Consider the following 110,113-nt stretch of genomic DNA (forward strand, 5'->3'; position numbering starts at 1 on the left):
GGCATTGCCCCCGCGCGCAGGCCGCGCTAAGCCAAATCCGAGCTTTCAGGATGCCAGCCATGACCCGCATCGCGCATATCGAACTGGACGACGCCAATCTGCCGCCGCCGACGCCGGAGATCGAGCAGGAGCGCCGCGTGGCGATGTTCGACCTGATGGAAGAGAACTCTTTTGTTCTGCCTCCGCGCGAGGACCGGCCGGTGCCGCCGGGCCCCTACAACGTCGGCCTGTCGATCCGCGACAAGCGGCTGGTCTTTGACGTGACTGCGGAAGGTCATGAACGGGCCGCGGAATTCCATCTGTCGCTGTCGCCCTTCCGGCAGGTGGTGAAGGACTACTTTCAGATCTGCAAAAGCTACTTTGACGCGGTCAAGACGCTGCCGCCCAGCCAGATCGAGACCATCGACATGGCGCGGCGCGGCATCCACAACGAGGGCGCGCGCATTCTGCAAGAGCGGCTGGAGGGCAAGGTGGAGGTCGACGACGATACCGCGCGACGGCTGTTCACTCTGGTCTGTGTGCTGCATTTCGGGGGCTGAGGTGCCGGACCTGCCGCAGTCGGTGCTGTTTGCCTGCGATCACAACGCCGTTCGGTCGCCAATGGCCGAAGGCATCATGAAAAAGCTGTACGGCACGGAAACATACGTGCAGTCGGTCGGCGTCATGAACGATCTGGAGATCAACGGCTTTGCCATCGCCGCCTGCCGCGAGATCGAGGTGGAACTGGAACGCCACCGCTCGCGCAGCTTTGAAGAGATGGAGCAGATGGGCGAGATGCTGTCCGGCTTTGACCTGATTGTCACGCTGTCCCCGGCCTCGCAGCGGCGCGCGCTGGAGCTGACACGGTATTATCATCTGACGGTGGAATACTGGCCGGTGATGGACCCCACGGGCATCGGCGAGACGCGCGAGCAAAAGCTGAATGCCTTTCGGCAGACGCGGGACCAACTTGTGTCTCGGTTGAGCGGGACGTGGGAATCGGCCTAAGGCGGGGGAACCGGGCTGCGACAGGTCGGAGTCTTGAGTATTTTCACCAAGAAGAAGCAGGGGACGTGCGGATGGCAACGGCGAAAGACGTGGTGGCGGGATATTTTGCGGCCTTCAATGCCGGGGATACGGCGGGGATGCTGGCCTGTCTGTCCGAGGACGTGGCGCATCACGTCAATGAGGGGCAGGTGCGCGTCGGCAAGGACAAGTTCGCGGCGTTTTGCGACCATATGAGCCGGTGCTACCGCGAAGAACTGACCGATATGGTGATCTTTGAGGCAGAGGGCGGCGCGCGCGCAGCGGCGGAATATATCGTCAACGGCACCTATCTGGAGACCGACGCGGGGCTGCCAGAGGCGAAGGGGCAGACCTACCGTCTGCCGGCGGGGTCTTTTTTCTCTCTCGACGGCGGCAAGATCACCCGCGTCGTCACCTATTACAACCTTGCGGACTGGATGAAGCAGGTCTCCTGATGCGGGTCGAGGTGCTGACTGGTCAGGCGCTGGAGGCGGCACTGGATGACGTCGCAAGGCTGCGGATCGCGGTGTTTCGCGCCTTTCCCTATCTGTACGATGGGGATTTCGACTATGAGCGCGGGTATTTGCAGACCTATCGCGACAGTCCGGGCGCGGTTCTGGTCGGGGCGTTCGACGCTGACAGGCTGGTCGGGGCGGCCACCGGAACGCCGATGGAAGATCACGCCGAGGATTTTGCCGGGGCCTTTGCGGGCACGGGGTATGATCTGTCCGAGGTTTTCTATTGCGCCGAGTCGGTGCTGTTGCCCGCGTACCGGGGGCGCGGCATCGGGCATCGGTTTTTCGATCTGCGAGAGGCGCATGGGCGGACGCTGAACCGGCGCTATAGTACGTTCTGCGGGGTGGTGCGGCCTGCGGATCATCCGTTGCGGCCTGAGGGTTACGCGCCGCTGGACCCGTTCTGGCGCAAGCGGGGCTATGCCCCACTGGACGGGGCGGTGGCAGCGTTTCGCTGGAAAGATATCGACCGGGATGCAGAGACGGCCAAATCGTTGCAGTTCTGGATTCGGGCGCTTTGAGTGGGACATGACATGAAGGTTGCAACGGCGTCGTACCCGCTGGATTTCCTTGCTGATTGGCAGGCTTATGTGGCCAAGCTGACCCGATGGGTAAGCGAGGCGGCAGGGGCCGGGGCGGACCTGCTGGTGTTCCCGGAATATGGCGCTATGGAACTTGCCACGCTGGACGGGCGCGCGGTGGCGCTGGACCTTGAGGCCTCGATTCACGCGGTGGCCGCGCGGGTGCCAGAGGTGGACGCGCTGCATTCGGATCTGGCCGCGCGCTACGGCGTGCATATCCTTGCGGCTTCTGCGCCGGTGCTGGACCCGTCGGTGGCGGCGCGGCCTGTGAACCGTGCGCGGCTGTTCTCGCCGACCGGCGGGATGGGCGTGCAGGACAAGCAGATCATGACCCGGTTCGAGCGGGAAGAGTGGGACATTGCCCCCGGCGGACCGCTGCGGCTGTTCGAGACCGCGCTGGGCAAGATCGGCATTCTGATCTGCTACGATAGCGAATTTCCCCTGCTGGGCCGCGCGCTGCGCTACGCCGATATTTTGCTGGTGCCTTCGGTGACGGAGGCGCTGTCGGGCCATTCACGGGTTCGGATCGGCGCACAGGCCCGCGCGCTGGAGGCGCAATGCGTCGCCATCATGTCCTCTGTCGTGGGCACCGCCGACTGGAGCCAGTCGGTCGACGAAAGCGTTGGCCGGGGGGCGGTGTTTTGCCCGCCGGATGTGGGGTTCCCGGCGACGGGTATACTGGCCGAAGGGGCGCTGAACGTGCCGGGCTGGACCTATGCCGAGGTCGATCTGGACGCCATCGCACGGGTGCGGCAGCAGGGGGTGACGCTGAACCGTGCCCACTGGGACGACCAGTCGGGGCGCGATCAGGCGGTAGATGTGACATTTATGCGCTCGTTTGTGACTTGAAAACCCGGCGCGACAGGCTCATATTGCGACCGCCGCGCCGAGAGCGCGGTTTTCGATTCAGGAGAGACCATGGCCAAGGAAGATACGCTCGAATTTCCCGGTGTCGTGAAGGAACTCCTGCCGAACGCGACGTTCCGGGTCGAGCTTGAAAACGGCCATGAGATCATCGCGCATACGGCAGGAAAGATGCGAAAGAACCGCATCCGTGTCCTCGCAGGCGACAAGGTACAAGTTGAGATGACCCCCTACGATCTGACCAAGGGGCGCATCAACTACCGCTTTAAATAAGCCGTTCCAGCGGCGGACGCGTTTTTGCGCCCGCTGCGGACCGGGCCCGCGCCGTGCCGCGGGGCCAAGACGAATTGCGTCCGGACGCCGGGCGCGATAGGGCGCGTGCCAAAGTTCCGTTCAGAAGGCACGCCGCCATGACCGACCGTCCCCGCCTTATCCTTGGCTCCGGCAGCCCGCGCAGGCGCGAATTGCTGGCGCAGTTGGGGGTGACCGCCGACGATATCCGCCCGCCCGACATCGACGAAGACCCCAAAAAGGGCGAGCTGCCGCGCCCCTATTGCGTGCGGCTGGCGCGCGAAAAGGCGCAGGCGATTCCCTCTGACGCGGATGAGGTTGTGCTGTCAGCGGATACCACCGTGGCGCTGGGCCGTCGCATTCTGGGCAAGCCCGAGGATGAAAAGGAAGCGGCGCAGTTCCTGACATTGCTGTCGGGGCGGCGGCATCGGGTCGTGACGGCGGTGGCGGTGCGGCGCGGCGACCAAATCTGGGAGCGGGACGTGGTCACGCAGGTCAAGATGAAGATGCTGTCAAACGAGGAGCTGAACGCCTATCTGGCCAGCGAAGACTGGCGCGGCAAGGCCGGTAGCTATGCCATTCAGGGGCCTGCCGGGGCGTTCATTCCGTGGATCAGCGGGTCTTTCACCGCTGTCGTTGGTCTACCGCTGGCAGAGACCGCGAATCTACTTCAAGCGGCCGGGTATCCGCTCTACAAACCGACGTCATGAAGGGCAGAACAATTGCATTGGACCAGTGGGGCGACCGCGAGGCGGCGGCGCTGCTGGTCGACGGACGGCTTGAGGATCTGTTGATCGACAGTGACCTGCCGCGTCCGGGAACCATTTATCGCGGCATCGTCGAGCGGCCCATGAAGGGGCAGGGCGGGTTGTTCCTGCGCACGCCGGACGGGCCTGCGTTTCTGCGGCAGGTCAAGGGCCTTAGCCCCGGTGACCGGCTGCTGGTGCAGGTGACGGGCTATGCGGAGCCGGGCAAGGCGATCCCGGTGACGGCGCGCCTGCTGTTCAAGTCGCGCTATGCCATCGTCACGCCGGGGGCGCCGGGCCTCAATGTCTCGCGCCAGATCCGGGACGACGATGTGCGCGATGCGCTGCTGGAAATCGCGCATGAGACAGTAGCGGAGGCGGGCCTGCCAGAGGGGGCCGGTCTGATCCTGCGGTCCTCGGCGCATCCCGATGTGGCGGATGCGGTGATGGACGACATCCTTGCAATGATCGAATTGGCCAAGGCGGTGATGGCGGATATTGAGGGGGAGGCCGAAATGCTGGTGGAGGGGGATGGCCCTCACGCGCTGGCGTGGCGGGAATGGACCGCCCCGGCAGAGGTGGACGACGCCGAGGGCAGTTTCCAGCGCCATGAGATCGGTGAACTGGTCGAGGCGCTGCGCCAGCCCAAGGTTACTCTGCCCACGGGCGGCAGCATGATGATCGAGCGGACCTCGGCCCTTGTGGCGGTGGATGTGAACACCGGCGGCGATACCTCGCCCGCGGCGGGGCTGAAGGCCAACATCGCTGCGTTGCGCGATTTGCCCCGGCAGTTGCGGCTGCGGGGCTTGGGTGGTCAGATTGTGATCGACCCCGCGCCGATGGTGAAAAAGGACCGCCGTCAAGTCGAGGCTGTCATCAAGGCGGCGATCAAGACCGAGACGATTGAAACGGTGGTTGCGGGCTGGACCACGCTGGGCCTGCTGGAGTTGCAGCGCAAGCGCGACCGCGTGGCCCTGACGGAGGTCATATGAGCTGTCCGATCTGCGCCCGCGCCAGTGACGCGGAGTACCGCCCCTTTTGTTCCAAACGCTGCGCCGATGTGGATTTGGCGAAGTGGCTGGGCGGAGGCTATGCCATCCCCTCGGACGATCCCGATGACATGGAAGAGGCCGCGCGCGCCGTGGTCGAGGAAGACAGGAAACCGCACTGATGTTCGATGACGCACTGCTGAGCGAAATCCGGGGCCGCTTTGCCCATGTCGAGGACTGCCCCTTTACCGGCAAGCGCATTTTCTTTGAAAATGCCGGGGGCGCGCTGACCTTGAACAAGGTGGTTGAGACCTCGGCGCGGTTTGCCGCGATCCCGGACAATCAGGGGCGCGACAACCCGGCGTCACAGGCGCTGGTCGCGGTGATCGACAAGGCGCGCGACGATGCGCGTCTGTTTCTGGGGGCCAAGGGCGGCGCGGTGGTCGTGGGCGAAAGTGGCACCGAACTGCTGTTCCGCCTGATCCGCGACGCCTGCCTTGGGGCCGGACCGGGCGAGGCGCTGGGCTCGACCGTGGAACACCCCGCGTCCCGCAGCGCGATGGCGCGCTGGGCGGCACAGGCGGGGCGGCAGCACGTGCTGATCCCGCATGACGACGCGCTGGGGCAGGTCACGCCAGAGGCCTATGCCGCGCATGTGACGCCACAGACGGCGGTGGCGACGGTGCTGCACACGTCACCCGTGACGGGGATGGGCATGGATCTGGCGGGCATCGCGGCGGCGATCCGCGCGGTGGCGCCTGAGTGTTTCATCATCGTGGACGGCATTCAGCACGCCTGCCACGGACATATCGACGTGGCCGCGACGGGTGTCGATGGGTATGTCGTGTCCCCTTACAAGATGTTCTCTCGCCACGGCTACGGCATTGCCTGGGCCTCGGACCGGCTGACGGCGCTGGCGCACGATTCGCTGGTCGGCGGGCCGGAGGGCAACTGGGAGCTGGGGACGCGCGATACCGGCGCGTATGCAACGTTCTCCGATGTCGTCTCCTATTTCGACTGGCTGGGCGGGCAGGTGTCCGATGCGGGGGACCGCGCCGGGCGGCTGAGTGCCGCGCGCAAGGCGATCCACGCGCATGAGGCGGATTTGTGCAAGGCGATGATCCACGGCACCGGCAACCTGACGGGGCTGGCCGATCTGCCGGGCGTGACCATCGTCGGTGGCACGGACAATCCGGCGCGTGAGGGGCTGGTTGGCTTTTGGGCGGAGGGGCACGGCTCTGGCGATCTGGTGACGGCGCTGAACGCGCGCGGCATCCGCACCCACATGCGCAAGGCGGACCACTATTCGGGCAATATCCTGACGCCGCTAGGGAAGGCCGATTGCGTGCGCGTGTCGCTGGCGCATTACAACAGTCTGGACGAGGTGCGTGCCTTTCTGACGGCGATGCGCGAAATTCTGGACTGAGGTTTTGGGGGTTGGACATTGCCCCCTGACCGTGGTGGGCTGTGCCTCAGGAGAGACCCATGCCCGATGATATCCACGCTGGTTGCCCAAGGATCGAGCCGATTGGCCTCGACGGGGTGATTGTCCGCTTTGGCGAGGCATTGTCACAGCCTGCCAACCGCGCGGCGCTGGCGTTTCGCGCCGCGCTGGAGCGGGATGTGCCCGACGGGGTCGAGGAATGCTCGACCTCTTTGGTCTCGACCTTTGTGCGCTTTGATCCGCTGTCTTTGTCGCTGGCGGCGCTGGTCTCGGCGTTGGAACAGCGGCTGACCGGCACGGATTGGTACGCCGCGCCGCTGCCCGAGGGGCGGCGGCTGTTGCGCATCCCCACCGTCTATGGCGGCGATTTCGGCCCGCAACTAGATGAGGCGGCAGCGGCGGCGGGAATGGAGGCAGAGGCGGCGATTGTCGCGCTGTCGGGGGCGCGGGTGCGGGTCAGCGCCATCGGCTTTGCCCCCGGCCAGCCCTATCTGGGCACATTGCCAGAGGCGTGGGACATCCCGCGCCAGACAGGGCTGACCCCGCGTGTGCCCGAGGGCGCGCTGGTGGTGGCAATCCGGCAGTTCGTGGTTTTCTCGGTCTCGGCCCCAACCGGGTGGCGACAGGTGGGGCGTACAGCCGCGCCCCTGTTCCGGCCCGGAAGCGAGACGCCGTTCCTGTTGCGTCCCGGCGACGAGGTGATCTTTGACGCGGTCGAGGCGGGGGCATGGGACCGTCTGGTGGCGGACCCCAAGGGCGGGATCGTGACGGAGCCTTTGGCATGAGCGCACTGGAGATCGTGCAGGCCGGACCGGGGGTCACGGTGCAGGACATTGGCCGGCCCGGCTATCTGGCGCTGGGCCTGTCGCGGGGCGGGGCGGCGGACCGGATCGCGCTGGCCGAGGGGGCCGCGTTGTTGCGGCAGCCCGTGGGAGTGGCGCTGGAACTGGCGGGTTTTGGCGGGCGGTTTCGGGCGGATGTGCCCTGCCGGATTGCGCTGACAGGCGCGCCGATGCGGGCGACGCTGGACGGCGCGCCGCTGGTCTGGAACGCCAGCCACCGGGTGCCTGCGGGGGCAGTGCTGGACATCGGCGGCGCGGTGTCGGGCGTCTACGGCTATCTGACGGTCGGCGGCGGGTTTGATCTGCCAGAGGCGCTGGGCGCGCGGTCGGCGCATCTGAGCGCGGGTCTGGGCGCAGTTTTACAGGCGGGGGATGTGCTGCCCTTGGCTAAGGATAGTGGTCGCACGGTGGGTCAGGTCTTGGACGCCGCGGCTCGGTTTGACGGCGGGACGTTGCGGGTCTTGCCCAGTCTGCAAACCACGATGTTCCCCGAGGAGATGCGCGCCCGGTTTGCGCAAGAGGTGTTTCGCCGTGACAGCCGGGGCAACCGTATGGGTATTCGCATCCTGCCGCCGGATGAAGGCTATGGCCTGCCCTCTGGCCAGACCATCGTGTCAGAGGTGATCACGCCCGGCGATATTCAGATCCCCGGCGACGGCGCGCCCTATATCCTTCTGTACGAATGCCAGACCACCGGCGGCTATCCCCGCATTGGCACCGTCATCCCCGCCGACCTGCCGCGCGTGGCGCAGGCCGCGCCGGGGGCAGAGTTGCGGTTTCGCTTTGTCACCCGGGATGAGGCGTTGGAGGCCGAGGCAGGGTATCGCCGGATGCTGGAGGCATTGCCGGGCACGGTCCGCCCCCTGATCCGCGACCCGGCGCAGATGCCGGACCTGTTGTCCTATTCCCTGATCAGCGGCGTCACCGCCGGAGAGGAGCTGTCATGACATCTGTCGATCTGAATGCCGACATGGGCGAAAGCTTTGGCCCGTGGGTGATGGGGCAGGATGCGGAACTGCTGGAGGTGGTGAGTTCGGCCAATGTGGCCTGCGGGTTCCATGCGGGCGACTGGGACGTGATGGCCGATACGATGGCCACGGCGCAGGCGCGGGGCGTGGGCATCGGCGCGCATCCCGGCTTTGCCGATCTGCAGGGGTTCGGGCGGCGGCGGATGCACCTGCCGGAGAAAAGCCTGCGCCATCTGGTGCAATATCAGTTGGGCGCGGCGCTGGGCATGGCGCGCGCCACGGGCGCTGAGGTGCGGCATCTGAAGCTGCACGGCGCGCTGTCCAACATGGCCTCGGAGGATGAGGCGCTGGCAGAGGCGTGTTATGGGGCGGCGTTGGAGGTCGCGCCAGAGATCATCGTCATGGTGTTGGCCGCCACTGCGCAGCAGCGGGTGGTGGAGCGGCTGGGCTGCCTTTGGGCGGGAGAGATCTTTGCCGACCGGGCCTATAACCCCGATGCGACTTTGGTGGATCGGCGCTTGCCGGGGGCGGTGTTGCATGACCCCGAAACCGCCGCGCCGCGTATCGTCAAGATGGTGCAGGCGGGGGCGATCCTGCCCGAAGAGGGTGCGCCGATCCCGGCGGCCATTGACACGATCTGCCTGCATGGCGACGGGGCGACGGCGCTGCCGATGGCGCGCGCCGTGCGCGGTGCGTTGGAGGCGGCGGGGATCACGGTCAAGGCATTTGAGGGGCGGCGCGGGGCGGTTTAGCGGCCTGCGCAGGTTATGATCCGCCGCGCCATGTCGGCGATCAGCGCCGGGTACAGCGTGGCCCCCTGCGGCAGGTTTGTGCCCAGCGGGTCCAGCGTGGCGGTTGGCACGCCGCTGCCCTCGACGATGTCCAGCAGGCGCGGATCGGTGCCCGGTTCGATCAGCAGGCAGGCGGGTTTGTCAGCAGCCAACCCGTCGCGCAGCGCCGCCAGTCGCGCGGGGCCGGGGGTGTTCGCCTCGGCATCCGAGATGGCTCCCAGCACGGTCAGGTCGAAATGATCCTCGAAATACTGGTAGGCGTCATGGGCCACGGCCAGCGGGCGACCGTCTAGCAGGGCAAGGGTGGCACGGGCCTCGGCCTCGGCCTTGGCGATGGACTTGGTCCCGGCGCGGGCGTTGGCGCGGTAGGTTTCGGCGTTGTCCGGGTCTGTTTCGGCCAGTGCTTCTGCGATTTCGCTTAGCCAAAGGGTGGCGTTTTCGGGCGACAGCCAGACATGCGGGTCGTGGGTGCCATGGTCATCGTGGTGGTCATCATCGTGGTCGTCATGCTCTGCGTGATCGTCTTCGTCGTGGTCATGGTCATGGTCATGGGGGAACAGCCCGGTGTCGCGCGCGGGCAGCAGATGCGTGGCGGGCAGCTCGGCCAGCGGCAGCGAGCGGGCTGATGTGGCCAGCGTCCCAATCTGTCCGGCCAGTTGCGGGGTCAGATCGGGACCGATCCAGATCACCACATCGGCCCCGGACAGGGCGCGCGCCTGACTGGGTTTCAGCGCCATGTGGTGCGGCGAGGCGCCCGGCTGCAACAGCCGGTCCGGCGCGCCCAGATCGCCCATCACCATGGCTGTCAGGCTTTCGACCGGGCCGATATCGGTGACAACCTGCGGCACCTCGGCCAGAGCGGGGAGGGCGAGGGTGAGAGAGGCAGCAAACAGTATCGGGCGCAGCATGGGAGACTTTCATATGTTATATCATAACGTCTCCGTCTTGTAGGGCGGAATGTTATACCATATCAACCCTAAATCCGCAGGAGACACGCACCATGGACACCATAGGGTTTGAACGCCACGACCACAGGCATTGCATCGCAACCGCGTTGCAGACCGTCGAGGAGACCTGCGATGTGCAGGGGTTGCAACTGACGCCGGTGCGGCGGCGGGTGCTGGAGATCCTGCTGGCGCGGCACCGGGCGATGGGGGCCTACGATGTGCTGGACGTGTTGCGCGAAGAGGGGCGCGGGTCGCAGCCGCCAGTGGCCTACCGCGCGCTGGATTTCCTTGTGGCGAACGGGTTTGCGCATCGGATCGAGCGGTTGAACGCCTTTGTCGCCTGCGCCGCCCCCGGAGAGCGTCACGCGCCCTGTTTCCTGATCTGCCGCAACTGTTCCGCAGTGGCCGAAACGCCCGGACGGCGCGCGTCAGAGGCGCTGCGCGCCTCCGCCGGAGAGCTGGGGTTTCAGGTCGAGCGGGTAGCAATCGAGGCCGAGGGCCTGTGCCCCGCCTGCGTGGACACGCCGCGATGAGCGCGCTGATCGAGGCGCATGATCTGGCCGTGCGGCAAGGCCCGCGCGAGGTGCTGCGTGACGTGGATTTCACCATCGCACCCGGCGAGATCGTGACCGTGGTCGGCCCCAACGGATCGGGCAAGTCGACCCTGCTGCGTGCGCTGATCGGAGCGTTGAGGCCAGCGCGGGGCCGGGTGGTGCGCCAGCGCGGTTTGCGCCTTGGCTATGTGCCGCAGGGTCTGCGCATGGATGAGACCCTGCCGATGACGGTGAGCCGGTTTTTGAACCTGCCCAACAGGACCAGCGCCGAGGCGCGCGCCACGGCGCTGGAGGAGGCCGGGGCGGGCGATCTGGCCGACCGCCAGATGTCGGCGTTGTCCGGCGGCCAGTTCCAGCGGGTCTTGTTGGCGCGGGCCTTGCTGAACGATCCGCAGGTTCTGATTCTGGATGAGCCGACCACCGGGTTGGACCAGCCCGCGCAGGCGCGGTTTTACCTGCGGATCGAGGATTTGCGCGACCGTCTGGGATGCGCCGTGCTGATGGTCAGTCATGAATTGCACGTGGTCATGAGCGCCTCTGACCGGGTGATCTGCCTGAACGGTCATGTCTGCTGCGAAGGCCACCCCGAGGTGGTCGCGCAGGCCGAGGAATACCGCGCGCTGTTCGGCTCTGGCACCAAGGGCGCTCTGGCGCTGTACCGGCACGAGCACAGCCACCACCATGATCACGATCATGCCCATGATCACGTTCATGATCACGCCCCCGGGGAGAGCCGCGATGCTGGATGATTTTCTGGTGCGCGCCGCGCTGGCGGCGGTGGGCGTGGCCTTGGCGGCGGCCCCTTTGGGAGTTTTTGTGGTCTGGCGGCGGATGGCTTATTTCGGCGATGCGACCTCTCACGCGGCGATCCTTGGGGTGGCCCTGGCGCTGGCCTTTTCTGTGCCGGTCTTTGCCGGGACACTGGCGGTGGCGCTGTTGGTGGCCTTTGGCGTCGCGCATTTGTCAGGCCGGGGCTATGGCGCGGATATGGTGCTGGGGGTGGCGGCCCATGCGGCGCTGGCGCTGGGCCTTGTCGCGGCCAGCCTGCTGCCCGGTCCGCGGCTGAACCTTGAAGCCTATCTGTTTGGCGACATTCTGGCCGTCAGCCGCAGCGATCTGGCGGTGATCTGGGGCGGCGGAGCCTTGGTGGCGGCGCTGATCGGCTGGCGGTGGCAGGCGCTGTTGACCGCGACCGTCTCGCCCGATCTGGCGGCGGCCTCTGGCCTGCACCCCGAACGAGAGCGCGTGGTGCTGATGCTGGCGCTGGCGCTGGTGGTGGCGGTGGCGCTGAAGGTGGTGGGCGCGCTGTTGATCGGGGCGTTGCTGATCATCCCGGCGGCGGCGGCGCGGCCGCTGTCGTCCACGCCAGAGGGAATGCTGGCCGGGACGGCGTCGGTGGGCGTGCTGTCGGCGCTGGGCGGCCTTTGGGCGGCGTGGACATTCGACACCCCGGCGGGGCCAAGCGTGGTCTGCGCGGCAGCGGTCCTGTTTGCCGTGACCACGCTGGTGCCCAAGCGCCGGGGCTGACTAGCGTATCCAGACCCGGGCGTAGGGGGGCAGGGCGATTGTGCCGTCCTCGCCCCGGATGATGGCATCCGACAAAAGCTCGTGCAGTCCGGTTGCGCCGTGCTGGCGCAGCCAGTCGACCGGGACCGATGTCCAGTTCTCGGTGAAGTTGAAAAGGCAGACCACGCTGCCGGTGGGGGCCTGACGGGCAAAGCCGAAGAGGGCGGAATTGCCGGTCTCCAGAATCTCTATCGGGATGTCTCCGTGAAATTCCGGCACGGCGGCGCGGCGGGCGAGGATTGTCCGAAGGCCGTGGTACACCCGGCCAGACATGCTGTCCGGGTGCAGGCGCGCCTGCAACGCCGTGTCCCAATCCATCCGGGGCCGGTGCAGCCAGCGGCTGTCAAAGGCGTGGGCCGGGTTGTTCAGATAGCCGTAGTCATTGAGCAACCCCAGTTCGTCCCCCATGTAGACCAGCGGAATCCCCCCGAAGCTGGCGATCAGCGCGTGGCCCATCAGGATGCGGTCGATGGCGCGGTCGATCTCTGCCGCATCCGCTGTTTCCAGCGCCCGCTCCAGCCCGGCCAGCGACGCGCAGGTGCCGCTGTTGCGCTTGTCGCCGGTGTCGGGATTGTGCTGGAACAGTTCCCCCTTGGCGAAGGAACCGGGAAAGACGCCCTCGTAGAAATCCGCAAGAAAGGCCCGGTGGCCCGCGCCGTTCAGACCGACGGCGCCCGCGTCCTCATCCGTCACCGCCCAGCCGATATCGTCGTGGCAGCGCAGGTAGGTGGCATAGGTGGCGTTGGTCAGTCGCGCCGGGAAATGGGTGCCCAGCACATGGGTCATCAGGCGGGTGTCCCGGGTGGCCAGCGCCGACCAGACCTGCACCATCAGCGAGTTGTGGTAGGCGAGATTGCCCTCTTTGCCGTCATGTTCTCCGCGGCCCAGATAGGGCAGCATCTCGGCCGGGCTGACGATGGCCTCCTCGAGATGGATCACCGCCGGGGCGACGATCCGGCAGGCGGCGCGCAGCGCCTGAAGGATCATGTGGCATTCCGGTTCCGACTGGCAGCGGGTGCCCATCCGTTTCCACATGAAGGCGACGGCGTCAAAGCGCAGGACATCGACACCGCGATTGGCCAGCGACAGCATGACCTTTGTCATTTCCAAAAAGACCTGCGGGTTGGCCCAGTTCAGATCCCACTGGTGTTCGTTGAAGGTGGTCCAGACCCAGCGCTGGCAGTCGTCGTACCATGTGAAACTGCCCGGCGCGTTGTCGGGAAAGATCTCTATCAAGGTCCGTTCGTATTGTTTCGGCAGGGTGTCGTCGGGAAACATCAGGTAATAGTCGGCATATGCCGGATTGCCGGCGCGCGCCTTTTGCGCCCACTCGTGCTCTTTGGCGGTGTGGTTCAGCACAAGATCGACGCAGACGCTGATGCCCTGCTCACGGCAGGCGCGGGTGGCGGCCTCGAAGTCGTTCATCGTGCCGTAGACCGGGTTGATCTGCTCGTAGTCCTGCACCGAATAGCCGCCGTCGCTGTCGCCGTCGCGCGGTTTGAGGCAGGGCATGAAGTGGACGTAGTTGATGCCCAGATCGCGCAGGTAGTCCAGCCGGTCCGGCACGTTCCTCAGGTGGTCGCAAAAGCGGTCGATGTAAAAGACATAACCCGCCATGTCGGGGCGCTGAAACCAGTCAGGTTCCAGATCGCGCTTGAGATCCAGACGCCGCAGATCATCGGGCCGCGCGTCCCATGCCTTGCGCAGGGTCTTGTCCAGTTTCCTTGAGAAATCGCCGAAATCCGGATGATCTCCATACAGCCGGTCAAGCATCTGCCAAAGGTCATCGCGACTGCGGTTATATCGCAGCGCGTAGAGCGTGGCGTGCATGTCGCTGTCGTCGGTATTGGGTTTTGTCTTGGCCATGGTTTCGCGCTCATACGGGGAAGTGATCTTAGTGTTAGCGCATAAAGCGGGTGACGCGAAGGGATTGCGAGCCGCAAGACAAGCTTTGTGCCAATCGTTGCAGCGTCAACTCTTTCCGGTCTCCGCATCCTGTTGGGATTCGCGGGAATTATTCGAAAAAGGCAGATGCTGTCTTCTCAAAGGAAATCCAAAACCCGATAAGAGCCAAGCCATAAACAAGGGCATCGTGCAGAGCAGGTTACTAACACCACCGATATCCGGCAGTCCTCTAAGCCGCTATCGCTTTTGCCGGAAATGGATGCTGACCCTGAATAGCGTCAGGACTCATAGCCAATAGATGGCGGTTGCTGCGAGAGCGGTCACCGAGAGGGAACCCTTTGGTCAACGAACCTATCGGGGCGCGATCCGGCGCCGTGGACCATTCGAAGGCGTTTTGACCCGCCCCATCGGTCCGGCGAAAAGTGGCTCGGTGCGTGCAACAATTTTAGATTGCCAGCCATCTCTCCGCAGACTAGAATACTAGTCGTCTAAAAGGGGTGGGGCGGAAGTGAGTCGCAGATTGAAAGTTCTGATTGCGGGAACCGGTTTTGCCGGCCAAGGCCATGTCGAGGCCTTTCGGGCAGCGGGTGCCGAGATCGCCGGAATCGTCGGTCGAACGCCAGAAGTCGTTGCCCAAGTGGCTGAAAAGATGGGTATTCCCTATGCCGGCACCGACTGGCAGGTGGCCTTGTCCGATTGCCAGCCTGACATCGTCTCAATCGCGACACCGGGCGGTGCCCACTTTGCACCCATCACCCAAGCCATCGCGCACGGCTGTCATGTCTTTTGCGATAAACCGATGACCGACAGCGGCGAAACAGCGGCGACGCTGTACCAGCTTGCGCAGCAAAAGGGCGTCAAGACCGCCTATGCTGCCAGTTTCCGCTACACTCCCAGCGTGTTGCACGCCAAGCAACTGGTCGCTGACGGCGCGATAGGCGACCCCACAGAGGTGGAGTGCATGTCGCATTTCAACCTCGAACGCGGGATTCCCTTTGGCTGGTCGCACCGTAAAGCGGATGGCGGCGGTCGATTGAACAATAACTTCACCCACACGCTGTCTATCGTGTCATCCGTCGTCGGCGACAGGATCCTCGGGATCATCGGGGACGTGCGTGATGATATGGGCCGCGCGCCGATTGTCGAAGGCGTCCACAATTTCGCGACGCGGCGGGACTTTATGCCAAAGGACCTTGACGATCCGTCGCTGAAATGGGGCAAAAGCGATGTCGAATGGTCCTACACCGTGCTGGCAAAGCTGGAAAGCCCGTTTGCCGCCCAGCCAGTGTCAGTCCTCTTCAAGCATGGCGGGTTGGTTCCCCGGTTCCATGAAGACCACATCGTTTTCTACGGCACGCACGGCGCGATCTACATCAAGGGCCACTATGGCAGCGGCCAGTTGTACCTGTGGGGCAAGGACAAGACGTGGAACGCGCTTGCGCTGCCTGACGAAATCGTCGCCTCCGTACCGGACGTTGCCGGCGAGACCGAGCAATGCTGGCACTATCTGGCATGCGAATTCGTCAGGGACATTCAGGGGCAGCCTGTCGAACCCTACCCGACGTTCAGGCAGGGCAGTCAGTACCAGCAAATCATCGACCTGATCCGGAAGACCGACAGGTGGACAGATGTGTCCGATTTGGCCTGACCCTAGCCAATTCCCTCAACAGAGATCATCGCCATGAAAATCACCGATGCCAAAGTCTTCGTCGGCGGACCTGCCAAAAACTACGTCACGCTCAAGATCATGACCGATCAGGGCGTGTACGGCTTGGGCGATGCGACATTGAACAACCGCGAAACGCTGCCCGCCGCCTATTTGCAGGACTATCTGATCCCCAACCTGATCGGGATGGACCCGTGCCGCAGCGAGGACATCTGGCAGTTCTTCTATCGCGGGGCCTATTTTCGCCGTGGTCCGATAGCGATGGCCGCCTTTGGCGCAATCGATATGGCGCTGTGGGACATAAAGGGAAAATTGGCGAACATGCCGCTGTATCAATTGTTCGGCGGGAAAAGCCGCGACGGTGCAATGGTTTATGGTCATGCCACCGGATCGGATATTGAGGACCTGATGGACTCGGTCGCGCATTACGTCGAACAGGGGTACAAGGCGGTGCGCGTGCAATGCGGTATTCCGGGAATGCCCACCGCCAGCTATGCGGTGCCGGACGAAAAGGGGGCCAGCAAGCATTTTATCAGCGATTTCAGCGGCATCCGGCCCAAGGTCGAGATATGGGACACGGACAGGTATATGCGCTATATGCCCGGCGCTTTGGCTGACATCCGCGCGCGATTTGGCCCCGACTTGAAAATCCTGCACGACGTCCACCACCGGCTGACCCCGCGCGAGGCCGCCGCCTTTGGCAAGGCGGTCGAGCCGGTGGATCTGTTCTGGCTGGAGGATCCGACCCCGGCCGAAGATCAGGACGCGCTGCGCCTGCTGCGCCAGCATTCCACCGTGCCGGTGGCCATCGGCGAAGTGTTCAACTCGGTCTGGGATTGCAACACGCTGATCGAAGACGAGTTGATTGATTTCATTCGCGTCGCCGTCACCTACGCGGGCGGCATCACGCCGACGAAACGCATTGTCGATCTCGCCGGACTGCACCATGTCCGCACCGGGTTCCATGGCGCGCCGAGCCATTCGCCGCTGTGTATGGCGGCGCAGGCGCATCTGAACGCCTGGGCCCCCAATTTTGGCATTCAGGAATATCTGGTTCTGGGCACACCGGAATGCGACGCTCTTTTTCCGTCAGACCACCGGATGGAAAACGGTATGGTCTATGTCAGCGATGCGCCCGGTTTGGGCGTCGACTTCGACGAAAAAGAGGTCGCGCGCTATAGCTACAAGGCCGGCAGCCATCCAGTGGTTCGGTTGGAAGACGGGACAATGTGGAACTACTAGAAGCAAATGGGGGGCGGAGAAAAACACACTTGACTTGACTGGTATACTAGCTCCCTGTTGGCCAAAGTATATTGGCCCGCCATTAGCGATAGAGGTCAGGACTGGCGCCTGGGAGCAGAAAAAAGCAGTCACGCCGGGTTCGAACGAATTCAGCCTGAACTGTAAAAAAACGACTGTTGAATTGACAACGATACCTAAGGGAGGAACTCATGTATCAGAAAATAGGCGCATCATTCATCGGTGCGGTCGCAGCGGTGACCCTGCTTGGCAGCGCAGCAAATGCCGCCGATTGGCGGGGGTGGAACATCCACGTCGACGGCTATCCGAACACCGTTGCAATGGACAAGTTCGCCGAGTTGCTTGCCGAAAAGACCGGCGGTGAGATCACCTTGCAGATGTTCCACGGCGGCACCCTTGGCAGCCAGCCCGATGCAATTGAACAAGTCCGTCTTGGCGGTCTGGCCATCGGTAACTTCAACCTTGGTCCCATCGGTCCGATCGCGGCCGAGGCGAACGTGGTCTCGCTGCCGTTCATCTTCAAGGATGTGGACCACATGTTCCGCGTTCTGAACGGGGACGCCGGCAAGATGATCGCCGATGGCATGGCCGCCAAGGGTCTTGTACCGCTGGCTTGGTATGATGCGGGTGCGCGGTCGTTCTACAACGGTGAAAAGCCGATCAATACACCCGGCGATGTCGCTGGCATGAAGGTGCGGGTCATGAACAATGACCTGTATTCGGGCATGATTTCGCAGTTGGGCGGCAACCCGTCGCCGATGGCTTTTGCCGAGGTGTATCAGTCGCTCAAGACGGGCGTCGTCGATGGTGCGGAAAACAACTGGCCGTCTTATGAATCGACCGGCCATTTCGAAGTGGCTGGTTATTATTCGCTCAGCCAGCACCTGATCATTCCCGAATGTGTCTGCATCAATGCTGACGCCTACAACGCCCTGTCGGACGAGATGAAAGCAGCGGTGACAGAAGCGGCGCAGGAATCGGCTGTCCTACAGCGTCAGCTTTGGGCCGAGCGCGAAGCATCGAGCCGGGCAAAGGTCGAGGCCGCAGGTGTCGTGACCAACGAGATCGCCAGCAAGGCACCGTTCCAAGAGGCCATGGCCCCTGTCTACGAAGCCTATCTGGCGGGGAACCCCGATCTTCGCCCCTTGGTCGAGATGATCCAGGCCACCGAGTGATCGCTTGAACACAATCGCGCGCCCCGGACGGACTTCCGCCGGGGCGCCTTTTCCAAAGGGACAGAGATGATCAACAGGGACGAACACACCGCTTCCTTGGACTCCAGACCTTTGCTGGACGTGCTGTTGGATGCTGTCGCCGCGATCTGCCGGTTTGTTACGGGCGTTTCGCTGGTTTTTCTGACCGCGATCTTTGGCTGGTTGGTCTTTGGCCGCTATGTGCTGAACGATACGCCAACATGGGTCGAACAGGTTGCCCTGCTGTTGGTCATGGTCATCGCGTTCCTTGGCGCCGCAGTCGGGGTGCATGAACACACCCACCTTGCAGTGACCGCGATCCGCAGCGCGGTGCGGCCACGGCTGCGCATAGTTTTTGTCGTTGCAACAGACCTGATCCTTGCCGGTTTCGGTGGGTTGATGTTGGTTTACGGGGCACGGCTCACGATGTTCAAATGGGGTTCCTTGATCCCGCTTATCAACCTGCCCGAAGGCCTGCGGTCACTGCCGCTGACCATCGGAGGCGCGTTGATCGTGCTGTTTTCGCTGGGCCATCTTCTGCGCCTTGCTCAACGCCGCGATCTGCGCAGCGACACTTTCGAATAGGGATCGATCATGGGACTGCTTGTTCTTCTGGGCATTTTTGCCCTTTGCGTGCTGATTGGCGTGCCCGTGGCCTTTGCGCTAGGGGTCTCGGCCATTGCCGCCTTCTGGTACGAAGGCCTGCCGCTTATGATCGGTTTCCAGAGGATCATTTCGGGTATCAACGTCTTTTCGCTGATGGCGATCCCGTTTTTCATCTTCGCCGGAGAACTGATGTTCCACGGTGGTATCGCCATGCGACTGGTCAAATTCGCCTCCGCCGCCGTAGGCGCGGTGCGTGGCGGTCTTGGCATCGTCAACGTGTTCTCTTCCATGCTGTTCGGCGGCATTTCCGGTTCGGCCGTCGCGGATATTTCGGCGTTGGGGTCGATCCTCGTGCCGGTGATGAAAGAAAAGGGTTATGACGCAGACTACGCCGTCAACGTCACGGTGACGTCGTCCATTGCGGGCATCATCATTCCACCCAGCCACAACATGATCATCTTTGCCATCGCCGCCGGTGGCGGCATTTCGATTTCCAAGCTGTTTCTGGCCGGTGTTGTCCCCGGCGTTCTGATGTGCCTGTGCCTTGCCTTGGCCGCCTATATCGTGGCGGTGCGCCGCGGCTACCGGGCAGAGAAATTCCCCGGCTGGAACAATCTTGCGCTTAGTTTTTTCGGTGCGATCCCCGGACTGATGACCGCGGTTATCATCGTCGGCGGGGTGTTGTCGGGTGTCTTTACCGTGACGGAATCCGGTGCTTTTGGTGCGATCTACGCCTTTCTGGTGACGCTGCTGGTCTATCGAAACATCACGTGGGATACCTTCCGTCTGGCGGTGCGCCAATCGGTGCGGACCACCTCTATGGTGATGATCCTGATCGCCTGCGCCGGGGCGTTTGCCTATATGCTGACCTTCTACCGGGTTCCGACGCGGACGGTGGAGCTTTTGACCGGGTTGACGGACAATCCGATCCTGATCCTGCTGCTGATCAACCTTGTGCTGCTGGTATTGGGCATGATCATGGACATGGCTGCGCTGATCCTGATCTGCACGCCGATCTTCCTGCCGGTGGCCAACAGCATCGGGGTCGATCCCTATCAGTTTGGCATGATCCTGCTGGTCAATCTTGGCCTTGGATTGTGTACGCCGCCTGTCGGAGCGTGTCTTTTCGTCGGCTGCGCGGTGGGCAAACTGCCAATGGAAAAGGCCGTGCGCACGATCTGGCCGTTCTATCTGGCGATCCTTGTCGCCCTGATGCTGATCACCTTCGTTCCCGCGATTTCACTGACCCTGCCGGGCATTCTGGATCCGTGACGGTTTGATATCGGCAACGAAGTCAACGTCCCGAAATGGCGTTGGCGGCAGGACGTGCGATGTTCGTGCTGTATGACCGGCTGACCCGGCGATTGATTGACTAGATGGCGGACAGGTCGCCGGGCGAAATCTGGGAGGCCCTCCGGGCCAGCCTGCTGGGGTCGCGTCGTGGAAAATGGTGCGTACCAACAGCTATTGGCGGCGCGATGGGCCGCTAGGCTGCGGGTCGAAACCGCGCCATCGTCAATACCGACGGGTCCAGTGTGGCAAGGTCCAGCAAACCCAACATCCCAAGATCCGCGCGCAATTGCACGCGCAGCAAGTCAATCGCGTGAAGAACGCCCGCCTCACCCGCGATGCTTGCGGCATAGTTGATCGGTCTGCCGACAAAGACAAAACTAGCCCCCAGGGCCAAGGCCTTGAGAATGTCGGTCCCGCGCAGGAAGCCGCCATCCAGCATGACCGGCAACCCCTCGGCGCGCTTTAACGCCGCCGAAAGCACGCGCATCGGCGATACCGCGCCGTCCAATTGTCGGCCGCCGTGATTGGACAAGATCACGCCATCGGCCCCCAGAGTTTTCGCACGGGACACGTCCTCGGGGTGAAGAATACCTTTCAACACCAGCCGCCCCTGCCACAACCGTCGCACTTTGGCCAACAGGTCCCAGTTCAGGAACTCACGTCCTGAAAAATCCCGAACAGCCTGACGGGACAAAAGCGGGGCGCCTCGGGTTGCCGTTGCGTTTTCGAAATGCGGTGGGCCATGCATCAGGAAGGTGCGTACAAAGGTGCCAAGCGCCCAGCGGGGATGGGTTACACCCTGCCAGAACAGCGTCAGATTGGGGCGCAGGGGCGTGCGAAAACCTGACCGCAGGTTGTTTTCGCGGCTGGGTACAACAGCACTGTCCAAGGTCACAACCAGCGTTTCGATCCCCGCCGCCGCGACCCGGTCGAGCAAGGCCGATATATCGGAAAGGTGCTGTGGCAGGTAGGCCTGATACCAGACGTCGGGGGCCTCTTTGACGATCTCTTCAAGCGGGATGAGAGACGCGGCGCTGACGATCATCGGGATACCCGCTTTGTGTGCAGCGCGGGCCATGACCAGATCGCCGCGATAGGCGGTCAACGCCGAGGCACCCATCGGCGCAATGCCGAACGGCAAATTGAAATCGAGACCCATGAGCTGGCGCGTCAGACTACGCTGCGAGACGTCAACGCCGACCCGGGGCAGAAAGCCTATTTCGGAAAAACTCGCCCGATTGTCGTCATGGGATGCATTCGTTTCCGCAGCCCCGGCGACATAGCCAAAGATCGGTGGCGGCAAAAGGCGTCTGGCCGCTGGTTCGAAATCCTCCAGCGCATAGATGCGGCGCAGGCTGCGCGGCAGATTTCCTGGCCTTGACATCAACTGCCCGCCACGTCGGTTTCACCGGGGGTGAATTGCATGCATGTTTGTTCAAACGACAACATGTGCTGTTGTTGATGGCACGCGACCGAAACCGCGCATTCCCACAAATGTGACCCTGCACGTGCAATGCAATTGGCTTGGGCTGTCATGAATTTATCCTCAAAGACGTGCCGTTTGGCGGCAAATCTGGCTGGCATCCCACCAAAAGGCGCGGCTTGTGGGCGCTACGGTACCCCAGCATCACTTTGCGGGCATGTCTGTGACGTTGGACAATCTAAAGCGTTCCCGCAATCAGTCCGCTTCCAATTACGCCGGTTGGCTGGTTTTCCAGCGTTCAAACCGGTCCAGAACATCGGGATCGGTCGGAGGATAAAGGCCGATGATTGGAACATTGTTCAAAACTTCTTCCAGAACGAACTTTTCGAAGGCCTCCATCGGCTCTGCTTCGGCGGCGATTTCATCGGCCAGATGGCGGGGAATGACCATGACCCCGTCGTTGTCGCCTAGCATGATGTCGCCCGGATAGACCGCCACGCCGCCACAGCCGATAGGCAGGCCAATGTCCACCGCATGGTGTTTCGTCAGGTTGGTCGGAGCCGAGGGTTTGGCCGCAAAGACGGGCAAGTCCAGCGCTGCTGCGCCTTCGGCATCCCGGACGCCGCCATCCGTCACCACACCTTGCGCCCCCCGTACTTGCAGGCGCGTCAACAGGATCGAACCCGCTGACGCGGCCGAGGCATCTTGTCGGCAGTCCATGACCAGAACCGCGCCTTCGGGGCATTGTTCAACGGCAACGCGCTGCGGGTGGTCCCGCTCTCGAAACGCTTCGATGGGATCTGTGTCGGGTCGCGCAGGGATGTATCGCAAGGTGAAGGCAGGGCCGACCATCGACTTTTTACCACGGGCAAGCGGTGCAACGCCTTGCACATAGGCATTGTGATATCCCCGTTTGTACAACAGCGTCGCCACGGTGGCGGTGCTGACTTGCGACAACTGATTGAGGGTTTCGGGATCTAAGGCGATGGCGTCTGCGGGCTGTGGGTTAGGCATTTCAGTTTCCTTCTTGGCGGGGCTTATTGGTCGAGAAATCCGGGATCGAGAGGCACAAGCGCGCCCTTGCCCTGCACGACCTGACCGGCCATGCGGCAGGCATTCAGGATGCAGTCGGGCAGGGGTGTTCCGCCTTCCAGCCCAGCCATGATCGCCGCATTGAAGCTGTCACCTGCGGCGGTTGTATCGACGATCGACGACAGGAGCGGCACAGGGACGGTCCCGGTCACGCCGTCCTGAATGTAGTGGACGGGATCAGGGCCGTTCTTGACGACGACCGTTGTGGCGCCCGCAGAAACGTAGCGGTCCGCTGTGGCGGTGGGATCTGCGTCTTGATACCAGCGCGCCTCGTCCTCGAATGAGGGCAGTACGATATCGCTGACGGCAGCGCCCTGCATGATCGTGTCGATCATCAGGGATGGCTCTGACCAAAGGCTGGGGCGAAGGTTGGGATCGAAGGCAATCGTTTTGCCAACGGCACGGGCGTTTCTCAGCGCCTTCAAAAGAGTTTCGCGCGACGCGGCATCCAGAATGGCCAGCGTGATCCCCGAGAAATAGACAAGGTCTGCGTCGCCCATCGCCTGTGAAAGTGCCTGCGGGTCTTGGGCCAGCTGCCGGGCAGCAGATTGCCCCCGCCAATAGGAAAAACTGCGCTCGCCGTTGTCGAGAGATATAAGATACAGCCCGACAGTGCGGTCAGGCAGGGCCTGCACGTGGCGGTCGTCAATGCCACTTTGCGAAAATGCCTCACGCATCTTTTGGGAAATCGTGTCCGTCCCGACCGCTGTAAAGTAGGCCACCGCGATATCGGGCCGTATCCGCGCAAGATACCATGCGGTATTGAACGTATCGCCGGCGAAACCAAGGTGGTAGTCGCCTTGTGCCGCCGTTGGGGCAAGCTCGGCCATGCATTCGCCAATTGCAAGAAAGCGCATCTTGAAGTGTCCAGTCGGTTTCAGGAATTCGGAGCGTTAAGGGGTAAAGCAGTCGATAAAGGTGCCGGGTTCGAGGCAAACGCAGCCACGAGTCGTCCCCGGCGGAATGGTGAGCCTGTCACCCGGCCCGAGCTCGTGTTCCTCCTCGCCCAGAGTGAAGCGGTATCTGCCGCTTTCGACGTAGGTGGAGCGGGCATGAGGATGATCGTGCAAGGCATCGTTGGAGCCTTCGCGTTCAAAGCAAAAGGCGACGACCATCAGTTCCGGATGGTGGGATAAGACCTGCCGGGTGACATTTTCTGCCGTCGCGACAATCGGACCTTTGGACATGGGAGTCCCTCATCGTTGTGTCAGGAAAAGAGCATTCCGCCATTGATGTCGACGTTGGCCCCGGTAATGAACGCCGCGTCGTCGCTGGCCAGAAAGCACACCAGATTTGCGACATCCTCGGACGTGCCCTGACGTTTGACCGGCGTCGCGGCCTCGACGTTTCGGCGGACTTCATCCTTGGTGTGGATGTTGTGGAAATCCGTGTCGATCATGCCGGGGCAAAGCGCGTTGACGCGGATTTTGGGGCCAAGTTCCTTGGCGAGCCCACGGGTCATGGTCATCACCGCGCCTTTGGATGTTGCATAGGCGATCGCGCCGGGGCCGCCGCCGTCCCGCCCGGCCTGACTGGCAATGTTGACAATTGCGCCGGACGTCATGTGGGCAAGGCAGGCTTTGACCATCAGAAAGGTGCTGGTGAGGTTCAGGTCCATGACGGCCTGCCAATGGTCCAGCGGCATTTCGGAAACGGTCTTGCGGGCGATCAAGCCGCCAGTGTTGTTCACCAGAATATCGATGCCGCCGAATGCCCTGATGGTTTCGGCCATCAGTGCACCGACGCCTTCGGCGGTGGTGAGGTCCCCTTGTAGGGAAAACGCCTTGCCGCCATTGGCCCGGATTTCGTCAACCGCGCTGGATGCTCCGCTATCGCTGGCGAAGTAGCTGATCGCGACATTCGCGCCCTCGGCCGCCAGTCTCATGGCGCAGGCCCGTCCGATGTCTCGGCCACCGCCGGTGACGATGGCGGTTTTTCCCCGCAGCTTCATGGTTTTTCCTTCCCACACTTGTTGGTTTGCCGCATGGCATCGGCGTTCGATGGCCGTTGCCCAATGGTCGGATCTACCCTTCGAGCTTCAGGAAATAATCGAAGATTTCCGGCACGTTGCCATCGCCCAATCCGGCGGCCACGGCGGCCTGAAGGTTGTGGGATGTGCCTTCGGCGATCTCTGCCCTTGTGCCCAGATCCTCGGCCATTTTCAGGAAGTACCCCAGATCCTTGTTGGCGTTGTTGATCGAGAACCCCAGGTCGCTGACGCCATCCACCGCGTAATTTTTGCAGAACCCCATAAAGGGCGAATTGGAGGGACCAGTCGACATGATGTCGAACAGTTGCTGGCGGTCGACACCGGCACGGTCGGCCACGGCAAAGGCTTGGCTCATGGTGCAGACGGTGGTCATGCCCATGAAGTTGTTGATCAGCTTGGTCGTATGGCCCGCACCCAGCGCGCCGAGGTAAAAGATGTTTTCGCCTTGCTCGTCCAGCACTGGCTTGACCTTGTCAAAGGTCGCCTTGTCACCGGCGGCCATGATGTTCAGCAGGCCGTCCTTGGCATGGGCCGGGGTGCGGCCCAGTGGGGCATCGACCATGCCCGCGCCCTTGGCGGCAAGGTCCGCGCCGATCTTGCGGGTCGAGGCCGGAATGGAGGTGCCGAAATCGATCAGGACCGCGCCTTCCTTGATGCCTGCCAGAATGCCGTTGTCGCCATAGACCAACTTCTCGACGACCTCGGAGGTGGTCAGGCACAGCATCACGATGTCGCTGGCCGCTGCCAGTTCCTTGGGAGTCGCCGCCTCACGCGCGTTGCCCCGGTCGAGGACCGCTTTCACGGCATCCTTGTCAAGATCCATGACAACCAGTTCGAAACCCTTCTTCTGAAGGTTCTCCACCATGTTGCCGCCCATGAGGCCGAGGCCGATGAAACCGATGACGGGTTTTGACATACTATTTTCTCCCATAAGTCTTTGAGTTTTTTATAAGATCAGAGGAAATCTTCACGGTGCGGCGTGAAGATATCCAACAGCGTTCCCGCCTCTATGCAGGTCGCGCCGTGAACGATGTTTGGCTGCTTGTAGAGCGAGTCCCCAGCAGAGACGATGTAGGTGTCGTCGCCCACCGTGAACTCGAATTTGCCCGAGATGACGTAGGTGATCTGTTCGTGTGGATGGTGGTGACGCGCGGCCACAGTGCCGGTCTCGAAATGCACTTCGACGACCATCGCGTTGTCGTTGTAGGCGCCGACCTTTCGGGTCAGCCCGCCGCCCGCGTCGAACAAAGCGTTCTCGTTGGCGGGGAAGTAGTTCTTTACTGTCATCGTGTCTCTCCGCGACGTGGTCCGCGTCAGGCACCGGCCCGCAGGGGCCAGCACCGCAACGCGCGACGGGTCAGGTGTTGGCCAGTTTCTTCATCACGACCTTGAAGGTGTTTTCGTCGGCGTCCGTGAAATAGAGGTCAGCGTCATAGCCTTGGTCATCCATGAAGTTGAAGATCCGCTTCGGTTCGCTCAGCTTGTACGGCACCAGCAGCGTGGCGATCCGGTGGCGGGTCGATGCCGGGTACTGCGCGTGCAGGCAGGTGCTGACGGGCAGCCCCTCGAAATCGGCGGGGTCAACATCGGGGAACCCTGTTTCCTGCGTCAGGACCGGCTTGCCCGCTTCGGACCAGACGACCTGACCGTAAAAACCGGCGCGCTCGCCCGTGTTGCGGAACGAGGTTTTGCCCAACTCATACGGCTGGTTCGCGTGCAGCAGGAAATCGACCGTGACCGGCTCTGATGCGTCGATCTTATCGACGATCACGAAATAGCTGTTGCGCACGAAATAGACCTCGCGCTCGGCCAGCGTCACCTCGGGCGACAGCGACTGGTAGGCCGCTGTGGCGTCGCCCTTGATGTAGATGTGATCCTCATGCTCTTCGGCAGCAAGGATCTTGCCGGTGGCGGCCATCGCCTTGGCCTTGTCCTTTTCCGCGTACTGACCCTTGCCGTTGATCAGGATCGCGTTCTTGGACCGGGTCTGACGCCGCCAATTGCGGTGCATGGTCGAGTTGAACGCCACGTAATAGCCGGACTGGATCGCCAAATCCTCGCCATAGGCCGCCAAGCAAAAGGCGTTCTGGTCGCCGTGGCTGTGGCTGATGGACCCGAACTGTGAGGACTTGAAAACGAACTGGATGTGTTCATCCGGATTGGCCATCGCGTGCTGAATGCCAACCCAACCGATACCCTTGAAGTGACGCATTCCGCTCGGCGGATCGCTCGCCTCGACCAGCGGGAAATCCGTCAAATAGGTCAGTTCATCGAAATTGGTGTCCCACCAGCCCCAGTTGTAGAATGCGCCCTCGGTGCCGGGGTTCAGGCGCATCAGCTCTTCGTGATACCACTGGTAGGCTCCGTTGCCGGTGACGCCCGCGTATTGGCGCAGGTTGATGCCGGTCTTGATGCAGGGCAGATCACCTTGGGTGCTGTCATCGCCAAAGGTTGCCCGGCGGGTGTTCGGCGCCTTGCAGAACAGCGGGAAATCCCCGGTGTTGCGAAAGAAGGGCCGCTTGTAGAGGTCGATGCCGGTAAAGGATTTCAGCCGGTTCGCCGCCTCGATCAGATAGGCCATGCCCATCATCCAGTAGTTCGTGCCTTCGGCCCAGCCGCCATCGGCATCGCCCCACGGCGAATAGACCGTGGCGAGAAATTCGATGCAGTAGTTCAACCAGTCGCGCGCCTCGTCGCCCTCATCATCGCCCAACAGCGCGATGCAAGCCGGGATCAGGGTCAGCGACACCGACCGCACCGCGTGGCTGTCATAGGGAAACAGATGGATCTTGGCGTTCAGGATCGCGTGTTCAGCGATGTCGCGGGTGCGCGTCAGGAGAGCGGCACGCACCTGCGCACGCTCATCCTCGTCCAGTTGGTCATACAGCCAGTCATAGCCCCAGGAGAGTGTATTGGTGACCCGGTAGGCCCATTCGTCGGTATAGGCGCGCGAGGTGACCCCCATCGGGTCCCAGCTTGCCGCCTCCAGCAGCCATGCCTTGGCGCGGTCCAGCATCGCCTGATCACCGGTCACCTGACCGCCGATGGCAAGGTGGCGCACCGCGTACATGTGCTCTTGCAGGTCGATGTATGTCTGGCGCCAGACGGGGGCGACGCGCTGGTGGTTCGGATAGCCCGCAGGCTCTTTCATCACCGGGCGGTCCATCCACGGCAGCACGGATTTCTGGTAGAAATTGGACCACGTGCAATGGTCCGGGTCGGCCTTCACAGCCGTGCGGAACTCTGTCAGCCGGTCCTGCGTCAGCCACAGGCGCGGGTGATCCTGCGCCGACTTGGCAAACCGGGCCTTGCGCGACGGCAGCGGAGACTCCGGCAATCCCTCGGGGATGGCGAAACTGCGGCTCGAACTCCACGTGGTGGCGGGTTTGCCGGTCTCTGGATCATAGACGGCATAGGACCAGTGATAATCGCCCGGGGCCAGCGCCACATCGGGCGTGAAAAAATTCATCGGCAGACGGCAATAGAAATGCGTCGCTCCGGTCGGGTACGCCGGATCGGTCGAGATGCGCAGGACGTATTGCGCCTCGTCCTCGATCACCGGCAACCATGAAAACCGGGGTGGGTTCTCGACAATGTCGGAGCCTTCATGCGGAGCGTACTGAATGGTCAGGCGTCCGGTCTTGGGTTCGTCGAGCAGGGGAGCAGAAGCGCCGGGCATCGGTAACGTCTTTCTGTTGCGTATGCTTGGGAAACTGTGCGGCCGGGGATCGGCCGCACAGATATTTTTCGGAAAGAGAGGGGCTTAGCCGCCGTACTGGCGTTCGTAGGCCGAGTTCATGACCTCAAGCACGTCCTGATAGCCCATCTTGTCGAGGGCTGCCGTGTAGGCGTCCCAGTCTTCCGTGACGTCGCCCGAGCCAAGGATCCAAGCCTGCTGGCGCTCCAGCATGTAGGTCTGGATCGACGGGTAATACTTGTCGTAGACGGCCTGTTCTGCCTTGTTGAAGGACACGCCAAGGAACTGTTCCACCAGCAAGTCCTCGGAGTCGTAAAGCTCGATTCCCTCGCGTGCCGACTCTCGGGTCCACTGCCATTCATAGCGGTAGTCCTGCGGGTAGCCGCGATAGACCTGCGCACCTTCAAGGTACATCTGGCTGTTCACCGGCTGACCCGATTCAAGCACGTCCGGTTTGTAGATCGGCTGGCCGTCGACCATGTCCCAGGTCTTGCCCTCGACGCCGAAGTTGGCCAGCAGCGCGCCTTCCTCGGAGAACCAATAGTCAAAGTACTTGATGGTCTCGACCGGATGCTCGTTGGAGTAGGTGATTGCCCAGCCGTCAGGTTTCATCGGGATGCGGCGGTTTTCTTCGATGCGCTTACCGCTGGCCGATTTCGGTGGCAGGAAGGGGACGAAGTTAAAGCCGTCGACTTTATCGGCCAGTGCCACGTTGTAGCCAGAGGTGGACGCGAACCAGTCATGCGTCATGCCGCCCAGGTTTTCGCCCAACAGGTAGTCGCGCGCCGAAGAACCACGGGTGAACACCTCGGGGTCGATCAGACCCTCTGCATACCACTTCGCAATGTTGGCCAGCCCGTCGCGGTACGCCTCTTGCGCGTAGGGATGAACCACTTGGCCGTCCTTGATATAGAACTGGTGATAGACATCCGCCCCGGTCGAGCGCGCATCCCAAAGCGTCAGAAGGCGCAGGACCTCTTCCCAGTCACGGACGAAGAAGGGAATTTCATCCTTTTCGCCGTTGCCGTTCGGATCCTGGTCGCGGAAGGCCACCAGCACGTCATACAGCTCTTCGACATTGTCGGGCCGTTCCAGCCCCAGATTGTCAAGCCAGTCCTGACGGACAAACCACGCGCGGGCATATTTGCCGTCCGGCAGATAGGGGATGTAATAGACATTGCCGTCGTAGGCCTTGATCGCATCCCAGATCTCCGGATGCTCGTCGAACCAAGCCTTGATGTTCGGGGCCTGCTCTTCGACCAGGTCGTTCAGTGCCACAAAGGCGCCTTCGGGGCCGTACTGGTTGACCGGCTGCTTGATCAGGTTGCCGCCGACAATGTCGGGCAGGTCGCCGGTGGCGAGCAGCAGGTTCATCGCCTCGTTGTTGTCCTTGGTGTTGCGGCCCGAGGTCTTGTCGATGAGGTGAATGTTGGTCTTCTCGCGGGCCACTTCCTCAACCGGATAGATCTTGGAGGTATCGCCGCCGACGCCGTAGCCTTGGGCGCGGGGCCAGTGCATGTGGATCGTCAGTTCCAGCGGTGTGTCCACGATCGGCATGTGGCTTTCTGCAAATGCCGGGGCCGTCATGGCCGTGGTGCCGAGGATGGCGGCGGCTGCAAGTTTAAAGGTTCGCATGGTGTCCTCCCTTTTGCGAAATCATTGGATTTGTGGTTGTTCGGCCCTCAGGCCTTTGGATGTTTCCGGCGGAGATCTCTCATTCGGACAGACCTCCGGGCGTCGATCATTCCTTCACTCCACCCAGCAGGATGCCCTTGCTGAAATACTTCTGGAGGAAGGGGTAGATGAGCAGGATCGGGATGATCGAGCAGACGATGATCGCAGCCGTGACAGTCTCGACCGAGTAGGCCGCAGTCAGCAGGGACGTTGCGAATTCCTCGTCATCGGACAGCTCTGAGATGACCTTGCGTAGATAGACCTGAAGCGGGATCTTCTCTTCGTCCTGCAGCAGCACCATGGCCCAGAAGAACCCGTTCCAGCGCGACACGATGCAGAACAGCGCAACCGTGGCGATGGCCGGTTTCGACAGCGGCATGTAGACCTTCCACAGCACCTGGAATTCATTGGCACCATCCATCCGCGCCGCTTCCTCAAACGACTGAGGGATGCCCTCGAAGAAGTTACGCAGAAGGATGATGTTGAAGCCGTTGACCGCAAAGCCGATGATGATGCCAAAGTAGCTGTCCAGCAGGCCCAGATCGCGCATGTTCAGGAAGAACGGGATCAGACCGGCGTTGAACCACATGGTGAAGGCCACGACGAGGTTCCAGAACCGACGCCCGTATAGCTGGGGCTTCGACAGGGCATAGGCACCGGGAATGATGAACAGCAGGCTCATCAGCGTGCCGCCGATCGTGTAGATGAACGTGTTCAGGTAGGACGTCCAGAACAGCTTTTCGCTCAGCACCTGCTTGTAGGCTTCCAGCGTGAACCCGACCGGGGTCAGGATCACATTGCCGGCGCGGGCCTCGAACCCCGTGCTCATCGACAACGACGCGATGTAGATGAACGGGTACAGCGTCGAGAGGGTAAAAATCGCGATCAGCACCATGTTGAGGATGACGAACATCTTGTCGCCGCGTGAATAGAGATTCATGTTGGTCATGGTTTTTCCCCCCTACCAGAGCGACGTGCGCGAATAGCGCTTTGAGATTGCGTTCGCCGTCATCACCAGAACAAACGCCACAACCGCGTTGAACAGGCCCGCTGCTGCGGCAAGGTCGTACTGGCCGCCTTGAATGCCCTGTCGATAGATGAAGGTGTTCACGACGTCGGCGGTCTCATACGTGGCCGGCTGATACAGCAGGATGATCATCTCAAAGCTGACTTCGAGCATGTTGCCGATCCGGATGATGAGCATGATGATGATCGTCGGCAGGATCGACGGCAGCGTGATCTTCCACATCATCTGCCAGCGGCTTGCGCCATCGACCACTGCGGATTCGTAGAGCGTCGGTGAGACACCTGCGATAGCCGCAAGATAGACGATCGACTGGAAGCCCGCCTCTTGCCAGATGCCGGTGCCGACAAAGATCGGTCGGAACCATTCCGGCTTGGTCAGGAAGTAGATGGGTTCCACCCCGAGCCATCCCAGAAAGGTGTTCACGATACCTGCACTGGGCGAAAAGGCTGTGATGACGATACCCGCAATGATCACGGAACTGACGAAGTGCGGCAGGTAGACGATGGTCTGCGCCGTCTTCTTGAACTTCTGCTTGAGGATCTCGTTGAACATCAGGGCCAACAGGATCGGCATGGGAAAGCCGAAGATCAGGCCGTAGAAACTGATGATGATCGTGTTTTTCAGCGCCCGGAGGAACTGATCGTTGCCGAACAAGGTCTGGAAATGCTCCAGCCCGATCCAGGGGCTGTTCGCCACACCGCGGAAGATCGAGTAGTCCTTGAAGGCGATTTGCAGGCCGTACATCGGTTTGTAGAGAAAGATGGCAAGCCAGAGGATCGTCGGGATCAGCATCACATAAAGCTGCCACTCCCGTTTCATATGATCACCCACACGGACGATGCGGCTGGGCTTGCGGTTGCGCTGTGCTTCGCGCGCCTCGATGACCAGTTCTTCGGTGCCGGGACCGGTAAAGTTGGGATCGCTGCTCATTGCTCGTGCACCTGACCCGGGAACGCGGCCCCGGTTTCGGCATCGAAGACGCGGATCAGATGTGGTGCGATGGTAAAGCCGGAAACGCCGTCCAGAACATGCATCTGCCCGACGGTGTCGGTGCGGATGACAAAGGGCTCGCCCATCAGGCTGGCGTGTATCAACGCCTCGGACCCCAGAGTTTCCACCAAATCTACGTCGATGCCGACGCGGCTCGGCGCATTCTGGTCTGCCACTTTGACGAACTCCGGACGAATGCCCAGGATCACCTCTTTGCCCACCGCGTTCTGTAGCGACGGGATCTGCGCCAAAGTCACGCGCTGGCCATCAAACTCCGCAACCGGGCTTTCGTCTCCGGAAACGATGGTTGCCTTGACCATGTTCATCGGTGGCGACCCAAGGAAACCGGCCACAAAGGTATTGGCCGGGTTCAGGAACAGTTCCATCGGCGAGCCGATCTGTTCTATCCGCCCGTCGTGCATCACGACGATACGGTCGGCCAGCGTCATGGCCTCGACCTGGTCATGGGTCACGTAGATCGACGTAACGCCAAGCCGTTTGTGCAGGCGTTTGATCTCGGCCCGCATCTGTGTGCGCAGCTTGGCATCAAGGTTCGACAGCGGTTCATCGAACAGGAACACCTTGGGGCGGCGCACGATGGCGCGGCCCATAGCGACCCGCTGACGCTGACCGCCGGACAGGTCCGCCGGACGACGCTCCAGATAGGGTGTCAGACCCAGAATACCACCGACCTCGTCCACCGAAGCCGCGATATGCTCTTTGCTTTCCTTCCGGATACGCAGGCCGAAAGCGATGTTTTCAGCCACGTTCAGATGCGGATAGAGCGCGTAATTCTGAAACACCATCGCCACATCACGATCTTTGGGGGCAACGCGATTAACATGCCGCCCGTCAATCGTCAGATCGCCGTCGCTGATCTCTTCCAGTCCGGCAATCATCCTGAGCGTGGTGGACTTGCCGCAGCCGGACGGACCGACCAGAACGACAAATTCCTTTTCTTGCACTTCAAGGTCGATGCCATGCACGACCTGCACTGCGCCATAAGCCTTGACGATGCCCTCCAAACGAACCCCTGACATGTCCCCTCCTTCAATGTGCCCTGCGCGTGGCAGGTGCTGGTCTCCGATCCGTTCCGGCCTCGCACCGGGTCCAGACGATTCGCCTGAACTTTCAACTGGTATACTAGTAATAGAACTGGAATACCAGTTGGAAATGAGTCATGCTGGCGTGCAACAGGAGTCTGCTTGCCAAGCAAGCCGACAAACATCTGGCAGAGAGGACAGAAATGATGATCACCGATTTCGCGGCCATACACGCCGGTGTTTCCCGTGGTTGGCTCTGCAAGGGCAGAGGTGACCACCAGACTGTTTTGCGGCGCCGGGGCGTCAGGGACGTGCGCGTAGACACATGCGGAACCCAAGGTTTGAAACCCGCGCAAGACGTGGTGCAGTTGACTGCGTCGCTTGCCGGCCGGGTGCGGACAGCGATGGACAGCAACGATTGGGACCGTTCAGAAATCCCGCGACAGGCCTCTGGTCACTTTGGGAAGGTTCCGCCATGACCCGCCCGCGCGATAGCGCACGCAGGCGGGGAATTGGCGATTCCCGAAGAAGTGATTATAAATCGGCGACGCAAATGGAAAATCGACTGATGCAACAAAACCTCGCAAACGATCGCCGCACCACGGTCGATGAAATTTTTGACCACCTCTACGATGAGATTTCGTCTTTGCGCCTGCGGCCCGGTGACAGGATTTCCGAGGCTGAGATCGCGGCCCAGTTCGGCGTATCGCGCCAACCAGTGCGCGATGCCTTTACCCGGCTCGCCAATCTGGACCTGCTGCTGATCCGCCCCCAGCGCGCAACTGAAATCAAGCGCTTCTCATCGCGCGAGATCGAGAAGTCGCGCTTTGTCCGCGCGGCCATAGATTCTGAGGTATTGCGCCGCGCGGCCAGAAACTGTGACACCGCGGACAAGGAGCGGCTTGAGGAGTGTCTGGAACGGCAACGCGCCGCCATTGCTGCGGCGGATCACCAGAAATTCAGCGAACTTGACTACGAGTTCCATAAAACCCTGTGCAACATCGCTGGCGTGGATTTCGCTTTTGAAGTCATTTCGCAGGAAAAAGCCAAGGTCGACCGGCTTTGTATGTTGGGACTGTCCAAAGAAGACCGGATGCCGCAATTGCTGCAAGATCACGAGGCGATTGTTGCAGCGGTTGTTGGCCACGACGAAGAAAGGGCGGTCGCGGTCGGTATGCTGCACCTGTCGCGGCTGGACGCGACGATCGCCGCGATTGAGAAAACCAACGCAAACTACTTCTTGCCGGAAGACGGCTGACCCCCAAGCTTGGCCCGAAGACAGGCCAAATTCGACATCTACAAGGCAAAATGACCCGCGCCGGTGAACCAGCGGCGGGTTGGTGATGCCTTTTGCGCCGGGATTTTTTCGGCAACGGAACCCGAACATGAACACGACATTCCCGACACGGGACATTTCCTCAACTCGCGCGGTCTTTGGTCTTGCGTGGCCGCTGACCGTAAAGGCCATCATGCTGCACGGCATCGTCGTGATTGACGCCTATCTTGTCTCTTCACTCGGAGAGGCGGCCGTGGCGGTGCTGGGTCTTTCGGCCTCCATCGCAGGCATCCTGCTGGGGCTCATCGTCGCGTTCTCGAACGCCACCCAGATCCGTATCGCCCAAGCTTTTGGTTCCGGCGACAAGGTGTTCCTGAAATCGGCGCTTCTTGCGGGGTTGACGATCAACATGGCTGTCATTCTGATTGGCCTTGTGGTTCTGAGCCTGAGCGCCGGGGCAGTTATCGAACAACTTGCCCATACGCCCTGGATTGCCGCCGAGGCAAAGCGCTATCTATCAGTGTTTGCGATTGTTCTTTTTGCCGAGGCCGCAGGCCAATGCCTGACCAGCTTTTTCAACGGCTGCGGTGAAACCCGACTTCCTGCGCTGAGCTATCTGCTTGCTGTGCCGCTGAACGTGGTGTCCAGTATCGTGCTGATCCACGGGCTGTTCGGAGCGCCTGAGCTGGGCGTCATGGGCGCTGCTCTGGGCAGTGCATTGGCGTCGGTTGTGCAGGTCGGGTTTTTGGCTTTCACACTCTTGTCCAGCCGTCGCGACCTGCTCCGAGTCGCGGGATGGCGCAACGGCAGTTTTGCCGCAACTTTGCGGCGTCACTTTGTCTTTGCCCTGCCGATCGCCACAACATTTGCCAGCGCAACCATCGCCATGAGCGTGTGTGGTCTGATCTATGCCACGATGCCGGTCAACGCCTTCGCGGCGGTGACGATCATAATGCCTTGGGTTCAGGTGGCTGGCACGGTCGGCATGTGCTGGGCGCAAGCGACCGGGATCATTGTGGCGCAATTGCTTGGGCGCACGACATCCGAGGAAACTCTGGACGCGTTTCTCTCAGGCGCATGGCGGGCGGCCCTGTTTGCCGCGGCGCTGGTGTCCGTCTTTTACGCGTGTATCTGCCTTGCCGCCCCGTGGATTTACAAGGACCTCAGCACCGAGACACAAACCACCCTCCTGAGCTTTTTGCCAATCCTGCTGCTTCTGCCCTTTCCCAAGGGGTCCAACGCCATCTGTGGCAATACGCTGCGCGCGGGTGGCGATACAGTATATGTCATGCATATCTTCGTCTGGTCTCAATGGCTGTTCCGCGTGCCTGCAACAGCGATCATGGTGCTCTATCTCGACCTTCCGGTGATATGGGTGTTTTCCCTGCTTCTTGTCGAAGAACTGGTCAAATTCGCTCCATTCCACCTGCGCTTGTTCCGTGGCGGATGGAAACGGGGTGTTGTTCCGCTTTAGGAACACACATTCGTTGTTGCCGGAACAATCGAGGCGGCTACGGGTCACGTTCGCCAGGGTGACGTTCACGTACCCGCGTTTTCCAGCGGGACGGCAGTTTGCGGAGAGTGGGGTAGCGGAGGTTACAGAAGTCGGAACCGGGAGTTGTTCAAACAGACCGCCAGACGCAGGGCGTGCACCACTATTGTGGCCCGACTGCGCGATGAACGACCTATGTCGCACGTTTGTGAGAAAATGGTGGGCGACCCTGGAATCGAACCAGGCGTGAGTCGCCTCGAGGGAGTTACAGTCCCCTGCCACACCTTGCGGCCTGTCGCCCACCGGACACCGGGCACGCCCGGTGTGAGGGGCTGACTACATGCGCCCAAAAACCGCGTCAACAGGAAATTCCCTTGGCAAAGCACGGCGCAGGGTGCAAACCCTGTCTCCTCAGAAAGCGGGGGCATCGGCGATGGCGAAGAAACCGAAATGGGTGGTCGAAAAGGAACAGGCGCGCAAGGCCTCGGCCAATGAGACCGTCTGGCTGTTCGGGTTACATGCGGTCCGCGACGCGCTGATGAATCCGCGCCGTGAAAGGCTGCGGCTGATCCTGACCCCCAATGCGGCGGAAAAGCTGACAGAGGCGGTCGCCGTTTCCGGCATGACGCCCGAAATCCACGACCCGCGCCGGTTCGACGCGCCGCTGGACCCGAGTTCGGTGCATCAGGGGGCCGCGTTGGAAGTCAAGCCGCTGGACTGGGGGCGGCTGGAGGATGTGGCCTTTGCGGGGCAGGGCGCGCTGCGACTGGTGCTGCTGGACCGGGTGACGGACCCGCATAACGTGGGCGCGATCCTGCGCTCGGCCGAAGTGTTCGGCGCGCAGGCGGTGATCGGCACGCGCCACCACGCGGCGCCCGAAACCGGCGCGCTGGCCAAGACCGCCAGCGGCGCGCTGGAACGGCAACCCTACCTGCGCGAACGCAATCTGGCAGAGACGATTCAAACACTGCGCGACATGGGATACCTTGTGCTGGGTCTGGACGGCGAGGCCGGGCAGACCATCGAAGAGGCGCTTGATGGGCGGCGGGATGCCCCCGTAGCGCTGGTTTTCGGGGCCGAGGGACCGGGGCTACGGCCCAAGACCAAGGAAACGGTGGACGCGCTGGTCCGGATCGATTTTGCCGGTGACTTCGGGTCGCTTAACGTCTCAAACGCCGCGGCGGTTGCGCTCTATGCGGCGCGTGCATAAATCGGCCTCATGGGCACGACAAAGATTGCAACCTGCTGTTATTGCGGCACCCGCGCTGCGCTGATCCTGACGGGGAACGTCCGTCACGAACTGGCGTGTTCGTCCTGCGGCGCGCCTTTGCACAACATGAAACACCTCAAGGCAGAGGCGACCGCCACCAGGCGGAAGGACAAGAAGGGGCCGCGCAAGGCATCCGCCCCGGCCTCGCCAGATCGCAAGGTCCGGCAGAAAGCCAGAAAAAAGAAAAGCAAGGGTCTGGCGCATCGCTTTTTCGATGAGGCCTTTGACCTGCTTGACGACATTTTTGACTGAGGTCCCAAGGCGCTCAGGTTGTGGCACACCTTTGACGGGGGTGCCCATACCAAGGGGCTGAAACCATGCGTCTGCGCAGGGTCGCGGTGCGTCACAGTCGACGCTTGGCTCTGGTCTTTGGCGATGCGCTCAAGTATCCCGCTTCTGACTGGCAAAAGAGAGGCCCCATGCCCGATTTTGAAACCCCGGGACCGGTTGAACAGGTCTGGTCCGATGCGATTTCCTCTGTCGAGGAGATCATCGAGGACGCCCGCAACGGGCGCATGTTCATTCTGGTCGATCACGAAGATCGTGAAAACGAGGGGGATCTGGTGATCCCCGCGCAATGGGCGACGCCGGATGCGATCAACTTCATGGCGCTGTACGGGCGCGGGCTGATCTGTCTGGCAATGACCTCGGACCGGATCGAGGAACTTGGCCTGCCGCTGATGTCCACCAACAACTCTTCGCGGCACGAAACCGCCTTTACAACCTCGATCGAGGCGCGTGAGGGTGTGACAACGGGCATTTCCGCCGCTGACCGCGCGCGGACCGTTGCGGTGGCCATCGACGCCTCCAAGGGGGCGGCGGATATTGCCACGCCGGGCCACGTGTTCCCGCTGCGCGCCCGCAAAGGCGGCGTGCTGGTCCGTGCCGGTCACACAGAGGCGGCGGTGGACGTGTCGCGGCTGGCGGGGCTGAACCCGGCGGGCGTGATCTGCGAGATCATGAACGATGATGGCACCATGGCGCGGCTGCCTGAAATGGTGGCTTTTGCGCAGCGTCACGGGATAAAGATCGGCACGATTTCCGACCTGATCTCGTACCGGCGGCGTCACGACAACCTTGTCCGGGTCCGCACCGAAGAGACCATCACGTCAGAGTTCGGTGGCGCGTGGAACATGCGTATCTACACCGACGAAACCCACGGCGATGAGCATATCGTCCTGACCAAGGGCGATATCTCGACGCCCGAGCCGGTGCTGGTGCGGATGCACGCGATGGACCCCATGCTGGATATCATCGGCACCGGTCCGAAGGGCCGGGCGCATGAATTCCAGCACGCGATGGAGGCGGTCGCCGAAGAGGGCCGGGGCGTGGTTGTGCTGCTGCGCGACACCTCGATGAAACTGGACGTCACTGACGGAGTGTCGCCCAAAACCTTGCGGCAATACGGTCTGGGCGCGCAGATCCTGTCCTCGCTGGGATTGTCGAAGCTGGTTCTGCTGACCAATTCGCCAACGCCCAAGGTTGTCGGACTGGAGGCCTACGGCCTTGAAATCACCGGAACCCGCAAGATCTCGGAGCTGGGCTGATGGCATCGAATGAAACGCACCATGTGCTGGACCGTCCGACGTTCGACAAGCCGGTCAAGGTGCTGATTGTCGTGGCCCCTTACTACAAGGACATCGCCGATCAATTGGTGGCGGGGGCCGAGGCCGAGATCGAGGCCTGCGGCGGCTGGCACGAAACCATCGAGGTGCCCGGCGCGCTGGAGGTTCCTTCGGCCATCGGCATGGCCGAGCGTTTGTCGAATTTCGACGCCTACGTGGCCTTGGGCTGTGTGATCCGGGGCGAGACGACGCATTACGAAACGGTCTGCAATGACAGCTCTCGCGCGCTAACTTTGCTGGGGCTTCAGGGGCTGTGCATCGGCAACGGCATCCTGACGGTCGAGACGTTTGAACAGGCCCGCGTGCGGGCCGAGGCGGCGGGCCAGAACAAGGGCGGCGGCGCTGCTGCGGCGGCCTTGCATCTGCTGGCGCTGGCCCGTAAGTGGGGCGGCTCGCGCAAGGGAGTGGGATTCGTCCCCTTTGGCGAGGACATCCAGATCGCAGGCAGCAGCAAAGGCCCCGACATCGCATGACCCAGCTTTCGGGCAACCAGAAACGCAAAATGAAGAGCGCCTCGCGGTTTTATGCCGTGCAGGCGCTGTTTCAGATGGAACAGTCCGACGCGGGCCTCGACAAGGTCCGGCACGAGTTTCTGGAGTTCCGGTTCGGTGCAGAGATTGAGGACGGCACAGAGATGATCGACGGCGACGTCGATTTCTTTGCCAAGCTGCTGGAGCAGGCGGTCAACTGGCAGGTCAAGATCGACCAGATGACCGACCGGGCGCTGGTGGCGAAATGGCCCATCGCGCGGATCGACCCGACTTTACGGGCCTTGTTCCGTGTGGCCGGGGCCGAGATGCTGGCCTGTGACACGCCGCCCAAGGTGGTCATTGTCGAATATCTTGACGTGGCGTCGGCCTTTTTCCCGGACGGCAAGGAAGCGCGGTTTGTAAACGCGGTTCTGGACCATATGGCGCGCGAGGCCAAACCCGAGGCGTTTTGACGCGATGACCTGTCGGCCTGCCGCGCAGGGTCTTGCGGGAGGGTCTGGCGTTGTGGAACTTGCACGCCGTCGGTGTGCTGCCCATCTTTGACCTGACCCAATGCGGATGAGGACGAGATGCGCGTTGAAGTGACCGGAATTGGCGGATTCATCCTGCTGGCGCTTGCCGTCTGGGCGATCATTTCCATCGTGAATTCACGTGCATCGACCGGCGGCAAGGTGCTGTGGTGTCTGCTGGTCCTGCTGTTCCCTCTGGTCGGATTCCTGATCTGGCTTGTCTTTGGCCCGCGCGCGCGGCGCTGAAATCGGCCTGCGACGGCTTGCCGAGTTGCAATTCCGCCCCAAATTGTATTCTGTTAATGGAATGCGAAGGAGTCGCCCATGCCCAAGCTTATCCGTCTTTACATCATTCAGGTCCTGTCCGGTTTCGGCCTCTCGGTGCTGTTTGTCGGCGCGCTGCTGTGGTTCAACGTGGCGAACCTGTGGCACCTGATCTCTGGCAGCGATGTTGCGGTGGTCGCCGTGGTCATGCTGGTGTTTTTCAACGGTGTGGTGTTCGCCGGTGTGCAGTTCGCGATCTCGATCATGCGGATGGCGGATGAGGACGACACCTCGGGCGGCAAAAGAGAGCGGACCCGCCCGGCAGAGCCTGCGCGGGTGCATGTCGCCGCAGAGAAGCCAAAGGTGCGGTCGCTGCGAGTTCTGAACCGCCCCTGACACTCGTTTCAAGGCAGGCTTTCGGATGCCCCGACGGGCCTGCCGCAAAGCGGCTGCCCCTCTGGGCAGCGTCAGGTTTTTTATTACTGTGGGGCGTGCGGCGGGAACCACGCCAACCGTGTGGGTAGTGCATTCCCGAGGACCTGTATATACAGGTGGGCGCCAGGTAACGAGACCACGATCCCGCCAGAGCCAGCTCCCTCGGATTTGCTTAAGGCCACCGGAATGTACCCGTTTACGAGAAGGGCAGAACCCGCCAAGCGCTGAGGTAAGACGGGCCGCCCCCGGAGACAAGGGGTTGCGAAGAATTTGTATCGCTGTGCTCAGTCTGACCCGGTCACAAAGCCATATTGATCCAGTTCTTGCGGCAGCAGGATGTAGATTTCATCCGGCGGCGTGACGAGCGCGTGGCGCATCACCAGCGGGTCGATTCCCATGTCGTCGAGAAATCCCATGACCTCTGCCTGACCGCGCTGGATATCCTCGACAGCGACAAAAGCCGGGAGCAGGGTGTTCTCCCCGAAATAGTGCTGGTGAACGCCGATAGAGGCGGCGGCAGCCGCGGTGCGGGTCTGTCCGCCGGCAAAGAGATAGGGGCAGGCAGAGTAGCAGAATTCGCCCGACAGGACCTCTGTCGCGATGCCAGAGGCGCGCAGATGGCGGCCAAGGTCAAGGGCGTCGCGAACCGATCCGCCGGAGGATTGCAGCACCAGCGCCGTGATCGGCGGGTCGGCGCGGTCGATCTGCGGGATCAGGCGTTCGGCGTCGCCCTCGGCAATATCACCTTCCAGCCGCCAGATGCCCTCATTTAGGGTCAGCGTCAGACGCTCGGGCAGCTCGCCGGGGTCGCGTTCGGGGACGACGGCGGGACGATCACGCCCGGGTTTGAAGATGCGGCGCTGGTCGCCGGGGCGCACCGGTTCAGACAGGCGGGGGGCGTCGGGTTTGAAGGTCGGCAAGGACAGGGTGCCTTGCCGCATGTCGCCAAGGATCAGCAGGATGCCGATCCCGACCTGAAAGATCAGCACGGCGGACAGGGTGCGGGCAACGCTGCGGTTCATCGCAGCGGCTCCGCTGCGGACATACGGCCACCCGTCCCGACCTTGCGCCGGAACCTCGGTCCTGCGGAGCGCCTTGGCCTCGGTCGCGCCATCGCGGTCATGCGGATTTTCCTTTGAGCGGGGTCACGTCGTCGCTGGGTGCGGGCGGCGTTTCGGGACGCGCGGGCGGCGGACCTGCAACCGCCTCGACCTCGCGCAGGGCGGTGACGGCGGCGCGCAGTTCGGCCAGTGTCAACGTGTCTTCCACGCCCGCCCCCTCGCGGCCCTGACGAATGGCGCCGTGGGTTATGGCAAGGATAAAGACCAGCACCATGGGCAGCAGGTCGATGGCAATTGCCCCGGCCCACGACGGGACAAAGTTGCCCGCATACAGGATGACCGCGTCGGCGGCGGACAGCGGCGCATAGGTCACGTCTGTGGGCGCTTGCAACGATTGCACGTTCAGTGCCGCCCTTTCCAGGGTGGCGGCGCGTTGCGCCAGCACCTCCAGCACCGAGGTGATGGTGGCGGATTGGTCGGCGCGGCCCTGCGCGGTGGAACTGTCGAGTTCGGGCAGCACAACCGATGCGGCCAGATCCTGCGCGGCGCGCTCCACAAGCGGAGCCACCGACAATTGCCGCAACTGGGTGATCAGCCCCTGCAACCGCACGGCGGCCTCGGAAAATTCGACCGATCGCGCCTCGACGCTGCCCGGTTCTACCGTCAGCGCGCGCATCCGCGACAGGATGGTGTTGCCCTCGGTAAAGGCGGTGTCGACCAGCGGCGTCTGGGCGGCGATCTGTGCCTCCAGCGCGGTCAGTTCGGCGGATTTCTGACGCAGCACGCGAAAGACCGCGCCACGACCCGCCATGCCGGACAGCGCGCCTTGCGCCTCCAGTTCGGACAGATCCTCAAAGCTTTGCCGCGTCCGGGCCACGTCACGCTCCAGCGCCTGCCCGGTCAGGGCAATCTCATGTGCGCGTTCCAGCGCGGCCTGATAGTCCTGCACCGTCTTGGCCAGATGCTGTTCCACGGCCGCCGACCCGGCCAGCGCGGCGGCGTTCAGCCAGGATGACATGGCGACAATGGCAAGGCTGCCCAGCCCCATGGTGGCCATCAGACCGGCCCGCGCGCGGGCGGTGCGGACGGCGGGAAACAGGCGCAGCATGTAAGACCAGAAAACGAAGATCCCCACAGAGACGGCGGTGGAATAGGCGATGGCGGCAAAGACCGACATCGCGCCGTTTTCATCCAGCAAAGACGACACGCCGAGGTAGGTATAAATGCCCGACGCGACAGAGAGCACGCCAAGCGCCGTGCCCGAAAAGGTGTCGAGCCATGTCAGGTGCCCTTCCAGTTCGCGCGCGGCGCGCACGCCGCGCGCCTCTTCGCGGGTCAGTCGGGTCTCGGGGGCGTCTTGGGACATGGGCAACCTTGGGTGTCATGAAAACGATGCTTTGGCGACAGTAGGCAATTCGCCGCCAGAGGAAAGGCGGCGCGCGGCGGGCTTGCGTTTGTTCACGTATTGTTCAATAATTTGAGCATGGATTTGCCTGTCACCCCCGACCTGACGCCGACCCTGATGCCCGGCCAGTTGCTGGCGCGCGGCGTGTCCCGCCATCTGGCGGGGCATGGCTTTGCCGTGGTTGAGGAATTTGTGCCCGACCGCGGCTTGCGGGTTGATGTCATGGCACTGGGCCCCAAAGGGGAGCTTTGGGTGGTCGAATGCAAATCCTCACGCGCCGATTTCATGAGCGATAGCAAATGGGAGGGTTATCTGCCGTGGTGCGACCGTTATTTCTGGGCGGTGGATCAGGATTTTCCGACCGATCTGTTGCCCGAGGGAACCGGGCTGATCCTTGCGGATGGCTATGATGCCGAGATCCTGCGCATGGGGCCGGAGGATAAAATGGCCTCGGCGCGGCGCACAAAGCTGACCCGCAAGTTCGCCGTGCATGCGGCGCGACGGTTGCAGGGCTTGCGCGATCCCGGTGCGGGGCTGGACGGCTGGGGATAATTCTTTGGTGTTCGCAGGGCTTGCCTGACAGGGAGGTTCCGGTGGACGATGGGGCGACGCGCCAACGCACAGAAAGGATCCGCCATGGAGCTTGGAGCATTCTCGGTCAGTCTGTCGGTCAAGAACCTGACCACCTCGCGGACCTTTTACGAGGCGCTGGGATTTCAGCAGGTCGCCGGAGTGGCCGAAGAGGGCTGGCTGATCCTGCGCAACGGCGACAGCGTGATTGGTCTTTTTCAGGGCATGTTCAGCGGCAATATGCTGACCTTCAACCCCGGCTGGAGCGGGGGCGGAGAACCGCTGGACGATTTCACCGATATCCGCGAGATGCAGGCGCGGCTACGGTCCGAGGGGATCGAACCGGAACAGGCTGTGGAAGAGGACAGCTCCGGGCCGGCCTGTATGACGCTGGTCGATCCGGACGGGAACAAGGTCTTTGTCGATCAACACGTCCCCGCGCCGCCACCGGGTTAACGCTTGGGCTTGGCCTTGCGCGCAGTTGCGGCGGCGGCGCGCAGTTCCTCGGCAATTTCCTCGGCTTCTTCGGGTTCGAAATCCATCGGAATTTCCAGCCCGTCAGCGAAGATGAACAAGCGGACCATGCCCTTGTCGGTGGGTCCGATCTGAAGGTTGGCTTCGATGTCGCGTTCGTCGTGGATGCTCATGTCACCAGTGCCTTGTCCGATAGGTTTTGAGGATCGACGTCACGTAGCGGCGCGGGGCTTGATTTGCAAGTCGTGCGGCGGTTTGGTCTGGGTGTGGATATTGAACTGAAACACCTCGGCCCCGGCGACATCGATTGGCTGGTGGCGGAACACCGCCGCCTTTACACGCGCGACGAAGGCTTTGACGAGACGTTCCCGGCGCTGGTGCGCGAGATCCTTGAAGATTTTGACGCCGATCATGACCCATCCTGCGAGCGCGCCTTTATCGCCTGGGATGGCGGACAGCGGCTGGGCAGCATCTTTTGCGTACGCGAAGATGCGCAAACAGCAAAACTGCGGCTGTTCCTGCTGACGCCTGCCGCGCGGGGCAGGGGGCTGGGCAAACGCATGCTGGGTGAATGCATGGGGTTCGCGCGCGCCAGCGGCTATCGCCGGATGGCGCTGTGGACCCATGAGAGTCACCGCGCCGCCTGCGCGCTTTATGAAAAGACCGGCTGGCGGTTGGTCCGGTCCGAGCCGAAACGCAGTTTCGGCATGGCAGTGGTAGAGCAGGGCTGGGAGATCGACCTTTGAACTCGCGGATCAACGCTCGCCGGTGAATTTTGGCGCGCGTTTGTCGAGGAAGGCCGCGACACCCTCGGCGTAATCCGGGTGTTCACCGCAGGCCTTCATCAATTCGGCCTCCAGATCCAGATGCGCGTCCAGCGTGTTGGTGGCTGCGGCGTCAATGGCCTGTTTGGTGCGTGCAAAGCCAAAGGTTGGGCCGTCGGCGAATTGCGCCGCCAGTTTGCGCGCTTCATCCATCAACTGCTCATCCGGCAGCGCCTTCCAGATCAGACCCCAGTCCTCGGCTTGTTGTGCGGGTAGCGGCTGGGCCGTCAGGGCCAGACCCATGGCGCGGGCGCGCCCCAGAAGATGGGTCAGGTGCCAACTGCCGCCGGTGTCGGGGATCAGCCCGACCTTGGCAAAGGACTGAATGAACTTGGCGCTTTGCCCGGCCAGCACCATGTCGCAGGCCAGCGCCACGCTGGACCCGGCCCCGGCGGCAACGCCGTTGACGGCGCAGATCACCGGCATCTGCAGGGCGCGGATCTGGCGGACCAGCGGTGCCCAGTAGCTGCGCACCGTTTCCCCCAGATCGGGCGGGCCATCCATCTTGCGCGGATCGCGGTCGCCAAGGTCCTGCCCGGCGCAAAAGCCCCGCCCCGCGCCAGTCAACAGCACGGCGCGCCTGTCGTCCTCCGCCGCGCGGGTCAGCGCGGCGCGCAGGGCCAGATGCATTTCGGGGGTAAAGCTGTTCAGCCTGTCGGGCCGGTTCAGCGTGATCTCGGCCCATGTGCCGTGATCGGTGACTAGAATGGTGTCCGACATGTGATCCCCTCCTCAACGCGGTTGTGGCAAGGGATGGCACGCCCGGATGCGATGATCAACTCAACCCAGTCATCGAGGCCGTCAGCAAGACAGTCAGCGAGACGGGTTGTCCGGCTTTTCCTTGGGCATCCGCAGTGGCGCACGCGTCCGGTCGTTCCCGGCGGCGGCAACCTTGGCGGCCAGCCGGATAAACTCTGCTTTTTCCGTTTCGTTGAGGCCGACCAGCAAGGTCTTCTGCATCGTCTCGACGATGGGCCGGATAATCGCGATGCGCTTTTCACCCTCGGGCGTCAGGGCCAGCACCTTGGCCCGGCGGTCAGAGGGGTTGGTGCGCCGTTCGATCAGCCCCTTGGCGCACAGCCGTTCGATCACGCCGCCGATTGTGGCGCGGTCATGGGCGATCAGACCGGCCAGAGTCGCCTGATCAATGCCGGGGTGCTCTTGCAACATGGTCAGGGCCGCGAATTGCGGCGATGTCAGGTCAGAGCCCGCAGCCCTCATCTGCTCGGCGAAGATCGACGAGGACAGCTGTTGCAGTCGGCGTATCAGGTGGCCGGGCATGTTATAGATCGCGTGCATGGTTGCAGCGTACGCGACCGGGCAAAAGCCGCAAGTACGCATATTGTCATCATACTTCGTTTTTCTTTGGAGGAGGTCAGCGTTCGACTTGTGCATTATAGTGCTAATACTGGTGAATATTGTGTCGGTTGTTGCAAAAAATTGCACCTTCTGAAAATAAGGTGTACGCTTACCAAAGGATCGATTCCGCAGGAGGGCAACGTGTCGAGGGTCCGGTGGTTTGGAGGAGCTGCCGGGGTCGGTCGCAGACCCGCCCTTACTGCAAAGGCCATGTCGGGTGAGGCCCGCGCGGCGCTATTCCGGTGAGAGGACCGGACCGATTGGAAACGCCGCCACGCGGCGCGGGTGACAGGCAGGGAGGAGGCCACGTCATGAACGAAAACGCAGCATTATATTTTGTCGATCGCCATCTGGACGAAGGGCGCGCTGACAAGGTGGCCTTTCAGGAGGCGGACGGGCGCAAGCGCAGCCTGACCTTTGGGCAACTGGCGGAAGAAAGCGGGCGATTTGCCGGGGCGCTCAGCCGCCACGGCGTGCGCCGCGAAGAGCGGGTCGCCATGATCGTGCAGGATCAGATCGAGTTCCCGGTGGTTTTCTGGGGTGCGCTCAAGGCCGGTGCGATCCCGGTGCCGCTGAACACGCTGCTGTCAGCGCAGGTCTACGATGCGATCCTGACCGACAGTCGGGCGTCGATCCTCGTTGTGTCGGAAAAGCTATGGGAGACGGTAAAGCCGGTGATTGCGGACAACCCGTTCCTGCGCGCGGTGCTGGTGATCGGCGACGCGCCCGAGGGCACGGAAAGCTATCAGAGGTTTGTCGAGGGCGCGTCGGTTGTGCCTGCGGTCGAGGCGCATGAGGATGAGATGGCCTTTTGGCTGTATTCTTCCGGCTCTACCGGCCAACCCAAAGGCGTGCGGCACGTGCATTCCAGCCTTAAGGCGACCTCAGACACCTTTGGTGCGCAGGTGCTGGGCATCCGTGAGGACGACATCGTCTATTCTGTGGCCAAGATCTTTTTCGCCTACGGCCTTGGCAACGCCATGTCCTTTCCTCTGTCGGTGGGGGCGACGACCGTGCTGCTGGCGGGACGGCCGACGCCGGAGGTGGTCTTTGACATCCTCGGGACGCATCGCCCGACGCTGTTCTGCGGGGTGCCGACCTTCTACGCCGCGATGAACGCCGCGCTGGAGAAATCCGGCCTGCCAGAGGGGATGGCCGTGCGGCTGTGTACCTCTGCCGGGGAGGCGCTGCCGCGCGAGGTGGGCGAACGCTGGCACCGGCTGACCTCGACCGAGATCGTCGATGGCGTCGGCTCGACCGAGATGCTGCACATTTTTCTGTCCAACCGTCCCGGAGAGATCGTCTATGGCACCTCCGGCACGGCGGTGCCCGGGTATGAAGTGCGGTTGGTGGATGAACACGATGAGGACGTGGGCGACGGCGAGGTTGGCGAACTGCTGGTGCGCGGACCGTCTGCGGCGGATGGCTATTGGAACAAGCGGCACAAGTCGCGCTCTACATTCGAGGGCCACTGGACCCGCACCGGCGACAAATATGAGTGCACCGCAGACGGGCGCTATATCTACTGCGGGCGCACGGACGACATGTTCAAGGTGTCCGGCATCTGGGTCAGTCCCTTTGAGGTCGAACAGGCGCTGGTCGAACACCCCGCCGTGCTGGAGGCAGCGGTTGTCGCCTGCGCCGACGACAAGGGGCTGGATAAACCCAAGGCCTTTGTTGTGCTCAAAGAGGGGCAGGAAGCCTCTGCGGTCGACGGCCTCAAGGAGTTTGTGAAAGAGAAGATCGGGATGTGGAAGTATCCGCGCTGGGTCGAGGTGGTGGACGATCTGCCCAAGACCGCGACGGGCAAGATACAACGGTTCAAACTGAGGGCGCAGGCATGACAGTAGAGTGGACGGAAAACGGGCGGCTGACGGCGGCTAGCAAGGTGTTGGAGTATGCCTGTTTCGGGCCGGCCCCGGACAAGGCACCGACATTGGTCCTGTTGCACGAGGGGCTGGGGTCTGTGGCGCTGTGGCGCGATTTCCCGCAGGCGTTGGCGCAGGCGACGGGCTTTGGTGTCTTTGCCTTTTCGCGGGCGGGGTATGGTCAGTCGGACCCGGCGGACCTGCCGCGCCCATTGGACTATATGACCCGTGAAGCAGTCGATGTGCTGCCGCAGGTACTGGACGCCATCGGATTTCGACGCGGGGTTCTTGTCGGTCACAGCGACGGCGCGACCATCGCCACGATCTATGCGGGCAGCGTGTCCGACCAGCGGGTGCGGGCGTTGGTCCTGATGGCGCCGCATTTCTTTACCGAAGAGGTAGGTCTGGCTGAGATCGCCAAGGCGAAGCAGGCCTATGCGACGACCGACCTGAGGGAAAAGATGGCACGCTATCACCGCGACCCGGACAACACCTTTCGTGGCTGGAACGACAGTTGGCTGCATCCTGATTTCAAGGCGTGGAACGTCGCGGACGCCATCGACTACCTGCGTATTCCGGTTCTGGCGGTGCAGGGGCGGGAGGATCAGTACGGCACGCTTGCGCAGGTCGAAGAGGTGGAAAACCGCAGCTATGCGCCGGTCGAAATTGCGATCCTCGACGACTGTCGCCATGCCCCGCATCTGGACCAGCCAGAGCGGGTGGTGGCCGAGATCGCTGGGTTCTGCACCCGGCTGGAGCGGATCGAGGCCGCCGCACCCGAAGTCGCGTGAGCGGGGGCGACTGGTTCGTCCCGGCGCAGGCTTATGTGCCGGGGCGCACCGCGCGGCACCCCGAGGGGTTGTTCGACCCTATCCGCGCAACGGTGCATCCGGGGATGGGGTCCGATGCGCTGGCGCAAAGCGATGCGTTCCGTCATGGGCTGTTCTACATTGAACACGGTTTCTACTGGGAAGCGCACGAGGTGTTGGAGCCGGTCTGGATGGCTCTGCCCGATGGTGGCGTCGAGCGACGCTTTGTTCAGGCCCTGATCCAGGCCGCCAATGGCTTGCTCAAACTGCGCATGGGCCGCCCGAAGGCCGCGCTGCGTCTGTGCGGGATCGCAAGGGCGCTGCTGCCCGAGACCCGCGCCGCACAGATCATGACAGTTGGCGCGGACAGGGTCCACGCTATGATCGATTCTTTAGAAAGCAATGCGAGATGTGAATTATAATGCATAATATGCCGAATGCGGGTGGCAAAATTCGTAAGATACAGAGATTCGGCATGAAAAAATGTGCTTTATTATGCATGCATAAGTTTACTTACTTTCTCCATTGATGTACGTTGGCTGCAACTTCGCGACCAGGGAGGACCCGATGACCAAGATGATCGACTTTCAGACAGACCCGTCCCGCTACCGCCATTGGCGTGTCGAATACGACGGTCCCGTGGCCACCCTGTTCATGGATGTGGACGAAGACGGCGGCCTGTTCGATGGCTACAAGCTCAAGCTGAACTCATACGATCTGGGCGTCGATATCGAGCTGAACGACGTGGTGCAGCGGATGCGGTTCGAACATCCCGAGGTCAAAACCATTGTCATGAAGTCCGGCAAACCCGGGGTGTTCTGCGCGGGCGCGAACATCCGGATGCTGGGCGGCGCGGCGCACAGCCACAAGGTGAACTTTTGCAAATTCACCAACGAGACGCGCAATGCCTATGAGGCCGCCGAGGCGGAGAGCGGTCAGAAGTACATCGCGGCCGTGAAGGGCGCTTGCGCCGGGGGCGGGTATGAGTTGGCGCTGGCTTGCAATCACATCATGCTGACCGATGACAGCACCTCTTCGGTGGGTCTGCCCGAGGTGCCGCTGCTGGCGGTGCTGCCGGGCACCGGCGGGCTGACCCGCGTCACCGACAAACGTAAGGTGCGCCGCGATCGGGCCGATATCTTCTGCTCGATCGAGGAGGGGATAAAGGGCAAGCGCGCCAAGGAATGGCGGCTGGTCGATGAGGTGATCCCGAATTCCAAGTTCGATGACACCGTGGCCGAACGCGCCCGCGAATTTGCCGCCTCCTCAACCAAGGTGGACGTGGCCGAGGGCATCACGCTGGGCTCCTTGCCACGCAAGATCACCGAGGACGCGGTGACCTATTCGCTGGTCGAGGTCGAGCTTGACCGGGCAGGGCGCAAGGCGGTGATCACCCTGAAAGGGCCTGAAGAGGACGCGCCCGCCGACATGGACGCCTTTGTGGCGCAGGGCGACCAGGCCTATATGCTGCGCCTCTGCCGCGAGTTGGAGGACGCGATCCTGCACCTGCGCCTGAACGAGATGGCGCTGGGCCTGTGGATCTTCCGCACGCAGGGCGACCCGGAAAAACTGGCCGCGCATGAGGCGCTGCTGGCCGCGAATGCCGACCATTGGCTGGCCAACGAGGTGCGCCAGTTCTGGAAGCGCACGCTGAAACGGATCGACGTGACCTCACGCTCGTTGGCGGCCTTCATCGAACATGGATCGTGCTTTGTCGGCGTGCTGGCCGAGATCCTCTTTGCCGTCGACCGCAGCTATATGATGGAAGACGAATTCGAGGGTGACAATCGCCCCACGGCGACAATCACCCTGACCGAGGACAACTTTGGCCCCTATCCGATGGGCAACGGCATCACTCGTCTGCAAACCCGCTTTCTGGCGGAGCCGGAACATGTCGAGGCGCTGAAAGACAAGATCGGCGAGGCGCTGGAGGCAGAAGAGGCGGATGAGCAGGGGCTTGTCACCATGATCCTCGACGACATCGACTGGGAGGATGAGGTCCGTATCTTCATGGAGGAGCGCGCGTCGTTCAGTCCGGATGCGATGACAGGGATGGAGGCGAACCTGCGCTTTGCCGGACCCGAGACGATGGAAACCCGCATCTTTGGCCGGTTGACCGCATGGCAGAACTGGATCTTCAACCGTCCCAACGCGGTTGGGGCCGACGGCGCGCTGCAGCGCTACGGCACCGGTATCCGGGGCGATTACAACATGGAGCGCGTCTGACGCGCGCAACGGCGGGGTAAACCCCGCCCTACGGGCCCCGGCAGGTGTCGGTCCCGTTGAACGCTGTAGGGCGGACCGTGCTCCGCCGCACCAAATGGGAGAGAGACATGCTCGATCTGATCAACGTAAGTTATGACACCCAGATCCCCAACAACGTGGGTCTGAGCTCGGACAAGAAGGTGCTGAAAGCGCTGGAAAAATGGCACCCCGGCTATATCGATTGGTGGAACAAGCTGATCCCGCAGAACTTCCAGGAATCGATGGTCTACCTGCGCACCGCCGTCAGCGTGGACCCCAAGGGCTGGGCCAAGTTCGACTATGTGAAGATGCCGGAATATCGCTGGGGCGTGTTGCTGGCCCCGCAGGTCGAGGGCCGTGTGATCCCCTGTGGTGAACATATGGGCGAACCGGCATGGCAAGAAGTGCCGGGCGAATACCGCAACCTGATGAAGCGTCTGATCGTCATTCAGGGTGACACAGAGCCGGGCTCGGTCGAGCAGCAGCGCTTTCTGGGTCTGACAGCACCGTCGCTGTATGACATGCGCAACCTGTTTCAGGTCAACGTCGAAGAGGGCCGCCACCTGTGGGCGATGGTCTACTTGCTGCAAAAGTATTTCGGCAAGGACGGCCGCGAAGAGGCGGATGATCTGCTGATCCGCTCGTCCGGGTCCGAAGAGGCACCGCGCATGCTGGGGGCGTTCAACGAGGAAACGCCGGACTGGCTGTCGTTCTTCATGTTCACCTATTTCACCGACCGTGACGGCAAGATGCAGCTTGAATCGCTGGCGCAGTCCGGGTTCGATCCGCTGTCGCGCACCTGCCGGTTCATGCTGACCGAAGAAGCGCACCACATGTTCGTCGGCGAAACCGGCGTGGGCCGCACCATTCAGGCCACCTGCGAGGCGATGAACAAGGCGGGCATCACTGATCCCTATGACGTGAACAAGATCCGCGATCTGGGTGTGATCGACTTGCCGACCATCCAGAAAAAGCTGAACCTGCACTACACGCTGTCGCTGGATCTGTTTGGTCAGGAAATCTCGACCAACGCGGCCAATGCGTTCAACGCGGGTATCAAGGGCCGTTACATGGAAGGCCGGATCGATGACGACCACCAGCTTAAGAATGACACCTACAAGGTGCTGGATCTTGAGGATGGCAAGATCGTCGAAAAGGACGTGCCGGCCCTGACCGCGATCAACATGCGCCTGCGGGATGACTACGTCCGCGATGCTTCGGGCGGTGTGGGGCGCTGGAACAAGATTATCGAAAAGACCGGGATCGAGTTCGAGTTGAAGCTGCCGCACCAGTCCTTCAACCGCAAGATCGGCGTGTTCGCTGGCCACAACTTTGACCCTGACGGCAACCACGTGTCGGGAGACGCATTCGACAAAGGGTTGCCGAACTGGCTGCCGACGCATGGCGACGGTGACTTCATCCAGTCGCTGATGAAGCCCTGCTATGAACCGGGCAAATTCGCCAGCTGGATCGCGCCGCCGAAGGTCGGCATCGACAACAAGCCGGGCGATTTTGAGTACGTCAAACTGCACATGGCATGAGTTGGCGAGAGGCGAATTTTCGGCGAAAATTCGTCTCTGCCACACGCAGGGAACAGCAGGAGGAGGAAACGCTATGATCACCAAACGCAACGTGGGTCATGCACCGCGCGTGACCGAGGTCGCCAAGGAACTGGGTGAGATCGGATGTTGCATCGGGTGTGAGGATTGCCGGGGTCTGTGTCAGGCCTTGATCGAGGCCATCGCCATCCCTGAGGCCGTGCTGAACCGCGGTCGCTGATACCGGACTGCACCTTGGTGCTGCGGCGACCAAACGCGCCGACTATGCCCATCGGGGACAAGGCCCGACATTGGCAGCAATGGCCAAACGGTTAACTTGCGCTGACTTTTCAGTCCTCGCGCGAGGCGACCAGACAGAAACACCGTCAGAAGATGCTGTGTTTTATCGCAAAATCGGCCTAGATCGTGCCCAGATCAAGCAGGAACAGGAACGGTGTCTCGCCTACGATTGGTCGACCGCTCCGTTCTGGGAGGAATGATGAGATGAACAAGCCGCTAAAACAGCACCTGATCGACCCCGAGATCTGTATCCGCTGCTACACATGTGAGATGACCTGCCCCGTAGGCGCTATCGAGCATGATGACAACAATGTCGTGGTGAACGCAGAGGCCTGCAATTTCTGCATGGATTGCATTCCGGTCTGCCCCACGGGGTCGATCGATGAATGGCGTGTGGTCGACACGCCCTATTCATTGGATGAACAGTTCAGCTGGACCGAACTGCCCGAACAGGGCGAGGTGAGCACGACCGAAGTTGCGGATGCGGGTGGTGACGGCGGCGAGGATCCTGTGGCGGTCCTGTTGGCAGAGGCGCACAAAGGGGCAGGCGGGAAACCCGTGGCCCCTGCCTCGGCGGCAAAGCCGACAGTGAACCTCTACAACCTTGGCAGCCCGGTCGAGGCGGTGGTGCAGGGCAACTATCGCCTGACCACAGAAGGGTCGGATTCGGACGTGCGCCATGTCATCCTCGATTTTCAGGGCAAACCGTTTCCCGCACTCGAAGGGCAATCGCTAGGCATCATCGCGCCCGGAGCCGACGCCGAGGGCAAACCGCATCTGCCGCGACTTTATTCGGTGTCCAGCCCGCGCGACGGTGAGCGGGCGGGCTATCACAACGTCTCGCTGACGGTGAAGCGTGAAGAGGGGGGCGTGTGTTCGAACTACGTCTGCGACCTGAAAAAAGGCGATACTGTTCAGGTGACCGGGCCATTTGGCGCGACCTTCCTGATGCCCAACGATCCGGACGCGCGTCTGCTGATGATCTGCACCGGCACCGGCTCTGCCCCAATGCGGGCCTTTACGATGGCAAGGCAGCGGACGGTCGGCAAGAAGTCCGGGGGTATGGTCATGTTTTTCGGGGCCCGTACGCCGGAATCGCTGCCCTATTTCGGACCGCTCAACAAGGTGCCGTCCACCGTGCTGCAAAAGCATCTGGTGTTCAGCCGGATGCCGGGACAGGAAAAGGAATACGTTCAGGACCGGATGCGCATCGAAGAGGATATTGTGGCCGACATGCTGCAAGACCCGGCGACGCATATCTATATCTGTGGTCTGAAAGAGATGGAGGAGGGCGTCGAACGGGCCTTTACCAATATCGCCGAAAGCATCGGTCACCAATGGCGCAACCTACGCGACGTGTTGCGCGAAGAGGGCCGCTATCACGTGGAGACCTACTAGGATGGAGCCGCGCCCCGACACAGCTTACCGCCATGAGATTCGCGTCACATGGGGGGACTGCGATCCGGCGAAAATCGTTTACACGGCACGCATCCCGTGGTTTGCGCTGGATGCGATCAATGGCTGGTGGGTCGAGAATCTGGGCGGCGACGGCTGGTTCCAAATGGAACTGGACCACAATGTGGGCACGCCTTTTGTCCGGTTGGAGATGGATTTTCGCGCGCCCATCACGCCGCGGCATCCGCTGATCTGTCACGTCTGGCCGGTGCGGCTGGGCGAGACCTCGATCACCTTTCGGGTGGACGGTACGCAGGACGGAAAGCTGTGTTTTTCATCGCGCACGGTCAGCGTGTTCATTGACGCGGCGGCATTTTCCAAGCGCACCCCGCCTGACGACATGCGCGCCGCGATAGAGCGACTTTTGCCAGGCGCGGGTTGATTTTTGGTCCCGGCCTGTCGCGCTGAAAATCCACCCGACAGGGGGTGCCGTGGGGCTTGCGCTTGGATTTTGGCTTTGCTAAATAGCCCTACGTTCGGCGTTGGACCTTGATGTTCAGCGCCCTGTGCCGCCTTAGCTCAGTTGGTTAGAGCGCTTGATTGTGGATCAAGAGGTCCCTGGTTCGAGACCAGGAGGTGGTACCATTAAAATCAAAATCTTACGATGAGTTTGGATTTCTCCATGCTTTCTCCGTCATGGGTTCGTATCGATTGCATTTGCATGCATTGCGTTAGGTAAACGCCGGGAAACGGGCTTTGCATCATTACTGCAAGACCGGGGACTCCTTACCCGATGGTTACATCTTTCTTTGGTGATCTGGGGTCATCTTGGCAAAATCGGCGCTGAGTTATCCTGGGAACAGGGGCGACCCTATTCATCCTCGGCGGCCAGCCACCCGCCGTGGTCTGTTGGCTGAGAAACGAAGCAATCAGCCCTGATCAGCAGGTGCAAAGAATAGCGCAATTCGCGCCAGATCCTGTCCACCAAATGAGGAGTATCTCGGGTCGGGTCCAGCGATGATCTGACTCCGGTGCAAGTCAGAGTTCGAAGACGCGCGGCAGGTCCTTCAGCAGCGGCGCGACGCGGTCCTTGTCGCTGAGCAGGGGCTCTCCCTCCATCGCCCAGTCGATGCCGATCTCCGGGTCGTCGTAGCGCACCGAGCCATCACTTTCGGGTGCGAAATAATCGGTGCACTTGTAAACGATCTCGGTCTCGGGTTCGCGCGTGACGAAGCCGTGCAGGAAACCCTTGGGGATCAAGAGTTGCTTGCCGTTCTCAAAGCTCAACTCGATGCCGAACCACTGGCCGAAGGTCGGGCTGCCGTGACGGATATCCACAGCCACGTCGAACAGCCGTCCGCGCCCGCAGCGCACCAGCTTGTCCTGTGCGTGCGGCGGCGCCTGAAAATGCAGGCCACGCAGCGTGCCGACAGTCATCGACATCGAGTGATTGTCTTGGACAAAATCATAGTCCAACCCGGCCTCGGCCATCCGGCTTCGGTTCCAGCTTTCGCTGAAGAAGCCGCGCGCATCACCGAAGCGGCGCGGGGTCAGGATCTTGACGCTGTCGAGGGGGGTGTCTTCAATCTGCATGGTCGAAAACCCTTTCGCAAGTGTCATTCCGGGCCAGTCCGATGTTCCGGCGAGCTTGGTTAAACGACTTCGCCGCGGGCAGGTCAAGCCGTCTCTGCAGTGCGGCAATTTTCGCGGGTTTGCGGCTTGAAAGCGATCCGGGCAGGTCGTATACGGGCCGTGTTTGAAAACGTCCCGGGACGGATCCAGTCCGGGGCAGAAATTTACAGGTTTAGCAGCTCTAAATTGAAAGCGCGCAGATTAGACATGAAAGTCCTTTTCTTCGGTCTCGACTATTATGGCTACGCCACCCGGATCATGCGAGAGTTCGAAGAACTCGGTGCAGATGTGCGTTTCGTCGACCTGCAACCCGGCAGTTTCCTTATAAAAACCTTCCGAACGCTGATGCCGACGGCCTACGGCCGCTGGATCGGCGCGCAACATCGTCGCATCGTCGAAGAAACCACCGGAACCGCTTACGATCAGGTGGTCTTTCTGCAGGCCCATCAGATGGCGCCGGACACGCTCGCCCGGCTGCGCCAACTGCAGCCGCAGGCGCGTTTCGCGCTCTACAACTGGAACGCGCTCACCACCCATGACTACCTGCCACAGGCGGCGAATTTCGACGCAGTCTATACATTCGACCCGATCGATGCCGAGGCGCATGGTTTTCACTACCTGCCGCTGTTCTGACCGCGCGAGATGCAGGGGCTAACAAGGGACAAGGCTTCGTCGCGGCACGTCTACACCGTCGGCAATATCGTCAACCCGCGTCGCTACGACGCGATCAAGGCCTTTGAGGCCTATTGCAAGGGTCACGGTATTGTTTTCGAGTCCTTCATGAAGATGAGCCCGGTGGTCTACCTGCGTTTTCTCAGGGCGGGCCGCATTCCGCGCGGCGTCAGCCTGCGGTCGATCAAGCCCGAGGACTTTCGCGCAATGATCGAACGCTCTTCGGCCACATTCGATTTCGCCAACCACCAATCGCAGTCTGGCCACACCATGCGGACCTTCGAAAACCTCTGCGGCGGCAAGAAGATCGTCACCAACAACCACACCGTGCGGTCCGAGGCCTTTTTCTCAGAAGACCGGATATTCGTCTACGAGACGCTCGACTTCACCGGCGTCGAGGAATTCCTGGAGATGCCGCTGGCCGACCCGGACGCCGAGTTCGGGGAATACCGCATTCAGGCCTTCGCCCGGACGCTGCTGGGCCTTGAGGCCGCGGAGAAGGCGGCATGAGCCGCCGCTGCCTGCTGATCGCGCCGACCTCTTTTTATGCATTCCACAGGGATGTCTCTGAGGCACTGGAACGCTCGGGTTATGAGGTCGAGGTACTGAACGAGGAATACCCGGCCAACGCTTTGGGCAAAGTCATGGGCAAGCTGGCACTGGACCGGCTACGCCGCAGCACCTTGGCCGAACTGGAAAAACGCGTGCCCCAGTTGGGGCATTTCGATCTGGTTCTGATCATCAAGGGCAGGGGGCTTGGCCCGCAGGCACTGGAGCTTCTGCGGGCGCATGCGGATCGCATCGTCGGCTACAACTTCGACAGTTTCCGCTTTAACCCTTCACCGAAGGACTGGCTGCATCTTTGCGACCGGTATTGCACCTTCGATATCGCCGACGCGCGCGACACCGGCCTGCCTCTGGTGCATCTCTTTTCGGCCAGCACTTGTGGGCCTGAGCCGGTACGTGAGACGGATCTGTCGGTGGTGATGAAGATCCACTCGGACCGGCTGGCCTATGTCGACCGTGTCCTCAGCGCGCTGCCCAAGACGATGAACCCCTTTGTCTTTCTCTACGCGCCGAACTGGTTCGAAGTCATCAAACAGGCGCTGCGCGCGCCCGGCCCGGCATGGCGGCTGCGTCGTCATATCAGCTTTTCTCCTCTCAGCTACGCCACCGCGATGACCGCCATCGCGCGCTCGCGCGCGACGCTGGACTATGCGCATCCGTTGCACGGGATCACCGTTCGGTGCTATGAGGCGCAGAGCATGAAGGTTGCCGTGGTGACCAACAATCCCTACGTGGCCGAGGCTGGAGTTTTCACCGAGGGATCGGTGGCGCGCTTCGGGCTCGACGACGATCCGGCCAAACTGGGACCGATCCTTGAGCGGCTGGCGGTACGGATCGCCCCGGGTTCGGCGGCGCAATCGATGACAGAAGCCGCCCGGACCCGCCGCGCCTGCCGGTCGCCGATGTTGACGGTCGGAATCCCGAAACTCGGCGCTTCGTAAAGCCCGCTCGATGAATTTCCCAGCACAAGGTCGCAATGCGCCAGCGCTGAGAAATATCGCGCCGAGCCCAGCGAGGCGTGGAACACCGCATTGTCGCGGTCCGCGACGAAGGCGTGGATCATCTCGTCGAGTATGGTGGCCTCCGGGTCGGCGTTCGATCCGGTAAAGAGCAACCCTGCCTCGGGGAAGGCCTTTAGTGCGTCGAGCATGGCGCGCGCCATGGCGGCGTTGTCGCGCGACAGCGTCGCCGGATGCAGCGTAATCGCAAAGGTCGGCCTTTGGTCGGGCAGGCCGACCGCCGCAAAGAAGTCACTGCGGGACATGTGCGGTGTGGCCAGCACCATGTCGATGCCCGGGCTTCCCGTCACGAAGACGCGGGCAGGATCCTCGCCCATCTGGCGGACGCGGGCGGCGGCCTCTTCGGTGGTGGTGAAATGCAGCGCCGCCATTTTGGTCACGGCATGGCGGATGGCGTCGTCGAAGGCGCCCTCGGTCACATCACCGCCGGCGATATGCGCCACCGGCACCTTGGACAGCAAGGCAGCCGTCACCGCGCCGAGTATTTCGTAGCGGTCGCCCAGCACCAGCATCAGATCGGGGGCGGAGGCAGCCAGCGCCGCACCGACACCCGCCGTCGCGCGCCCGGTTGCTGCGCAGAGCGCCCCGTCGTCTTCGCCTCCGGTCGGCAGGCCCATGTCGACCCGGTGGGTGATGGCAAAGCCCGCGGCCTCGATCGCCTCAGTCGAGCGCATGCCCGGGGTCAGGTGCTGCCCGGTTACGAGGATTTCCAGTTCAAAACGGGAGTCATCGCGCAAGAGCGCCAGCACCGGCTGCAACAACCCCCAGTCCGCGCGCGTGCCGGAGACGGCGACCACTTTCATCACGCCGCCCCCAGATGGGCCGACGAGGGAATGTTGAGAACCCGGGCCTCGAAATCCTCGGCCTGTGAGAGGTCGGCGCGCGGGTTGTCGGCGTACATCGGCAGTCGGTGCATCAATGTCCAGATCGGACGGGTCATGATGCCCGCGTCGTTGAGTGCATCGAGCAGTACGTCGCGTTCGCCGACATGCGACGGATCGAGGATCAGCGTCATCAGCCAGTTGTTTGAGACCGAATCCGAAGGCGTCTCGAAGAGGTGCGCGCCGTTCATCCCGCGAAAAGCTTCGCGGTAGGCGTCGTAGAGGCGTTTCTTCTGCGCCAACCGCGTGCCAAACTGTTCGAGTTGCGCCACGCCAAGAGCGGCATTGAGGTTGGGCATGCGGTAGTTGTAGCCCACTTCGTCATGCAAAAAGGCCCAGCGATGCGGCTGCTTGGCGGTCGTGGTCAGATGTTTGGCGCGCGTCGCCAGCGCCGCGTCATCGGTCACGATCGCGCCGCCGCCGCCGGTGGTCAGGATCTTGTTGCCATTGAACGAAATAGCCGCGATGCGGGAGAGACTGCCACAGGGGCGCCCCTTGTAGAAACTGCCAAGGCTCTCGGCGGCATCCTCGACAACCTGCATCGGCCAATCGGCGACCACTGCATTGAGGCTGTCCATATCCACCGGGCAGCCGAAGATATGTACCGGTACCACAGCAGAGATGCGCCGCCCGGTCACACGGTTCCATGTCGCACCGTCGCGCACCTCGGCGACCTCGGCCAGATGCAGGGCCAAGCGGTTGGGGCAGATGCCCAAAGTGTCAGGGGCGCTGTCGACGAAATGCGGCATCGCACCGAGGTGGCTGAACGCGTTCGGCGTCGCCACGAATGTCAGGGCAGGCACCAGCACCTCGTTGCCCGGTTCGACCCCGGCCACCAACAGGGCGATCTACAGCGCTGCGGTGCCGTTGGCCACCACGACCCCATGCGCACAGCCCGAGATCCGCGCGACCTCGGCCTCGAAGGCATCGACATAGGTGCCGACCGAGGAGACCCAACCGGTGTCGATGCAGTCAATCAGCAGTTCGCGCTCGCGGTCGTGGAACTCCGGCACATGCAACGGAACGAAATTGTCCGTCCCGCCAATCACACCGCGGATCCGCCGCGTCAGGTCTTCTGCGAATTCCATGATGTCCCCCACTCCGGGAAGTCTGTCAGACGTTGTACTGGCCGGTCTTGTAGGCCGCCAGGTTGGCTGGATCCTGAAACCACTCGGCTGTCTTGGCGATGCCTTTTGCAAAGCCATCGCGGCCACCGTGTTCGGGTGCCCAGCCGAACAGCTTTCGCGCCTTGTCGACCCCGGCAAAGAGACGCTCGACCTCGCTATCGGCGGGGCGCATGCGCTGCTCGTCCGAAACGATCTCGATTGTGACCCCCATGACTTCGGCGATCAGGTTTACCGTGTCCATGATGGAAATTTCAAAGTCGGAACCGATGTTGGTGGCCTCGCCTACACAGGCGTCGCATTCCATCGCCTGAATAAAGCCTTGCGCCGTATCATGCACGAAAGTGAAATCGCGGGTCGGGTGCAGCGCGCCGAGCTTGATCTTGCGCTCGCCCGCGGCGATCTGGCTGATGATCGTCGGAATCACCGCGCGGGCTGACTGGCGCGGGCCGTAGGTGTTGAACGGGCGCAGCACCGTGACCGGCGTGCCAAAGCTTTTCTGGAAGGACAGCGCCAGCTGGTCGGCGGCCACCTTGGTGGCGGCATAGGGCGACTGCGCGTTGACCGGGTGTTCCTCGGTGATCGGCACGAATTGCGCGGTTCCATAGGTCTCCGATGTCGAGGTCGAGATCACCCGCCCGGTTCCCAGACGCCGCGCCGCCTGCAGCACATTGAGCGTGCCAGTGACGTTGGTTGCGACATAACTGTCGGGCGAATGGTAGCTGAAGGGGATGGCGATCAGCGCCGCAAGGTGCAGCACCGCATCACAGTCCTCCATGGCATTGGCGACTCCGTGGGGGTCGCGGATGTCACCCGCCACCACTTCGAAATTGCCCTTTACGTCCTCGGCGGGGCGGTCCAGCCAGCCCCATGAGTTCAGCGAATTGTACATCACGAAGGCGCGGGTCTCGTAGCCCGCCCGGACCAGCGCCTCGGTCAGATGCGACCCGATGAAGCCATCAGCCCCGGTTACAAGAACTTTTTTTGAATGATTTAGACATGTTTCCGTTCTATCCCTTGCTCTGCGGCAGATGCCCTGGCCGCAAAACGTCTGTCGTGCCGCCGCCCGTTCGGGCATCGATTCATTCCGCCAGGAGACCCCGAAGGTACTTCCCATAGTCTGTCTTGCGGAAGACCTCTGCCCGCTGGGCCAGTTGCCGGGCGTCGATCCAGCGCTGTGCAAAGGCGATCTCGTCCGGGTTTCCGGTTTGCAGACCCTGCCGCACCGAGAGCGTCCGCACGAAATTTCCCGCGTCCAGCAAAGAGGCATGCGTCCCGGTGTCGAGCCAGGCATACCCGCGCCCCATTTGCTGCACGTCGAGCGCGCCGTCGCGCAGGTACATTTCCAGCAGCGAGGTGATCTCCAGTTCGCCCCGTTCCGAGGGCTTGACCTCGGAGGCGCGCTGCGGTGCGGTTCCATCGAGGAAATAAAGCCCGGTCACCGCGTAGTTCGAAGGCGGAACCTTGGGTTTCTCGATGATCTCGTTGACGGTGCCATCCTTGTCAAAGCCCACCACGCCATAACGCTCGGGGTCAGCGACGTGGTATCCGAAAACCGTGCCGCCGGTCTCCCGGCTGTCGGCCTCGGCGAGCAGTTCCGGCAGGCCATGTCCAAAGAAAATGTTGTCGCCCAGAACCATTGCCGAGGGCGCGCCGTCAAGGAATTCGCGGGTCAGCAGGTAAGCCTGCGCCAGTCCGTCCGGCGAGGGTTGGACGACATAGGTAAATGCCAATCCCCACTGGCTGCCGTCACCCAACAGGCGCTGGAACTGGGCCTGGTCGTCGGGGGTGGTGATGATGGCGATCTCGCGGATGCCCGAAAGCATGAGCACCGAGAGCGGGTAATAGATCATCGGCTTGTCGTAGAGCGGCAGCAACTGCTTGGAGACGCCCATGGTGATCGGGTACAGCCGGGTGCCGGAGCCGCCGGCCAGAATGATGCCTTTGCGCTTGGTCATGCCTTCACTCGCTCAAGTTCCTGCAACACCCGGTCCAGCGCCGCGCGCCAGTCTGGGCGTGAAATGCCATAGTCCCGGGCCAAGTCCGAACAGTCGAGCCGGGAGTTTGCGGGGCGTTTCGCCGGCGTGGGGTACGCACTGGTCGGGATATTCTCTACCTCGACCGTGCGCCCAGCGCGGGCAAATATTTCGCGTGCGAAATCTGCCCAGTTGACGTCCGGCGCGCCGGAGAAGTGGTAGGTGCCGGTGACGCCTTTGCCCGCGCGGAAGGCAAGCGCCATGGCCCAGAGTGCCGCAGCGATATCGCCTGCCTCCGTCGGTCCGCCCACTTGATCGGCGACGATGGTCAGCTTGTCGCGTGTTTCACTCAGGCGCAGCATCGTCTTGACGAAATTGCCGCCATGCGCGGAGAAAACCCAAGAGGTGCGCAGGATGGCGAACGCGGCGTTCGTGTTCTGGATGCCCTGCTCGCCTTCCAGTTTTGTGCGACCATAAGCGCCCAACGGGCCGGTTGCGGCGTCCACTGCCCTAGGGGTTTCGCCCGTGCCATCAAAGACGTAGTCGGTCGAGATGTGCAGGAAAGGGATACCGGCCTCGGCGCACGCGCTTGCCATGGCGGCGGGCGCCTCGCCGTTGACCACACGTGCGGTGTGCTCGTCCTCTTCGGCCTTGTCGACCGCGGTGTAGGCCGCGGCGTTGATGACAAGATCGGGCTTTCGCGCGGTGATCTCCGCAGCGCATTTTGCGGGGGCAGTCAGGTCTGCCGCGTCACGGCCCAACAACACCGCTTCAACGTCGTCGGGCACCCGCCGCGCAAGCTCGGTGGCAACCTGCCCAGTCTTGCCGAAAACGAGAACCTTCATGATGCTTTCCCCAGCCGCGTTCCCACGCCTGCGCGATCCAGCAGCGCCTGCCACCAGTCGGTGTTGTCCAGATACCAATCGACGGTTTTCGCCAGACCCTCTTCCACGGTCACCGAGGGGCGCCAGCCCAGTTCTTCGCGGATGCGCGTCGGATCGATGGCATAGCGCGCATCATGACCCGGACGATCGGTGACAAAGCTGATCTGGTCCGCGTAGCTACCATCATTTTTGGGCCGTTTCTCGTCCAGTATGGCACAGAGTGTCTTGACCAGGTCGAGGTTGCTGCACTCGTTCTCGCCACCGATGTTGTAACTGCGCCCGATCTTGCCCTTTTCCAGCACCAGCAAGAGTGCGTCGGCGTGATCCTCGACATATAGCCAGTCGCGCACATTGGACCCGTCGCCGTAGATCGGCAGCTGCTTGCCCGCCAGAGCGTTTAGGATGACCACGGGGATCAGCTTTTCGGGGAAGTGATAGGGGCCATAGTTGTTCGAGCAGTTGGTCAACACCACCGGCAGGCCATACGTTTCGTGCCATGCGCGGACGAGGTGATCCGACGCCGCCTTTGAAGCGGAGTAGGGGGAGTTCGGCGCATAGGGCGTGATCTCACTGAAACGCCCGGTAGCGCCAAGCGTGCCATAGACCTCGTCGGTCGAGATGTGGTGGAACAGGAACCCCTCGGGACGTCCCGCGCCGACCCAATAGGCGCGCGCCGCCTCAAGCATGTTGTAGGTGCCGTTGATGTTGGTTTCGATGAACGTTCCCGGCGAGTCGATCGAACGGTCCACGTGGCTTTCGGCGGCCAGATGCATGACCACGTCGGGGCGATGCTCGGCAAAGACGCGATCCAGTTCCGCCCGGTCACGGATGTCCACCTTTTCAAAGGCATAGCCCGGCGCACCCTTTACAGGAGCAAGGTTCTCAAGGCATCCAGCGTACGTCAGTGCGTCTAGATTGACGACGTCATGACCGCGTCCAACCGCCAGCCTGACAACGGCCGAACCGATGAAGCCCGCTCCGCCTGTAATCAAGATTTTCAAAATGTTCCTCGCGGCGTCAGAATTGATTTGAAAATGTCAGGTGCCTGAGTAAGGCCAATTTTCGGGCGGACCTTGCCGTAGAACCACGCGCCTTTGCAACCCGGAATTCCCTACTTTTTACCGTCGGGCAATTTGGACGCACCTGGTTTTCGACCTTAGGTGTCATAGTAGCCAGTGCCGTGCCCGCCGTAGGCGTATCCGTAACCGTACGAGGTCGCGCGCTTGCGGTCGATCTTGGCAAGGATGGTGCCATAAAGCGGCGCGCCAACATTGGTAAACTGTCCGATACCTTCCGCGACTTGCGACTTATTAGCGCCGTTCCAGGACACCAGGTAGACCACCGCATCCACATGCCGCGCGATGATGCGCGCATCTGGGACCACGAGCACCGGCGGCGTATCCAGCACGACATAGTCATATGCCTCACGCGCTTCGGAAATCATGTCGGCAAATTCCGTGGAGCTGAAGATATCCGCCGCGTTGACGGAAGACTTGGTGCCTTTCAGAACGTCGAACCCTAGTTCCGTTGGCTTTGCGGCTTCGGTCAGTGGCATGCTGCCGTCCAGAACGCTCAACAGGCTGCCCTCGCCCTTGGTGGTGAAGTAGGTGTCAAACGTCATGCGGCGAATATCTGCTTCGACAAGCAGAACCCGCCCGCCAAGGTCGGCCAAGCTCTTGGCCAAGTAGATCGACGTTGTGGTCTTGCTCTCGCCCGGACGCGACGAGGACAACATGATGATCTTTGGCGGTGCCTGCATGTCCAGCATCAGAAGCGACGTTCGCAAGTTCCTGACCGCCTCGGACATGATCGAGGTCGGGTTCTTTTGGATATAGGACAGGAGTTGTTCGCGGCGGCGGATCGGCACTTGCGGCAATTGGCCAAGGACCGGATAACCTGTGTGCCGCTCCAGTTCGCTGGAGTGCATGAAGCCGTCGCTGCGGAAGAAGCGCAACATCACCAAGCCAAAGCCGATCATGAGCCCGACAATGGCACCCAACGCGAGGATCACCTTCTTGCGGGGGGCGACGAAGTACGCGCTGGTGGCCTCCGAAAGAACGCGGCTGTCAGGCCGCTGAAGCCCGAGCTGGATCGAGGTTTCCTTCAGCCGGGTCAGGAAGGTCTCATAGAGCACCCGGTTTGCCTCCGCTTCGCGCACCAGAGTATTCAGCTGAACCAGCCCCTCGGATTGCACGTCGACCCGTTCCTGAAGCAGGCTCAGTGATTGCTCCAGCGCGGCTTTGCGATCCTGCGCAGCGGTGAGGTTGGCGCGCTGTTCGGCCAGCAGCCGCAGCGACCGGCTGCGAAGCTGTTCGTCGCTGGCGCCGCTCTGGATCAAGCGGCGGAGAATGTTGTCTCCCACAAGATCGAGCACGCTATCGAAGTCACCAGCCTCGACAAACGGTTCGAGCAGGTCGAATTGCCCTTGGGCCTCGTTGATCTCGGCGGTGGTCTGGTCAAGCCGGTCACGAAGGGGCTTGGTGCGGGCAACGAGCGCGTCCAGCGCTTCCTGGCTGATCGGGTTGGCGGACTCGCACAGGCGTTTCACTTCCTCGTCTGTGGATTTGACCTGTCGTTCCAGTTCGTTGACCCGCTTCGACAGCCAGTCGACCGCAAATTCGGTTGCCTCGAACTTGGTCTGGATCTGGTTGTCCAGATAGATCTGCGCCAACATGTTGGCGAGTTTGATGGCCTTTTCCGGGTCGGTCGACTCGACGCTGATATTGAACAGATAGGTGTCGACCTGCCCTGAGACCCGGATAGCGGCACGGGTCCGCTCGATGGTGGCGTTACTGGTGACTCTCGGATCCCGTTCGGTTTCTGCGACCTCGATCCCAAGCAGCGTCTTGGCCTTGATCTTCAGTGCGCGCATGGACCAAGGCGAGACCTCCCGCAACGCGGCGTTGAATTCGGGGTCCTCAAGCAGGCAGGCCTGTTCGACGGCCCGATGGTCTTTGACTGTCCGGGAGAAGACCTGCCGGACAGCCCGCTGACGCGCGTGGGACTCTTGCAGAACGGCCATCGCCTGTTGCGCCTCTCCGTCGAGGATCGCCTGCTGGCGCGGCAATTGCGTTTCATGTTCCGGCACTTTGTCACCGACGCAACACCGGATGACACCTGTGAGACCCTGACGGTTGCCGGGCAGGGCGGTGATTTCTGCGTACGTTACAACGGTCGTCCGTTGTGGCAGCCCTGACCGCTGGAAGAGGCGCGGTCGCTTTGCACCCGGACGATCGCCGAGGCCATGACCGCGGGACTCTCCGGCGTCAGTTTGCATGCAGGTGCGGTGGCGGGAGACACTGGCGCAGTGGTCTTTACCGGCCAGAGCGGCAGCGGCAAGTCGACCCTGATCGGCAATCTTGTCACCGAGGGGTATCGCTTTGTCAGTGACGATATTCTGCCCGTCAATTTGGACGGCGACTGTGTCTATTCCATTCCCGCGCCCCTTGCCATGAAGAAGGGTGGAGGCAAATTGCCCGCGTTTGAGGCTTTGCACCAACAGCTTTTGACGACGGAAACACCGCGCGACGGCGTCCACTATGCCGATTTCGCCGGGGACAATGCGCTGGTCGCGCCATTCAAGGTCAAGGCGCTGGTCCTGCCGAGCTATCTTCCGGACGAGGAAGAGCGCGTGTTCCGCCTCGCCCCCGCCGATGTACTCAAGGACATCATGACGGCGGGCGCGCACTTCCCCACCGGGTCCATCGCCTCGCTGTTGAAATTTCTTGAGAACGTGCAGATTTATCGCCTGATCTTCCGGACAACCGATTTTTCCGTTGCACGGAGCAAGGAGATCCTCGCCAGCGGCCTGGATCTGTAGCCATGCAGGCGCACCTGAAAGCCTGCCCATCGCCGACCCACAGAGCGCTGCTGGGGTTGATACCAGTGGCCCTGGGACGGGAACCGGCTCCCGGGCTGTGGGAGGATCTGGCCGCGTCTGACCCCATGCAGCTGGCCGCTGCCGCGCAGGTGGAACACGTGCAGACCCTCCTTGGCGCCGCTTTCGATACCGCCCCAGACCTGCGCGAGGCAATCCCCTCGGATTTGCTGATTTACTTTCAGGAAATGCACGCGGGCAATGCGCAATACAATGACATCGCGCGCCGTGATCTGGCCCGACTAGGAGAAATCCTGAACGACGCCGGGCTGCGCGGCTGCATCCTGAAAGGCGGGATCGAGCTGGTTCTGCCAAGCTGGACCAGACCGTCGGGTCGGTTCATCAGTGATCTCGACGTGCTGGTCGAGGGCGAAGGCGAACCGGCGTTTCAAGCCTTGCTGGCGGCGGGGGCGAAGATTGTCGGTGACGACGCGCCGCTGGTGGCCGAGCTCGAAGCCAAGCGGATGCACTTCCCGGCGCTGTTGCTGGAGGGGGGGCAGACGGTCATCGAATTGCACACGCGTGTGCAGCGCGATGGAGCAGACCGGCTGTTGAAACCACAGGCGATCTTTGCCGACTCGCGGGACACCGGCCTGCGCGGGATCGTCGCCCCCAGCTTGCGTCACCGCATGATTCACCATGTCCTGCACGCTCAGGCGCAGCACCTGCACTACGAGCGGCTCGAACTGAAACCCCGGTCTGTCGCAGATCACGCCATGCTGCTGCGCGGCCTCGCGCCAGAGGAACAAAATGAGGTCCGGCGCGACTTTGCCTCTATCGGCAGGACGGCAGAGTACGAAGCACTTGATGCCCTCACGGAGCTTGTCTTCGAAGGAACGAACGAGCGCGCCGCCGGGAATCGCTGGATACAGAAATGCCTGCAACTTTACGGGCAACCGAACCGGCGCAAATTGATATTGGTCGGCGAATCTTTTTCGGTTGTGATTCGCCGCGCTCTTTCAAACAAGGAATATAGGCAGCGGTATTTCCGGAAATTGCTCTCGCCGCGTCTCTTGTTCCAGAGTTTGCGAAATCGGCTGGATAAAATTCTCCGGTCCCGATAGCCAATCTGACCTCTGAAATCGGCTCTGTTGATGGTATGGATGTCGCCTCGCGACAGCATCGTATTGTGCCAACGTGATGTTTGCCGAAGGCATCACAGTTAGAAAGGGCATCCACGCCCAGATTTGCCCTTGTCGGGATTGATCTGGCAATGCAGGTCTTCCAGATGCACGTGTGCGCCACGACAGGTCCGGTGCCTTCCGAAAGAAACTCTCCCCCGCCCAACTGCTCGCTTTCGCTGCGCGGCATCCCAGATGTGTTGTCGCAAACAAGGCCATTTGGACGGCGCGCGGCTGGGGCAGAGCGTTGGAAAAGCTCCGAAATAACGTTTGCCTGATCCCGCGGGTCCTATGTGAAGCCGATCTCGAAGAGATGGCTGTTCGCTCTTTTGAAGACGACCTTCGGAGCAGTAAACGCACGCTCTTGGCTGGAAGGTGTGTCGAAGATGCCTTGCACAGCAGTAACTGCGGCGCGTGAAGCGTTCTGATTGGCGTCTTCCTGTTGTCTTGGACACCTCTTGCAACGGGTGGCATGACGACAGGTTAACCCGGCCAATTCACTGCTTTGGCCTTTGGCTTGCGCTTCAAGGAAAAGGGCGTACGGCCATCAATGGGATCGGTCGGTGATTGCTATGGCTGCGCAATGTGCGAGAGCTTCGTCGCCAGCCACGAATGCAAGCGGCCAGAGCGCCGCAAATTCGCCGCCAAGCCTGAGGCCGGCGCCGCCTGATTTGAAGTCGTCGAAGGCTGGCACACTCCCTCGCGCCGCCATTCCGCCTTGGGCAACAAGGTATCCATCAACGACGAAAGGATCGTCGCTGAAAGGATGTAATCTCTAAGCGCATAACCGACCATCAAGCCGTGCGATCTCCAGATCAAGAAGTCTCTGGTTCGAGACCATGAGGCGGCGCCACGCCCCAATTCACCGACCCAAACGCGTCGATCATCCGTCGTCGGTGACATCCGTGTTCGACGGGCCCAGATCCTGAGTGACGTTTTCCAGCGCGTCCAGCAGGTCGGCGATACGATCCGCGCCTAATCGCTCTTCGATTTCCTTGTAGATCCCTGCGCTTGTCTGGCCTGCGTCATGTAGCAGCGACTTGCCCGCCGCGCTGATGTTCACCAGCGTGCGGCGGCGGTCTGCCTCATCCCTGTGCAGGGCGATCAGGCCCCGCGCCTCCAGTGTCTTAAGGATGCGCGTCAGCGAGGGGGCCAGCACGCAGGCGGCGCTGGCCAGTTGCGTGGCGTCGATCTCACCCGCTTCCTGCACCACCCGCAAAACGCGCCATTGCTGTTCGGTCACGTCGATCTCACGCAGCATCGGGCGGAACCGTTCCATCACGGCCTCACGGGCACGCAGCAGGGCAATGGGCAGGGTGCGCTGCGTTTCGGACAGCGGAAAGACGTCGGGGCGGTGTTTGGACGGGGCCATGGAATTCTCCTGTTGACAGGTAGCCTAATGTTTAACATGTTAAGTGTCAAAGGGAGGGCTGCTGGATGCCGCATCTGAGGGTGGAGTATTCTCCGGGGCTGGAGGCGAAAACGTCTATACAGGCTATGTGTGATGCGCTGCACGCGGCAATGGACGCGACCGGGGTCTTTCCTCTGGCGGGCATCCGGGTCAAGGCGCATCGCTGCGCGCAGGTCTGCGTGGCAGACCGGCATCCGGACAACCACTTTGTGGCCTTGGAACTGTCGGTCGGTGCGGGGCGCGCCAAAGCGGTCCTGTCCGGGGCCGGAGAGGCGGTGTTCGCGGCGGCCAAGACCGCGCTGGCCCCGCTGCTGGCGCATCCACATTTCATGCTGTCGATGGAAATACGTGAGATCGACCCGGAGCTGAGCTGGAAAGCCAACGCAATCCATGACCGCCTGCGGGCGCAGAGTTGAGGGGACGCCATGAGTGACCTGACTGAAAACCTCGCCAAGGCGGAGGCCGCGCTTGCGCGTTTCCGCCGCGAGGGCGTTTTGAACCACATCGGCGGGACGCAGCGCATGGCGGCCTCGGGGGCGACATTCGACACGACCTCTCCGGTGGATGGTGGGGTTTTGGCGTCGGTGGCCAAAGGCGGGGCAGAGGATGTGGATGCGGCGGTCCGGGCCGCCACAGCGGCATTTGCCGCGTGGCGTGACATGCCCGGCAAGGACCGCCGCGCGATCCTGCACAAGGTCGCCGACGGCATCGTCGCCCGGGCCGAGGAAATCGCGCTGGTCGAGAGCATGGACACCGGACAAGCCATCCGCTTCATGTCCAAGGCGGCCATTCGCGGGGCCGAGAATTTCCGCTTCTTCGCCGACAAGGCACCAGAGGCCCGCGATGGCCAGACCCTGCATGCGCCGGGACAGATCAACATTACCTCGCGCCGCCCCATCGGGCCGGTGGGGGTGATCACGCCGTGGAACACCCCCTTTATGCTGTCGACGTGGAAGATCGCCCCGGCGCTGGCGGCGGGCTGTACCGTGGTGCAGAAACCGGCCGAGTTTTCGCCCATGACGGCAAAACTGCTGGTCGAGATCGCCGAAGAGGCCGGTTTGCCGCCGGGCGTGCTGAACGTGGTCAACGGCATGGGGGAGGACGCCGGAAAGGCGCTGACCGAACATCCGGGCATCAAGGCGATTGCCTTTGTTGGCGAAAGCCGGACAGGCTCCATGATCATGCGGCAAGGATCAGAGACGCTCAAACGCGTGCATTTCGAACTGGGCGGCAAGAACCCGGTGATTGTGTTCGACGATGCGGATCTGGTACGGGCGGTCGATGCGGCGGTCTTCATGATCTACTCGCTGAATGGTGAACGCTGCACCTCTTCCTCGCGGCTGCTGGTGCAGGACACGATCTACGATGACTTCTGCGCCAAGGTCGCGGAACGCGCCGCGCGCATCAAGGTGGGGCATCCGCTGGACCCTGAGACCGTGGTCGGGCCGCTGATTCATCCGGTGCATGAGAAAAAGGTCCTTGGTTACTTCGACACCGCGCGCGCAGAGGGGGCAGAGATCGCCACCGGCGGCGTCAAGGTGGGCGATGTGGGCTGTTACGTGGCCCCCACGCTGTTCACCAAGGCCACCAGCGACATGGCCGTGGCGCGCGAAGAAATCTTTGGTCCTGTCCTGACCGCGATCCCCTTTGCCGATGAGGCAGAGGCGATTCGCATCGCCAATGACACCGAATACGGCCTGACAGCCTATCTGTGGACCAATGACCTGACCCGCGCGCTGCGCATGACCGAACGGCTGGAGGCGGGCATGATGTGGGTGAATTCGGAAAACCTGCGCCACCTGCCGGCCCCTTTCGGCGGGGTCAAGGCCAGCGGGATCGGACGCGACGGCGGCGACTGGTCGTTCGATTTCTACATGGAGACGGTGAACGTCTGTCTGGCCGCAACCGCGCACAAGATCCCCCGACTGGGGGCGTGACCGCCGGTCCGGGCCAACCTGATCCTTGATCTGCACTGAGGAGGTGCGAGATGCCAATTCCTGACCCAAATCTATACCCGCCTTTCAACATCGTGCGTCTCAGCCACGTTGAATTCGGGGTGACGGACCTTGCCGCCAGCCGCGCCTTTTATGTCGACACGCTGGGCCTGCAGGTGACAGAGGAAAGCGATGAGGTGATCTGCCTGCGCGCGCTCGAAGAGCGCGGCCATCACTGCATGGTCTTGCGTCGGGCCGACAGGGCGACGGCGCGCTACCTGTCCTACAAGGTCTACGCCGAAGAGGATCTGGACAAGGCACATGACTGGTTTTCCGCCGAGGGGCATCCGGTGGAATGGGTCGAGCGGTCTCATCAGGGGCGCACCCTACGCACGCAGGACTGTTTCGGTGCGCCGATGGAGTTCTACTTCAGGATGGACCGCCTGCCGCCAATCCATCAGGAGTACCGGCTGTATCACGGGGTCAAACCTCTGCGGATCGACCATTTCAACTGTTTCGCGCCGGACGTGGACAAGGCCGTGGAATTTTACGGGCGGCTGGGGTTTCGGGTGACCGAATACACCGAGGATGACGAGAGCAAGAAACTCTGGGCGGCATGGATGCACCGCAAGGGCGGCGTGCATGACGTGGCCTTTACCAACGGCACCGGGCCGCGCCTGCATCACACCGCCTTCTGGGTGCCGACACCGCTGAACATCATTGACCTGCTGGATCTGATGTCGACCACCGGCTATCTGGCGAATATCGAACGGGGGCCGGGGCGGCACGGGATTTCCAACGCGTTTTTCCTGTATATCCGCGACCCGGACGGCCATCGGATCGAGATTTATTGCAGCGATTACCAGACCGTCGACCCGGATCTGGAGCCGATCAAATGGGACCTCAAGGACCCGCAGCGCCAGACGCTCTGGGGTGCGCCCGCGCCGCAATCGTGGTTTGAAGAAGGCTCGCTGTTCGAGGGCGTTACCCCTGTCGAGGCGGTGCTGAAGGCGACGCCCATCGTTGCACCTTAGGAGGACACATGGACTGGGATGAATTCGCCCGCTGGGGCCGCCAACTGAGCGACTATGGCGCTGAGTATCACAAAACCCTGCGCGACCGGCCCGTGCGGCCCCGCGTGTCGCCCGGTGAAACCGCTGCGCAACTGCCCGTCTCTCCGCCTGAGGGCGGCGAGGGTATGGAAGCGATCCTTGAGGATTTCGAGCGCATCGTGATGCCGGGCCTGACCCATTGGCAGCACCCCCGGTTCTTCGCCTATTTCCCGGCCAATGCCGCGCCGCCCTCGATGCTGGCGGAGATGCTGGTCACGATGCTCGCCCCGCAGTGCATGTTGTGGCAGACCTCTCCCGCCGCGACAGAGATGGAAGGCGTGATGCTGGACTGGCTGCGGCAGGCGGTGGGTCTGCCGGACGGCTTTCAGGGGGTGATTCAGGACTCGGCGTCCTCGGCCACGCTGGCGGCGGTTCTGGTGATGCGGGAACGGGCGCTGGGCTGGGCGGGCAACGTCAAAGGGCTGGCAGGCGGACCGGCGGTGCGGATCTACTGTTCCGATCAGGTGCATACCTCGATTGACCGGGCGGCCTGGGTGTCCGGTGTGGGGCAAGAAAACCTGGTGAAACTGCCCACCGTCGCGGGTGACCCGCTGCGGCCTTTGGATGTGACAGCCCTCAGGGCGGCGATTGCGGCGGACCGGGCGGCGGGGCATTTGCCTGCCGGTATCATCGGCGTGACGGGTGCCACCGGCATGGGCGCCTGCGACCGGCTGGGTGATCTGGCTGACGTGGCACAGGCCGAGGATCTGTATCTGCACATCGACGCGGCATGGGCCGGGGCGGGCATGATTTGTCCCGAAAACCGGGTCCTTTGGGCAGGTGTCGAGCGGGCCGATAGCATGGTGTTCAACCCGCACAAATGGATGGGGGCGCAGTTCGATTGTTCCGCGCATTTCATCCGCGATCCGGACGCGCTGCGCCAGACGCTGGCCATCCGGCCTGAGTATCTCAAGACGCTAGGGGCAGAGGATGTCACCGACTACAGCGAATGGTCGATCCCGCTGGGCCGTCGCTTTCGCGCGCTGAAGCTGTGGTTTCTGATCCGGTCTTACGGGCTGGAGGGGCTGCGGCAGATGATCCGCAATCACGTGGCATGGTCGCGTGATCTGGCCGCGCGGCTGGCGGCGGAACCGGACTTTGAGATTGTGACCGCCCCGGTTTTGTCACTGTTCACCTTTCGGCACACAGGCGACGATGCGCATAATCTGGCCCTCGTGGAGGCGATCAACGCCGACGGGCGCATCTATCTGACACAGACCAAGGTGGACGGGCAGGTTGTGATCCGCTTTCAGGCCGGAGCCTTTGGCGCGACAGAGGCGGATGTGGCCACGGCCTTTGACGTCATTACGGAAATCGCGAGGGACCGGGCATGATGACACCGCATTTTGTGACCTACAGCCATGAAGGGCGGCTGGCCTACGGGCTGCACACCGGCGATGGCGTGATCGACCTGTCTGCCGCCAACCCGCAATGGCCGACGCTGCGAGAGGTGATCGCGGCGGATGGGTTGAAAGAGATATTCATGCAGGCGGCGGGACGGCAGGCCGATCTGCCGCTGGAGGCGGTGACCTTGCAGCCGCCGATCCCTTCGCCGGAAAAGATCATCTGCGTTGGTGTGAACTTTCCTGACCGCAATGCCGAGTATAAGGACGGGCAGGCGGCGGCGGGGCGGCCCTCGTTGTTTATCCGCTTTCCGCGGACCTTTGTCGGCCATGGTGAAAACCTTGTCCGCCCACCGGAAAGTCCGCAGTTGGACTATGAGGGAGAGATCGCGCTGGTGATCGGCAAGGGCGGGCGGCGCATTCCGGTCGAAGACGCCTATGACCACATCGCGGCGTTGACCCTGTGCAATGAGGGGACGATCCGCGACTGGGTGCGGCACGCCAAGTTCAATGTCACGCAGGGCAAAAACTGGGACCGTTCCGGGGCGATTGGTCCTTGGCTGGTGCCCTTTACCAGCGCGGCGCAACTGGACGATATCGCGCTGGAATGCCGGGTGAACGGTGAGGTGCGGCAGCGGGATCGGACCGCGCGGATGATCTATGACTTCCGCTATATCATCAACTACGTCTCGACCTTTTGCACGCTGGTGCCGGGGGACGTGCTGGTCTGCGGCACGCCCACGGGGGCGGGGGCGCGGTTGGACCCGCCGGTCTGGCTGAAACCCGGTGATGTGATCGAGGTCGAGGCCGAGGGCATCGGGATCCTGCGCAACGGGGTGGAGGACGAGGCGTGACCGAGGAGGAGCTTCACGCAGCGGCGCATGCCTTGGTGCGGGCAGAGGCGGCGGGGGAGCAGATCGGGCTGCTGTCCTTGGCGCATCCGGGCATGACCATGGCCGATGCCTATGCGGTGCAGGCGTCTTATGTGACTGCGCGGCTGGCGGCGGGGCGGCGGCAGGTGGGGTGGAAGATCGGCCTGACTTCACGCGCGATGCAGGACGCGCTGGGCATCGACACGCCCGACAGCGGCGTCTTGCTGGACGATATGGTGTTCGAGACGGGCGGCGTGGTGCCCAAGGGGCGGTTCATTCAGCCTCGGGTCGAGGCGGAGATTGCTTTTGTGATGAAAGGGCCGCTTGAGGGGGCGGTCACGCGGGAGGAGGTCATCGCCGCGACGGATCATGTCTGTGCCGCCCTGGAGATCTTGGACACGCGGATTTTGCGCAAGGATCCGGCCACTGGGACGGCGCGGAATGTCTGCGATACGATCGCCGATAATGCGGCCAATGCGGGCATCGTTTTGGGGACTCGTCAGATAAATCCTCGGCTGGTGGATCTGCGCTGGGTCGGGGCGATTTTGGCCCGTGATGGCGAGGTCGAGGAGACCGGGCTGGGCGCGGGCGTGCTGAATGATCCGGTCATGGGCATCGTCTGGCTGGTCGAAAGGCTGGCCGGAAATGGGCAGAAAATCGACGCCGGGCAGGTGGTTCTGTCGGGGTCTTTCATCCGGCCGGTGGAGTGTCCTTCGGGGTCGATGATCGAGGCGGATTTTGGCGATTTCGGCAGGGTGGCGATCGCCTTTGAATAGGTCTGTCCACGTGTGGACAAAAAGGTGACGTCGCGTCCTCAATGGCTTGCAGAGGCGGTTTAACCAAGGCTTAGGATTTGGCACCGCGCCGCGGGTGCGGCTATTCCGCCGCCTCTATCCGCATTTCCTGCCGCAATTTGCCCGTTGCGCGGTCAAAGATCAGGATGCGGTCGTCGCCGGTGACAACCGCGTACCAGTCGCTGCCTTGGGTGTAGGCGGTGGCCGTCGTGCCGTCGGGCAGGGTGATGACCTCTGGCAGCGGCGCGCGGGCGTTGCTATAGCGGTGCCAGATCAGGCCGAGGATCCCGACGATCCCGGCAATCATCACCGCCGTCAGAACCGTGACCAGCACGCGCAGAAAACGCAGGCCAGCCGGTTCGGGCAAATTGTCGTCTTCGGGTTCGGGAGAGACCATGGACATCCTTCGGGTCGAAATCGCGGACAACCCGCCGCCGCGCCTTGATAAGGCGCTTGCGCGCGATGTGCCAGAGGAGGCGGCGCTGTCGCGGACCCGGCTGGCGCGGCTGATCGCGGGCGGCGCTGTCTCCCGCGACGGCGTGGTGCTGGACGACCCCAAGGCCAAGGTGGCGGTGGGCGACGTGCTGGACATCGCCGTGCCACCCGCCGAGGATTATGACGTTGTCGCGCAGGACATCCCGCTGGTGGTGGTTTGGGAGGACGATGACGTGATCGTCATCGACAAACCCGCCGGAATGGTGGTGCATCCGGCCCCCGGTACGCCGGACGGCACACTGGTCAACGCGTTGCTGCATCACTTTGGCGGCAAACTGTCCGGTGTGGGCGGCGAAAAGCGCCCCGGCATTGTCCACCGCATCGACAAGGACACCAGCGGCCTGCTGGTGGTGGCGAAATCCGACCGGGCGCATCACGGGCTGGCGGCGCAGTTCGAGAAACACACCGCGCGGCGCGCCTATCTGGCGCTGGCGCATGGGGTGCCGGAAATCGCCGACCCGCGTCTGGTGAACACGCGCGGCGTCAAACCCGGACCGGACGGCGGGGTGACCATCACCAGCGGGCTGGCACGGCACAAGACCGAGCGCCAGCGGCAGGCGGTCTATTTCGACGGGCAGGGGCGGCACGCCATTACCCATGTCAAACTGCTGGAACGGTTCGGGCAGCCTGCCTGTCTCAGTCTGGTGGAATGTCGGCTGGAGACCGGGCGCACGCATCAGATCCGCGTGCATATGGCCCATGCGGGCCATGCGCTGATCGGTGATCCGGTCTATGGCGGGCGGCGCAAGATGTCGGAAAAGGCGCTTGGGTCCGCATATGGGCCGGCGCGGGCGTTTGACCGGCAGGCGCTGCACGCCGCCGAGTTGGGCTTTGACCATCCGGTGACGGGCGAGCCGCTGATGTTCACATCGCCTTTGCCCGGCGATATGGCGGATCTGTTGGCGGCGCTGCGCGCGATCTGAAGGCTTGGCCAATGCCCGTGTCGGTGGCATCCTTCGGGTTTTCCGGGGGCGCGATTGATGAACTATCACCTGTTGTATTGTGACGAGGCGGGCGACAGCCATTGGCGCGCCGTGGACGTGGCGCTGACAGAGACGGAATTTGCGCCGCCCGCGCGCAGTATTCTGGTGTCAGAGGGAGAGGCCGCGAAGGCCACGGTGTTCCTGCGGCTGGAGGCGGGCTGGAACGAGCCGATCCACCCGACACCGAAACGCCAGACACTGATCCCGCTGGCGGGCTGTATTCGCGTCACCGCCAGCGACGGCGAGGCGCGTGACTTTGGCCCCGGCGACGTCTGGCGGATGGAGGACACGCGCGGCAAGGGCCATCATACCTGCGTGATCAGCGATGAGGATTTCGACTGCGTGATTGTGCAGTTCGACTGAGCCGGGGTTCAGATGCGACCCGTGATCAGCAGCCAGAGGCACAGCGCGCTTTCGGCAAGGATACAGACCAGATAGGCGGGCTCAAACGTCGCTGACAGGCCGGGGGCGGTCAGGCGCAGCAGGCTGCCGGTCAGGTAGACGAGGCCTGCCGCCGCGATGCCCAGGGCGATGATGCGGGGCGTATCCCCAAGGCCCAGCAGGCGGGCCATGAGCAGGCTGTTCACGCCGAACAGGATCAGGCCGATGTCATAGCCAAGCGCGTGCATGTCGGTCATGTGGACGGCCATGCGCGGAAGGTCGTCCAGCAGGGCGGGGGCGCTGGCCAGCGCCATCAGGCTGGTCCCGATCAGCACCGCCTGACCAAGGCGAAAGATCATGGCGGCGCGGGCAAGGGCGGGGGCGCGGTCCCGCAGCAGGCTGAAGAACACCAGCGCCAGCGCGATGTCGGCCAGCAGCATGACGACATCCGCCAGCAGGCTGAGGCGCAGTTGCGGCAGATGCGCGGCCATCGCGGTGGCGCTCTCTGTCGGGCTGCCCTGTAGCAGGGGGCCGCGCAGGGCAAGCTCTGCCGTCAATCCGCACAGGATGATCACAAGGTACAGCGCTCCGGCGCTGCGGGTGAGGGCGGGGGAATGGGGGATGGCAGGCATTGGGGGTCCTTTCCGGCGATGGCTGATGCCGCTGTATCATATGCTAAAATGCTTGAATATTGGCGCATCTTGCAGTACAAGTATGCAGTTCTGCATATATTGCAGGAAAATCGGAACCAAGCACGTCTTCGTGACGCTATGACATAAAGGGTGACACCCCGGAGGCTGGATCATAGCTGCGGTTCAAATGAAATGCGACGGTTCTCAGGACTTGAACTGAAGCGTTCAGTTACCTAACTAATGTTAAACCCCGTAACATGCGGGTCCGAACGGAGGGACAGAAACAATGTCGAACTATGCAAATTTGCCGGCACCCTCGCCGGAAGCGGGCCTGAGCCGTTACCTTCAGGAGATCCGGAAATTCCCCCTTCTGGAACCGGAACAGGAATACATGCTGGCCAAGCGCTGGGTCGAGAATGAAGACACCGAAGCGGCGCACCAGATGGTCACCTCGCACCTGCGGTTGGCGGCCAAGATCGCCATGGGCTATCGCGGTTACGGGCTGCCACAGGCAGAGGTGATCTCTGAGGCCAATGTGGGCCTGATGCAGGCGGTCAAACGATTTGACCCGGAAAAGGGGTTCCGCCTTGCGACCTATGCGATGTGGTGGATCAGGGCGTCGATTCAGGAATACATCCTGCGGTCGTGGTCGCTGGTGAAGCTGGGCACCACCAGCGCGCAGAAGAAACTGTTCTTCAACCTGCGCAAGGCAAAGGCGCGCATCGGTGCGCTGGAAGAGGGCGATCTGCGTCCCGAACACGTGCAGAAGATCGCCACCGATCTGGGGGTGACCGAAACCGAAGTCATCAGCATGAACCGGCGTCTGTCGGGCGGTGATGCCTCGTTGAATGCCACCGTCGGCTCTGAAGGCGAGGGCACGATGCAATGGCAGGACTGGCTGGAAGACGAAGACGCCGATCAGGCCGGGGATTACGCCGAACGCGATGAGCTGGAGGCGCGGCGCGCCCTGCTGACCGAGGCGATGGAGGTTCTGAACGACCGTGAAAAGGACATCCTGACCCAGCGGCGTCTGGCAGAGTCGGCGGTCACGCTGGAGGAGCTTTCGGGTCAGTACGATGTATCGCGTGAGCGCATTCGCCAGATCGAGGTGCGCGCGTTCGAGAAACTGCAAAAGCGGATGCGCGAATTGGCCAAGGATCAGGGGATGCTGGCCAGCGCCTGAGACAGGAAACCCAGGCCCAAGACTTCCCTCAAGTGTTCAGAGGCACGGGTTGGCCCCCATCGGACGTCCGGTGGGGGCTTTTTCCATGTCAGTTCTCGTACAGAGGTCCGCGTTTCCAGCCCTCGTTGGCGATGAACTCGGGCAATCTGCCGCTGGCGAGGATCTGGTCGGAGTTGATCCGCAGGATGATGTCCGGGCGGCTTTGCAGCAGGGGCGTGAAATCGGTGACGCGGGTCACGTTCATGTAGATGACCACCAGTTCCGGCAGACCGGCGAGCGCCGAGATATCCGTCACCGGCGTGTCGGAAAAGCTGAGCATTTGCAGCGCGGTCATGTCCTTGATAGGGGAAAGGACCGCGACCTGCGTTCCGGTCAGGAACAGCGTTTTCAGCTGGGTCTTGCCGCTTAGCGCGGAAATATCGGCGATGCGGCTGTTCTTGGCCAGAACGGCCTCGATATTCTCTGCGGGGGCGAGGGCGGAAATGTCGGTGAGGGTCGATTCCTTGGCCATCAGTTTCCGAAAGGCAGGGCCGACGATCAGCCCGTCGAGGCTGTCGATCTGCTGCCCCTCGACATTCAGCACTTCCAGCGCCGGGGTCGGCCCCAGCCCTTTGAGATCGGGCAGTGTGACATTCCAGAACCCGAGGATCTTGAGGTTCACAAGCGCGCCGTCCGCGTTGATGTCGCGCAGGTCCGGGCCGTTCAGGCGCAGGTTCTCGACCCTAGCCAGCGTCTGGCGCGGGATATCGGACAGCCCGACATCTTCTTTCAGCCACAACGCGACAAGCTTTGGCATCCCGGAGAGAAAGCCGAAGTCTGAAATCCCGTTGTCCTTGAGTCTGATCGCAAGAAGTCCGGGCAAATCCAGCGTATCCCAACGGGCACCGGGCAGTTGATCGACCCGCAAATAGGTCAGAGCGGCAAGGCCGTTTAGCGGCGACAGGTCGACGGTGCGCGCAGGGTCGCCGTCACCGGCCAGTTCTACCGATTGCACCCACGGCACATCCGACAGTTTCGGCAGGTCGTCCAGCGTATCGGGGCCAAATGCGACGCGGCTGTCCTCTGGCGTCAGGCAGGCGTCGGCGATGGGAACGCAGTCTTGCGCCATCGCGGCAGAGGCACACAGGGAAAAGACAAAAGGCAAGAGTCGCAGCATCGAAGATCACTTTGCTTAGGTTGGATTTGACGGCGTGATGCCATTTGGCGTCACGGGCTGCAACGGTCTGGTTGCCAAGCCCGCTGCGGGGCGTCAGGTTGGCGCTAACGTCTGGGGGAGGAAAGTATGACTGATCACGTTCGCTGGGGCATTTTGGGCGCTGCGAAATTCGCGCGGCAGCATATGGGACCGGCCTTGCATATGGGCCGGCGGGGGCGGCTGGCCGCATTGGCGACCTCTTCGCCGGACAAGGCCGCGCCGTTTGAGGAGCTGGCACCGGGGCTGCGGGTCCATGACAGCTATGACGCGCTACTGGCGGACCCGGAGATCGACGCTGTTTATGTGCCGTTGCCCAACCACCTGCATGTGGAATGGGCGCTCAAGGCGCTGGAGGCAGGCAAGCATGTGCTGGTGGAAAAACCGCTGGCGATGACGGCGGCAGAGTTCGACCCGGTGATCGCCAAGCGCAATGAGACCGGCCTGCTGGCGGCAGAGGCCTATATGATCGTGCATCATCCGCAGTGGCAAAAGGCCAGCCAACTGTATCAGGAGGGCGCGATTGGCAAGCTGGTGCGCGTCTCAGCCGCGTTCTCCTATGACAACCGCCTTGACGGGGATAACATCCGCAACCGTCCCGACACAGGCGGCGGCGCGGTGCCGGATATCGGCGTCTATATCTATGGCGCGACCCGGTTTGTGACCGGCGAAGAACCGGAGGAAATCCTGTCGGCAGAGGTGGTGCGCGAAAACGGCGTGGACGTCTGGACGCATATCACCGCGCGCTTTCCTTCCTATCACTACACCGGCATCGTCTCGATGCGGATGGCGCCGTGGCAAGAGGTGGTCTTTCACGGCGAAGACGGCGTGATGAAGCTGACCGCGCCGTTCAATGCCGGGGTCTACGGTGAGGCGCGGGTGCTGGTGCAGTCCAAGGATCTGGTCGAGACGGCCTACCGCTTTCCCTCGGACAATCACTATGTCCATCAGGTCGAGGCGTTCAACGCCAGCGTGCTGGACAAGGTGCATTACCCCTGTCCGCTGGAGTTCAGCCGCGGCACGCAGGCGATGATCGACATGGTCTGGGCCAAGGAGCAGGCGGGCTAGGGTTCCAGATCGGTCACGATGACCTCTGTCAGGGTGCCGTCCGCGTCGCGGGTGAGGGTGATGCCTGTGGCCTCTTGCACCGCGTCGCGGCGGATGTGGGAATAGTCGCTCTGCATGATCGGATGGTTCGGAAAGCGCAGCGGAACATAGTCGCGCGCCAGTTCCGGGCCGTCCAGAAAGCCCGACGCGGCGGCAAAGTTGCGCGCGCCAAAGATGAAATGCGGCTGTGTCTGCTCAAAGATATAGGCGCGCAGGAAGTCGGCGTTGCCCATGTTCTTGGCCACGTCGCGGTCCACCAGCCCGCCCAGATCGACCAGCCCGATAGAGCGTTCATAGCTGATTGCGCCCGCGTCGTGATGGGCCAGCAGCGGGGTCTGGATGGTCATTTTTTCGGCCACCTTGGCAAAGTTCTGGCCGATCTCTGACACCACCGCCAAGGGCGTGGTCGGGTCGGCGTCGAACCTGTCCACCTGCGTCAGCGTATTGGCAAACAGCGCGATAGAGGCGAGCGTGGCCAGCCAGGCCCGCGACCGCAGGGAAAAGGCGTGGTCGATGGCCATGACCGCAGGCAGTACGATCAGCGGCAGCACCGGCATCAGGAACCGGTACTGACCCATCCAGTCGCCCTTGGCCCAGACGACAAAGCCGATGTGCCCGGCCAGCGTCGCAAAGATCACCCAGCGGCGCGGCAGGCTGTCCCTTGCGCCCACCACCATCACCAGCGGCAGCAGCAGGATCAGCCCGCTGTCCTGCAACCCGCCCCAGACATAGCGCCAGCCGCCGCCAAAGGGATTGACCAGCCCGGCAAAGCTGCTGGCAGAGGTCTTGGCATGGTAGGGGTTAGGGAAGGGGTCGCCGAAATAGTGCATCCGAAAGGCCATCAGCCCGACAAAGGCGGCAAAGGGCAGGGCGGCAAGGAGGAGGTTGCGCCAGAACCGGGTGCGCCCCTCTTCGACTCGGGTCATGAACAGCGCGGCGACAAAGACGGCGATCACGATCAGCGGGGTTTCGGGCCGGGTCCAGATCAGGAGTGACAGCAGCAAGGCGACCGGCAGCCGCCAGCGACGCAGGTGGGCGGCGGCCCCGATGAGCAGCAAGAGCAGTGCTTGCAGCGCGTGTTCCTGCCCCGAGGTGGCCCAGACAACCGTGGGGGCGGTGCCGATGGCCGCGACGCTCAGCACCATGGCCAGCGCGCTTTCGGTGACGCGCCAGACCCATGTGACGCTGATCCACAGGGTCAGGACCGTCAACCCAAGGCCGATGGTTTTGGCCGCCTGCGGGATGTCGACGCCAAGGCTGTGCGCCGCTGCAAGGGTCGCCATCCATGTGGTGCTGGAATAGCCCTCGGTCGGTGGCGTGCCGGGATGAAAGGTAAGGCCCGCGCCCTCGGCCAATGAGCGTGCGTAGGAAAAGGTGATGCCCGCGTCGTCGATCCACCAGTCGCTCAGTTGTTGGGCATAGAGCAGGAAACAAGCGGTCAGTCCCGCGCCCAGCAGCCAGAGCAGACCGGCGACGGGCTGGCCCTCTGCCCGGCGGGTGTCGATCCACAGCGCCAGCGACAGCGCGATCATCCCCGCGCCAAAGCCGCGCATCAGCCAGTCGCGCGTCTCGAACGGCCCGGCGAGGTGTGAGACCCGCGCCAGCACGGCCTCTGGCATGGCAAGGGCCGCGCCGCCAAGCGCCAGCAGCAGCAGATGCGCCACGAGGGTCGGCAGGACATGGGCGGTTCGGGTCATGGCGGGTCTTCCCGGATTGGCAAACAGGGGCCGGGGCCCCTGCGCCGTGGTTAACCTGCGCCTATGGCGAAATTTGGGCGTCAGGTGTCCAGCGTGATGACCACCTTGCCGGTGGATTTGCGGGTCCGCAGCAACTCCATCCCCTCTGCCGCGCGATCCAGCGGCAGGACGTGGCTGACGTGGGGGGTGATCCGCCCCTCGGCGTGCCATGCCATCAGTTGCGCCAGCGATCCGGTCAGCACCTCTGGGCGGAACCCCAGATAGCCGCCCCAGTACAGCCCCATGACCGACAGGTTCTTGACCAGCAGGTGATTGGCCTTGATCTGCGGCACCTCGCCAGAGGCAAAGCCGATGGTCAGGATGCGCGCCTCTGGTCGGCAGGACCGGAAAGCGGCCTGAAACTGGTCGCCGCCGACCGGGTCATAGACCACATCCGCGCCGCCAAGCGCCTTCATCTCGGCCCGGATGTCGGCGTCGGAGGCATCAATCAGGTGGTCGGCGCCCGCAGTCTTGGCGGCGGCGAGCTTGTCCGCGCCGCGGGCGCAGGCCACGACCCGCGCGCCCATCAGCTTGCCGATCTCCACTGCCGTCAGGCCGACGCCGCCCGCCGCGCCCAGCACCAGCAGGGTTTCGCCCGGTTGCAAACGCGCGCGGTGGTCTAGCGCCACATGGCTGGTGCCATAGGCGATCTGGAACGCCGCCGCATCGACCCAGCCCATGCTGTCGGGCAGATGCACCGCGCGGGAGGCCGGAAAACAGCCGTACTCCGCCAGCCCGCCCTTGCCGCCGAACACCGCCACCCGGTCGCCGGGTTTGAAGCTGTCGACATCCGGCCCCAGCGCATCGACGATTCCCGACACCTCCATCCCGAGGACAAAGGGCAGGGCGGGGGTGTCCTGATAGGTGCCTTTTTGCATCAGCAGATCAGCGAAATTCAGACCGCAGGCGGCGATCCGCAGCCGGATTTCACCCGGACCGGGCTCTGGCACGGCGATTTCGCTCAGGCTGGGCGGGCTGTCGTGGTCGGTCAGATAGTAGGCGCGCATACCGGTCTCCGCTTGCGATTTATGCCTTTGCCTAGCGGAGATCGCGCAGGAGGCAAAGCCATCGACCATCCCGATGCCCCGCAAAAGTATCCAAAAGGATAAGGACCCTATTCAACTTTGTCGTGTTTTTGGGTTTGGTTTTCCATCATTGGGTGGTCGCGCGGCTTGATTTCGAGGCCCGTTATGATGTAGCAATTCAGGGTATATACGTGCAGGATGATGCGGGCCTTTGGGGGATTGGGGTACGGTCTCGGCTCATCTGGTCACACCCATAGTACAGGAAGACACAGATGGCGCACCCCGTTGATGTTCACGTCGGCAAACGAATCCGGCATCGCCGTTGGCTGGTCGGAATGACCCAGCAGCAACTGGCAGAACGCGTCGGTATCAAGTTCCAGCAGATCCAGAAATACGAAACCGGCGCCAATCGTGTCAGTGCCTCACGGCTCTGGGACATTGCCGACGCTCTGGACGTCCCCGTGAGCTTTTTCTTCGAGGGAATCGAGAACGAGAATGCCGAACCGCAGAGCGGCGAAAGCATTCCGGCCGATATCATGGGCGACAAAGAGGCACTGGATCTGGTCCGTTCCTACTACGCGATCCCGGAAAACCAGCGTCGTCGCCTGTTCGAACTGGCGCGCGTTCTCTCTGACGTGGCTTGAGCCGATCCAGTCCCTGCTGTAGCCCGGTGACGGGTACAGGAGGGACGCATGGACCGGATCGAAGGTGATCTCTCACGAGAGCTGATGGACACCGCCGAGGCCTTGGCCGACGCGGCGGGCAAGGTGATTCTGCCCTATTTTCGACAGCACGGGCTAACCACCGAGAACAAGGCCGGTGGGGCCGGATTCGATCCGGTGACTGCGGCCGACCGGGCAGCAGAACGCGCCATGCGCGATCTGCTGGCGCAACGCCGCCCGAACGACGCGATTCTCGGTGAGGAATACGGCACCAGCGCAGGCGACAGCGGCCTGACATGGGTGCTGGACCCGATCGACGGCACCCGTGGCTTTATGTCCGGCACGCCCACCTGGGGCGTGTTGATCGCGGTGCGCGACGCGCAGGGGCCGCTCTATGGCGTGATCGACCAGCCCTACACCAATGAACGGTTTCGCGGCGGGTTTGGCCGCGCCGATTTCGCCGGGCCGCATGGCGGCGGCGCGCTGGGCACCCGCGACACCACCCGGCTGGATCAGGCGATCCTGTTCACCACCTTCCCAGAGGTCGGCACGCCCGACGACCGCGCAGGCTTTGACCGGGTCGCGGCACAGGCGCGGCTGGTGCGCTATGGCATGGATTGTTACGCCTATGCGCTGTTGGCGGCGGGGCAGATTGATCTGGTGATCGAGGCCGGTTTGCAGACCTATGACATCATGGCCCCCATCGCGGTGATCGAGGCCGCAGGCGGCATTGTCACCAACTGGGAGGGCGGCCCGGTCCATGACGGCGGGCGCGCGGTGGCCGCTGCCAACCCCCGTATTCATGCCGCTGCGCTGGACTTTCTGCATCGCAAAGGGTAGGCGATCCGGGCAAAGCGCGCGTCCTTTCCCCCATTCTGGCGCGCTTTGGCGGATCTCTCACCGAATTGGGGTTTTGTGAGAGGCTGATATGGCACAATCCGAAATTCTCATCCGCAATGCGCGCACCGCCCTGTGTATGGACGACGCGAAAACCGAACTGTGCGGCGTCGACCTGCGCCTGCGCGATGGGGTGATCGCTGAGATCGGTCAAGGGCTGACCACGCAGGGCACGGTGGTCGACGCGGGGACCTGCGTGGTCACGCCCGGTCTGGTGAACACGCACCACCATCTGTACCAGACGCTGACCCGCGCGGTGCCCGGCGGGCAGGATGCGCTGCTGTTCGGCTGGCTCAAGACGCTCTACCCGATCTGGGCGCGCTTTGGTCCCGAAGAGATGTTTGTTTCCGCCCAGGTCGGGCTGGCGGAACTGGCGCTGTCGGGCTGCACGCTGACCTCTGACCACCTGTACCTCTATCCCAATGGCGCGCGGCTGGATGACACCATTGCGGCGGCGGCGGACGTGGGGCTGCGGTTCCATCCCACACGCGGCGCGATGAGCATCGGCGAAAGCGCCGGGGGCCTGCCCCCCGACAGTCTGGTCGAGCGTGAGGCCGCCATTCTGGACGATTGCATCCGGGTGATCGACGGCTTTCATGATCCGCGCCCCGGCGCGATGGTGCGCGTCGGCGTGGCTCCCTGTTCGCCGTTCTCCGTCAGCCGCGAGCTGATGCGCGACGCCGCCCTGCTGGCGCGCGCCAAGGGGGTGATGCTGCACACCCATCTGGCGGAAAACGATGAGGACGTCGCCTATTCGCTGGCGCATTTCGGCTGTCGCCCCGGCCAATACGCCGAAGATCTGGGCTGGACCGGTGAGGATGTCTGGCACGCCCACTGCGTCAAGCTGGACGCGCAAGAGATTGCCCTGTTTGCGCGGACCCGGACCGGGGTGGCGCATTGCCCCTGCTCCAACTGCCGTCTGGGCAGCGGAATCGCGCCGGTTCGGGCGATGAGGGATGCCGGGGTGAAGGTTGGGCTTGGCGTCGACGGGTCGGCCAGCAATGATACCAGCAACCTTGCGGCAGAGGCGCGGCAAGCCATGCTGTTGCAGCGGGTCGCACGCGGCGCGGACGCCATGAGCGCGCGTGAGGCACTGTGGATCGCGACACGTGGCGGGGCCGAGGTGCTGGGCCGCGACGACTGTGGTCAGATCGCGGTCGGGAAACGGGCAGATCTGGCGCTGTGGGATGTCTCTGGCGTCGAAAGCGCGGGCAGTTGGGATCCGGCGGCGCTGTTGCTGGCGGGACCGCAAAAGGTCCGCGACCTGATCGTCGAGGGGCGCGCGGTGGTCCGCGACGGACAGGTCGTCAGTTTCGATCTGGAGGCCGCAATCGGACGCCAGACCCGGTTGGCACGGAGGCTGGCAGAAACCTTGTAGGAGGGCACGGGCATGCGGTGGTTGGCTTTGGCACTGGTGATGACGGCGGGGGTGGCCTGCGCGGGGGAGGAACGCGCGCTGTTGAACGGGCTGCGCGCCGAGGCCGGGCTGGCGCCGCTGTCCTCCTCTGCACCGCTGGAAAAGGCGGCGCGCCGCCACGCGCGCGACATGGCGCGCAGGGGGTTCTTTGCGCACAGCGGGTCCGATGGCAGCGATGTCATGGACCGCGCCCGGCGCGCCGGCTATCGCCCCTGCCAGATCGCCGAGAACATCGCCAAGGGCCAGCGCAGCCTCGAAGAGGTGTTTGCCGACTGGATGACCTCACCCGGACACCGCCGCAACATGTTGAACGGCGGCGTCAGCGACTACGGTCTGGTGCGCGGCGACGGCAATATCTGGGTGCTTGTGCTGGGCCGCGACGGCTGTTGAGGCTTATTCCTCGACGTCGTCCATATCGACCTGACCGGACAGCCTGCGCCGGATGATCGACCAGCTGAGACCCACGCCCAGCACCAGCGACAGGGCAAAAATCCCGATCCATGTGGCCAGCTTGGGATCGCTGAGGTCGACCAGACCGTAAAAGATCAGCACCCAGAGAATCGCGCCCACAAGGGCCAGGATCAGCGCCATGCCGAACAGACCGATCGACCGCAGCGTGGCGCGCAAGTAGATAATGTAACCGATCAGCAGCACAAGGCCGAGCAGCACCACAACCGGCATTTGCGTGTCGAAATTGGCAGATGCCCAACGGACATAGTTCCATTGCGTCGGATTGAACGTCGCTGCCAGCAGCACAAAGGCAAAGAGCCAGCGCAGAAAGAAACTCATTTTGGGTGCCTCCCGGGGTTTGGTGCCTTGCTGCCCTGACACGCCGCCCCTGTCCAGCCTCTTGCGGCGTTTTTGCGGTTTCGCAGGCGGGATTGCGCGCGTATACACACGCGGGTTTGCAACGCCGGTAAAGGGGAAATCCATGGCTAATGTGGTCGTCGTGGGCGCGCAGTGGGGTGACGAGGGCAAGGGCAAGATCGTCGACTGGCTGTCCAGCCGGGCGGATGTGATCTGCCGCTTTCAGGGTGGTCACAATGCGGGTCATACCCTTGTCGTCGATGGCAAGGTCTACAAGCTGCACGCGCTGCCCTCGGGGGTTGTGCGCCGGGGCAAGCTGTCGGTGATCGGCAATGGCGTTGTGCTGGACCCTTGGCACCTGATGCAGGAAATCGAAACCGTGCGCGCGCAGGGCGTTGAGATCACGCCGGAAACGCTGATGATCGCGGAAAACACGCCGCTGATCCTGCCGATCCACGGCGAGTTGGACCGCGCCCGCGAAGAGGCGGCCAGCAAGGGCACCAAAATTGGCACCACCGGGCGCGGCATCGGCCCCGCCTATGAGGACAAGGTGGGCCGCCGGGCGATTCGCGTCGCCGATCTGGCCGACGATGCCACGCTGGAGGCGCGGGTGGACCGCGCATTGCAGCACCACGATCCCCTGCGCCGTGGTCTGGGGATCGACCCGGTGGACCGCGCCGCGCTGATCGCGCAACTACGCGAAATCGCGCCGAAAATTCTGGAATACGCCGGGCCGGTCTGGAAAATCCTCAACGAAAAGCGCCGCGCCGGGGATCGTATCCTGTTCGAGGGCGCGCAAGGCGCGCTGCTGGACATCGACTTTGGCACCTATCCCTTTGTCACTTCGTCCAACGTGATCGCGGGGCAGGCGGCGACCGGCACCGGGATCGGGCCGGGGGCAATTGATTTTGTGCTGGGCATCGTCAAGGCCTACACCACCCGCGTCGGTGAGGGGCCTTTCCCGACCGAACTGCTGGACGCCGATGGCCAGCGGCTGGGCGAACGCGGCCACGAGTTTGGCACCACCACCGGCCGCAAGCGGCGCTGCGGCTGGTTCGACGCGGTTCTGGTGCGCCAGACCTGCGCCACGTCGGGCGTCAACGGTATTTCTCTGACCAAGCTGGACGTGCTGGACGGGTTTGAAACCCTCAAGATCTGCGTCGGCTACGACCTGGACGGCACGCGGCTGGACTACCTGCCGTTTGCGTCCGAGCAGCAGGCGCGCTGCGTGCCGATCTACGAGGAAATGGACGGCTGGAGCGAGTCGACCGAAGGCGCGCGCAGCTGGGCCGATCTGCCCGCGGCGGCGATCAAATACGTGCGCCGGGTCGAGGAGTTGATTGGCTGCCCGGTGGCGCTGTTGTCGACCTCACCGGAACGCGACGACACGATTCTGGTCACCGACCCCTTCGAGGACTAAATCCGCAGGCAAGGGCGGGGCGATCCCCCGCCGCGCTGTCGAGAGGAGCAAGAACATGGCACTCAGCTACAAGGCGCGCAAGCGGTGGTCCCTCTTTGTGCTGCTGGTGGGCTTTCCGCTGTATATCGTGCTGGCATGGGGCATCCTGAGCCGGTTGAACCTGTGGCAACTGCCGCTGGCGGTGGAATTTGTGATCTACGTGATCTTTGGCGTCGCGTGGATTTTGCCGTTGAAGCCGATTTTCAAAGGCGTCGGCCAGCCGGACCCGGACGCCAAGGACTGACGCCCGCCCTGACATGACATGACATGAAAAAGCCCCCCGCGATCTGCATCGCGGGGGGCTTTTTGTCGGGGGCAACAGGCTCAGCCGTTGGCGGCGGGCTTGAAGCTGATCGTTTCGGCGGCGGTAAACCGACCGCCCGAGGTCTTGCGGATTTTTCCTTCGCGCAGAAGCTGGCCAAAGCTGCGCAGACGGTCCTCACGCGAACTGTCGGTCAATTCCGCCTGACGCAGGGTGGTCATCAGTTGCGGGCGCGAAAATTGATCGCGGCCCTCGACGTAGGACATGTAGGCGGCGGCGGCCTCCAGCAATTCGGGCAGATCCTTGACGCCCACATCCTCGGCGAAGGCGGCAAAGCCTGACTCGTCGCCTGCGTCCATCGCCGGCGTGGGGGCCGGTTCCGTGCGGCGCACACGGCGGGGACGGACCGGACCGGCCTCTGCCGCAGGCTTGATCTCATCCGAGGCGACAACGCGCTGTTCGGCCACCAGTTTCAGCGGTGTCGGTGCCTCGGCGGGGGCCTCAGGGCGTTCGGTCGGGCGTGAGACGCTTTGCGGGCGGCGCGGGCGCACCACGCTGGCCAGATCCTCGCGGTAGGGTTCCTGTTCTTCTGCGGCGTCGGCCTTTTTGCCCAGCAGGCGGTCGGCCTTGGTCGCGGCGACGGCGGCGCGCAGATGCGCGATGGCGCTGCGGCGGCGGTTGCCTTCGGGTTCGTCCATCTCGTTGTCGGTCTGATCCATCAGCCGCGAGGTGTCGTCATCCTCGACCTCGTGTTCGGTCAGCAGGGCGCGGGCCGGGCTGGCCAGCTTGACGGCCTTGCGGGCGCTGGTCTGCATGTCTTCGTCGCGGTCCTCGTCCCAATCCAGATCGGCAGAGGTTGCGGGCGCGGCTATGGGATTGTCGAGACGCAGCGGCGCGGCATGGTCGGGCGCAACAGCGGTGTCGTCCTCGTCCGTTTCGGGATCAATGGCGGCAATGCCCGGCATGGTCGACGCAAAGGTCGGGTCCGGGGAGGCATCGTCATCATCATCGTCATCCCAGGCACCGAAATCGCTGGCCAGTTCGGCCTTTACGGCGGCGAGTTCGCGGGCGAGTTCCTCTTCTTCGTCGACCGACAGGCTGCTGATTTCCGCCTTGGGCGCAGGCGGCGGCAGACCCTCGTCCTCGATCTCTTCGAGCATCCCATCGTCGATCGCCTGTTCAAAGGCGGCGCGCTTGACCTTGACCACACGGGCCCGCAGTTGCGTGGCCTGAGGGGCCGGGTCACGCGTGGGTTCCGGCGTTTCCGCAGCCTTGGGTTCGGACGGGGGGGACAGCGGTCCTTCGGCGGCCCAGTTCCGGCCCAGAACGGGCGCGGCCGTGTGGTCGGTGTCTGTAAGGGCGCTGTCCGCGATTGCGGGCTGGTCCAGGTCGTCCAGCTCGGCGGTCTCGGGCTCAAGCGCGTCTTCGTCGTCGTCGTCATCGTCGGCGGCCTGCCCGGCGGCCAGCGCCGCGACGGCAGAGATCGCAGCGGCAAGCGGCCGCGCGTCGGCGGGTGCATCGTCGTCATCGTCGTTGCTGGCCATCAGGCTGGCGACGGCGGCATCCAAGGCGCTGTCTTCGGCGTCATCGTCGTAGTCGTCGTCTTCAAGGTCGATGTCGTCGTTCAGTTCAGCGGCGTCGGCATCGCCGCTTTCGACCGCTAGTTCCCCCAACAGAGATTCCAGCGCGTCATCCCGCGCGTCTTCCTCCGGGGCATCGTCCTCTGGCGTCTCATCACGCAGGGACACCTCTTCGGGCGTGCCATCGTAAAGCGCCTCTTCGTCAAGCGGGTCCTCGGCCAGAGGGTTCTCGACGAGGAGGTCTTCGACCACAGGCTCTTCGACAACGGGATCTTCGACAACGGGCTCTGCGACAAGCGTCTCGGCCACAGGGGCCTCGACCGGGACATCCGCCATTTCGGGCGCCATTTCGGGCGCGTCCTCTTCGGCATCGTCCTCGGCGGTCTGCGCAACAACGGCGCGGATGCGGTCCAGCTTGGCGGCGATATCGTCCGGAGCGGAGACGTGCGGAGCAGGCGCCGCCTCCGGCCCGTCGGGCACCAGATGGTCCAGCACGGCCTCATGGTCGAGGTCGGACACGTCCGGCGCCAAAGTTTCCGTCAGGACGGCGGTGGCCTCGATGGTGTCGTCATCGGGCAGCAGGGCGTCCTGATCATGTGTGTGTGCGGCGGGGCCTTTCATCGCGGCGGCCATCGCCCCGGCAGAGGCGGCGGCGGCCATCACCCGGGGCGGGCTGCCCAGCGACAGCGTGCCGCCGGTGTCGGCCATCCGGTCGCGCAGGTATTCGGTGGCCAGTTCAGGGTCGAACTGCGGCGGTTCGGCACCAAAGAACCGGTCCTCGCCCACAACGCCGCGAAAGAAATGCGTTGTTTCCTTGACCACTTCCATCGGATCGTCAAATCCTTCGGCGGTACAGGAGAAGGTGCCATAGGACACGGTCAGGATCTTGCTCGAACTCACCATGGTCTGCTCACTTTCATTCGTTCTGCAACAGTGTGTTTACCACGTTGACCGAGACGAAAGCTGTTCGAATCTGTGCCGTCAACGGTATCATTTCATGACCGGATTGTGGTCTGTTTCCCAAAACGTCATTAATCGGCCATGAATACTAAAATTGTTCAATACTCCGCGCCAGTGTTGCTTGTCGGTGGCGGAGAGGTCGACCGGCAGGTTCTGGCGGCGGCTTTGCCGGCTGCGGGCATGGTGGTGGCGGCCGATGGTGGCGCGGCGCAGGTGCTGGCTCTGGGGCGGATGCCGGACGCGGTCTATGGCGACATGGACTCATTGCCGCCAGAGGTGCAGGCGCAACTGGACGCGGGCGTGCTGCGCGCGATCCGCGAACAGAACAGCACCGATTTCGACAAATGCCTGCGCCATATCGAGGCACCTTTGGTCTTTGGCTACGGCTTTTTGGGGCAGCGGCTGGATCATCAGCTTGCGGCGATGACCGTGCTGGTCAAACGCCCCGACCGGCGCTGCCTGCTGATCGGGGCCGAGGATGTGGTGATGGTCTGCCCGCCGGAGCTGTCGCTGGACCTGCCAACGGGCACCCGGTTTTCGTTGTATCCGATGGCGCCGGTGACGGGGCGGTCGTCGGGGCTGCGCTGGCCCATCGACGGGCTGACATTCACGCCCGCAGGCATGACCGGCACCTCGAACGAGGTCGACGGCCCGGTGCGGCTGACGATGGACGCGCCCGCAATGCTGCTTATCCTGCCGGTGGCGTGCCTGAGTGCATTGCTTGCGGGGCTGGCGGACGCGCCCGGAACATGGCCCGCTCGCGGATGACAATATACAGGCCCGCGCCGATGGTGATGGCAATGCCCACGGTGGCCAGCGGGCCGGGCAGGTCGCCGAAGATGGCAAAGCCGACGGCGGTGGCAAAGGGGATCTCCAGATACTGCATCGGGGCCAGCGTCGCAGCAGGCGCATAGCGCAGCGACCATGTCATCAGCAGATGCGCAAAGGTCCCTGCGGTGCCCATCAGCGCGATCAGCACCCAGCCGCGCTGTCCGGGGGGGATCCATGCGAGCTCTGGCAGAACAGCAGCGGGGGTCAGCGCCATGACCGGCACCAGCAGGACCAGCGCGATCAGCGCCGACACCGCCTGCATCCCGATCGGGTCGGTTGTCCCGGCGATGCGCCGCGTGACCAGCATGAACAGCGAAAACACCAGTGCCACCCCCAGCGGCAGCAGCGCGGGCCAGCCGACATCGGTAAAGGCGGGCTGCACCACCAGCAGTGTCCCGGCAAAGCCCACCGCGCAGGCGGTGAAACGCCGGACGCCCACCTCTTCGCCCAGAAACCAGTAGCCCAGCAGCAGCATGATGAAGGGCATCACAAAGGCGATGGCCACCGCATCGGCCAGCGGCAGATAAAGCAGCGCGCTGAACATCAGGGAAATGCCCACGATGTGCAGCAGCGTGCGCAGCACCACAAAGCCGAATTCGCCCCGGCTCATCCGCCAGACCCGCCCGGTGAGCAGCGTCAACGGCACCAGGATCGCCGCCTGAAAGGCAAAGCGCAGGGTGACAAGCTGGCCCACCGCCATTTCCGGGCCCAACAGCTTGGCCAGCGAATCGCCAAACGGCGCCAGCAGGCAAAAGCCCAGCATCAGGGTGATGCCCAGCAGTGGCTTATCGTGATCAGAGAGGGTCATGGCGCGACCCTAGCGCCGGTGCGCGGCGGGCGAAATGTCAAACGTCCCGATCAGGCGCTTTTGGCGGGTCCAGCAGATCCAGCAAGGCGGGCAGCTCTGACACCGGGATGTCCGGCTGTTTGCGCCACGGCGCGTGGCGGTGCATCAATACCCCGCCGAACAGGGCCAGCACGGCCACCGGGGCAATCATGCCGACCAACCGGTCAGAGCTGACGCCCGTGGCCAGCGCCGCACCGCCGATCCCCAGACCCATGACCAGCGACAGGACCCCAATCCCGAACCACAGCGCCCGCATTGCGCCGCTCTCGCCGAGTGTCACTGTCAGGTCCGGGGCGCGCGCGGACAGGCGGTCGGCCACCCGCCGACACAAGGCACTGTGGGCGGCACGGTTCGGATCGTCCGGGGGCAGGCCGCGGCGGGTGTTGATCGAAATCCGGCACACCCCCGATGGCCCCTTGAGATCCAGCCGCCGCATCCGCATCAGCTGAACGGTCGTGTCGACAAAACCCGCCGTTTCGATCCCGCTCAGGTCGCAGGTGCCGTGCGGGCCGGTCAGCAGATCGCCCTCCAGACGCCATGTGACCGTTTTCCCGATCGGGCCGAGGCGGAACGTGAACGCCTCAGTCAAGCGCGCGCCATCCGATGTCGCGGCGGAACACGCCTTGCGGCCAGTCCACAGCGTCAACCATGGCATAGGCCCGGTCGCGCGCCTCTTGCAGGGTGTCGCCGCGCGCGGTGGCGTTCAGCACCCGCCCGCCATTGGCCAGAACGCGGCCGCCCTCGGCCTTGGTGCCCGCGTGGAACATCATCTGAAAGCTGTCCTCAGGCAAACCTTCCAGCCCGCCGATCTCGCTGCCCTTGGCATAGGCACCGGGGTAGCCTTCGGTCGCCATGACAACGGTCATGGCGTGGTCGTCGGCCCATGTGACCTGCGCCTCTGCCAGCCGGCCTTCGGCGCAGGCATGCATCAGGTCCAGCGCCTGCGCGCCAAGGCGCAGCATCAGCACCTGACATTCCGGGTCGCCAAAGCGCGCGTTGAATTCCACCAGCCGGGGCTGCCCGTCCTCGATCATCAGGCCGACATAGAGCACACCCTGATAGGGCATCCCGCGCTTGACCATCTCGGCCATGGTCGGGCGCACGATCTGGTCCAGCGCCTTTTGCGTGACCTCTGGTGTCATGACCGGGGCGGGGGAATAGGCCCCCATGCCGCCAGTATTGGGGCCGGTGTCGCCCTCTCCGATGCGCTTGTGATCCTGCGCGGTGCCGATGGGCAGGCAGGTGTCTCCGTCGACCAACACAAAGAAAGACGCCTCTTCGCCGGTCATGAAATCTTCGATCACGATCTCGGCCCCGGCCGCGCCAAAGGCGCCGCCGAACATCTCATCGACCGCCGCTTTGGCGGTGGCCTCATCCATCGCCACGACCACACCTTTGCCAGCGGCCAGCCCGTCGGCCTTGACCACGATCGGCGCGCCGACGGCCTCGATATAGTGGTGTGCGCCCGAGGGGCCGTTGAAGGCGACCCAACTGGCCTGCGGCGCGTCGGCGGCATCGCAGATTTCCTTGGTGAATTTTTTGGAAGCCTCTAGTTGGGCCGCCGCCGCAGAGGGGCCAAAGACCAGAAACCCCGCCTCGCGCAGGCGGTCGGCGACACCCGCCGCCAGCGGCGCCTCGGGGCCGATGATCACCAGATCAATGGCGTGTTCGCCGGCAAATTCGGTGACCGCGCCGGGGTTTTCGATGTCGAGTGTCGCACATTCGGCGATCAGTTCGATGCCCGCGTTGCCCGGGGCCACGATCAGCTTGTCACACTTGGGGTTTTGCAGCGTGGCCCATGCGAGGCTGTGTTCACGGCCGCCGCTGCCGAGGATGAGGATATTCACGGGCGTGCTCCTTGTTGGGCCGGGAAGGGGGCATGCCCCCGTCGCCTATGGCGACTCCCCCGGAGTATTTTGACCAAGAAGAAGCCCGGGGTGGCTTTTCCGGCGGTTGGGGGTCGTTTAAGGTCCCGCGCAGGCAAGAGCAAGCGAGGCGGCATGGACCTGATCGAGGACGGACCAGAGGGCAACACGCCGGAGTTCTCAGTCACCGAGCTGTCGGGCGCGGTCAAACGGGTGATCGAGGGCGAGTTCGGCTTTGTCCGGGTGCGCGGTGAGGTCGGGCGCGTCAGCCGTCCAAAGTCCGGGCATGTGTATCTGGACCTCAAGGACGACCGCTCGGTGATTTCGGGGATCATGTGGAAAGGCGTCGCCGCGCGCCAGCAGACCCCCGTCGAGGAGGGGATGGAGGTGGTCGCCACTGGCCGTCTGACCACCTTCCCCGGCCAGTCCAAGTACCAGATCGTCATCGAGGAAATCCGCCCGGCGGGGGCGGGCGCGCTGATGGCCATGCTGGAAAAACGCAAGGCGATGTTGCAGGCCGAAGGGCTGTTCGCGGCGGAACGTAAGAGGCCGCTGCCCTACCTGCCAGAGATCATCGGGGTTGTGACCTCGCCCTCGGGCGCGGTGATCCGCGACATCCTGCACCGCCTGCGCGAGCGGTTCCCGCGCAAGGTGCTGATCTGGCCCGTTGCTGTGCAAGGCGCGAAATGCGCGCCCGAGGTGGTGCGCGCCATCGAGGGCTTCAACCGCATGACGCCCGGCGGCGCGCTGCCCCGGCCTGACCTGCTGATCGTTGCGCGCGGCGGTGGGTCGGTCGAGGATCTGTGGGGCTTCAACGAAGAGGCGGTTGCGCGGGCGGCGGCGGCGTCGGAGATTCCGCTGATCTCGGCGGTGGGGCATGAGACCGACACCACGCTGATCGACTTTGTGTCTGACCGGCGCGCGCCCACCCCCACGGCGGCGGCGGAACTGGCGGTGCCGGTGCGGATGGATCTGATCGGCGCGGTGCGCGATTTCGGCACCCGCACGGACCGCGCCATGGTGCAGCGGCTGGAGGTGCGCGGCCAGCGGCTGCGCGACCTGTCGCGCGCTCTGCCGCGGGTCGAGGAATTGCTGGACGGGCCGCGCCAGCGGCTGGACATCATGGGCGAACGTCTGCCGCAGGCGCTGACGCGCAGCGTCGACCGCCGCAAGCTGGCGCTGTCAGAGGTCGCCGGCAGCCTGCGCCCCGCCGTCCTGACCCGCGCCCTGTCGGTCGAACAGCGCCGCCTGTCGGAACGCGCCGACCGCCTGTCGCCCGCGCTGGAGCGGCTGGTTCTGGCGCGGCGCGAGGCGCTGGGCCGCCGCGCTGACCGGCTTAGCCCGCGCGCCATCCTGCGCGAGATCGCGGTGCAGAAGACCCGGCTGGCTGATCTGACCCGCCGCCTGGGCGATGGACAGGACGCTCGCCAGACCGATCTGCGCGCCCGTCTGGACGCCCTGACCCGCCTGCACGAGACGCTGGGCTACCGCGAGACGCTGCGGCGCGGCTATGCGGTGGTGCGCGGCGACGGCCATGTGGTGACCACCAAGGAGACGGCGGAAAACGCCACCGGCCTCGAAATCGAATTTGCCGATGGCAAGCTGAAACTTGGCGGCGGCTCTTCATCTCGCAAACCGGCCAAGCCCAAGCCACCCGAACAGGGCAGCCTGTTCTGACCGCATAGCGGCCATCCGCAGGATAAACACCGCTGGACTTTCCTTTTCTTCTGCGCTCGCATAGGATTGCTGCAACGCATCATTGGCAAGGGAGGGGAGCCTGTGGCCGAGAGTGAAAAACCGCTTCTGATCAAGCGCTACGCCAGCCGGCGGCTCTATAATACGGAAACCTCCGACTATGTCACACTTGAGGACATTGCCGGGTTCATCCGCGACGGGCGCGAGGTCAAGATCATCGACCTGAAATCCGGTGACGACCTGACCCGGCAGTACCTGCTGCAGATCGTGGCCGAGAACGAAAGCAAGGGCCAGAGCGTGCTGCCGATCAGCGTGCTGACCGATCTGGTGCGCAGCTACACGACCCACGCCACCAGCGCCGTGCCGCAGTTTCTGGCCGCCAGCTTTGAAATGTTCCGCGACAGCCAGTCGAAATGGCTGGAGAACGTGAACTCGATGAACCCGATGGCCAAAAGCCTGGAGGCGATGCAAGCCCAGCAAGAGGCCTTTATGAAGGCGATGACCGGGGCGGCTGCCGACGAAGAGGGTAAAAAGCCCGCGTCGCAGGGCAAGGAAGACCTCGAATCGATCAAACAACAGCTGACGGATTTGCAAAGCAAACTGTCCAAGCTGGAAAAGTAACCGGCCCTGTAGGGCGCAGCCCTGCACCCAATCGGTTTGCGCGGCCCGGCTCGTCCGGGCCGTTTTTCGTTTGGTTGTCAGAGCGTGTAACCGGGACAAACCCTGTCCCGGTCACACTGTGCCGGGCGCGTCCCTAACAGGGCACGTCCCGGCGGCAGAACCGGCCTCAAGTGCCGTAGGCGCGCGTCGGTGTTGCGGCCTGTTCCGCGGCGCGCACAAGAATCGCGGCCACGGCATCGCAGTCCGTGAGTGTGAGGCGGGCAGGCAGTCGGGTGTCGCAGGCGCGCATCAGCATGGCGCGCGTGCGCGGAAGTTCGGGCATTTCGGGCAGGAACTGCCAGTTCCAATAGGCCCGCGCGTTGTCGCGGCTCAGGCCAAAGACCTGCACCTTGACGCCTTCGTCTGCGGCGGCGGCGACAAAGTCACGGACCTCGTCGTCCGACAGGCCGGTCAGGTTGAACTGTAGCGAATCCGGCGCGCGTTCCTCGGGCGGCAGATGCGCGGGCACGTCGATCCACGGGCTTTGGGTGATGGTTGCGGCGACGTGGTCGTGATTGCGGCGGCCATCGGCAACACGCTGGTCGATATGGGACAGTTGCGGACGGATCACCGCCGCCGACAGGTTCGACATGCGCAGGTTGTACAGCGGCAGCTTGTTCTGCCAGCGGGCAAAGGCTTGCTCCAGTTCGGCGGTGTTGTCGCCGGGGGACAGGTGTTTGGCCCAAGCGTGCTCATAGGCGCCCGACAGGATCACCGCGCGCGCCACCAGATCGGCGTCGTCGGTGACAAGAATGCCGCCTTCGCCCGCATTGACCAGCTTGTAGCTTTGAAAGCTGAAACAGCCGACCCGGCCCAGCGTACCGATCTTGCGCCCGTGCCACGTGGTGCCAAGGCTGTGCGCCGCGTCCTCGATCACCGGCACATCGGCCTTGGCGCAAAGCGCCAGAATCGCGTCCATGTCAGAGGTATGGCCGCGCATGTGGCTGACGATGACGGCGTCCACCTGAGGCAGGCGGGCGGCGAAATCCGCCATGTCGATGCGATAGTTCTCACCCACCTCACACAGCACCGGCACCAGACCGGCGTGAATGACCGATGACGGCACGGCGGCAAAGGTGAACCCGGGGATCAGCACGCGCCCGCCCTTGGGCAGGTTCAGCGCCTCCAGCGACAGGAACAGCGCGGCAGAGCAGCTGGACACTGCCAGCGCGTATTTTGTCCCCATAAAGGCGGCGAACTCACGTTCCAGCAGCGCGACGGGGGCATCTTCGGGGGCGGTGTAGCGAAACAGGTCGCCGGATTGCAAAAGGCGGTCGATCTCGGCGCGGGCTTCGGCTGGGATCGGTTCGGCGTCGTGCATATTCGGGAGCATGTTTTCAAAATCCTGAATTTTGGTTTTCAAAAATGTAAATCAGATGCGCGCGTCGGGGAAGCCTAAAAGCGACGCATCGCGCCTTGGCGGCGAATTACAGCCGCAGGGGCCGCCCCGGCAGGGCGATCCAGACCCGTCCGGGGGCCGGTGTTTGCAGGAATTTGGGGCGCGGGGCCTGTCAGACGCCCAGTCAGACGCCCAGCCGGTCGCGCATCGCGTACCATGTCATCCCCAGCGTCAGCAGCGGCGCGCGCAGGAGCGGCCCGCCGGGAAAGGCCGGAGCGGGCAGGGCGGCAAAGGCATCGAACCCGGCGGATTGCCCCCGGATCGCCTCTGCCATCAATTTGCCCGCCTGCACCGCGTTGCCGACGCCGTGGCCGGAATAGCCCGAGGCGCTGAGGATGTTGGGCGCGACCCGTTCCAGATGTGGCAGACGTTTCAGCGTGATCGCCAGCGTGCCGCCCCAAGCATAGTCCAACGCCACGTCGCGCAGCGCCGGGAACACCTCTGTCATCGGTTTGCGCACGGTGGCGCGGATGTCGGCGGGAAAGCGATAGCCATAGCTTTCGCCGCCGCCGAACAGCAGGCGCTTGTCGGGCGACAGGCGAAAGTAATTGACGACAAAGCGGTCGTCGGACACGGCAACGTCCTGCGTCAGTACCTCTGCGGCGCGCGCGCCCAGCGGCTCGGTGGCGACGACGAAATTGTTGATCGGCATGACACGCGCCGCCACCCGCCGGTTCAGCCGCCCCAGATAGCCGTTGCAGGCCAGCACGACATGATCCGCCGTGATCCGCCCGGATTCTGTCTTGACGGTGGGTTTGGTCCCCTCGGTCACGTCCAGCACCAGACTGCGCTCAAATATCCGCGCGCCAGCGGCCTGCGCCGCCTGCGCCAGACCTTTGGCCAGCTTCAGCGGGTTCAGATGCCCCGCCCCCCGGTCGACAATCCCGCCGCGATACAGCGGTGAGGGGCAAAGCGCGGCAAACCCCTCCGGGTCCAGCGCCTCCAGCGGATAGCCATAGACCCGGTCCATATGCGCGGCGTAGTTGTGCAGGTCCCGCATCGACCCGGCCGAGGACCCGGCCCAGGCGATCCCCTCGCGCAGGTCACAGTCGATGCCATGCCGCGCAGCCAGATCGTGCACCAGCGCCTTGGCATCCTCGCCCAGATCCCACAGCACGCGGGCGGCGTCGCGCCCGACCATCTTTTCCAGCGTGATCTGATCCTGCCGCTGGCCTGAACCCAACTGGCCGCCATTGCGCCCCGACGCGCCAAAGCCCACGCGGTGCGCCTCGACCAGCACCACGTCCAGACCGGCCTCTGCCAGATGCAGCGCCGCCGACAGGCCGGTGTAGCCGCCGCCCACGACGCAGACATCGGCCCGCATCTCACCTTTTTGGATGGGGAAGGGGGGCAGGGGCGGCGTCACCGCCGCGTACCAGCTTTCGGGGTAGTCCCCGCGCCGGTCATTGCTGAACAAGAGGTTCACAGGGCCGCTCCGCGATCAGACGTTCAGCAGCAGGTGCTCACGCTCCCACGGCGAGATGACCTGCAGGAACTCATCGTATTCCGCCCGCTTGACGATCCCGTAGACTCGCGCGAACTCTGGCCCCAGAACCTCGTGCAGGGCGGTTGCCTCGTCGAAGATGTCCAACGCCTGACCCAGAACGCGCGGGATGTCGCCCTCGCCCTCATAGGCATCGCCCTTGAACTGTTTCGAGGGGCGGCGTTCCTCCATCAGGCCCAGATAGCCACAGGCCAGCGAGGCCGCGATGCCCAGATAGGGATTGCAGTCCATCCCGCCCAGCCGGTTCTCCACCCGCCGCGCCTCGGGGCCGGAAAGGGGAATGCGGATGCCGGTGGTGCGGTTGTCGCGCCCCCACTCCAGATTGATCGGCGCGGCGTGGTCCTTTACGTAGCGGCGATAGCTGTTCACATAGGGCGCCATGACCGCGATGGCCGAGGGCAGATGCGTCTGCAACCCGCCGATAAAGTGGAAAAACGCATCCGTCTCCCCGCCTTGCGGGCCGGAAAACAGGTTCTGCCCGGTCTCGATATCCAGCACCGAGTGGTGGATATGCATCGCGCTGCCCGGCTCATCGGCGATCGGCTTGGCCATGAAGGTGGCGAAACAATCGTGGCGCAGCGCCGCCTCGCGGATCAGCCGCTTGAAAAAGAACACCTCATCGGCCAGCTTGACCGGGCTGCCATGACGCAGGTTGATCTCCAACTGCCCGGCGCCGCCCTCCTGCGTGATGCCGTCAATCTCAAAGCCCTGCGCCTCGGCAAAATCATAGATGTCGTCGATCACCGGGCCGAACTCATCCACCGCCGTCATCGAATAGGCCTGTCGCGCGGCGGCAGGGCGGCCAGAGCGGCCCATCATCGGCTCGATATCCTTGGCCGGGTCGATGTTGCGCGCCACCAGATAGAATTCCATCTCCGGTGCGACCACCGGCTTCCACCCCTGCGCCTCGTACAGGGCTACCACCCGTTTCAGCACGTTGCGCGGGCTGAAAGGCACCGCCGTGCCGTGCCGGTCATAGGCGTCGTGGATCACCTGCAAGGTCCAGTCGCCGGTCCAGGGCGCGGCGGTCGCGGTGGTCATGTCGGGGCGCAAGACCATGTCGCGCTCGATAAACCCCTCGTCCGAGGCCGCCTCTCCCCAGTCGCCGGTGATGGTCTGGAAAAAAATCGAGTCCGGCAGGTGAAAATACGACTGGCGGGCAAACTTGGAGGCCGGAACCGCCTTGCCCCGCGCAATCCCTGGCAAGTCCGAGATGATGCACTCCACCTCGTCCAGACGCCGCCCCTCAAGGTAGGCATTGGCCGCTTCGGGCAGGTTTTCGGTCCAGTCGGTCTGGGCGCTCTTGTCCACGCTATGTCCTTTGCGTTTCAGGCGGCGCGCTCTGGCAACCGCTTGTGTTTCAGGAAGTGTATCAGGTCATCTATCAGTTCGGCGTTGTCCAGCGGCGTCTCGATCTCTGCCGCCGCCTGCGCCAGTAGCGGGTCCGGCACCACGCCGCGTCCGCGTTTGTCGATCAGACCCTTGGTAAAGGGGGCGTTGAATTCGGGATGCGGCTGCACCGTGTAGGCCTGACCGGGATACAGCAGCGCCGCATGGGTGCAAAAATCGCTGGAGGCCACGGTCTGCGCCCCTTCGGGTGGGGTGATCACCTGATCCTGATGCCATGCCATCACGGTCTTGGGGCCGCGCCCGGCAAAGTCATAGACCTGCGGGCCAATCGACCAGCCGCCGGGGAATTTGACAACCTCGCCCCCCAGCGCCTGCGCAATCACCTGATGGCCAAAGCAGATGCCAACCAGCGGTTTGCCCGCCGCCACGATCTGCCGGATAAAATCCTCCAGCGGCGGCAGCCACGGGTGGTCCTCATAGATACCGTGCCGCGATCCGGTGATCAGCCAGCCGTCAGCGGCCTCTGGTCCCGGCGGGAAGTCCCCGTTCACCACTGCCCATGTCTCAAACTCGAACCCTGCATGGGCCAGCCGGTCGATGAACATATCCGGATACTGGCCGTGGGTTTCGGCCAGTTCTGGCACCACGATCCCGGTCTGAAGAATACCGATCTTCATATGTCACCTATGTATTGGCGTATGACGAAAGCGTCCCAAGATCACACCGTATCCAGATAGATTTCCGTCTGTTCCGCCTTGGTCAACTCTTCCATGTCGCGCATTTCCTGCCGCTTGGTCAGCACCAGATTGCGGATCAACTCCTTGGGGAAGATGCGGGGCATATAGGGGCTGGCGTCAAAGGCGTCGATGGCCCCGCCCCAGTCGCGTGGAATATGCGGCAGGTCCTGATCATAGGCATTGCCGGTGATGCGCTCCGGCGGGGTGATCTTGTCCTCGATCCCCATCAGCGCCGCGCCAAGGATGGCCGCCAGCGCCAGATAGGGGTTCACGTCGCCACCGGCCACGCGATGTTCGATCCGCCGCGCCGCAGGCGGGCCAGAGGGCACGCGCACCGCCGCCGTGCGGTTGTCATAGGCCCAGCAGATCGCCGAGGGCGCGTGTGATCCCGGCACAATGCGATCATAGCTGTTGAGATGCGGCGCATAGATCAGCGCGCTGTCCGACAGCGCCGCGATACAGCCGCCAATGGCGTGCAGCAGCGCCTCGGTCCCTTCGGGGCCGCCGTTGTCAAAGATGTTCTTGCCGTCTTTGTCCAAAACGGAAAAATGCGCGTGCATCCCGTTGCCGGAATAATCGTCATAGGGTTTGGCCATGAAACTGGCGGCAAAGCCGTGTTTGCGCGCCAGGCCCTTGACCAGCGTCTTGAACAGCCACGCATCGTCTGCCGCCTTCAGCGGGTCGGCCTGATGCATCAGGTTGACCTCGAACTGGCCCAGTCCCGCCTCTGAGATCAGCGTATCGGCGGGAATGTCCATCACCTCACAGGCCTCGTAGAGGTCGGTGAAAAAGACGTCAAAGGTATCCAGCGCCCGGATCGACAGCACCTCGGCGGCATTGCGCCTCTTGCCGGTGCGCGGCGACACCGGCACCTGCAAGCGTCGCGCGCTGTCGTCGATCAAGTAGAATTCCAGCTCAACCGCGACCACAGGCGTCAGGCCCTTGTCGGCAAAGCGTTGCTGCACCGTGGCCAGCGCGTGACGCGGGTCGCCGCCATAGGGGCGACCGTCCTCATGGAACATCCAGATCGGCAGCAGGGCGCTGGGCGCTTCCAGCCACGGCATCGGAACAAAGCCGCGCTCTGTCGGGAACAGGATGGCGTCACGGTCGCCGCTGTCAAAGACCAGCGGGCTGTCCTCGATATCCTCTCCCCAGATATCGACATTCAGCGCCGAAAAGGGAAATCGGGTGCCATCGGTCAGCACCTTGATCGCGCTGGGGATGGGCATGCGCTTGCCGCGTGCGACGCCGTTCACGTCACAGGCAGCGGCTCGGATGGTGCGGATTTGCGGGCGGTCGTGCAGCCAGTCGGCGCTGGGGGCGGTCATTTGAGACTCGTATGTTTGAAATTTGATCAAATTCATATGCTAGCGGCGGCGATCCGGCAAGGGGGGCGTTGCGCGGGCGGCGGGCAAGCCGCCACAATGTCTGCAAAACGGGCGAAACCGTTGGCGCGTTTACGCCGCCATAAACGTCGCCGCCCGGTCCCGCACGTCCTGTGGCACCTCCACCGCGCGCCGGGTCTCCAGCGACAGCAGCACGCCTTTGAACGTCGCCTCAAACGACAGCGTCTCATCGGGGCACCGGTACAGCCGGTGCCGAAAGGTCATCGACTTGGTCCCGATCGCCACCACATCGGTCTCTACCCGCAACAGGTCACCCGCGTGCAGTTCGGCGCGGAAATCGCTCTCGGCATGGACCACCGCAAAGGACAGCCGCCGCCCGCTGCGCATGTCCGCAGGCGTCAGGCCCAGTTCCGCCTGAAGGGCAAAGACCGCATCCGAACAGGCCGCGAAATAGCGTGAGACATTCATGTGGCCCAGAAAGTCGCAATGCGACGGGTCGACGGCGGCGCGGTAGGTGGTCATGGCGGGCATGGGCGGCGTCTCCTGTGGGTGTCATCCGGCGCGGCGCGGGCCTTCGGGCGGCCACCGAATGATGGCTGTTTCCTAACGAGAGGTAAATTCGCCTCTGTAACCCCTCGATTTTACACAGGCCCAAAGCTGTCCATGCGTGGACACCCCCTAGCGCATCAGGTTCATCCGCAGCTTGATCCGCCCCCTCACATCCTGCGGAAGATGCCGGTTCAGACGCCGGTTCATCAGCCCGAACAGGCTGATGATCACCAGCGTCACAAGGACAAAATAGGCCGCAAGGATCGGGTAGGGCACGAAGGGATTAAAGGTCTTGTCGGCGAAATAGCTGGCATAATACAGCGCGTCCCCCTTTTGCCGCCACGCCGGAAAACCCGACAGATAGACCAGCGTGGTCGCATGAAACAGAAAGATCGCCTCGTTCGTATAGGCAGGCCACGCCAGCCGCAGCATGGTCGGCCAAGTGATCTTTCTGAATTTGGTCCAGCCCGCGAACCCATAAGCATCCGCCGCCTCCATGTCGCCCTTTGGGATCGACAGCAGCGCGCCGTAAAAGATCTCACCCGAATAGGCGGCGGTGTTCAGAAACAGCACAATCGCCGCGCCCAGCCAAGCGGCCGTGAACGGGTCAAAGATCGGCGAGACCGATTTCAGGCTGAGAAAGGCGAAATAGGCAAAGAAGAACTGGATGAACAGCGGGCTGCCCCGAAAGACAAAGATGAACCACTCGCTGAGTTTGCGCGCCAGCGGGTTCGCCGAGGCCTTGCCCAAGGCAACGGCGGTCGCGAGGAAGAACCCCGACACCAACGCGATCACCCCGAAGTAGACGTTCCAGATCATCCCTGACCCGATCAGCACCACCTGCTGACAGAGGGTAAAGTTCTCTTTCGGCAGCAAACGCTCGCCGATCCCGACAGAGCGCAGGCTATAGTCGGCGATGGTCTCCCAGCAGCTCATGCCGTTTTCCTTTGCGCTTCGCCGCCGGTGGTCGCCTGACCGTGGGTCAGTCGTTTCATGATCCGGTCAAGTGCCAGTTCAGACACCCGCGTGAACGCGAGGTAGAAGATCAGCAGCGCAAGGAAGTACCACATCCGCCAGTCGCCATGCGGATAGTCGGTAAAGCGCGGCGTCTTGGACCCGCCCAGTTCCCGCGCCCAATAAACGATATCCTCGACACCCAGCAGGAACAGCAGCGGCGTCGCCTTGATCAGCACCATCCACAGGTTGGACAAACCGGGCAGGGCAAAGACCCACATCTGCGGCACAAGGATGCGCCAGAAACATTGCCGCTGGTTCATGCCATAGGCTTCGGCTGTTTCCAGTTGCGCGCGTGGCACCGCCCGCATCGCGCCATACAGGACGTTGGCCGCAAACGCGCCAAAGACGATGGCAAAGGTCAGGACCGCAAGGAAGAATCCGTAGGTCTCATGCACCCATTGGGCCGAGTTGCCCAAGGGCAGCTTGGCCGCCGCACAGACGACAAAATCATTGCCCTGCCGGATCGGTTGATCCCACTCTGGGCATTTTATCTCATGCCGGATCCATTCAAAGAACTGGTCCAGCGCGATGACAAAGAACAGAAAGAACGCGATGTCCGGCACGCCGCGCACCACGGCGATATAGCCGCGCCCCAGCAGGTTCAGCGGCAGGAACCGCGACCGCGCCGCCGCCGCCCCGGCAAATCCGAAGGCCAGAGCCGATGGCGCAGTGATCGCCAGCAACAAAAGGACAGTGCCGACGGACCAATAGATCGCCATGTGCTTGCCCGTGGTCAGGTAGCAGGCCATCCAAGACACGCCTTCGAGCGTCGAGGGGTCAGCGCAGAAGTTGAACATGCCGGGCTGCTTTCTTGTCTGATCTGTCGGGAACCACCGGATTCGGAAGCGGTGATCCCATTTCTGCGTCCTTGGCCCGGTTTTTCCCCGTATCCCGGTGGGCGCAGGTCCTTACGCTGAAGTCATTCGATTGTTCATCGATGGAGGTCATTATGCCAGATGAATTTGTCTTCAAGAAACCCGTCGCCGTGGTCATCGACAACGGCTCCGGGATGTTTCAGCCGCCGATGCCCAGTTTTGAAGACCCGCTTTTGGGCAAGACGGGTCCGCCCGTTGTCTCCTACGCCTATTCCGATACCGGGTCGCTGGTTCCGGTCGCCTTCGAAGACCCGCTGCTTGGCAAGAGCCCGTCCCCGGTCTTTGAGGACCCGCTGCTTGGTTTCATGCCGCAGGGCTTTGAAGATCCGCTGCTGGGATAAAGGCCAAGGGACCGCACATTGCTGTGCGGTCCCGCGATTGCATCAGAAGGTTTCGCCGATTTCCCACTTGATGATCAACTCGTTCAGAGTGCCGTCGTCCTTCATGGACTGAATGGCCGCGTCGAACTTTTCACGCAGCTCGACATCGCTTTCGCGCAGGCCCATGCCGACGCCGCCGCCGATCAGGATATCGTCACCGGCAAAGGCAAGCTCTGCGTCTTCTTCGGCGATGGGGGCAAGATACGCCTTGTCGGCCAGAACCGCGTCGGCCTCACCGTTGCGGACAGCGGCGATGGTTTCATCCGGCGTGGCGAATTCCACCAGCGTGGCACCCATTTCGGCGATGTAGGAGGCCTGGATCGTGCCGGTCTGCGCGGCAAAGATGCCACCTTCCATGTCCAGTTCCGCACCCTCGGGGGCAAGGAACGACGACGGATCGGGCTGGGTGTAGTTCTGGGTGAAATCAATCACCTCGTCGCGTTCGTCGGTGATCGACATGCCCGCGATGATGGTGTCGTAGTTGCCCGAGACGAGGTTCGGAATGATCGAGTCCCACTCGTTGGTCACCCACTCGCAGGTCAGTTCGGCGCGCTTGCACAGCTCATCGCCCAACTCACGCTCAAACCCGTCGACTTCGCCGGCGTCGTTGATGAAGTTGTACGGCGCATAGGCCCCTTCGGTGCCCATCCGCACAACCGAATGGCTTTCCGCCCAGGCCGCACCCGCCAGCATGGCCAGCGCCGCCGTTCCCAACATAAGCTTTTTCATATCGTTACTCCCTGGTTCTTTGGCGGCTGGTTCGCCGCCTGTTTATCCGCAGGCCTTTGGCCTACGCGTGCACGGTCGACTTCAGGAACCCCTGTAGTCGCTCCGACTTGGGCGCACCGAAGAGTGTTTCCGGCGGCCCCTGTTCCTCGATCAGACCCTGATGCAGAAAGACCACGTGGTCACTCACATCCGAGGCCATCTTCATGTCGTGGGTCACGATCAGCATCGTGCGCCCCTCTTGCGCCAGCGATTTGATGACGCGGACAACTTCCTGTTCCAGTTCGGGGTCCAGCGCGCTGGTCGGCTCATCGAACAGCAGCGCCTCGGGTTCCATACACAGGGCGCGGGCGATGGCGGCGCGCTGTTGCTGGCCACCCGACAGTTGCGCGGGGTAGGCATCGCATTTGTCGCCGATCCCGACCTTGTCGAGATAGCCGCGCGCGGCGGCCTCTGATTCTGCCCGGTCACGGCCCAGAACGGTTACCGGCGCTTCCATGACGTTTTGCAGGATCGTCATGTGCGCCCAGAGGTTGAATTGCTGAAAGACCATCGACAGGTTGGTGCGGATGCGCAGCACCTGTTTGGCGTCCGCGGGGCGTCGATGATGTCCTGTGCCTTTCCAGTGCACCGGCTCTCCCTTGAACAGGATGTCGCCTTGCTGGCTGTCTTCTAGCAGGTTGCAGCAGCGCAAGAGCGTGGATTTTCCAGACCCGGACGACCCGATCAAAGAGACGACGTCCCCCTTGTGCGCTGTGATGTCCACGCCCTTGAGCACTTCGAGCGACCCATAGGCCTTGTGCAGGCCATTGATCTCTATGACGGGCTGGGTCGCCATGCATTTCCTGACTGTTGCTCAGATTTGCAACAGATTGGCGGCAAGACGGCAGGGTTGCAATCGCGAAATCGCCTCTGTGCGGTCAATGGGGGTCATGATGACGAAAGGTTAGGCGACGTCGCGCACCTGTGGGGGCGATGCGGGGATCGGTACGGCAAGATAGTCTTCGTTTCTGACCTGGGCCAGACCGACCGGCCCGCCCATCGCGGCGCGGGACTCGTCCGGGAGCGTCTCCAACGCCTCTGCCAATGCGGTGCGCAGGGGCAGGGGATCGTTACCAAGGGCGGTGATCAGCGCAAGGCCGGCGGTTGGTGTGCTGCGGTCGATCACCTGCAACGCGTCTGCGCTCGACGGGTCCAGCAGGCGCAGGATCCGCCATGTCACGGCATCGACATAGGCCAGATCCGCGCGGCCCTCGATCACCGCCGTCACAGAGGCGCGATGGCTGCCGGTTTCCAGATAGCTGGCAAAGGGCCGGCCGCGTGTCGACCCCCAGCCGGACTGGCTGTCGGGCTGGTTGAAGGCAAGCCGCATGTCGCCCTGATCGCGGGTGTCGTCGCGCCGGGCAAGCACAACTGAATGGTAAAATCCGGGCGGTGTATCCGGCAGCGCGTAGTCGAAAGAGGCCACATAAGTCACGCGCTCGCGCAGCCGGTCCCGGAACGGCAGCCCGCAGGTGTGCGACAGCATCAGGTCCGGGGCCATCCAGTGCGCATACCAGTCTTCGGGCAGGGCATCGGGGGTGGTCAGCGGTGGCAAGTCCGGCAGGCGTTGCTGCACCGCGTCCCAGAACAACGCCCAATGCGGCGCCGTCTCGCGCTGCCAGTACATCGGAAGGCTGGCGATCATCCGCGTTTCTCCACCCGGCGCCGCGCAAGGGCGCTGTCGCGGTCGTTGACACCCAGCAGGTTGGACACCAGACGCAGCAGCGCGTCCTCTTCGGCCTCGCGCACGCCATCGGCAAGGACAACCTGCCAGAGCGCCTCGATCACGCCGATACGTTCCTCATAGGGGACCGCATCCTTGATCGCGCGGGTAAAGCGCACGGTGTCGGGGGCCTCGGCCTCCAGCGTTTCGGCGTCGCTGCGCAGTCGGGCGGCCTCGAACGGCGACAGGGCGTAGCGGGCGGCGGCGATGCGGTCGATCCGCGCCTTTTCGGCCTCGTCAAAGTCGCCGTCGGAACGGGCGACCCGCACCAGAAGGGCGGTCAGCGCAAGGCGGGCATCCGCATCGGGCAATTGGGCGGGCTCTGGCGCGGTCAGGCGCTTGAGGAAATCTGCGAACATATCGGTGATATAGGCCCAGGCGGCGGCGGGTACAAACCCT

Annotated in this window: 116 protein-coding genes, 2 tRNA genes and 2 pseudogenes (1 of these 120 cut by a window edge); 68 read left to right on the top strand and 52 right to left on the bottom strand. The window is 63.0% G+C overall.

What is annotated here, in order from left to right:
* The first annotated feature begins 59 nt into the window (after positions 1–59).
* The 13 genes from VOI21_RS16005 to VOI21_RS16065 all read left to right on the top strand — a co-directional run bounded on the left by VOI21_RS16005 (position 60) and on the right by VOI21_RS16065 (position 8,997).
* Positions 60–539, top strand: a complete 480-nt coding sequence (locus VOI21_RS16005) for a UPF0262 family protein (RefSeq protein WP_323770941.1) — start codon at positions 60–62, stop codon at positions 537–539.
* Between the two features lies 1 nt (position 540).
* The gene (locus tag VOI21_RS16010; protein WP_323770942.1) at positions 541–987 is read left to right on the top strand and encodes a low molecular weight phosphatase family protein; all 447 of its coding nucleotides are present in this window, start codon (positions 541–543) and stop codon (positions 985–987) included.
* A gap of 71 nt (positions 988–1,058) precedes the next feature.
* A complete protein-coding gene (locus tag VOI21_RS16015; RefSeq protein ID WP_323770943.1) occupies positions 1,059–1,460 on the top strand; it encodes a ketosteroid isomerase-related protein in 402 nt (133 codons plus the stop codon).
* Complete coding sequence (locus VOI21_RS16020; RefSeq protein ID WP_323770944.1) at positions 1,460–2,041, top strand: GNAT family N-acetyltransferase; 582 nt, start codon at positions 1,460–1,462, stop codon at positions 2,039–2,041. The genes VOI21_RS16015 and VOI21_RS16020 overlap by 1 nt, the downstream gene beginning before the upstream one ends.
* Positions 2,042–2,053: 12 nt before the next feature.
* Entirely contained in the window at positions 2,054–2,950 is an 897-nt protein-coding gene (locus VOI21_RS16025) for a carbon-nitrogen hydrolase family protein (RefSeq protein WP_323770945.1), read from the top strand.
* 69 nt (positions 2,951–3,019) lie between these two features.
* Positions 3,020–3,238, top strand: a complete 219-nt coding sequence (gene infA, locus VOI21_RS16030) for a translation initiation factor IF-1 (protein WP_005978431.1) — start codon at positions 3,020–3,022, stop codon at positions 3,236–3,238.
* A 137-nt stretch (positions 3,239–3,375) separates the two neighbouring features.
* Positions 3,376–3,966 (top strand): nucleoside triphosphate pyrophosphatase, encoded by a 591-nt coding sequence (locus VOI21_RS16035; protein WP_323770949.1) that lies wholly within the window; start codon positions 3,376–3,378, stop codon positions 3,964–3,966.
* Positions 3,963–4,994 carry a ribonuclease E/G gene (locus VOI21_RS16040; protein WP_323770950.1) on the top strand — a complete coding sequence of 344 codons (1,032 nt, stop codon included), beginning with the start codon at positions 3,963–3,965 and terminating at the stop codon, positions 4,992–4,994. Before VOI21_RS16035 ends, VOI21_RS16040 begins: the two co-directional genes overlap by 4 nt.
* Complete coding sequence (locus VOI21_RS16045; RefSeq protein WP_323770951.1) at positions 4,991–5,173, top strand: DNA gyrase inhibitor YacG; 183 nt, start codon at positions 4,991–4,993, stop codon at positions 5,171–5,173. The genes VOI21_RS16040 and VOI21_RS16045 overlap by 4 nt, the downstream gene beginning before the upstream one ends.
* Positions 5,173–6,417 (top strand): aminotransferase class V-fold PLP-dependent enzyme, encoded by a 1,245-nt coding sequence (locus VOI21_RS16050; RefSeq protein WP_323770952.1) that lies wholly within the window; start codon positions 5,173–5,175, stop codon positions 6,415–6,417. The genes VOI21_RS16045 and VOI21_RS16050 overlap by 1 nt, the downstream gene beginning before the upstream one ends.
* 59 nt (positions 6,418–6,476) lie before the next feature.
* Complete coding sequence (locus VOI21_RS16055; protein ID WP_323770953.1) at positions 6,477–7,220, top strand: 5-oxoprolinase subunit B family protein; 744 nt, start codon at positions 6,477–6,479, stop codon at positions 7,218–7,220.
* Positions 7,217–8,224, top strand: a complete 1,008-nt coding sequence (locus tag VOI21_RS16060; RefSeq protein WP_323770954.1) for a biotin-dependent carboxyltransferase family protein — start codon at positions 7,217–7,219, stop codon at positions 8,222–8,224. The genes VOI21_RS16055 and VOI21_RS16060 overlap by 4 nt, the downstream gene beginning before the upstream one ends.
* Positions 8,221–8,997 (top strand): 5-oxoprolinase subunit PxpA, encoded by a 777-nt coding sequence (locus VOI21_RS16065; RefSeq protein ID WP_323770955.1) that lies wholly within the window; start codon positions 8,221–8,223, stop codon positions 8,995–8,997. Before VOI21_RS16060 ends, VOI21_RS16065 begins: the two co-directional genes overlap by 4 nt.
* Here VOI21_RS16065 and VOI21_RS16070 read toward each other — a convergent pair.
* Entirely contained in the window at positions 8,994–9,944 is a 951-nt protein-coding gene (locus VOI21_RS16070) for a zinc ABC transporter substrate-binding protein (RefSeq protein WP_323770956.1), read from the bottom strand. The two genes, VOI21_RS16065 and VOI21_RS16070, sit on opposite strands and share 4 nt — an antisense overlap.
* A gap of 92 nt (positions 9,945–10,036) precedes the next feature.
* Between VOI21_RS16070 and VOI21_RS16075 the strand changes: the two genes are divergently transcribed.
* From VOI21_RS16075 to VOI21_RS16085, 3 genes are read left to right on the top strand one after another with little or no spacing between them, the layout of a single operon-like run.
* Positions 10,037–10,516 (top strand): transcriptional repressor, encoded by a 480-nt coding sequence (locus VOI21_RS16075; RefSeq protein WP_323770957.1) that lies wholly within the window; start codon positions 10,037–10,039, stop codon positions 10,514–10,516.
* Positions 10,513–11,286 carry a metal ABC transporter ATP-binding protein gene (locus VOI21_RS16080; RefSeq protein ID WP_323770958.1) on the top strand — a complete coding sequence of 258 codons (774 nt, stop codon included), beginning with the start codon at positions 10,513–10,515 and terminating at the stop codon, positions 11,284–11,286. The genes VOI21_RS16075 and VOI21_RS16080 overlap by 4 nt, the downstream gene beginning before the upstream one ends.
* Entirely contained in the window at positions 11,276–12,064 is a 789-nt protein-coding gene (locus tag VOI21_RS16085) for a metal ABC transporter permease (protein WP_323770959.1), read from the top strand. Before VOI21_RS16080 ends, VOI21_RS16085 begins: the two co-directional genes overlap by 11 nt.
* Here VOI21_RS16085 and VOI21_RS16090 read toward each other — a convergent pair whose 3' ends face one another.
* A complete protein-coding gene (locus VOI21_RS16090) occupies positions 12,065–13,969 on the bottom strand; it encodes an amylosucrase (protein ID WP_323770960.1) in 1,905 nt (634 codons plus the stop codon).
* 559 nt (positions 13,970–14,528) lie between these two features.
* Here VOI21_RS16090 and VOI21_RS16095 point away from each other — a divergent pair.
* The 5 genes from VOI21_RS16095 (at position 14,529) to VOI21_RS16115 (ending at position 20,005) form a co-directional block, all read left to right on the top strand.
* On the top strand, positions 14,529–15,656 hold the full coding sequence (locus VOI21_RS16095; protein WP_323770961.1) for a Gfo/Idh/MocA family oxidoreductase: 1,128 nt from the start codon (positions 14,529–14,531) through the stop codon (positions 15,654–15,656).
* Positions 15,657–15,689: 33 nt separating this feature from the next.
* Positions 15,690–16,916, top strand: coding sequence for a D-mannonate dehydratase ManD (gene manD, locus VOI21_RS16100; RefSeq protein WP_323770962.1), 1,227 nt, complete (start codon positions 15,690–15,692; stop codon positions 16,914–16,916).
* 209 nt (positions 16,917–17,125) lie between these two features.
* Positions 17,126–18,109 carry a TRAP transporter substrate-binding protein gene (locus VOI21_RS16105; protein ID WP_323770963.1) on the top strand — a complete coding sequence of 328 codons (984 nt, stop codon included), beginning with the start codon at positions 17,126–17,128 and terminating at the stop codon, positions 18,107–18,109.
* Between the two features lie 66 nt (positions 18,110–18,175).
* Positions 18,176–18,712 (top strand): TRAP transporter small permease, encoded by a 537-nt coding sequence (locus tag VOI21_RS16110; RefSeq protein WP_323770964.1) that lies wholly within the window; start codon positions 18,176–18,178, stop codon positions 18,710–18,712.
* Positions 18,713–18,721: 9 nt separating this feature from the next.
* Complete coding sequence (locus tag VOI21_RS16115) at positions 18,722–20,005, top strand: TRAP transporter large permease (RefSeq protein ID WP_323770965.1); 1,284 nt, start codon at positions 18,722–18,724, stop codon at positions 20,003–20,005.
* A 214-nt stretch (positions 20,006–20,219) separates the two neighbouring features.
* On the opposite strand, the gene VOI21_RS16120 is transcribed toward VOI21_RS16115, so the two are convergent.
* The 12 genes from VOI21_RS16120 to VOI21_RS16175 all read right to left on the bottom strand — a co-directional run bounded on the left by VOI21_RS16120 (position 20,220) and on the right by VOI21_RS16175 (position 32,959).
* Entirely contained in the window at positions 20,220–21,410 is a 1,191-nt protein-coding gene (locus VOI21_RS16120) for an alpha-hydroxy acid oxidase (protein WP_323770966.1), read from the bottom strand.
* A gap of 309 nt (positions 21,411–21,719) precedes the next feature.
* Positions 21,720–22,463: a ribonuclease activity regulator RraA gene (locus VOI21_RS16125; protein WP_323770967.1), complete on the bottom strand. Its 744-nt coding sequence runs from the start codon at positions 22,461–22,463 to the stop codon at positions 21,720–21,722.
* Between the two features lie 23 nt (positions 22,464–22,486).
* On the bottom strand, positions 22,487–23,398 hold the full coding sequence (locus VOI21_RS16130) for a sugar kinase (protein ID WP_323770968.1): 912 nt from the start codon (positions 23,396–23,398) through the stop codon (positions 22,487–22,489).
* A gap of 36 nt (positions 23,399–23,434) precedes the next feature.
* The gene (locus tag VOI21_RS16135) at positions 23,435–23,728 is read right to left on the bottom strand and encodes a cupin domain-containing protein (protein ID WP_323770970.1); all 294 of its coding nucleotides are present in this window, start codon (positions 23,726–23,728) and stop codon (positions 23,435–23,437) included.
* Between the two features lie 20 nt (positions 23,729–23,748).
* Positions 23,749–24,492, bottom strand: coding sequence for a 3-oxoacyl-ACP reductase family protein (locus VOI21_RS16140; RefSeq protein WP_323770972.1), 744 nt, complete (start codon positions 24,490–24,492; stop codon positions 23,749–23,751).
* A gap of 73 nt (positions 24,493–24,565) precedes the next feature.
* Positions 24,566–25,447: an NAD(P)-dependent oxidoreductase gene (locus VOI21_RS16145; RefSeq protein WP_323770973.1), complete on the bottom strand. Its 882-nt coding sequence runs from the start codon at positions 25,445–25,447 to the stop codon at positions 24,566–24,568.
* Positions 25,448–25,485: 38 nt separating this feature from the next.
* On the bottom strand, positions 25,486–25,818 hold the full coding sequence (locus tag VOI21_RS16150) for a cupin domain-containing protein (protein WP_323770974.1): 333 nt from the start codon (positions 25,816–25,818) through the stop codon (positions 25,486–25,488).
* A gap of 70 nt (positions 25,819–25,888) precedes the next feature.
* Complete coding sequence (locus VOI21_RS16155; protein ID WP_323770975.1) at positions 25,889–28,210, bottom strand: DUF4962 domain-containing protein; 2,322 nt, start codon at positions 28,208–28,210, stop codon at positions 25,889–25,891.
* Positions 28,211–28,294: 84 nt separating this feature from the next.
* Positions 28,295–29,863, bottom strand: coding sequence for an extracellular solute-binding protein (locus VOI21_RS16160; protein ID WP_323770976.1), 1,569 nt, complete (start codon positions 29,861–29,863; stop codon positions 28,295–28,297).
* Positions 29,864–29,969: 106 nt separating this feature from the next.
* The gene (locus tag VOI21_RS16165; RefSeq protein WP_323770977.1) at positions 29,970–30,851 is read right to left on the bottom strand and encodes a carbohydrate ABC transporter permease; all 882 of its coding nucleotides are present in this window, start codon (positions 30,849–30,851) and stop codon (positions 29,970–29,972) included.
* Between the two features lie 12 nt (positions 30,852–30,863).
* Complete coding sequence (locus VOI21_RS16170) at positions 30,864–31,859, bottom strand: ABC transporter permease (protein ID WP_323770978.1); 996 nt, start codon at positions 31,857–31,859, stop codon at positions 30,864–30,866.
* Positions 31,856–32,959, bottom strand: a complete 1,104-nt coding sequence (locus VOI21_RS16175) for a sn-glycerol-3-phosphate ABC transporter ATP-binding protein UgpC (RefSeq protein ID WP_323770980.1) — start codon at positions 32,957–32,959, stop codon at positions 31,856–31,858. The genes VOI21_RS16170 and VOI21_RS16175 overlap by 4 nt, the downstream gene beginning before the upstream one ends.
* A 478-nt stretch (positions 32,960–33,437) precedes the next feature.
* Between VOI21_RS16175 and VOI21_RS16180 the strand changes: the two genes are divergently transcribed.
* The gene (locus tag VOI21_RS16180; protein ID WP_323770981.1) at positions 33,438–34,220 is read left to right on the top strand and encodes a GntR family transcriptional regulator; all 783 of its coding nucleotides are present in this window, start codon (positions 33,438–33,440) and stop codon (positions 34,218–34,220) included.
* A 127-nt stretch (positions 34,221–34,347) separates the two neighbouring features.
* Positions 34,348–35,712, top strand: a complete 1,365-nt coding sequence (locus VOI21_RS16185; protein WP_323770982.1) for an MATE family efflux transporter — start codon at positions 34,348–34,350, stop codon at positions 35,710–35,712.
* A 235-nt stretch (positions 35,713–35,947) separates the two neighbouring features.
* Here the strand turns inward: VOI21_RS16185 and VOI21_RS16190 are convergent.
* Positions 35,948–36,031: transfer RNA gene (locus VOI21_RS16190), tRNA-Tyr, on the bottom strand.
* Between the two features lie 132 nt (positions 36,032–36,163).
* On the opposite strand from VOI21_RS16190, the gene rlmB reads away from it, so the two are divergent.
* The 7 genes from rlmB to VOI21_RS16225 all read left to right on the top strand — a co-directional run bounded on the left by rlmB (position 36,164) and on the right by VOI21_RS16225 (position 40,285).
* Positions 36,164–36,940 (top strand): 23S rRNA (guanosine(2251)-2'-O)-methyltransferase RlmB, encoded by a 777-nt coding sequence (gene rlmB / locus VOI21_RS16195; RefSeq protein WP_323770983.1) that lies wholly within the window; start codon positions 36,164–36,166, stop codon positions 36,938–36,940.
* A gap of 9 nt (positions 36,941–36,949) precedes the next feature.
* The gene (locus VOI21_RS16200; protein ID WP_323770984.1) at positions 36,950–37,252 is read left to right on the top strand and encodes a hypothetical protein; all 303 of its coding nucleotides are present in this window, start codon (positions 36,950–36,952) and stop codon (positions 37,250–37,252) included.
* A 167-nt stretch (positions 37,253–37,419) separates the two neighbouring features.
* Positions 37,420–38,547, top strand: coding sequence for a 3,4-dihydroxy-2-butanone-4-phosphate synthase (gene ribB, locus VOI21_RS16205; protein ID WP_323770985.1), 1,128 nt, complete (start codon positions 37,420–37,422; stop codon positions 38,545–38,547).
* On the top strand, positions 38,547–39,098 hold the full coding sequence (locus tag VOI21_RS16210; RefSeq protein WP_323770986.1) for a 6,7-dimethyl-8-ribityllumazine synthase: 552 nt from the start codon (positions 38,547–38,549) through the stop codon (positions 39,096–39,098). The genes ribB and VOI21_RS16210 overlap by 1 nt, the downstream gene beginning before the upstream one ends.
* Positions 39,095–39,568, top strand: coding sequence for a transcription antitermination factor NusB (nusB, locus tag VOI21_RS16215; RefSeq protein ID WP_323770988.1), 474 nt, complete (start codon positions 39,095–39,097; stop codon positions 39,566–39,568). The genes VOI21_RS16210 and nusB overlap by 4 nt, the downstream gene beginning before the upstream one ends.
* A 117-nt stretch (positions 39,569–39,685) precedes the next feature.
* The gene (locus VOI21_RS16220) at positions 39,686–39,871 is read left to right on the top strand and encodes a PLD nuclease N-terminal domain-containing protein (protein ID WP_323770989.1); all 186 of its coding nucleotides are present in this window, start codon (positions 39,686–39,688) and stop codon (positions 39,869–39,871) included.
* A gap of 78 nt (positions 39,872–39,949) precedes the next feature.
* Positions 39,950–40,285: a hypothetical protein gene (locus tag VOI21_RS16225; RefSeq protein WP_323770991.1), complete on the top strand. Its 336-nt coding sequence runs from the start codon at positions 39,950–39,952 to the stop codon at positions 40,283–40,285.
* A gap of 323 nt (positions 40,286–40,608) precedes the next feature.
* Here VOI21_RS16225 and VOI21_RS16230 read toward each other — a convergent pair whose 3' ends face one another.
* On the bottom strand, positions 40,609–41,346 hold the full coding sequence (locus tag VOI21_RS16230) for a hypothetical protein (protein ID WP_323770992.1): 738 nt from the start codon (positions 41,344–41,346) through the stop codon (positions 40,609–40,611).
* A 97-nt stretch (positions 41,347–41,443) separates the two neighbouring features.
* The gene (locus tag VOI21_RS16235; protein WP_323770993.1) at positions 41,444–42,751 is read right to left on the bottom strand and encodes a hypothetical protein; all 1,308 of its coding nucleotides are present in this window, start codon (positions 42,749–42,751) and stop codon (positions 41,444–41,446) included.
* Positions 42,752–42,868: 117 nt separating this feature from the next.
* Here VOI21_RS16235 and VOI21_RS16240 point away from each other — a divergent pair, with 117 nt between their 5' ends.
* Entirely contained in the window at positions 42,869–43,342 is a 474-nt protein-coding gene (locus VOI21_RS16240; protein WP_323770994.1) for an MmcB family DNA repair protein, read from the top strand.
* 84 nt (positions 43,343–43,426) lie between these two features.
* Positions 43,427–43,816 (top strand): VOC family protein, encoded by a 390-nt coding sequence (locus VOI21_RS16245; RefSeq protein ID WP_323770995.1) that lies wholly within the window; start codon positions 43,427–43,429, stop codon positions 43,814–43,816.
* Here VOI21_RS16245 and VOI21_RS16250 read toward each other — a convergent pair.
* Positions 43,813–44,007, bottom strand: coding sequence for a DUF6324 family protein (locus VOI21_RS16250; protein WP_323770996.1), 195 nt, complete (start codon positions 44,005–44,007; stop codon positions 43,813–43,815). The two genes, VOI21_RS16245 and VOI21_RS16250, sit on opposite strands and share 4 nt — an antisense overlap.
* Positions 44,008–44,079: 72 nt before the next feature.
* On the opposite strand from VOI21_RS16250, the gene VOI21_RS16255 reads away from it, so the two are divergent.
* Positions 44,080–44,580 (top strand): GNAT family N-acetyltransferase, encoded by a 501-nt coding sequence (locus VOI21_RS16255; protein ID WP_416358983.1) that lies wholly within the window; start codon positions 44,080–44,082, stop codon positions 44,578–44,580.
* A gap of 9 nt (positions 44,581–44,589) precedes the next feature.
* Here the strand turns inward: VOI21_RS16255 and paaG are convergent, their stop codons facing one another.
* The gene (gene paaG / locus VOI21_RS16260) at positions 44,590–45,378 is read right to left on the bottom strand and encodes a 2-(1,2-epoxy-1,2-dihydrophenyl)acetyl-CoA isomerase PaaG (protein WP_323770997.1); all 789 of its coding nucleotides are present in this window, start codon (positions 45,376–45,378) and stop codon (positions 44,590–44,592) included.
* 93 nt (positions 45,379–45,471) lie between these two features.
* A complete protein-coding gene (locus tag VOI21_RS16265) occupies positions 45,472–45,957 on the bottom strand; it encodes a MarR family winged helix-turn-helix transcriptional regulator (protein WP_323770998.1) in 486 nt (161 codons plus the stop codon).
* A gap of 371 nt (positions 45,958–46,328) precedes the next feature.
* Here VOI21_RS16265 and VOI21_RS16270 point away from each other — a divergent pair, with 371 nt between their 5' ends.
* The 9 genes from VOI21_RS16270 (at position 46,329) to VOI21_RS16310 (ending at position 54,816) form a co-directional block, all read left to right on the top strand.
* Complete coding sequence (locus tag VOI21_RS16270; protein WP_323770999.1) at positions 46,329–47,861, top strand: benzoate-CoA ligase family protein; 1,533 nt, start codon at positions 46,329–46,331, stop codon at positions 47,859–47,861.
* Positions 47,858–48,676, top strand: coding sequence for an alpha/beta hydrolase (locus VOI21_RS16275; RefSeq protein WP_323771000.1), 819 nt, complete (start codon positions 47,858–47,860; stop codon positions 48,674–48,676). Before VOI21_RS16270 ends, VOI21_RS16275 begins: the two co-directional genes overlap by 4 nt.
* The gene (locus tag VOI21_RS16280; RefSeq protein ID WP_323771001.1) at positions 48,673–49,116 is read left to right on the top strand and encodes a DUF309 domain-containing protein; all 444 of its coding nucleotides are present in this window, start codon (positions 48,673–48,675) and stop codon (positions 49,114–49,116) included. The genes VOI21_RS16275 and VOI21_RS16280 overlap by 4 nt, the downstream gene beginning before the upstream one ends.
* 145 nt (positions 49,117–49,261) lie before the next feature.
* Positions 49,262–50,920, top strand: a complete 1,659-nt coding sequence (gene boxC / locus VOI21_RS16285) for a 2,3-epoxybenzoyl-CoA dihydrolase (protein WP_323771002.1) — start codon at positions 49,262–49,264, stop codon at positions 50,918–50,920.
* Positions 50,921–51,027: 107 nt separating this feature from the next.
* Positions 51,028–52,479 carry a benzoyl-CoA 2,3-epoxidase subunit BoxB gene (gene boxB, locus VOI21_RS16290; protein WP_323771003.1) on the top strand — a complete coding sequence of 484 codons (1,452 nt, stop codon included), beginning with the start codon at positions 51,028–51,030 and terminating at the stop codon, positions 52,477–52,479.
* A gap of 73 nt (positions 52,480–52,552) precedes the next feature.
* Complete coding sequence (locus tag VOI21_RS16295) at positions 52,553–52,717, top strand: hypothetical protein (protein WP_323771004.1); 165 nt, start codon at positions 52,553–52,555, stop codon at positions 52,715–52,717.
* A gap of 263 nt (positions 52,718–52,980) precedes the next feature.
* Positions 52,981–54,174 carry a benzoyl-CoA 2,3-epoxidase subunit BoxA gene (boxA, locus tag VOI21_RS16300; RefSeq protein ID WP_323771005.1) on the top strand — a complete coding sequence of 398 codons (1,194 nt, stop codon included), beginning with the start codon at positions 52,981–52,983 and terminating at the stop codon, positions 54,172–54,174.
* Position 54,175: 1 nt separating this feature from the next.
* The gene (locus tag VOI21_RS16305; protein WP_323771006.1) at positions 54,176–54,613 is read left to right on the top strand and encodes an acyl-CoA thioesterase; all 438 of its coding nucleotides are present in this window, start codon (positions 54,176–54,178) and stop codon (positions 54,611–54,613) included.
* A gap of 126 nt (positions 54,614–54,739) precedes the next feature.
* Positions 54,740–54,816, top strand: a tRNA-His gene (locus VOI21_RS16310).
* Positions 54,817–55,209: 393 nt separating this feature from the next.
* Here the strand turns inward: VOI21_RS16310 and rfbC are convergent.
* Positions 55,210–55,764: a dTDP-4-dehydrorhamnose 3,5-epimerase gene (gene rfbC, locus VOI21_RS16315; RefSeq protein ID WP_323771188.1), complete on the bottom strand. Its 555-nt coding sequence runs from the start codon at positions 55,762–55,764 to the stop codon at positions 55,210–55,212.
* 246 nt (positions 55,765–56,010) lie between these two features.
* Between rfbC and VOI21_RS16320 the strand changes: the two genes are divergently transcribed.
* A complete protein-coding gene (locus VOI21_RS16320) occupies positions 56,011–56,436 on the top strand; it encodes a hypothetical protein (RefSeq protein ID WP_323771007.1) in 426 nt (141 codons plus the stop codon).
* Positions 56,437–56,445: 9 nt separating this feature from the next.
* On the top strand, positions 56,446–56,985 hold the full coding sequence (locus VOI21_RS16325; protein WP_323771008.1) for a hypothetical protein: 540 nt from the start codon (positions 56,446–56,448) through the stop codon (positions 56,983–56,985).
* A 784-nt stretch (positions 56,986–57,769) separates the two neighbouring features.
* Here the strand turns inward: VOI21_RS16325 and neuC are convergent.
* The 7 genes and pseudogenes from neuC to VOI21_RS16360 all read right to left on the bottom strand — a co-directional run bounded on the left by neuC (position 57,770) and on the right by VOI21_RS16360 (position 65,798).
* Positions 57,770–58,864: a UDP-N-acetylglucosamine 2-epimerase gene (gene neuC, locus VOI21_RS16330; protein WP_323771009.1), complete on the bottom strand. Its 1,095-nt coding sequence runs from the start codon at positions 58,862–58,864 to the stop codon at positions 57,770–57,772.
* A pseudogene (locus VOI21_RS16335) lies at positions 58,864–60,147 on the bottom strand (LegC family aminotransferase). Before VOI21_RS16335 ends, neuC begins: the two are co-directional and overlap by 1 nt.
* The gene (locus tag VOI21_RS16340) at positions 60,056–61,183 is read right to left on the bottom strand and encodes an NAD-dependent 4,6-dehydratase LegB (protein WP_323771010.1); all 1,128 of its coding nucleotides are present in this window, start codon (positions 61,181–61,183) and stop codon (positions 60,056–60,058) included. The pseudogene VOI21_RS16335 and the gene VOI21_RS16340 overlap by 92 nt, the downstream one beginning before the upstream one ends.
* Positions 61,149–62,024, bottom strand: a complete 876-nt coding sequence (gene rfbA, locus VOI21_RS16345) for a glucose-1-phosphate thymidylyltransferase RfbA (protein WP_323771011.1) — start codon at positions 62,022–62,024, stop codon at positions 61,149–61,151. Before rfbA ends, VOI21_RS16340 begins: the two co-directional genes overlap by 35 nt.
* Positions 62,021–62,887 (bottom strand): dTDP-4-dehydrorhamnose reductase, encoded by an 867-nt coding sequence (rfbD, locus tag VOI21_RS16350; RefSeq protein ID WP_323771012.1) that lies wholly within the window; start codon positions 62,885–62,887, stop codon positions 62,021–62,023. The genes rfbA and rfbD overlap by 4 nt, the downstream gene beginning before the upstream one ends.
* Positions 62,884–63,927, bottom strand: a complete 1,044-nt coding sequence (rfbB, locus tag VOI21_RS16355; protein ID WP_323771013.1) for a dTDP-glucose 4,6-dehydratase — start codon at positions 63,925–63,927, stop codon at positions 62,884–62,886. Before rfbB ends, rfbD begins: the two co-directional genes overlap by 4 nt.
* Before the next feature lie 155 nt (positions 63,928–64,082).
* Entirely contained in the window at positions 64,083–65,798 is a 1,716-nt protein-coding gene (locus VOI21_RS16360; protein WP_323771014.1) for a GumC family protein, read from the bottom strand.
* Between the two features lie 75 nt (positions 65,799–65,873).
* Here VOI21_RS16360 and VOI21_RS16365 point away from each other — a divergent pair, with 75 nt between their 5' ends.
* The 4 genes and pseudogenes from VOI21_RS16365 to VOI21_RS16380 form a co-directional block, all read left to right on the top strand.
* Entirely contained in the window at positions 65,874–66,122 is a 249-nt protein-coding gene (locus VOI21_RS16365; protein ID WP_323771015.1) for a hypothetical protein, read from the top strand.
* A gap of 48 nt (positions 66,123–66,170) precedes the next feature.
* Positions 66,171–66,746 carry a hypothetical protein gene (locus VOI21_RS16370; protein WP_323771016.1) on the top strand — a complete coding sequence of 192 codons (576 nt, stop codon included), beginning with the start codon at positions 66,171–66,173 and terminating at the stop codon, positions 66,744–66,746.
* A gap of 2 nt (positions 66,747–66,748) precedes the next feature.
* Positions 66,749–67,867 (top strand): nucleotidyltransferase family protein, encoded by a 1,119-nt coding sequence (locus VOI21_RS16375; RefSeq protein ID WP_323771017.1) that lies wholly within the window; start codon positions 66,749–66,751, stop codon positions 67,865–67,867.
* Positions 67,868–68,417: 550 nt separating this feature from the next.
* Positions 68,418–68,591 (top strand): annotated as a pseudogene (locus tag VOI21_RS16380) (IS3 family transposase); the annotation flags it as partial.
* 216 nt (positions 68,592–68,807) lie between these two features.
* Here the strand turns inward: VOI21_RS16380 and hpaR are convergent.
* Positions 68,808–69,296 (bottom strand): homoprotocatechuate degradation operon regulator HpaR, encoded by a 489-nt coding sequence (hpaR, locus tag VOI21_RS16385; protein WP_323771018.1) that lies wholly within the window; start codon positions 69,294–69,296, stop codon positions 68,808–68,810.
* Between the two features lie 65 nt (positions 69,297–69,361).
* Here hpaR and VOI21_RS16390 point away from each other — a divergent pair, with 65 nt between their 5' ends.
* Genes VOI21_RS16390 through hpaH form a run of 6 tightly spaced genes read left to right on the top strand, consistent with a single transcriptional unit; the run spans position 69,362 to position 75,372 of the window.
* Positions 69,362–69,751 (top strand): 5-carboxymethyl-2-hydroxymuconate Delta-isomerase, encoded by a 390-nt coding sequence (locus VOI21_RS16390; protein WP_323771019.1) that lies wholly within the window; start codon positions 69,362–69,364, stop codon positions 69,749–69,751.
* A 9-nt stretch (positions 69,752–69,760) separates the two neighbouring features.
* On the top strand, positions 69,761–71,272 hold the full coding sequence (hpaE, locus tag VOI21_RS16395) for a 5-carboxymethyl-2-hydroxymuconate semialdehyde dehydrogenase (RefSeq protein WP_323771020.1): 1,512 nt from the start codon (positions 69,761–69,763) through the stop codon (positions 71,270–71,272).
* A 50-nt stretch (positions 71,273–71,322) separates the two neighbouring features.
* On the top strand, positions 71,323–72,303 hold the full coding sequence (hpaD, locus tag VOI21_RS16400; RefSeq protein WP_323771021.1) for a 3,4-dihydroxyphenylacetate 2,3-dioxygenase: 981 nt from the start codon (positions 71,323–71,325) through the stop codon (positions 72,301–72,303).
* Between the two features lie 8 nt (positions 72,304–72,311).
* Positions 72,312–73,715, top strand: a complete 1,404-nt coding sequence (locus tag VOI21_RS16405) for a pyridoxal phosphate-dependent decarboxylase family protein (RefSeq protein WP_323771022.1) — start codon at positions 72,312–72,314, stop codon at positions 73,713–73,715.
* Positions 73,715–74,578 carry a fumarylacetoacetate hydrolase family protein gene (locus VOI21_RS16410; RefSeq protein ID WP_323771189.1) on the top strand — a complete coding sequence of 288 codons (864 nt, stop codon included), beginning with the start codon at positions 73,715–73,717 and terminating at the stop codon, positions 74,576–74,578. The genes VOI21_RS16405 and VOI21_RS16410 overlap by 1 nt, the downstream gene beginning before the upstream one ends.
* Positions 74,575–75,372 carry a 2-oxo-hept-4-ene-1,7-dioate hydratase gene (gene hpaH / locus VOI21_RS16415; RefSeq protein WP_323771023.1) on the top strand — a complete coding sequence of 266 codons (798 nt, stop codon included), beginning with the start codon at positions 74,575–74,577 and terminating at the stop codon, positions 75,370–75,372. Before VOI21_RS16410 ends, hpaH begins: the two co-directional genes overlap by 4 nt.
* Positions 75,373–75,472: 100 nt before the next feature.
* Here the strand turns inward: hpaH and VOI21_RS16420 are convergent, their stop codons facing one another.
* Positions 75,473–75,787: a DUF6476 family protein gene (locus VOI21_RS16420; RefSeq protein ID WP_323771024.1), complete on the bottom strand. Its 315-nt coding sequence runs from the start codon at positions 75,785–75,787 to the stop codon at positions 75,473–75,475.
* Between VOI21_RS16420 and VOI21_RS16425 the strand changes: the two genes are divergently transcribed.
* Together VOI21_RS16425 and VOI21_RS16430 are read left to right on the top strand one after the other, a co-directional pair.
* Positions 75,786–76,808: an RluA family pseudouridine synthase gene (locus VOI21_RS16425; protein ID WP_323771025.1), complete on the top strand. Its 1,023-nt coding sequence runs from the start codon at positions 75,786–75,788 to the stop codon at positions 76,806–76,808. The two genes, VOI21_RS16420 and VOI21_RS16425, sit on opposite strands and share 2 nt — an antisense overlap.
* Before the next feature lie 57 nt (positions 76,809–76,865).
* The gene (locus VOI21_RS16430; RefSeq protein WP_323771026.1) at positions 76,866–77,231 is read left to right on the top strand and encodes a cupin; all 366 of its coding nucleotides are present in this window, start codon (positions 76,866–76,868) and stop codon (positions 77,229–77,231) included.
* Positions 77,232–77,239: 8 nt separating this feature from the next.
* Here VOI21_RS16430 and VOI21_RS16435 read toward each other — a convergent pair whose 3' ends face one another.
* A complete protein-coding gene (locus VOI21_RS16435; RefSeq protein WP_323771027.1) occupies positions 77,240–77,881 on the bottom strand; it encodes a DUF4386 domain-containing protein in 642 nt (213 codons plus the stop codon).
* A 286-nt stretch (positions 77,882–78,167) separates the two neighbouring features.
* Between VOI21_RS16435 and rpoH the strand changes: the two genes are divergently transcribed.
* A complete protein-coding gene (gene rpoH / locus VOI21_RS16440; protein WP_323771028.1) occupies positions 78,168–79,064 on the top strand; it encodes an RNA polymerase sigma factor RpoH in 897 nt (298 codons plus the stop codon).
* Positions 79,065–79,152: 88 nt separating this feature from the next.
* Here rpoH and VOI21_RS16445 read toward each other — a convergent pair whose 3' ends face one another.
* Positions 79,153–80,220: a hypothetical protein gene (locus VOI21_RS16445; protein ID WP_323771029.1), complete on the bottom strand. Its 1,068-nt coding sequence runs from the start codon at positions 80,218–80,220 to the stop codon at positions 79,153–79,155.
* A gap of 126 nt (positions 80,221–80,346) precedes the next feature.
* On the opposite strand from VOI21_RS16445, the gene VOI21_RS16450 reads away from it, so the two are divergent.
* Positions 80,347–81,324 carry a Gfo/Idh/MocA family oxidoreductase gene (locus tag VOI21_RS16450; RefSeq protein WP_323771030.1) on the top strand — a complete coding sequence of 326 codons (978 nt, stop codon included), beginning with the start codon at positions 80,347–80,349 and terminating at the stop codon, positions 81,322–81,324.
* On the opposite strand, the gene VOI21_RS16455 is transcribed toward VOI21_RS16450, so the two are convergent.
* Together VOI21_RS16455 and VOI21_RS16460 are read right to left on the bottom strand one after the other, a co-directional pair.
* Positions 81,321–83,060: a hypothetical protein gene (locus VOI21_RS16455; RefSeq protein WP_323771031.1), complete on the bottom strand. Its 1,740-nt coding sequence runs from the start codon at positions 83,058–83,060 to the stop codon at positions 81,321–81,323. The genes VOI21_RS16450 and VOI21_RS16455 overlap by 4 nt on opposite strands.
* A gap of 80 nt (positions 83,061–83,140) precedes the next feature.
* On the bottom strand, positions 83,141–84,106 hold the full coding sequence (locus VOI21_RS16460) for an NADPH:quinone oxidoreductase family protein (protein WP_323771032.1): 966 nt from the start codon (positions 84,104–84,106) through the stop codon (positions 83,141–83,143).
* Positions 84,107–84,396: 290 nt separating this feature from the next.
* Here VOI21_RS16460 and VOI21_RS16465 point away from each other — a divergent pair, with 290 nt between their 5' ends.
* The 4 genes from VOI21_RS16465 (at position 84,397) to VOI21_RS16480 (ending at position 87,490) form a co-directional block, all read left to right on the top strand.
* Entirely contained in the window at positions 84,397–84,768 is a 372-nt protein-coding gene (locus VOI21_RS16465; RefSeq protein WP_323771033.1) for a helix-turn-helix transcriptional regulator, read from the top strand.
* Between the two features lie 48 nt (positions 84,769–84,816).
* Entirely contained in the window at positions 84,817–85,626 is an 810-nt protein-coding gene (gene hisN / locus VOI21_RS16470) for a histidinol-phosphatase (RefSeq protein ID WP_323771034.1), read from the top strand.
* Positions 85,627–85,714: 88 nt separating this feature from the next.
* Positions 85,715–87,061, top strand: coding sequence for an 8-oxoguanine deaminase (locus tag VOI21_RS16475; protein ID WP_323771035.1), 1,347 nt, complete (start codon positions 85,715–85,717; stop codon positions 87,059–87,061).
* A 12-nt stretch (positions 87,062–87,073) separates the two neighbouring features.
* Complete coding sequence (locus VOI21_RS16480; RefSeq protein WP_323771036.1) at positions 87,074–87,490, top strand: CAP domain-containing protein; 417 nt, start codon at positions 87,074–87,076, stop codon at positions 87,488–87,490.
* 3 nt (positions 87,491–87,493) lie between these two features.
* Here VOI21_RS16480 and VOI21_RS16485 read toward each other — a convergent pair whose 3' ends face one another.
* A complete protein-coding gene (locus VOI21_RS16485) occupies positions 87,494–87,889 on the bottom strand; it encodes a DUF6524 family protein (RefSeq protein ID WP_323771037.1) in 396 nt (131 codons plus the stop codon).
* Between the two features lie 142 nt (positions 87,890–88,031).
* Here VOI21_RS16485 and VOI21_RS16490 point away from each other — a divergent pair, with 142 nt between their 5' ends.
* Both VOI21_RS16490 and VOI21_RS16495 read left to right on the top strand, forming a co-directional pair.
* Positions 88,032–89,327 (top strand): adenylosuccinate synthase, encoded by a 1,296-nt coding sequence (locus VOI21_RS16490; protein ID WP_323771038.1) that lies wholly within the window; start codon positions 88,032–88,034, stop codon positions 89,325–89,327.
* Positions 89,328–89,382: 55 nt separating this feature from the next.
* On the top strand, positions 89,383–89,610 hold the full coding sequence (locus VOI21_RS16495; RefSeq protein WP_323771039.1) for a DUF2842 domain-containing protein: 228 nt from the start codon (positions 89,383–89,385) through the stop codon (positions 89,608–89,610).
* Between the two features lie 80 nt (positions 89,611–89,690).
* On the opposite strand, the gene VOI21_RS16500 is transcribed toward VOI21_RS16495, so the two are convergent.
* Positions 89,691–92,111, bottom strand: coding sequence for a hypothetical protein (locus tag VOI21_RS16500; protein ID WP_323771041.1), 2,421 nt, complete (start codon positions 92,109–92,111; stop codon positions 89,691–89,693).
* Between the two features lie 138 nt (positions 92,112–92,249).
* On the opposite strand from VOI21_RS16500, the gene VOI21_RS16505 reads away from it, so the two are divergent.
* Positions 92,250–92,936 (top strand): thiamine diphosphokinase, encoded by a 687-nt coding sequence (locus VOI21_RS16505; protein ID WP_323771042.1) that lies wholly within the window; start codon positions 92,250–92,252, stop codon positions 92,934–92,936.
* On the opposite strand, the gene VOI21_RS16510 is transcribed toward VOI21_RS16505, so the two are convergent.
* Genes VOI21_RS16510 through purD form a run of 3 tightly spaced genes read right to left on the bottom strand, consistent with a single transcriptional unit; the run spans position 92,857 to position 95,693 of the window.
* Positions 92,857–93,807 (bottom strand): DMT family transporter, encoded by a 951-nt coding sequence (locus VOI21_RS16510; RefSeq protein ID WP_323771043.1) that lies wholly within the window; start codon positions 93,805–93,807, stop codon positions 92,857–92,859. The two genes, VOI21_RS16505 and VOI21_RS16510, sit on opposite strands and share 80 nt — an antisense overlap.
* 37 nt (positions 93,808–93,844) lie before the next feature.
* Positions 93,845–94,435 (bottom strand): hypothetical protein, encoded by a 591-nt coding sequence (locus VOI21_RS16515; protein ID WP_323771044.1) that lies wholly within the window; start codon positions 94,433–94,435, stop codon positions 93,845–93,847.
* Complete coding sequence (gene purD / locus VOI21_RS16520) at positions 94,428–95,693, bottom strand: phosphoribosylamine--glycine ligase (protein WP_323771045.1); 1,266 nt, start codon at positions 95,691–95,693, stop codon at positions 94,428–94,430. Before purD ends, VOI21_RS16515 begins: the two co-directional genes overlap by 8 nt.
* 153 nt (positions 95,694–95,846) lie before the next feature.
* Between purD and xseA the strand changes: the two genes are divergently transcribed.
* Both xseA and phaR read left to right on the top strand, forming a co-directional pair.
* Positions 95,847–97,388, top strand: coding sequence for an exodeoxyribonuclease VII large subunit (gene xseA, locus VOI21_RS16525; RefSeq protein WP_323771046.1), 1,542 nt, complete (start codon positions 95,847–95,849; stop codon positions 97,386–97,388).
* A gap of 102 nt (positions 97,389–97,490) precedes the next feature.
* Positions 97,491–98,027 carry a polyhydroxyalkanoate synthesis repressor PhaR gene (phaR, locus tag VOI21_RS16530; RefSeq protein ID WP_323771047.1) on the top strand — a complete coding sequence of 179 codons (537 nt, stop codon included), beginning with the start codon at positions 97,491–97,493 and terminating at the stop codon, positions 98,025–98,027.
* A 166-nt stretch (positions 98,028–98,193) separates the two neighbouring features.
* Here phaR and VOI21_RS16535 read toward each other — a convergent pair whose 3' ends face one another.
* The 8 genes from VOI21_RS16535 to VOI21_RS16570 form a co-directional block, all read right to left on the bottom strand.
* Positions 98,194–99,399, bottom strand: coding sequence for a DegT/DnrJ/EryC1/StrS family aminotransferase (locus tag VOI21_RS16535; RefSeq protein WP_323771048.1), 1,206 nt, complete (start codon positions 99,397–99,399; stop codon positions 98,194–98,196).
* A gap of 190 nt (positions 99,400–99,589) precedes the next feature.
* Positions 99,590–100,891, bottom strand: a complete 1,302-nt coding sequence (locus VOI21_RS16540) for an FAD-binding oxidoreductase (RefSeq protein ID WP_323771049.1) — start codon at positions 100,889–100,891, stop codon at positions 99,590–99,592.
* Between the two features lie 15 nt (positions 100,892–100,906).
* Entirely contained in the window at positions 100,907–102,280 is a 1,374-nt protein-coding gene (locus VOI21_RS16545; RefSeq protein WP_323771050.1) for a glutamine synthetase family protein, read from the bottom strand.
* Between the two features lie 17 nt (positions 102,281–102,297).
* A complete protein-coding gene (locus VOI21_RS16550; RefSeq protein WP_323771051.1) occupies positions 102,298–102,996 on the bottom strand; it encodes a type 1 glutamine amidotransferase in 699 nt (232 codons plus the stop codon).
* Between the two features lie 41 nt (positions 102,997–103,037).
* Positions 103,038–104,384 carry a glutamine synthetase family protein gene (locus VOI21_RS16555; protein WP_323771052.1) on the bottom strand — a complete coding sequence of 449 codons (1,347 nt, stop codon included), beginning with the start codon at positions 104,382–104,384 and terminating at the stop codon, positions 103,038–103,040.
* Between the two features lie 129 nt (positions 104,385–104,513).
* On the bottom strand, positions 104,514–104,933 hold the full coding sequence (locus tag VOI21_RS16560) for a thioesterase family protein (RefSeq protein ID WP_323771053.1): 420 nt from the start codon (positions 104,931–104,933) through the stop codon (positions 104,514–104,516).
* A 147-nt stretch (positions 104,934–105,080) separates the two neighbouring features.
* Complete coding sequence (locus VOI21_RS16565) at positions 105,081–105,887, bottom strand: ABC transporter permease subunit (protein WP_323771054.1); 807 nt, start codon at positions 105,885–105,887, stop codon at positions 105,081–105,083.
* A complete protein-coding gene (locus VOI21_RS16570; RefSeq protein WP_323771055.1) occupies positions 105,884–106,765 on the bottom strand; it encodes an ABC transporter permease in 882 nt (293 codons plus the stop codon). Before VOI21_RS16570 ends, VOI21_RS16565 begins: the two co-directional genes overlap by 4 nt.
* Before the next feature lie 152 nt (positions 106,766–106,917).
* Here VOI21_RS16570 and VOI21_RS16575 point away from each other — a divergent pair, with 152 nt between their 5' ends.
* Complete coding sequence (locus VOI21_RS16575) at positions 106,918–107,184, top strand: hypothetical protein (RefSeq protein WP_323771056.1); 267 nt, start codon at positions 106,918–106,920, stop codon at positions 107,182–107,184.
* A gap of 42 nt (positions 107,185–107,226) precedes the next feature.
* Here the strand turns inward: VOI21_RS16575 and VOI21_RS16580 are convergent, their stop codons facing one another.
* The 5 genes from VOI21_RS16580 to VOI21_RS16600 form a co-directional block, all read right to left on the bottom strand.
* Positions 107,227–107,952 carry a transporter substrate-binding domain-containing protein gene (locus VOI21_RS16580; RefSeq protein ID WP_323771057.1) on the bottom strand — a complete coding sequence of 242 codons (726 nt, stop codon included), beginning with the start codon at positions 107,950–107,952 and terminating at the stop codon, positions 107,227–107,229.
* A 61-nt stretch (positions 107,953–108,013) separates the two neighbouring features.
* The gene (locus VOI21_RS16585) at positions 108,014–108,787 is read right to left on the bottom strand and encodes an ABC transporter ATP-binding protein (protein ID WP_323771058.1); all 774 of its coding nucleotides are present in this window, start codon (positions 108,785–108,787) and stop codon (positions 108,014–108,016) included.
* A gap of 108 nt (positions 108,788–108,895) precedes the next feature.
* On the bottom strand, positions 108,896–109,636 hold the full coding sequence (locus tag VOI21_RS16590) for a phosphate/phosphite/phosphonate ABC transporter substrate-binding protein (protein WP_323771059.1): 741 nt from the start codon (positions 109,634–109,636) through the stop codon (positions 108,896–108,898).
* Positions 109,633–110,073, bottom strand: a complete 441-nt coding sequence (locus tag VOI21_RS16595; RefSeq protein WP_323771060.1) for a TerB family tellurite resistance protein — start codon at positions 110,071–110,073, stop codon at positions 109,633–109,635. The genes VOI21_RS16590 and VOI21_RS16595 overlap by 4 nt, the downstream gene beginning before the upstream one ends.
* A gap of 39 nt (positions 110,074–110,112) precedes the next feature.
* Position 110,113: a 1-nt sliver of a TerB family tellurite resistance protein gene (locus VOI21_RS16600; RefSeq protein WP_323771061.1), read on the bottom strand. Its footprint extends 443 nt past the window's final position; a 1-nt sliver of its 444-nt coding sequence is all that appears in the window; its start codon lies beyond the right edge, outside the window; the stop codon is cut by the window's right edge — 1 of its three bases falls inside, at position 110,113.

It is taken from the genome of Antarctobacter sp., from assembly GCF_034670325.1.
Taxonomy (GTDB): Bacteria; Pseudomonadota; Alphaproteobacteria; order Rhodobacterales; family Rhodobacteraceae; genus Antarctobacter.

Coding starts and splice junctions, on each gene's coding strand:
- VOI21_RS16005 (WP_323770941.1), top strand. CDS start 60: ATGACCCGCATCGCGCATATCGAACTGGACGACGCCAATCTGCCGCCG.
- VOI21_RS16015 (WP_323770943.1), top strand. CDS start 1,059: ATGGCAACGGCGAAAGACGTGGTGGCGGGATATTTTGCGGCCTTCAAT.
- VOI21_RS16020 (WP_323770944.1), top strand. CDS start 1,460: ATGCGGGTCGAGGTGCTGACTGGTCAGGCGCTGGAGGCGGCACTGGAT.
- VOI21_RS16025 (WP_323770945.1), top strand. CDS start 2,054: ATGAAGGTTGCAACGGCGTCGTACCCGCTGGATTTCCTTGCTGATTGG.
- infA (WP_005978431.1), top strand. CDS start 3,020: ATGGCCAAGGAAGATACGCTCGAATTTCCCGGTGTCGTGAAGGAACTC.
- VOI21_RS16035 (WP_323770949.1), top strand. CDS start 3,376: ATGACCGACCGTCCCCGCCTTATCCTTGGCTCCGGCAGCCCGCGCAGG.
- VOI21_RS16040 (WP_323770950.1), top strand. CDS start 3,963: ATGAAGGGCAGAACAATTGCATTGGACCAGTGGGGCGACCGCGAGGCG.
- VOI21_RS16045 (WP_323770951.1), top strand. CDS start 4,991: ATGAGCTGTCCGATCTGCGCCCGCGCCAGTGACGCGGAGTACCGCCCC.
- VOI21_RS16050 (WP_323770952.1), top strand. CDS start 5,173: ATGTTCGATGACGCACTGCTGAGCGAAATCCGGGGCCGCTTTGCCCAT.
- VOI21_RS16055 (WP_323770953.1), top strand. CDS start 6,477: ATGCCCGATGATATCCACGCTGGTTGCCCAAGGATCGAGCCGATTGGC.
- VOI21_RS16060 (WP_323770954.1), top strand. CDS start 7,217: ATGAGCGCACTGGAGATCGTGCAGGCCGGACCGGGGGTCACGGTGCAG.
- VOI21_RS16065 (WP_323770955.1), top strand. CDS start 8,221: ATGACATCTGTCGATCTGAATGCCGACATGGGCGAAAGCTTTGGCCCG.
- VOI21_RS16070 (WP_323770956.1), bottom strand. CDS start 9,944: ATGCTGCGCCCGATACTGTTTGCTGCCTCTCTCACCCTCGCCCTCCCC.
- VOI21_RS16075 (WP_323770957.1), top strand. CDS start 10,037: ATGGACACCATAGGGTTTGAACGCCACGACCACAGGCATTGCATCGCA.
- VOI21_RS16080 (WP_323770958.1), top strand. CDS start 10,513: ATGAGCGCGCTGATCGAGGCGCATGATCTGGCCGTGCGGCAAGGCCCG.
- VOI21_RS16085 (WP_323770959.1), top strand. CDS start 11,276: ATGCTGGATGATTTTCTGGTGCGCGCCGCGCTGGCGGCGGTGGGCGTG.
- VOI21_RS16090 (WP_323770960.1), bottom strand. CDS start 13,969: ATGGCCAAGACAAAACCCAATACCGACGACAGCGACATGCACGCCACG.
- manD (WP_323770962.1), top strand. CDS start 15,690: ATGAAAATCACCGATGCCAAAGTCTTCGTCGGCGGACCTGCCAAAAAC.
- VOI21_RS16105 (WP_323770963.1), top strand. CDS start 17,126: ATGTATCAGAAAATAGGCGCATCATTCATCGGTGCGGTCGCAGCGGTG.
- VOI21_RS16110 (WP_323770964.1), top strand. CDS start 18,176: ATGATCAACAGGGACGAACACACCGCTTCCTTGGACTCCAGACCTTTG.
- VOI21_RS16115 (WP_323770965.1), top strand. CDS start 18,722: ATGGGACTGCTTGTTCTTCTGGGCATTTTTGCCCTTTGCGTGCTGATT.
- VOI21_RS16120 (WP_323770966.1), bottom strand. CDS start 21,410: ATGTCAAGGCCAGGAAATCTGCCGCGCAGCCTGCGCCGCATCTATGCG.
- VOI21_RS16125 (WP_323770967.1), bottom strand. CDS start 22,463: ATGCCTAACCCACAGCCCGCAGACGCCATCGCCTTAGATCCCGAAACC.
- VOI21_RS16130 (WP_323770968.1), bottom strand. CDS start 23,398: ATGCGCTTTCTTGCAATTGGCGAATGCATGGCCGAGCTTGCCCCAACG.
- VOI21_RS16135 (WP_323770970.1), bottom strand. CDS start 23,728: ATGTCCAAAGGTCCGATTGTCGCGACGGCAGAAAATGTCACCCGGCAG.
- VOI21_RS16140 (WP_323770972.1), bottom strand. CDS start 24,492: ATGAAGCTGCGGGGAAAAACCGCCATCGTCACCGGCGGTGGCCGAGAC.
- VOI21_RS16145 (WP_323770973.1), bottom strand. CDS start 25,447: ATGTCAAAACCCGTCATCGGTTTCATCGGCCTCGGCCTCATGGGCGGC.
- VOI21_RS16150 (WP_323770974.1), bottom strand. CDS start 25,818: ATGACAGTAAAGAACTACTTCCCCGCCAACGAGAACGCTTTGTTCGAC.
- VOI21_RS16155 (WP_323770975.1), bottom strand. CDS start 28,210: ATGCCCGGCGCTTCTGCTCCCCTGCTCGACGAACCCAAGACCGGACGC.
- VOI21_RS16160 (WP_323770976.1), bottom strand. CDS start 29,863: ATGCGAACCTTTAAACTTGCAGCCGCCGCCATCCTCGGCACCACGGCC.
- VOI21_RS16165 (WP_323770977.1), bottom strand. CDS start 30,851: ATGACCAACATGAATCTCTATTCACGCGGCGACAAGATGTTCGTCATC.
- VOI21_RS16170 (WP_323770978.1), bottom strand. CDS start 31,859: ATGAGCAGCGATCCCAACTTTACCGGTCCCGGCACCGAAGAACTGGTC.
- VOI21_RS16175 (WP_323770980.1), bottom strand. CDS start 32,959: ATGTCAGGGGTTCGTTTGGAGGGCATCGTCAAGGCTTATGGCGCAGTG.
- VOI21_RS16180 (WP_323770981.1), top strand. CDS start 33,438: ATGACCCGCCCGCGCGATAGCGCACGCAGGCGGGGAATTGGCGATTCC.
- VOI21_RS16185 (WP_323770982.1), top strand. CDS start 34,348: ATGAACACGACATTCCCGACACGGGACATTTCCTCAACTCGCGCGGTC.
- rlmB (WP_323770983.1), top strand. CDS start 36,164: ATGGCGAAGAAACCGAAATGGGTGGTCGAAAAGGAACAGGCGCGCAAG.
- VOI21_RS16200 (WP_323770984.1), top strand. CDS start 36,950: ATGGGCACGACAAAGATTGCAACCTGCTGTTATTGCGGCACCCGCGCT.
- ribB (WP_323770985.1), top strand. CDS start 37,420: ATGCCCGATTTTGAAACCCCGGGACCGGTTGAACAGGTCTGGTCCGAT.
- VOI21_RS16210 (WP_323770986.1), top strand. CDS start 38,547: ATGGCATCGAATGAAACGCACCATGTGCTGGACCGTCCGACGTTCGAC.
- nusB (WP_323770988.1), top strand. CDS start 39,095: ATGACCCAGCTTTCGGGCAACCAGAAACGCAAAATGAAGAGCGCCTCG.
- VOI21_RS16220 (WP_323770989.1), top strand. CDS start 39,686: ATGCGCGTTGAAGTGACCGGAATTGGCGGATTCATCCTGCTGGCGCTT.
- VOI21_RS16225 (WP_323770991.1), top strand. CDS start 39,950: ATGCCCAAGCTTATCCGTCTTTACATCATTCAGGTCCTGTCCGGTTTC.
- VOI21_RS16230 (WP_323770992.1), bottom strand. CDS start 41,346: ATGAACCGCAGCGTTGCCCGCACCCTGTCCGCCGTGCTGATCTTTCAG.
- VOI21_RS16235 (WP_323770993.1), bottom strand. CDS start 42,751: ATGTCCCAAGACGCCCCCGAGACCCGACTGACCCGCGAAGAGGCGCGC.
- VOI21_RS16240 (WP_323770994.1), top strand. CDS start 42,869: ATGGATTTGCCTGTCACCCCCGACCTGACGCCGACCCTGATGCCCGGC.
- VOI21_RS16245 (WP_323770995.1), top strand. CDS start 43,427: ATGGAGCTTGGAGCATTCTCGGTCAGTCTGTCGGTCAAGAACCTGACC.
- VOI21_RS16250 (WP_323770996.1), bottom strand. CDS start 44,007: ATGAGCATCCACGACGAACGCGACATCGAAGCCAACCTTCAGATCGGA.
- paaG (WP_323770997.1), bottom strand. CDS start 45,378: ATGTCGGACACCATTCTAGTCACCGATCACGGCACATGGGCCGAGATC.
- VOI21_RS16265 (WP_323770998.1), bottom strand. CDS start 45,957: ATGCACGCGATCTATAACATGCCCGGCCACCTGATACGCCGACTGCAA.
- VOI21_RS16270 (WP_323770999.1), top strand. CDS start 46,329: ATGAACGAAAACGCAGCATTATATTTTGTCGATCGCCATCTGGACGAA.
- VOI21_RS16275 (WP_323771000.1), top strand. CDS start 47,858: ATGACAGTAGAGTGGACGGAAAACGGGCGGCTGACGGCGGCTAGCAAG.
- boxC (WP_323771002.1), top strand. CDS start 49,262: ATGACCAAGATGATCGACTTTCAGACAGACCCGTCCCGCTACCGCCAT.
- boxB (WP_323771003.1), top strand. CDS start 51,028: ATGCTCGATCTGATCAACGTAAGTTATGACACCCAGATCCCCAACAAC.
- VOI21_RS16295 (WP_323771004.1), top strand. CDS start 52,553: ATGATCACCAAACGCAACGTGGGTCATGCACCGCGCGTGACCGAGGTC.
- boxA (WP_323771005.1), top strand. CDS start 52,981: ATGAACAAGCCGCTAAAACAGCACCTGATCGACCCCGAGATCTGTATC.
- VOI21_RS16305 (WP_323771006.1), top strand. CDS start 54,176: ATGGAGCCGCGCCCCGACACAGCTTACCGCCATGAGATTCGCGTCACA.
- rfbC (WP_323771188.1), bottom strand. CDS start 55,764: ATGCAGATTGAAGACACCCCCCTCGACAGCGTCAAGATCCTGACCCCG.
- VOI21_RS16320 (WP_323771007.1), top strand. CDS start 56,011: ATGAAAGTCCTTTTCTTCGGTCTCGACTATTATGGCTACGCCACCCGG.
- VOI21_RS16325 (WP_323771008.1), top strand. CDS start 56,446: ATGCAGGGGCTAACAAGGGACAAGGCTTCGTCGCGGCACGTCTACACC.
- neuC (WP_323771009.1), bottom strand. CDS start 58,864: ATGAAAGTGGTCGCCGTCTCCGGCACGCGCGCGGACTGGGGGTTGTTG.
- VOI21_RS16340 (WP_323771010.1), bottom strand. CDS start 61,183: ATGGGAAGTACCTTCGGGGTCTCCTGGCGGAATGAATCGATGCCCGAA.
- rfbA (WP_323771011.1), bottom strand. CDS start 62,024: ATGACCAAGCGCAAAGGCATCATTCTGGCCGGCGGCTCCGGCACCCGG.
- rfbD (WP_323771012.1), bottom strand. CDS start 62,887: ATGAAGGTTCTCGTTTTCGGCAAGACTGGGCAGGTTGCCACCGAGCTT.
- VOI21_RS16360 (WP_323771014.1), bottom strand. CDS start 65,798: ATGCGCGCACTGAAGATCAAGGCCAAGACGCTGCTTGGGATCGAGGTC.
- VOI21_RS16365 (WP_323771015.1), top strand. CDS start 65,874: ATGGTCTTTGACTGTCCGGGAGAAGACCTGCCGGACAGCCCGCTGACG.
- VOI21_RS16370 (WP_323771016.1), top strand. CDS start 66,171: ATGACCGCGGGACTCTCCGGCGTCAGTTTGCATGCAGGTGCGGTGGCG.
- VOI21_RS16375 (WP_323771017.1), top strand. CDS start 66,749: ATGCAGGCGCACCTGAAAGCCTGCCCATCGCCGACCCACAGAGCGCTG.
- hpaR (WP_323771018.1), bottom strand. CDS start 69,296: ATGGCCCCGTCCAAACACCGCCCCGACGTCTTTCCGCTGTCCGAAACG.
- VOI21_RS16390 (WP_323771019.1), top strand. CDS start 69,362: ATGCCGCATCTGAGGGTGGAGTATTCTCCGGGGCTGGAGGCGAAAACG.
- hpaE (WP_323771020.1), top strand. CDS start 69,761: ATGAGTGACCTGACTGAAAACCTCGCCAAGGCGGAGGCCGCGCTTGCG.
- hpaD (WP_323771021.1), top strand. CDS start 71,323: ATGCCAATTCCTGACCCAAATCTATACCCGCCTTTCAACATCGTGCGT.
- VOI21_RS16405 (WP_323771022.1), top strand. CDS start 72,312: ATGGACTGGGATGAATTCGCCCGCTGGGGCCGCCAACTGAGCGACTAT.
- VOI21_RS16410 (WP_323771189.1), top strand. CDS start 73,715: ATGACACCGCATTTTGTGACCTACAGCCATGAAGGGCGGCTGGCCTAC.
- VOI21_RS16425 (WP_323771025.1), top strand. CDS start 75,786: ATGGACATCCTTCGGGTCGAAATCGCGGACAACCCGCCGCCGCGCCTT.
- VOI21_RS16420 (WP_323771024.1), bottom strand. CDS start 75,787: ATGGTCTCTCCCGAACCCGAAGACGACAATTTGCCCGAACCGGCTGGC.
- VOI21_RS16430 (WP_323771026.1), top strand. CDS start 76,866: ATGAACTATCACCTGTTGTATTGTGACGAGGCGGGCGACAGCCATTGG.
- VOI21_RS16435 (WP_323771027.1), bottom strand. CDS start 77,881: ATGCCTGCCATCCCCCATTCCCCCGCCCTCACCCGCAGCGCCGGAGCG.
- rpoH (WP_323771028.1), top strand. CDS start 78,168: ATGTCGAACTATGCAAATTTGCCGGCACCCTCGCCGGAAGCGGGCCTG.
- VOI21_RS16445 (WP_323771029.1), bottom strand. CDS start 80,220: ATGCTGCGACTCTTGCCTTTTGTCTTTTCCCTGTGTGCCTCTGCCGCG.
- VOI21_RS16450 (WP_323771030.1), top strand. CDS start 80,347: ATGACTGATCACGTTCGCTGGGGCATTTTGGGCGCTGCGAAATTCGCG.
- VOI21_RS16455 (WP_323771031.1), bottom strand. CDS start 83,060: ATGACCCGAACCGCCCATGTCCTGCCGACCCTCGTGGCGCATCTGCTG.
- VOI21_RS16460 (WP_323771032.1), bottom strand. CDS start 84,106: ATGCGCGCCTACTATCTGACCGACCACGACAGCCCGCCCAGCCTGAGC.
- VOI21_RS16465 (WP_323771033.1), top strand. CDS start 84,397: ATGGCGCACCCCGTTGATGTTCACGTCGGCAAACGAATCCGGCATCGC.
- hisN (WP_323771034.1), top strand. CDS start 84,817: ATGGACCGGATCGAAGGTGATCTCTCACGAGAGCTGATGGACACCGCC.
- VOI21_RS16475 (WP_323771035.1), top strand. CDS start 85,715: ATGGCACAATCCGAAATTCTCATCCGCAATGCGCGCACCGCCCTGTGT.
- VOI21_RS16480 (WP_323771036.1), top strand. CDS start 87,074: ATGCGGTGGTTGGCTTTGGCACTGGTGATGACGGCGGGGGTGGCCTGC.
- VOI21_RS16485 (WP_323771037.1), bottom strand. CDS start 87,889: ATGAGTTTCTTTCTGCGCTGGCTCTTTGCCTTTGTGCTGCTGGCAGCG.
- VOI21_RS16490 (WP_323771038.1), top strand. CDS start 88,032: ATGGCTAATGTGGTCGTCGTGGGCGCGCAGTGGGGTGACGAGGGCAAG.
- VOI21_RS16495 (WP_323771039.1), top strand. CDS start 89,383: ATGGCACTCAGCTACAAGGCGCGCAAGCGGTGGTCCCTCTTTGTGCTG.
- VOI21_RS16500 (WP_323771041.1), bottom strand. CDS start 92,111: ATGGTGAGTTCGAGCAAGATCCTGACCGTGTCCTATGGCACCTTCTCC.
- VOI21_RS16505 (WP_323771042.1), top strand. CDS start 92,250: ATGAATACTAAAATTGTTCAATACTCCGCGCCAGTGTTGCTTGTCGGT.
- VOI21_RS16510 (WP_323771043.1), bottom strand. CDS start 93,807: ATGACCCTCTCTGATCACGATAAGCCACTGCTGGGCATCACCCTGATG.
- xseA (WP_323771046.1), top strand. CDS start 95,847: ATGGACCTGATCGAGGACGGACCAGAGGGCAACACGCCGGAGTTCTCA.
- VOI21_RS16535 (WP_323771048.1), bottom strand. CDS start 99,399: ATGCTCCCGAATATGCACGACGCCGAACCGATCCCAGCCGAAGCCCGC.
- VOI21_RS16550 (WP_323771051.1), bottom strand. CDS start 102,996: ATGAAGATCGGTATTCTTCAGACCGGGATCGTGGTGCCAGAACTGGCC.
- VOI21_RS16555 (WP_323771052.1), bottom strand. CDS start 104,384: ATGACCGCCCCCAGCGCCGACTGGCTGCACGACCGCCCGCAAATCCGC.
- VOI21_RS16560 (WP_323771053.1), bottom strand. CDS start 104,933: ATGCCCGCCATGACCACCTACCGCGCCGCCGTCGACCCGTCGCATTGC.
- VOI21_RS16565 (WP_323771054.1), bottom strand. CDS start 105,887: ATGAGCTGCTGGGAGACCATCGCCGACTATAGCCTGCGCTCTGTCGGG.
- VOI21_RS16570 (WP_323771055.1), bottom strand. CDS start 106,765: ATGTTCAACTTCTGCGCTGACCCCTCGACGCTCGAAGGCGTGTCTTGG.
- VOI21_RS16575 (WP_323771056.1), top strand. CDS start 106,918: ATGCCAGATGAATTTGTCTTCAAGAAACCCGTCGCCGTGGTCATCGAC.
- VOI21_RS16580 (WP_323771057.1), bottom strand. CDS start 107,952: ATGAAAAAGCTTATGTTGGGAACGGCGGCGCTGGCCATGCTGGCGGGT.
- VOI21_RS16585 (WP_323771058.1), bottom strand. CDS start 108,787: ATGGCGACCCAGCCCGTCATAGAGATCAATGGCCTGCACAAGGCCTAT.
- VOI21_RS16590 (WP_323771059.1), bottom strand. CDS start 109,636: ATGATCGCCAGCCTTCCGATGTACTGGCAGCGCGAGACGGCGCCGCAT.
- VOI21_RS16595 (WP_323771060.1), bottom strand. CDS start 110,073: ATGTTCGCAGATTTCCTCAAGCGCCTGACCGCGCCAGAGCCCGCCCAA.